The sequence below is a fragment of the Acidovorax sp. Q11 genome, from assembly GCF_054950075.1.
On the sequence record NZ_JBUDZG010000013.1, the window covers coordinates 1 to 112,474 of the forward strand.

Here is a 112,474-nt window from a genome sequence, read left to right on the forward strand (position 1 = left end):
CTCGGTAAAAGACTTGGACAAGAAGCTCATGCGCTATATCCGCCACTACAACAAAGACCCCAAGCCCATCAAGTGGAAGCACGACGATCCGCAGCGCCGATACCGCCAATTTCAATGATTCAGTGGAGTAGTGGCCGTCTCCGTCGCCCTGCGCCAGCACCTGGCCCAGCAGCGCCTGGGCCACGCCAAAGTACCGCGCCTCGACCGTGCTCCACGCCTGCGACACCGCGTGGGCCTCGCCCGGAAGCTGCAGCCGCAGCTCCACCAGCGTGCGCAACTGCGCAATGCGCCCTCGCGTCTCATATCAATGGCACGGCGCTCGGCCGCAGAAAACGGCTGCGCCTTGACCAAGGCCGTCGTGAAATGGGAGCCCAGCAGGCCAGCGTACTCACGCAGTTCCGCAGCCAGGCGCGCGCCCTGTACATCGTCGCCGAGCGCAGGGTAAGCGTGCTGGGCTGCACTGGCGAGCGGGTTGGTCACCGGCGACAGCAGGGGCACCACGGCCACCATGCCCTGCACAGCGTCGCGGATGGCCTCGGCCGAGCGCTGCGCTTGCGGCAGCGCCAGCACCTGGTCCACGCCCGCGCGGGCCTGCACCAGCGCACTGCGCGCGGTTTGAAGGCTCTGCACGAGGTTGATGCCGTCTGCCGTGGAGCGGGGCCCGGCCGCCACGGCCTGCAACAGGGCCTCGAACGCCTGGTCGGTGCGCGCCCGCGCCTCCTGCAGCGCCTGGGCGCGCGGCTGCGCCATGGGCAAGGCATCGCCCAGCGCGCCATTGGTGGGCCCGCGTTCGCGCGACACCATCTCCACCGCCACCAGCCCGCGTCGCAGCTGCTCCAGCAAGCGCAGGCTTTCAGACGCCTTGTGCACCGATTGCCATTCGGTGGTGGCCAGGCGCCCCACCAGCACCATCGTGGCCACAAGAACCAGGGCCCCCAGCAGGTGGAGCATTCGACTGAGTTGCATGAACAAACAAGCGCTTTGCGGGCACCACACCAAAAAAAGAAAGCTGCACCAGGCAGCGCAAGAAAGGCCACTCCGGCGCGCTGCGGCCTGCCGGGATTGTATGAAGGCCGGTCTGGCAGTCGTTTCCAAGGCGACCGTGGGCTGCTGTGCCCCCGCCCCAGGCCCGCAGAGGCATCCGCCTTATGTGCGTTCAACGCAGCTGGGCACGGCCCCCAAACCCCCCGCAGCGGCCCACACCGTGCCCCTCGGCACGGAGCCGCGCAGAAGCCTCAGACACCGGCAGGACATGCCCTCTATCGGTCTGGGCGTTCTCGCACCTAAAATCACGCAGGCTCTCGGCAAATTGAAGAGGGCCGATCGCAATCCAAACCAACGAAGAAACAATCATGGCAACTGCAAAGAAAGCTCCAGCACCCGCAAAGAAAGCCGCCGTCAAGGCCGCAGCACCCGCAGCCAAAAAGGCTGCTCCCGCCAAGAAGGCCGCAGCACCTGCTGCCAAGCCTGCAGCGGCTGCCCCCGCAGCGCTCAAGCCCATCAAGACGGCTTTCAACAAGACCACGCTGGTGGCCCACCTGGCCGAGCAGTCGGGCGTGGAACCCAAGGCCGCCAAGGCCGTGCTGGCAGCCCTCGAAGCCGCCATCCTGGGCTCCGTGCACAAGAAGGGCTCTGGCGAATTCACGCTGCCCGGCGTGCTGAAGATCGGCCTGCAGCAAGTCGCAGCCAAGAAGAAGCGCTTCGGCAAGGACCCCTTCACCGGTGAAGAGCGCTGGTTCCCCGCCAAGCCCGCATCGGTCAAGATCAAGACCCGCGCGCTGAAGAAGCTCAAGGACGCAACGGCCTGATAAGGCCTGCGGTTCTTGCAGGCCGTACCGGCCTGCGTGCATGGGTCCCGCCCCATGCACGCCCCCCGCCCCTCTCCCCGGACAGTCAGCCGGTGATCACACCCGCAGCAGCGGGTTCGGCGTAAAGCGCAGCCACCGCTGCTGCGCGGCGTGACAACACCGCCCCCTGATTGATATACCCCTTGTCGGTGATCTCCCCCGCGTCGGCATCGGGCGGCTCTCACATCACCAGCGCCCGCGTGGGGCATTGTGAAGACCCTGCGCCTGCACTGCGCCGCGCACGCATCAGCGCGCGCAACGCCTCTTCCAGCCCGGCCGTATCGGCCACACCCGCTGCCGATGGGAACACCAGCATCCCCACCTCGTCCCGGTTGTGGCCCGTGAGCACGATGTCCTGCACCAGGGGCGCGAGCTGCGACACCAGCTCCACCCGCAGCGTGCCCACCGACACCCAGCTGCCGCTGGACAGCTTGAAGTCCTCGGCCACCCGCCCGTTGAACACCACACCCCGCTCAGGCCGCTCGGCGTCGGCCAGATAGCCCGCGTCGCCGATGCGGTAGAAACCCTCGCTGTCGAAAGCGGCAGCGGTTTCTCTGGGCGCGTTGCGGTAGCCCGCAAACACCGAAACACCTTTGACCCGCATCTCCAGCTTGCCGCCGTTGGGCACCAGCTTGAGTTCCAGCCCTGGCAGCGGCGCGCCAATGCAGCCCGCGCCCTCCAGGCGCCAGTGGGCGGTGGTCACGGCGGGTGCGGTTTCGGTGGCGCCCCATGAGGTGGTCAACCACAGCGGCCGTGCGGGACGCACCCGGCGGGCCAGCGCCTCCAACCGCTGCCAGGTGGAGGGGGCCAGTGCGGCCGCCGCATAAAAAGCCAGGCGCACACGCGCCAGCACCTGCGCGGCCAGGGTGTCATCGGCCTCCAGAAACGGCAGCAGCATGTCGAAGCCCCGGGGCACGTTGAAGAGCATGGTGGGCTGCACGTCACGCAGGTTGCGCACGGTTTTTTCGATGAGCCCCGGCACCGGCCGGCCTTCGTCGATGTACAGCGTGCCGCCATGGCACAGCACCATGTGCAGGTTGTGGTTGCCGCCGAAGGTGTGGCTCCAGGGCAGCCAATCGACCAGCACCGGCTTTTCATGGGCAAGAAAGCGCCAGGTCTGGGCCATCATCTGCTGGTTGGCACAGAGCATGCGGTGGGTGTTGATGACCACCTTGGGTCGCCCGGTGGAGCCGGAAGTCAGCAGGTACTTGGCATGGCCATCGGCGTCCAGCGCTTCAAACGCCTCGCGCACGGCAGGTGTCTCCTGCCCGCGCTGCAGCTGCTCAAACGCCAGCGCGCCTGCACAGCGGTCGGCATGGCGGCTGAAGACCTTCACCACCTCACCGCCGTAACCGGCCAGCGCTGGCGCGTAGACCTGCGCATCGGAGGCATAGACCAGGCTGGGCTCCAGCACCGCCAGCATGCTGTGCAGGCGGCTATGGTCTTGGGAGCGCGCGTAGGCACTGGACATGGAGCAGGGGGTGATGCCCACATGCATGGCCGCCAACATGAGCACCGCATGGTCCACCGCGTTGTCGGACAGGATGGCAATGGGGCGCCCGGCGGGCAGCTTCAGATCCAGCAGCGACTGGGCCACCGCCCCCACCTCGCGGCGCAGCTGCCCGTAGCTCAGGCCGCGCCATTGCTCACCGCCCGCTTCGCGCTCGGCCAGGGCCAGCGTGTCGGGGGTCTCCTGCGCCCAGCGCTCCAGCCATTCGCCCACGCAGCGGGCATAGGGGCGCAGGGCCTCGGGAGAGCGCAGCGTGCGCGGCGGCGCTATCTGGTCTTCGTCGTCAAGAAATACAGGGTGCATGGTGTTGTCTCGCAGGATTTTTTCTGTGTGCAGGGCGCATCAGTCCAGCGCACCCGACGATTGCTTGGCGCGCAACAGGTCTATCAACAGCGCATCGCGCGCGCGGGCCAGCTCAGTGGCTTGCCGCCTGCCCAACGCCTGCGCCACACCTTCGACCACCTGGTGTTGCAGGGCCACATCCATGGACGGGGCCCCCAGGTCGCGCCACCAGTCCTTGATGGGCCCGCCCAGGTGGGCCAGCAGGTGCGCAATGCCGCCCTCGCCGCCCGACAGGTGCAGGTTCATGAACGGCCCCATCAGCGCCCACCGCAGGCCTGGGCCCTGGGCGATGGCGGTGTCGATGTCGCTGACGGTGGCTACGCCCTCGTTCACGAGGTGAAAGGCTTCGCGCCAGAGCGCGGCCTGCAGGCGGTTGGCAATGTGCCCCTTGATCTCACGCCGCACCTGGATGGGGCGCTTGCCGATGCGGGCATAAAACGCCATGGCCTGCGCAATGGCCTCGGGCGCCGTGTGCTGGCCGCCACCTACCTCCACCAGCGGAATCAGGTGCGGGGGATTGAACGGGTGGCCCAGCACCACCCGCTCAGGCCGCGCACAGGCTTGCTGGATGTCGCTGATGGCCAGGCCCGAGGTGCTGGGCGCCAGGATGGCATGCGCCGGAGCAGCAACATCCAAGCGGCGAAACAGCTCCACCTTGGCGTCCAGCCGCTCAGGCCCGTTCTCTTGCACGAAGTCGGCCCGCGCCAGCGCGTCCTCCAGCCGGTCATGCCAACGCAGGCGATCCAGGTGGGCCCCGTCCGTCAGCCCCTGGCGCGACAAGGCCTCCCACTGCGCGGATACGGCCGTCCGCAGGCGCTCCTGCGCGCCTGGCGACGGGTCCCAGGCGTCCACGTCCAGGCCCCGTGCCAAGAAGTACGCGGCCCAGCTCGCGCCGATGACGCCGGTGGCCACCACGGCCACGCGCTTCACGGTCAGATCCATGCGATGGGTTCCTCGTGCGATCAAGACTCAGCGGTGAAGCCGACCTTTTTGACAAGCGGGCCCCAGCGCTCGAACTCGGCTTGCTGCGATGCCTGCATCTCGCCGGGGGTGGAACCCTTGGCGATCAGCCCCACCACGGCCAGGCTGTCGATGACGGCCTTTTCCTTGATAGCAGCGTTGATGGCCGCATTGGCGGCCGCCACCACGGCTGCGGGCGTGCGGGCCGGGGCGTAGAAGCCAAACCATTCCTCGGTCGTGAGCTCTGGAAAGCCCTGTTCGGCAAACGTGGGCACTTCGGGTGAGAACGGGGAGCGCGCCTGGCCCGAAGTCGCAATCAGCCGCAGTTTGCCGGCCTTGTGGTTGGGGATGAAGTCGCCACTGGGCGTGACCATGGAGGCGATCTGCCCGCCCACCACATCCGTCACACCCGGGATGGAGCCCCGGTAGGGCACATGCTTGAGTTCCACCCCATTGTTCAGCCCCAGCAGGGCACCAATGAAGTGCGGCGTGGAGCCCGCAGCAGGCGAGCCGTAGTTGGCCAACACCGGGTTGGCCTTGGCCCAGGCCAGGAAGTCCTTCACAGTCTTGACCGACGCTGGCACCAGCGGCCCCACAGCCAGACCATGGTGCATCACCGCAGCAATCGACACCGGCACGAAGTCCTTCACAGGGTCGTAGCTCAGCTTGCTGTAGATGTGGGGATAGATCAATGTACACGAGAACGGCGAGAGCGTAAGCACGGTGCCGTCCGCAGGGGCCCCCTTGAGCGACTCCAGCGCAATGCGCCCGCCCGCGCCGGGCTTGCTTTCGACCACAGCAGGGTTGCGCGTGTAGGGCGATCCCGCCAGCTTCTCGCCCACCCAGCGCGCCACGCTGTCGCCCGCGCTGCCTGCCGGAAAGCCGTAGAGGACCTTGATCTGCTCCAGCGCCTGGGCCTGCGCGGCCAGGGGCGACAGGGCGGTGAGCGCAGCGGCGCTGCCCAGTTGGTTCATGAAGTGGCGGCGTGTGTACGTCATCCTGTGTCTCCTGCGGGTGGTTTGTTGTGGCAATGAAAAGGGGGGTAGCTCAGTGGCGCATCGATGCGGGTCTCACGGCCAACAGGCCACACCCTAAGCCAGGGGCTGTGGTGTCAAAGACTTTGCGTTGGGTCATCACGGTGTGTGGCGGAAAATGCTAGTGCTGCAGAATATTTTTTCCCGGCGCGCCCCATTCAGTCATCCCGACGACATTTGGACTCAGGGTATACGTGGGTCTGCCTTTTGAACGGTGCAGCACACAGGAGAATGCCCCACCATGTTGGTCAAAGTGACGCCCCCCACCATGGACGATCTGCTCGCAGCGTCGGCCTGGTTTCCGCTGCTGGACAGCGGCGCGCAGGCGCGTGTGCGCGATGAGCTGCGCGAGGTGGATGTGCCCCAGGGAGGTGCACTGTGCCGACTTGGCGACACCCCCCTGCACTGGTACGGAGCCATCGAAGGCCTGCTCAAGTGGACGGTGACCTCGGGCGACGGTCGCTCGGTCACGCTGGGCGGGCTGTCGGCGGGCAGCTGGTTTGGCGAAGGCACCCTGCTGCGCGGCAGCCCGCGCACGGCCGACATCATTGCGCTGCGCCCCAGCCGCGTTGCGCTGATGCCGGTGGAGACCTTCGAGTGGCTGCATGCTACCGAGCGCAGTTTCGATCACTTTCTGCTGCGCCAGATCAACGAACGCCTGCACTGGTTCACGGGCAACTTCACGGCCCACCACCTGCTGGACACCGACAGCCAGGTGGCGCGGGCGCTGGCGGGCCTGTTCCACCCCTGGCTGCACCCGGGCAGCGACCCGCACCTGCAGGTTTCGCAAGAGGAGATCGCCAACCTTTCGGGGGTATCGCGCCAGCGCTGCAACGCAGCCTTGAAGCGCCTGCAGGCTGCGGGCCTGCTGGAGATCGAATACGGCGGCATCACGGTCACCAACCTGGAGGGCCTGCGCCGCCGGGTGGAATAGCCGCGCCGCTACAACGGCCTGCAGCGTGGGATGCGCGTCACGAATCGGAGCCCACGATGAAGGCCACGGTGGCCGCAATCACCGCCTCGGGCTGATCGCGGTGTGGCGAATGCGCACATCCAGGCAGCTCCAGCAGCCGGGTGCCAGGCACCTGCTGCGCAATGCCGCGTATCTGCGCCAGCGTGCCGTACTCGTCCTCCAGCCCCTGGATGGCCAACACGGGCACACGGATGGCGGCGATCTCGGACTCGATGTTCCAGGCCCGGAACGCGGGGTCCAGCCAGATGCGGTTCCAGCCCCAAAAGGCCGAGCCGGGGTCTTCGTGGTAGCGGCCCAGCTTCTGCGCCAGGTCGGTGTGCAGGTAGGCATCCTTCGCACGTTCGATGTTCTCCACCGTCACGTCTTCCACAAAAATGTGCGGGGCCAGCAGCACCAGGCCGCGTGTGCGCTCCTGGAACCGCGCAGCGAACAGCAGCGCAATGGAGGCACCGTCGCTGTGGCCGAACAACCAGGGCGCTTCCCGCACACCCAGCGCATCCAGAAAGACGGGGAGCACCTCGTACGCCTGCTGGTGCATGAAGTCCACGCCCCACACCTCGCCCTCCGCGCGCGGGGTGGACCGGCCATAGGCGGGGCGCGAGAAGACCAGCCCCCGGAATCCCCCCGTTTCGCACAGCCGCTGCGGGAAGTCCTTCCACATCGCCACCGATCCCAGACCCTCATGGAAGAACACCACCAGCGGGGCCGCCTTGCGCTCGGGTGCGATCCACGCGTACTCCATCTCCACCGTGCGCTGCTGCCAGGCCACAGAGACCTTGTGCGGAGCATCCACCACGGCCGTCATGGCTGCGGGCCCTGCTCGCGCTCGCGCAGCCGAAAGCGCTGGATCGTGCCCGTCGCGGTCTTGGGCAGTTCGGGTACGAACTCGATGAGGCGCGGGTACTTGTAGGGAGCCAGGCGTTCCTTCACAAAGGCCTTGAGGTCGTCTGGCGTGGCCGCTTGCCCTTCCTTGAGCACCACGAAGGCTTTGGTCTTGGTCAGGCCATCGACGTCCTGCGTACCGATCACGGCGGCCTCCAGCACCGCCTGGTGCTGCATCAGCGTGGCCTCCACCTCAAAAGGCGATACATAGATGCCGCTGACCTTGAGCATGTCGTCGCTGCGCCCGGCGTAGGTGTAGTAACCCTCAGCATCGCGCACATATTTGTCGCCGCTCTTGGTCCATGCGCCCTGGAAGGTTTCACGCGTCTTCTCGCGGTTGTTCCAGTACAGCAGCGCGGCACTGGGGCCCTGGATGTACAGGTCGCCAATCTCGCCATGAGGCACCTCCCGCCCGTCTTCACCGCGCAGCGAGACCTCGTACCCTGGCACGGGCTTGCCCGTGGTGCCGTAGCGCACGTCCTCCGGGCGGTTGGATAGGAAGATGTGCAGCATCTCGGTGGAACCGATGCCGTCGATGATGTCGCAGCCAAACTGGGCCTTGAAGCGCTGCGCGATCTCGGCGGGCAGGGCCTCGCCCGCCGACGAGCACATGCGCAGCGACACCGCACTGCGTGGCGGCAGGCGGGGCGAGGCCAGCATGCCCGCAAAACCTGTGGGCGCCCCGAAGAACACCGTGGGCTGGTGCCGCGTCCAGCGCTCGAAGGTGGCGTCGGGCGTGGGGCGTTCAGCCATCAGCACCACCGCGGCCCCCACCGACAAGGGGAAGGTGAGGCTGTTGCCCAGGCCATAGGCGAAGTAGAGCTTGGCGGCTGAGAAGCACCGGTCCTGCTCCGTGAGGCCCAGCACCGGCTTGCCATACAGCTCGGCCGTCCACCACAGGTTGCCGTGGGTGTGGACCGTGCCTTTGGGTTTGCCGGTGGAGCCCGACGAGTACAGCCAGAAGCCGGGTGCATCCGGCCCCGTGGCAGCAGGCGCCGCCAAAGGCACCGCAGCGGCGATGGCGGCCTGCATATCCACGGCACCGGCGGGCAACGGCCCCTGTGGCTGCGACACCACCCGCAGGCCCACCTCGTGCGGTTGGCGGTCCATGGCATCGCTCAGCGCCGGCAGCAAAGCCCCTGACACCAGCACCGCCTGCGCGCGGCAGTGGGACAGCATGTAGGCGTAGTCTTCCGGCTTGAGCAAGGTGTTGACGGCCACAGGCAACACCCCGGCGTACAGGCAGCCCAGAAAGGCCACAGGCCAGTCGCAGGTGTCGAGCATCAGCAGCAGCACCCGCTCCTCGCGCCGTACACCTGCACCGACCAGCACCGCCGCCAGGCGGCGTGCGCGGTCCTCCAGGGCGCTGTAGCTCAGGGTTTCGTGGTCGTCTATGTAGGCCATGCGGTCGCCGCGCGCGCAGTTCAGCGCAAACAGGTGCTCCGCAAAGTTGAAATACTCCGGCAGGCTGGTCATGGGAATGTCCCCGTGGTTCTTGTAGGGAAAGGGCCTGCGCAAAAAACGGGGCTACACCAGATCAGGCAAACCCAGCGCCGCCAGCACTGCGGGGCTGGCCTGCACGGCGCTGCGTTGGTGGTAGAAGTCCAGCGCACGCAGCCCGCCCAGCTCGGCACCTCCGCCCGCACGGCCCGGGCCGCCGTGCTGCGACATGGGCATCACATTGCCGTGGCCGCTGTGGGCCTGCGCTACATCGGGCGTGACCACATGCACGCGGCCATGGCTGGCGGCCACGGCCAGTGCGGTCTGTGCCAGTGCGGATTCGTCACTGCCATAGAGCGAGGTGACCAGCGAGCCCTGGCCCCGGTGCGCCAGCGCGATGGCGTGCGCGCTGTCTCGGTAGGGCAGCAGCGTGGCCACGGGGCCGAAGACCTCCACGTCGTGCACTGATTGCGCGGCGTCGGCATCGCGTGCGCCCAGCAGCACCGGGCCGATGCAGGCGGCCACGGCCGGGTCGGCGTCCACCAGCGGCCTGTCGCGGCCGTCGTGCAGCACTGTTGCCTGAGCCTGCCGCGCGGCCAGGCCTTCGCGCACAGCAGCCAGCTGGGCGCGGCTCACCAGCGAGCCCATGCGCACACCCTCGTTGCGTGGGTTGCCCACGCTGATACCGGAAAGCTTGGCGCCAATGGCTTCGGCCGCGGCATCGTACACATCGGCCGGCACCAGAATGCGGCGGATGGCTGTGCATTTCTGGCCCGACTTCACGGTCATCTCGCGCACCACTTCGCGCACCAGCAGGTTGAAGGCCTCGCTGCCCGGCGCCTCGCCGGGCAGCAGCACGGCACTGTTGATGCTGTCGGCCTCGATGTTGGCGCGCACCGAGCGCTGGGCCACGGCCGGGTGCGAGCGGATCACGCCGGCCGTTTCGGCCGAGCCGGTGAACGACACCACGTCGAAGGGCTGCAGCTGGTCCATCAACCCGGCAGAGCCGCCAGCGATGACCGACAGCGCGCCTGCGGGCAGCACACCGGCATTCACCACATCCTTGACCATGCGCTGGGTGAGCCAGGCGGTGGCCGTGGCCGGCTTGACGATGACAGGCACACCCGAGAGCAGGGCCGGAGCGGCCTTTTCCCACAGGCCCCAGGACGGGAAATTGAAGGCATTGATGCACAGCGCCACGCCCTGCCGGGGTACTTGCAGGTGCAGCGACTGGAACACGGGTTCCTTGCCCAGCTTCACCGCTTCGCCGTCGCGCAGGGCCCGCGCATCGCCCAGGACGTCGCCCCAGCGGGCGTACTGGCCCAGCGTGAAGATGGCGCCGTCAATGTCCACGGCCGAATCGTTCTTCACCGTGCCTGCATTGGCGGTAGCGATCTCGTAATAGGCGTCACGGTTCGCCTGGAGCACCTCCACGATGCCCGCCAGCAGCGCGGCGCGTTCGCGGTAGGTCAGCGCACGCAGGGCAGCGCCGCCTTGCTGCCGCGCGAAGGCAAAGGCCTCGGCCAGGTTGAGCCCGGTGGAATCTACGCGCACCAGCGCGTTGCCCAGCACAGGGTCGAACAGCGGCGTGCCGCCGCCGGTACCGGCCTGCCAGCGGCCGGCGGCGTAGTTGGAGAGGAGTTCGGTCATACAGATCAATCGCAATAGAAAAAAATTACGGCCTGCCAGTTATTCATCGCGCTGCGCGTGAGCCGCGATGCCTGCAACTGACGTGGCCAAATCCAGCGCCCCCGTGCAAGGGCCGCCCCGCCGCACCGGGGGCGTCCCCCCCCCTGAATCGCGCAGCGAGTCGAGAGAGGGGGAAGGCGCGAAGCGACTCAGGGGGTGTTTCATTTGCTGAATTCGATCTGGCCTTCGGGCAAGAGGTAAAGCACCAGGGCCCGGCCTTGGGCAACGGTGGGGCGGTGGGCCGTGCCAGGGCCATAGACGCACCAGCCTGCGGGCCACCCGTCGAAGGTGGCGCTGCTGCCGTCGATGGGCATGATCAGGTCAATCTCGCCGTTCGGATGCGTGTGGTGCGGGCCCGCCAGGTCCTGCATATCCACCACATCCACCGAGAACCGGTGCAAGGCGTCCTCGGGCTTGAATACCCGGCCGTAGCGGATGCCACCGCCCTCGCGCTCGCACAACCAGCCTTCACGCACCCCCACCGTGCACGCGTCCTTGAGTCGCTCGTACACATCAGTACCGGGGCCGTGGGTCTGGTTGAGCCAGCCCGCCAGCGCCGCATCCAGCGGCCGTCCGGCGATCTGGCCCGTCAACGTGGCAAGGGTCTGGTGAAATACGGCTTTGGTGGACATGGGTGTCTCAGGTGAAGGCATCAGGGGCGAAAGCGCGAAGGCAACGGGGGTTGATCCATGTCCTTGCACAGCCCCGGAACATGCAGTATGTTGCGCCGAATGAACAATAGTTTGTGATTTTGACAACGTAAAGCACTATAGTGCATATTTGGTATTTTCCCTGAGCAGATACGAGGGCGGAAATTGGCGCACGAGGATGGGTATGAATGAACAAGAAGAGGCAGGATTGGGACTGCAAGCGACCGCAATGGCCACTGCCGCGACCGAGGAACCCAAGAACCCCGTGCTGGTGGCACTGGGAGAGCGGGTGCGCAACCTGCGCGCGCAGCGGGGGCTGACGCGCAAGGCCGTGGCCCTGGCGGCCGATGTGTCGGAGCGGCACCTGGCCAACCTGGAATACGGCACGGGCAATGCCTCCATCCTGGTGCTGCAGCAGGTGGCAGGGGCCTTGCACTGCTCGCTGGCAGAACTGGCGGGGGATTTCACGACGCGCTCGCCCGAATGGCTGCTGATCCGCGAGTTGCTGGAGCACCGCAGCGAGCCTGAGCTTCGCCGCGTGCGCCTGGCCCTGCATGAGCTGCTGAGCGGCGGCAGCAATGACACGGCCCGCCACGGGCGCATCGCCCTGGTCGGCCTGCGAGGTGCAGGCAAGTCCACCCTGGGGCCCTTGCTGGCGCGTGCACTCGATGTGCCCTTCATCGAACTGAGCCGCGAGATCGAAAGCCTGGCGGGCTGCAGCGTTCGCGAGATCCACGACCTCTATGGCACCACGGCCTACCGCCGGTACGAGCGCAGGGCGCTGGAAGAAACGATCCAGATCCACAGCGAAGTCGTTATCGCCACCCCAGGCGGCATTGTGTCGGACCCTGCCACCTTCAACGAACTGCTGGCGCACTGCACCACCGTCTGGCTGCGCGCCGCGCCCGAAGAGCACATGGGCCGCGTGGTGGCCCAGGGCGACATGCGCCCCATGGCGGCCAGCAAGGAAGCCATGGACGACCTCAAGCGGATTCTGGACGGGCGCGCCGCCTTCTATTCCAAGGCCGACATCACGATCGACACCTCGGGGCAGACACCCGAGCAAAGCCTGGCCGCCCTGCACGCGGGCGTGCGCAAGGCCACGGCCCGGGCAGCCTGAGCCCCACCCGGTGCGCCGCCGCACCTGCCACGCCCCGCACAGGACGTGGCACCGCCTGATCTGAGCCGCCCCTTCTGCTGCGCGCCACCTCCTGACGGTTCACCGCACAAACATGCATTGACTCGCCTGTTGATATGCAGCATGATGCATATCAACAGGCAAAACATGCATTATTTTGCACAAACCCATTCCAAGGAGACGCCATGACCCACCCCGTGCAACCCCCGTCCCGCGTGGACTACCGCACCGACCCCACGCAATACCGCCACTGGAAGCTGGCCGTGGACGGCGCCGTGGCCCGCCTGTCGCTCGACATTGCCGAAGACGGCGGCATCCGCCCCGGCTACAAGCTCAAGCTCAACAGCTACGACCTGGGTGTGGACATCGAGCTGCATGACGCCCTCAACCGCATTCGCTTCGAGCACCCGCAGGTGCGCTCGGTCATCGTCACCAGCGCCCGGGACCGCATCTTCTGCTCGGGCGCCAATATCTTCATGCTGGGTGTCTCCAGCCACGCCTGGAAAGTGAACTTCTGCAAGTTCACCAACGAGACGCGCAACGGCATCGAGGATTCGTCGAAGCACTCGGGCCTCAAGTTCGTGGCCGCCGTGAATGGCGCCTGCGCAGGCGGCGGCTACGAGCTGGCCCTGGCCTGTGACGAGATCGTGCTGGTGGACGACCGCTCGTCCGCCGTGTCGCTGCCCGAAGTGCCGCTGCTGGGCGTGCTGCCCGGCACGGGCGGCCTGACCCGCGTGACCGATAAGCGCCATGTGCGCCACGACCTGGCCGACATCTTCTGCACCAGCGTGGAAGGTGTGCGCGGCCAGCGCGCAGTGGACTGGCGCCTGGTGGACCGCATCGCCAAGCCCGCACAGTTCGCGGTCACGGTGAATGAAACCGCAGCACGGCTGGCCGAAGGCAGCCACCGCCCCGCCAGCGCACAGGGCGTGGCGCTGACCCGGGTGGAGCGTGAAGAAAGCGCCGACAGCCTGCGCTACGCCCATGTGAGCGTGGACATCGACCGCACCCGCCGCACTGCCACCATCACGCTGAAGGCGCCCACCGGCGCACAACCCACGGACACCGCCGGCATCGAGGCCGCAGGCGCTGCCTGGTGGCCACTGGCCCTGGCGCGCCAGCTGGACGATGCCATCCTGAACCTGCGCACCAACGAGCTCGACATTGGCACCTGGCTGCTCAAGACCGAGGGCGATGCCCAGGCCGTGCTGGCCAGCGACGCCACGCTGATCGCCCACCAGGACCACTGGCTGGTGCGCGAGACTATCGGCGCACTGCGCCGCACGTTTGCGCGGCTGGATGTGTCCTCGCGCAGCCTGTTCGCGCTGGTGGAACCCGGCTCGGCCTTTGCGGGCTCGCTGGCCGAGCTGGCGTTGGCGGCCGACCGCACCTACATGCTGGCCCTGCCCGACGACGCCGAGCGCGCGCCCAAGCTCACTCTCAACGAGTTCAACTTTGGCCTGCTGCCGATGGTGAACGACCAGAGCCGCCTGCAGCGCCGCTTCTACGAAGAAGCCGCCCCGCTGGAGGCCGCCCGCGCGGCCGCTGGCAAGCCATTGGATGCCGATGCCGCGCTGGCGCTGGGTCTGGTCACCGCCGCTCCAGACGACATCGACTGGGACGACGAGATCCGCATCGCCATCGAGGAACGCGCCGCGATGTCGCCCGACTCGCTCACCGGCCTGGAGGCCAACCTGCGCTTTGCCAGCAAGGAGAACATGGCCACGCGCATTTTTGGCCGCCTGACCGCCTGGCAGAACTGGATCTTCAACCGCCCCAACGCCGTGGGCGACAAGGGCGCGCTCAAGGTCTATGGCACCGGCGAAAAAGCTGGTTTTGATCTCAACCGCGTCTGATCCCATCCAAAGAGGAGACTCCCATGAGCACCATCAATTACAGCGAGAAGATCCCCAACAACGTCAACCTCGGCGAAGACCGCACGTTGCAGCGTGCGCTGGAAGGCTGGCAGCCCAACTTCATCAATTGGTGGGACGACGTGGGCCCCGAGGGCTCGACCAACCACGAGGTCTACCTGCGCACCGCCGTGAGCGTGGACCCCAACGGCTGGGCCCAGTTCGGCCACGTGAAGATGCGCGACTACCGCTGGGGAATTTTCCTGAATCCGGGTGATGCCAACCGCGAGATCCACTTCGGCGACCACAAGGGCGAAAAGGCCTGGCAGGACGTTCCCGGCGAACACCGCGCCAACCTGCGCCGCATCATCGTGACACAGGGCGACACCGAGCCCGCGTCGGTGGAGCAGCAGCGCCACCTGGGCCTCACCGCGCCCAGCATGTACGACCTGCGCAACCTGTTCCAGATCAATGTGGAAGAAGGCCGCCACCTGTGGGCCATGGTGTATTTGCTGCACAAGCACTTCGGCCGCGACGGACGCGAAGAGGCCGAGGCGCTGCTGCAGCGCACCTCGGGCGACGTGGACAACCCGCGCATCCTGGGCGCCTTCAATGAAAAAACGCCCGACTGGCTGGCGTTCTTCATGTTCACCTACTTCACCGACCGCGACGGCAAGTTCCAGCTCTCGGCCCTGGCCGAAAGCGCGTTCGACCCGCTGGCCCGCACCACCAAGTTCATGCTGACCGAAGAGGCCCACCACATGTTTGTGGGCGAAAGCGGTGTCTCGCGCGTGCTGGCGCGCACCGCGCAGGTGATGAACGACCTCAAGACCGACGCCCCGGCCAAGGTACGCGCGGCGGGCGCCATCGACCTGGGCACCATCCAGCGCTACCTCAACTTCCACTACAGCGTGACCATCGATCTGTTCGGTGCCGACCAGTCCAGCAACGCCGCCACCTTCTACAGCTCGGGCCTCAAGGGCCGCTACGAAGAAGGCAAGCGAGGTGACGACCACATCCTCAAGGGCCAGACCTACAAGGTGCTGGAAGTGGTCAACGGCCAGCTGCAGGAGAAAGACGTGCCCATGCTCAACGCCCTGAACGAGGTGCTGCGCGACGACTTCATCAAGGACTCGATGGCCGGGGTGGGCCGCTGGAACAAGGTGCTCGAAAAAGCGGGTGTTCCCACGCGCCTGGCCGTGCCACACAAGGCTTTCAACCGCCAGATCGGCGCCCTCGCCGGCATCAAGATGTCGCCCGACGGCCGTGTGGTGAGCGAGGCGGAATGGACAGCCCGCAAGGCCGAATGGCTGCCCACGCCGGAGGATTTCGCGTTTGTTGCCTCGCTGATGGGGCGTGTGGTCGAGCCTGGCAAATTTGCAGGCTGGATTGCGCCACCGGTCATGGGCATCAACCGCCAACCTGTGGACTTCGAATACGTCCGGTTCGGCTGACCCGCCCACATGCCAGCGTTGCCCCGCAGCCCCATAGCAGGGAGCAGGGCAACATGGGCCGGGGCCCCACGTTTTTGCCGATAGCGCACCCCGCCCGCCTCCCGGTACAACCCCCATACCTACCGCGAGGCCTTCAGGAGAACAACCATGGATATGGCCGTCCAAACCGCCGTCATCAAGCAGCACCTGATCGACCCCGAGATCTGCATCCGCTGCAACACCTGCGAGGCCACCTGCCCGGTGGGCGCCATCACGCACGACGACAACAACTACGTCGTGCGGGCCGATGTGTGCAACGGCTGCATGGCCTGCATCTCGCCCTGCCCCACGGGCTCCATCGACAACTGGCGCACCATGCCGCAGGCACGTGCCTACAGCATCGAAGAACAGCTCACCTGGGAAGAGCTGCCGCCCGAACTCACACCCGATGAACTGGCCGCCGAGGGCGTAGCGCCCTCCACCGGGGATGCAGTGCAACCGTCCGCACCTGCGGCGCCCGTGGAGCCTGGCACGCAGGTGTTTCGTTCTGCCCAGTACGGCGCCACCGTGCCGCCCTGGTCGGCTGCTCACCCCTACACCAACCTGTTCCCGCCCAAAAGCCCTACCGAAGCCACCGTGGTCGGCAACTTCAACTGCACCGAGGCGGGTTTCGAGAACGAGACCCACCACGTGGTGCTGGACTTCGGCAGCATGCCGTTCCCGGTGCTGGAGGGGCAGTCCATCGGCATCATTCCGCCCGGCACCGATGCGCTGGGCAAGGCACACCACGCGCGCCAATACTCCATCGCCAGCCCGCGCAACGGCGAGCGGCCCGGGTACAACAACCTGGCCCTGACGGTGAAGCGCGTGACGCAGGACCATGACGGCCACCCCGTGCAGGGGATCGCCTCCAACTACATCTGCGACCTGAAGGTGGGCGACAAGGTGCAGGTGGTGGGGCCGTTTGGCAGCTCGTTCCTCATGCCCAACCACCCACGCTCGCACATCGTGATGATCTGCACCGGCACCGGCAGCGCCCCCATGCGCGCCATGACCGAGTGGCGCCGGCGCCTGCGCAACAGCGGCAAGTTCGAGGGCGGCAAGCTGATGCTGTTTTTCGGAGCCCGCACGCAGCAGGAGCTGCCGTACTTTGGCCCGCTGCAAAACCTGCCCAAGGATTTCATCGACATCAACCTGGCGTTCTCCCGCACCGCCGGGCAGCCCAAGCGCTATGTGCAGGACCTGATGCGCGAGCGCGCCGCCGACCTGGCCGCGCTGCTACGGGACGGCAGCAGCCACTTCTATGTGTGCGGCCTCAAGAGCATGGAAGAAGGCGTGGTGATGGCCCTGCGCGACATTGCCAACGAGGCCGGGCTGGACTGGGACACCGTGGGCGCGGCCCTGCAGCGCGAGGGCCGCCTGCACCTGGAAACCTACTGAGCCCCCGCCCCTTGGCGGGACCTCCAGCCCTGGCAGCCAAGACCCACCAGCCCTCCCTGGGTCATGGCACCCCCGGGGCAGGGCTCCTGCAGCAGCGCTGCGCCGTTTTGCCTCTCCCTCCAAGGGGTTCCGGACATGTAACACCTGCAACGCCCTCCCCGCCTGGGCGGGCCGGTTCGGCGTTCCTGCGAAAATAGCGGGCTTTGCCCACTGGGGACCCGTTCCCTGATGCCCCCGCGCCCGGAGCGATCCGGTGCGGGGTGCCAGCACAGTGAATGGCCTCCACGGGATGTACCTGCACCACCGACTCAACAGCTCACGCCTTGTTGTCCTGCTCCAGCAATGGGCGCGGGACGATGGCGCGCGGGCAACGCAGTTGCCGCAGCCCGATGTGGCGCACACGCTGAGCCAGTGGCTGGGCACGGTGGACGCCGTACAGCTCAGCCGGGCGCTGCATGCCATCGAATCCTTGCCAGAGGCAGGACACGCGGGGGCAGAGCCTGGCATCGCCATTGACTTGGCCGCACTGGACCGTTTTGTCCAGAAGGCCCAGGCGGACCTGTCCGCGCTGCTCACGGCCCGGGCTGCAGCCCCCAAGCCCCTGCGCGCACGGGCCGACAACACCCCCGTGGCGCTGCCCGACCCCGAAGCCGATGCAGACTTTGGTGCCCACGGCCCCCGCTACCTGGAGCTGCAGCGGCAGATGGACACACGGCTGCTGGCCTTGCGGGCCCAGGTGCGCCATGCCATCGCCAAGGGCCGCCCCGCCCTGCGGCAGCTGGCGGCCCTGGATGCCGTCATGGAGCAGATGCTGGGCGCGCGCGAGCAGCGGCTGTGGGCATCGCTGCCCAGCCACCTGGAGCGCCGTCTGGCCCACCGCCACCAGGCGCACCAACAGGTGCTGCAGGCCCGGGGCCTGGCCGACGAGCCGCAACGCTGGCGCCAGCCGGGCGGCTGGCTGTGGGCTTTTGAACAAGACATGCAGGCGCTGCTGCTGGCCGAGATGCAAGTGCGCCTGCTACCCATCACGGGGCTGCTGGAAGCCGCCCACAACGAGAAAACAGGACAACAGGAATGAACAAGAGTGTGATGCCCGCCGTCTTCGCCGTGGGCCTGGCGGCCGTGGGCTGGGTGGGCTGGGGCTTTGTCGGGACCAGCCCCCTGGCGCTGATCATGACGGCGGTGATTGGTGGGGTCTATGTGCTGGGGGCCTATGAGCTGCGGCAGTTCCGCGCCGCCACCCAGTCCCTGGGGCGCGCTCTGACCGACGGCTCGGCAGGACCAGCGCCGCTGGCGGACCTGAACGGCTGGCTGGGCCGCCTGGCCCCCGCCCTGCGCCACCCTGTGCGCCAGCGCATCGAAGGCGAGCGTGTGGCACTGCCAGGCCCAGCCCTCACGCCCTATCTGGTGGGCCTGCTGGTCATGCTGGGCATGCTGGGCACCTTCCTCGGCATGGTGATCACCTTCAGCGGCACCATGTCTGCGCTGGAAACCTCGTCCAGCCTGGAATCGATCCGCGCCGCACTGTCGGCCCCCATCAAGGGGCTGGGCCTGTCGTTTGGCACCTCGGTGGCCGGTGTGGCCGCCTCGGCCATGCTGGGCCTGCTGTCGGCGCTCAGCCGCCGCGAGCGGCTGGCGGCCGTGCGCCTGCTGGACGCACACATCCCCACGCTGTTCCGCCCCTTCTCGCCCGCCCACCGGCGTGACGAGATGCTGCACGCCCTGCAGACACAGGCCCAGGCCCTGCCCCTGATCGCCGAGCGCCTGCAGGGCCTGGCGGAAGGGCTGGAGCGGCGCAACGAACAGCTGGGCACCCAGCTGGTGACGCAGCAGCAAGAATTTCACCGCGAAGCCGCTGCCGCCTACACCCAGCTGGCCAGCGCCGTGGGCACCTCGCTGCAAGACAGCCTGGGCGCCAGCGCACGCCAGGCCGGCGAGGCCATCCGCCCCGTGGTGGAGCAGGCCATGGCCACCCTGGCCCAGGAGGCCCAGCGCTCGCACGACCGCCTGCGCGCCACCACCGATGCGCAGATGCTGACGCTGTCGAGCCAGTGGGAGGGCACGGCCCGCCAGGTGGCCGACACCTGGACCACCGCCTTGCAAAGCCAGACCCATACCCAGTCCACGCTGGTGGCCCAGCTAGAGCAGGCCCTGCAGACCGTGACCCAGGCGTTTGACCAGCGTTCCAGCACCCTGCTGGCCTCGCTGCAAGCTTCGGCCACCCAGTTGCAAGCCGCCCAGGCCGCCGCCGACGCGCAGCGCCTGGAAGGCTGGCGCGAATCCCTGAACGGCATGGCCACCACGCTCGCCGCCGAATGGCAGCAGGCCAGCGCCAAGACGGTGGCGCAGCAGCAGGGCGTGGGCCAGGCGCTGGAGGGCGCAGCCGCGCAGATCGGCCACACCCTGCACAGCGCCACCCAGGCGTTCGACCAGCGCGCAGATGCCCTGCTCGCCGCCTTGCAGGACACCGTAGCCCAATCGCACGCTGCCCAGCTGGCCACCGACCAGCAGCGCACGGAGGGCTGGAGCCGCACCATGGAAGGCCTGGCCAGCACCCTCAGCGCCGAATGGCAACAGGTGAGCGCACACACTGTGGCGCAGCAGCAGGCAGCCTGCCAGGCACTCGAAGGCACGGCCACCCAGATCGGCCACACGCTGCAAACCGCCAGCCAGGCACTCGACCAGCAGTCCAGTGCCTGGCTGGAGGCCCTGAACAACACCGTGGCCCAATCGCACACCACCCAGCTCGCAGCCGACCAGCAGCGGCTGGAGGCCTGGAGCCGCTCCATGGACGGCATGGCAGGCGCCCTGACGGCCGAGTGGCAGCGTGTGGGCAAGCAAGCGGTGGCCCAGCAGCAGGGCGTGTGCCAGGCGCTGGAGGCCACCGCCACCCAAGTCACCGAGCGCATGACCGAGCAGGTGGCGCGCACCCTGGGCAGCACGGCGGCGCTGATGGAGCAGTCGGACACACTGCTGCGCACGCGCCTTGCTACCGAGGCACAGTGGGTGCAGGCCCAGGGCCAGCGCATGGACGAACTCACCAGCGTGTGGCGCACCGAGCTGCAGGCCCTGCGCGACGCCGAAGCCCAGCGCGGCCATGCCGCCGTGGAGCGGCTCGACACGCTGCAGGCCGCCGTGGCACAGCACCTGGCCACGCTCGGATCAGCGCTGGAGGCGCCGCTCACACGCCTGCTGCAGACCGCGTCCGACGTGCCGCAGGCCGCGGCCGAGGTCATCAACCAGCTGCGCCAGGAGATGGCGCGCATGAGCGAGCGCGACAACACCGCGCTGGCCGAGCGCACCGCCATGGTGGAACAGCTGGGCACCCTGCTGCACGCCGTGAACGATGCCGCCGTGCAGCAGCGCGCGGCCATCGACGCCCTGGTCGGCTCCGCCGCCCGGGTACTGGAACAGGCGGGCGACCAATTTGCCCAGGCGCTGGGCGCACAGGCCGGCAAGGTGGACGAAGTGGCCGCCCATGTGGCCGCCAGCGCAGTGGAGCTGTCCAGCCTGGGCGAGGCCTTCGGCCATGGCGTGGGCCTGTTCAGTGCCAGCAACGAAAAACTGGTGGAAGGCCTGCAGAGCATCGAGGGCGCGATCAGCCAGTCGATGAACCGCAGCGACGAGCAACTGGCCTACTACGTGGCCCAGGCCCGCGAGGTGATTGACCTGAGCATCAGCGCGCAGCAGGGCATTGTGGAAGACCTGCGCAGGCTGCATGGCAACGCGGGCCGACCTGCCAGCGTGGCCGCAGCAGCTGCCGAGGGAGCCGCCGCGTGACCGGCCTGGACGACACCCCGGACGACAGCGCCGAACAAACCGCCCCCGTGTGGGCGGTGTTTGGCGACCTCATGGCGGGTTTGCTGGGCGCATTCGTGCTGATCCTGGCCGGGGTGCTGGTGGTACAGATCGACCTGGTGGCCAGCCTCAAGCAAGAGGTGGAAAAGCGCCAGCAGGAAGAACAGCGCCGTATGGCACTGGAGAAGGCCCTGGCCATCCCGCTGGCCAGCGGCCGGGTCACGGTGAACAACGGCCGCATCGGCATCAGCGGCAGCGTGCTGTTTGCCACGGGCTCCGACGAGCTGCGCCCCGAAGGTCGCCAGCTCCTCAAGAGCCTGGTGCAGCCCCTGCAGGTCTACCTGCGTGAGCGCGACGAAATGCTGATGGTGAGCGGTTTCACCGACAACACCACGCTGCTGCGCGGCCCTCACCAGCGTTTTGCCGACAACCTGGAGTTGTCGGCCCAGCGGGCCCTCACGGTAGCCCGCGCCCTCATCGACGAAGGCATGCCTTCGTCTCAGGTGTTTGCCGCCGCCTTTGGCGCCGAGCAGCCCGTGGCCGACAACGCCGATGAAAAAGGCCGCGCACAGAACCGGCGCGTGGAAATGGCCCCGGTGCCCAAGGCCTCGAACACACCAGCCCCGCGCCATGAATGAACAGCCCGGCGAGGCCATGCTAGAGACGCTGCGCGCCGAAGGCTTACAGCGCCACAACCCGGCCCGCTTCCACTACCTGGAGGTGTTGGCGCAGCGCGTGCCGGGCCAGCCCGCAGCCGTGCAGCAGGTGCTGGCGCCGCGGCTGGAGCAGGCCGTGGCCACCTATGCCTGCGAGGCCCGGTCTGCCGCCACCGCAGCGGCGGCACCCGGCGCGGGGGCAACCCCGGCAACTGCGGCGCCATCCCCCCTGGCCCGGCTCAACCGCGAGCTGATGGCCCGCGCATCGGCCGAGCCCCATGCCGCCACCACCGACGCCTTGCACGCCAGCGCAGGTGCACACCTGCCCGACATGAAAAGCGTGCGCCAGTTCAGCGAGGTCTGGTCCAAGATCTCGGCCGAGCAGCAGGTGGTGCAGGCCCTGCACCGGGGGCCCGAAAACGCGGGCCCGCTGAACTCGCACAAGCTCGTGCTGCGTTCGCTGAGCCTGATGCGCGCGCTGTCGCCCGACTATCTGCGGCGCTTCATGTCCCAGATAGACGCCCTGCTGTGGCTCGACCAGGCAGGCACCCGGGCGCCTGCACAGGCCGCGCGCACCTCGCGCAAGGGGCGCGGCAAGGTCTGAGTCCCCTCCCTAGCAGCCCTGGCTACACCGGCCCCGGGCTCACAGGCCGCGCAGCGCTCTCCAGCAGCCACAGCGCCGTGCGTGCGCGGGTCATGGCCACGTACAGCATGTTGCGCTCGCGGTAAGCCTCTGCATGCGAGGCCGGGCCCGGAAACCGTCCGCGCTCCACAAACGGCACGGCCACAAACATGAACTCGCGCCCCTTGCACGCCTCGACGCTCAGCAGGCGCAGGGTGACGGGCTCTTTGACCCGGTACATCGCAATGCTGGTGGTGGCCATGAGCGTGAGGCGCCCCAGAAACTCGCTTGCAGGCATGCCCTGCGCCAGCCGTGCCAGTTGCTCCAGGCTGGCCAGGCAGGCCTGCCGCTCCACACCATGGATGGCGGCATCGTCAAAGATGCGGCGCACCAGGGCATGGCTGAAAAACGCGCCGGCATCGGCCAGCACTTCCGGCCCGAGCGCCATGGCCCGGGCACAGGCGTCTGCCAGCGGTGGGGCATTGCGGTCCAGGGTGCCATGCACGATGTAGCGCTGCATCAGCGGCGCATTGCCATGCAGGGTCGCGGCCAGCTGCTGGCTTTCGCTGGCCCCCGGCCCCACGCTCCAGCCTGCATCGTCAAACTGGCCCTGGGCCAGCACATCGGGGTCCACAGCATCGGGCCGGGCATTGCGGCGGCCATAGTGCAACAGCCCCTGGATGGCGGCGGCCACGATCCCGGGGGTCAGGGGCCGCTCTGCGGCGCTGTCGCCGTCCAGCGCCCACATCAGCCCCAACACCAGGGCCACTTCGCGGCGCAGGTAGAAGGCGCCCATCCCCTGGCAGCCGTAGTGCACGCCTTCGTGCCCAAACACCCACTCCAGCAGAATGCTGTCCTGCGGGTTCCGCAGCACCACGTTCAGCGCGCTGTGCCCCCCCTTGTCGGATGTGTCAGCCCGCAGGCCGCCCCAGCCTTGAACAATCTGGGTGTGCAGCTCCACCAGCTGCTGCGCGCAGTGCGCGTCCGTGTCGTAGCGCAGGTGCACGAACGAGTCCGAACTCTGCGGGGCACACGCAAACTCCACCCCGAACAAGGGATTGAGGGCCGCGCAAATCTCCGCACCAAAGCGGCGCGTGGTGTTGATGCGCAGGACTTGTGTGCCCGCAGGCAGGCTGTCCCCCATGTGCTGCAGCGCTCCGCCAAACACCGAGAACGCGCCCTCGTGGATATGCTGATTGAAGTCGCCCGCGCCCACAAACACGCCGTTGTGGCTCTGCACCAGCTTGCGCAGAATCGTCAGCGCGCCCTCGTCGAGGTCGTGCAGCTCATCAAACAGCACCGCGCCATAGCGGCCCAGCAGCGGCTCGCAGGGCTGGTCCCAGCCCAGCAGGTCGATCTGGCGGCACAGCTCGAAGCTGCAGTCGCCCTCTGCATAGAAGTGGGGTTCGTGGTCCATGCCCACGCGCATGCGCTCGTAATGCCGCAGCAGGCGGTACAGGCCGTAGTCCAGGTCCTGCGCCGCACAAAAATCCCGCAGGTTGTCGCCCAGGTCCTCACACTGCTTGTCCAGTTGCCGCTTCTTGGCCAGGGCTTCGAAAGCCAGAAAGGCGTCGATGTCCACGTCCTGCGCCAGCACCGCATCGGCGTCGGGGTCCGCGCTGCGAGCCAGCTCCTGGCGCAGCGCCTGCTGGGCCTGCAGGATCAAAAAGCGCCGCTGCACCGGGTCATCGAGCTTGACCACCGGATCGCCCTGGGCCTTGAGCACCTGTTCGCTGAGCTGCTCGATCGTCAGGATCTCCAGGCTGGCGGGCACCGCGCCATGGAGCTTGAGAAACCGGTCGCGCAGCGCCGTCACCCCGGCGCGGGAATAGGCCAGCACCAGGATACGCCCCTGGGGCCCCAGGCCCGCCAGCAACTGGCAGGCCTTCATGCACAGCGTGGTGGTTTTGCCCGTGCCTGCCAGCGCACTGATGATGAGGGCCGGTGCGCTGGACTGCAGCACCTGCTGTTGTTCGCCGGTGGGCACGAACCACTGGCTGTTCCAGCTCCTGGCGGGGGGATGTGTCATTTCTTCGGGGCCATGTGGCAGACGGGGGCGCTATTGTCACCGGCCGTGGCCCACAGCGCCTGGGGGCTGCGCTGAAAGCACCTGCGTTGTCCAAGGCGCTGAAATTTCAAACAAAAAACGGCTTCTGCGCGCGATCCATATAGATTTTTAGCTATATATTTTATAGCAAACAAATCCAGGGGCCGGATGCACTGCGCCAACCAAGTGCGACGGGCTGCTAGTGTCCGGCCGACAGCCACCGCTCCACCAGCGGGTGCAGCACTTTCTTGCGCGTTCCTATCGCAAAGAAGTGCTCCTCCACCCCTTCGCACGCGCCCACCCGCTTCACGCCATAGCGGGCCGTCAGGTCGTCGTGCACCAGGCCTGCCATCGGAAACACCCCCATGCCCGCTGCACCAAAGGTCTTGAGCAGGGCGCTGTCCTCGAACTCGCCCACCACGTGGGGCTTGATGGCCATGCGCTCGAACCACTGGTCGATGCGGGCGCGCACTGCGGCATGGTGGGTGGGCAGCAGCACAGGCACTTGCGACAGCGACTGTGGAAACCCCCGCCGTGCAGCCGCCTGAAAGGGCGCAGGCGCATACCAGGCCAAGGGCGATGTGTCCAGCAGATGGCTGTAGACCTTCAGGTTGGGGTTGGGCGGCGCGGCGCGGTCGGCCAGCACCACGTCGAGCCGATGCAGCGCGAGGTCGCCCAGCAGGTCCTCGAACTCGTCCACCAGGCACAGCAGCCGCAGGTTGGGTTCCTGCATCACCGGCTGCATGAGGCGGCGCACGGCCAGTTTGGGCAGATCGTCGGAGATCCCCACCACCAGGCGCACTACGGGAGAGCCCACGGCATCCCGCACCGCCGCAGGCAACTGCTCGCCCAGCTGAAAAATTTGCTCGGCCTGGCGCATGGCGGCAAACCCGGCATCTGTGAGTGCCACCCCGCGCCCTGCGGGCTTGAGCAGCGCATAACCCAGAGAGCGCTCCAGCTCGCGCACCTGCGTGCTCACGGTCTGCACGGCCATGCCCAGGCGTTCTGCAGCGCGCGCAACCCCTCCTTCCTTGGCCACCACCCAGAAGTAGTAGAGATGCCGATAGCTGAAGTCGGGACCCATGGTTCGGTACCTTCCCGGTGTTCTCCGGTGTCTCTCCGGTTTTTCAGAACTGTTGCTTCTCAATTATCTGCTTTTACAAACCGGCTGCGCGGCTATCGTGGGGCTTCGTTGAGGCGCCTGGCGCAGGGCGCATGGCACCGCCACACCGATGCATGTGAAGGAGACCACCATGTTGAAAGTCCTTGTCCCCACCGATGGATCGCCCAAGTCACAACACGGCATACGCCACGTGATCAGCGAGTTCGAGAAGAACCCCGGCCTGGAGGTCCACGTCCTCAACGTCCAGCCACCGTTCTCCAAGCATGTGAGCGACTTCACCAACAGGAGCGATCGGGCCGACTTCCACCGCGAGCAGGCCGACCTCGCGCTTGCGCCGGTGCGGCAGGCCCTGGATGCGGCCGGTGTTCCCTACACCGTCCACTACGAGGTTGGCGACAAGGCCGACTGCATCGTGGCCGTGGCGCGCCGGCTGGCCTGCGACTGCATCCTGATGAGCACCGCGCGCAAGAGTTCGCTGGTGCGCCTGGTGGAGCACTCCATCACCAACCAGGTGATCGAACGCAGCACCGTGCCGGTGGAAGTGATCGCCGGTGAACCCGCCTCGAAACTCGAACGCTTTGGCATCCCCGCAGGGGTAGGGGCGGGCATCCTGGTGCTGTGGATGGCTGCCAGCTAAGGCACCGCGGCGGGGCCGCCAGAGCGCGCCCGCCCCTTTCTCCTCCGCCACACAGCACGGCGAGGCACGCCGCCCCAGGGGCTACAGATGCACACCATCGAATCCTTGGCCACCGCCCCGATGTGGGCCGGGTTCATCGCCTTTGTGCTGACCATGCTGGCGCTGGACCTGTTCGTGCTCGGTGGCAACAAGGCCCACCGCGTGTCGGCCAAAGAGGCCGCGAGCTGGGCCACGGCCTGGGTGGCCATGGCCAGCACCTTCGGCGCCCTGTTGTGGTGGTACCTGGACAGCACCGTCGGCCGCGAAATCGCCAACCGCAAGGCGCTGGAGTTTTTCACCGGCTACCTGATCGAGCAGGCCCTGTCGGTGGACAACATGTTCGTGTTTGTGATGATCTTCACCTACTTCGCCGTCCCGCGCGAACTGCAGCGCCGCGTGTTGCTGTATGGCGTGTTGGGGGCCATCGCCATGCGCGCAGTCATGATCCTGGGCGGCGTCTGGCTGGTGTCTGAATTCGCCTGGGTGCTGTATGTGTTCGGCCTGTTCCTCGTGGTCACCGGCGTCAAGATGCTGGTCATGGCCGACCAGAAACCCGACCTGGACCAGAACCCCCTGCTGCGCTGGCTGCGCGGCCACATGCGCATCACGCCCGGTTTTCATGGCCAGGCCTTTTTTGTGAACATCAATGGGTTGCGGTACGCCACCCCCATGTTCCTGGTGCTGGTGATGATCGAGGCCAGCGACCTGGTCTTTGCGATGGACAGCATCCCGGCGATCTTTGCCGTGACCACCGATCCGTTCATCGTGTTCACCTCCAACATCTTCGCCGTGATGGGGCTGAGGGCGCTGTACTTTCTGCTGGCCGACATGGCCGAGCGTTTTCACCTGCTCAAGTACGGCCTGGCGCTGGTGCTGATCTACATCGGCGGCAAGATGCTGGCCATGCCCTGGTTCCACATGCCGGTGCAATGGTCGCTGTCCATCGTGGGGGCGATCATCCTGATCTCGGTGGTGCTCAGCCTGAAGTTCTCAGGCCACAGGCCACCCCGGAGCGCATCATGACCACCACGGCCCTGCCAGACGCCCTGCCCGCGCCCGACCTGACACGGCGCGACAGCATGGGCCGCCTGGTTGCCGCGACCTGGCACAGCGCAGGCGCCAGCCCGGCGGGCACCGGCCGTGCACGCTGGCTGGTGGCGGTAGACGGCTCGGCCTGCGCATTGCGCGCTGCTGCGATGGCCGCACGCCTGGCGGCGCTCGCGCCCCACGCCGAGGTGGATCTGGTGCATGTAGAACCCTGGCTGAGCCAAGAGGCTGCCGAAGCCGAGCTGATACAACGCAGCTGGACCGCCATGGCCCCCGCCCGCCAGCTGCTGGAGGCCGCCGCACTGCACTGGCACCTGCATGCCCTCATGGGGGGCGACGCCGCAACAGAAATCGTGGGCCTGGCCCATGCCCTGGACAGCAGCGGCCTTGCCATCGGCTCGCAGGGCCTGACTGCTGCGGAGTCCCTGTTCATGGGTTCTGTGGGGTACAAGATCCTGCACTTGGCCAGGGGGCCGACCCTGGTGGTGCGATGAAACTCCCTCGCCGTCACTCCACCGTGACGCTTTTGGCCAGGTTGCGGGGCTTGTCCACATCCGTCCCCCGTGCACAGGCCGTGTGGTACGCCAGCAGCTGCAGCGGCACCACATGCAGCAGTGGGCTCAAGGGGCCGTAGTGTTCGGGCATGCGGATCACGTGGATGCCTTCGCTGCTTTCAATGTGGGTGTCGCCATCGGCCAGCACATACAGCACCCCGGCGCGGGCGCGCACTTCCTGCATGTTGCTCTTGAGCTTTTCGAGCAGGGCGTCGTTGGGCGCGACGGTGACCACCGGCATGGCGCTGGTCACCAGGGCCAGGGGGCCATGCTTGAGTTCACCTGCGGGGTAGGCTTCGGCGTGGATGTAGCTGATTTCCTTGAGCTTCAAGGCGCCTTCGAGCGCGATGGGATAGTGCAGACCCCGGCCCAGGAACAGCGCGTTTTCCATGCGGGCAAAATCTTCGGCCCAGCTGATGAGCTGGGGTTCCAGCGCCAGCACGGCCTGCAGGGCCACAGGCAGGTGGCGCATAGCCTTGAGGTGGGCGGCTTCCTGCGCTTCGCTCAGGCGGCCCTTGGATTGCGCCAGGGCCAGCGTGAGCAGGAACAGGCCCGCCAGCTGCGTGGTGAAGGCCTTGGTGCTGGCCACGCCGATCTCGACCCCGGCACGGGTGATGTAGGCGAGCTTGCATTCGCGCACCATGGCGCTGGTGGCCACGTTGCAGATGGTCAGCGTGTGTTGCATGCCCAGGCTCTGCGCGTGGCGCAGCGCGGCCAGGGTGTCGGCGGTTTCGCCGCTCTGGGTGATGGTGACGACCAGCGTGCGCGGGTTGGGCACGCTGGTGCGGTAGCGGTATTCGCTGGCCACCTCCACCTGGGTGGGGATGCCCGCGATTTCTTCGAGCCAGTATTTGGCCGCGCAACCGCTGTAATAGCTGGTGCCGCAGGCCAGGATGAGCACGCTGTCGATCTCCTTGAACACGCGCCAGGCGGCCGCGCCGGGCTGGCCGTTTTGGCCTGCGCCGTCGAACAGTTCGGGCACGATGCCTTCCACGCCCTCCAGCGTGTCGGCAATGGCGCGCGGCTGCTCGAAGATTTCCTTTTGCATGTAGTGGCGGTAGGGGCCCAGCTCGGCCGCGCCACTGTGGGCCTGCACGGTGCGCACAGGGCGCTGCGCGGGGGTCAACGCGGCGCCGTCCTTGCCCACGATCCAGTAGCGGCCCAGCTGCAGGTCCACCAGGTCGCCTTCTTCCAGGTAGACGATCTGGTCCGTCACGCCCGCCAGGGCCATGGCGTCGCTGGCCAGAAAATGCTCGGCCCCTGCGCTTCCAACCCCCAGGATCAGCGGCGAGCCCGCACGCGCACCCACCACGCGGTGGGGTTCGTCCTTGTGGATCACGGCGATGGCGTAGGCGCCATGCAACTCAGCCACGGTGGCCTGCACGGCTTCGAACAGGTCGCCGCTGTAGTGGCTGTCCACCAGGTGGGCGATGACCTCGGTGTCGGTCTGGCTGGCAAACACGTAGCCGCGTGCCTGCAGGGCGCGGCGCAGTTCTTCGTGGTTCTCGATGATGCCGTTGTGCACCAGGGCCACGCGGCCCGCCTGCTGGGTAGCAGCGTCTGCGCCCAGGCCATGGCTGAAATGGGGATGGGCGTTGTGCACGGCCGGGGCGCCATGGGTGGCCCAGCGCGTGTGGGCGATGCCGGTGGCGCCATCGACATGTTCGGCCTGTACCTGCTCCAGCAGCTCGGCCACGCGGGCCGTGCTGCGTGCGCGCTGCAGCCCGCCGCGCTCGGTGCCGTGGCGCGATGCGTCGATGCTGGCGCCGTGCACCGCCACGCCGCAGGAGTCATAACCCCGGTACTCCAGCCGCTGCAGGCCCTGCACGAGGATGGGAACGATGTTGCGCGTAGAGACTGCGCCGACGATGCCGCACATGGTGAATGCCTTGGTTGGAAAACGATGGAGCGATGGTAGGCAGCCACCAAAGAAATGTTTGATTGATATTTAAACAAATTTGAACTTAAATTTCACCAAACCAGATGATTGAAATTTGAGTTCAAAATACCAACAATGACGGAACAAATCACACTGGATGCTACCGACCTGCAGCTGCTCAACCTGCTGCAGACCGACGCCGCACAAAGCAACCAGGCGCTGGCCGAGCAAGTGCATGTGTCGCCCCCTACCTGCCTGCGCCGCGTCAAGCGCCTGCAGGACGCGGGGCTGATCGAGCGCCAGGTGGCCATCCTGCAGCCCGACCGGCTGGCCGCCCTTCAAGGCCACGGGCTGGCCTGCATCGTCGAGGTGTCGCTGGACCGCCAGGGCGCCGAGCAGCTCGACGCCTTCGAGGCGCGCGCGGTGGCCGACGACGCCGTGCAGCAATGCTGGCGCGTATCGCCCGGCCCGGACTTTGTGCTGGTGGTGCACGCTCGCGACATGCCGGGGTATCTGGCGCTGTCGCAGCGGCTGTTCACCGGCGACGCCAATGTGCGGAATGTGAAGGCCTTCTTTGCCACCCGGCGCGCAAAATTTGACACAAAAGTGCCTCTTGCGCGCGACTGATAAGCGCTTATAGCTATCAAATTTGATAGCCAGAAGCCCCGCCAGAGCGCTTGGCGCCAGATGGTCATTTCTTGCTGGCATCGCCCGGATGTGCGTTGTAAGCTCCCGCGCATCCTTGACCTTTGCCCGTGCGGGCGCTCCCACAGACCGATGCCAACCTCCCGACGCCAGATGCCCCGCCGCATCTATCCACTGCGCGTACTGGGCATGGGGCTGGGCGGCATGGTGGTGGGCGTGGTGCTGTGGGAGCGCCAGGCCTCCACCCTGGCATGGCTGTGCATGGCGCTGCCCTGCTTTGCCTGGCCCCATGTGGCCTACCTGCTCACCCTGCGCAGCGCCGACCCCTACCGCACCGAAACCCGCAACCTGTTCATCGACTCGGCCATGACCGCTGCGTTGGTGCCGCTCATGCATTTCAACCTGCTGCCCAGCGTGCTGCTGGTCACCCTGACGCTGGTGGACAAGATCACCACCGGCATCCGGGGGCTATGGGCCCGCGCCCTGGTGGTGATGCTGGTGGCGGGTGCCGCCAGCACCCTGCTCACCGGCATGCATTGGGCGCCCGAGACCTCCATGCGGGTGATGGTGGCCTGCCTGCCGGTGATGGTGCTGCACACGCTGTCCGTCAGCATCGTGAGCTATCAGCTCATCCGCAAGGCCACGCACAACAACCTGATGCTGGACGAGCTGCGGCGCGTGGATGCGCTCACCGGCCTGTTTGGCCGTGGCCACTGGCAGGAACAGGCCGAAGCCGCGCTGCGCCGCCACCACACCACCGACGAACCCGCCTGCATGCTGATGCTGGACATCGACCATTTCAAAAGCATCAACGACCTGCACGGCCACACCGTAGGGGACGAGGTGATCCGTGCCCTGGCCCATGTGGTGCGCGGCCATGTGCGCGCGGGTGACTGCGCGGGGCGCTTTGGCGGCGATGAATTTGCCATCGTGCTGCCCGGCATGCACGCCCGCGACGCCCTGGCCATTGCCCAGCGCATCCGCGAGCAGACCGAATGTGTGCGGCTGCGCCACCTGCCCGATCTGCGCATCACCAGCAGCATTGGCGTGGCCCCGGCCGACCACCGCCACAGCAACCTGCGCGCCTGGATCGATGCTGCCGACGCGGCGCTGTATGTGGCCAAGCACGAGGGGCGCAACCGCGTGTCGGGCTACATGGAGCCCGCGCTGGCGCCAGCTGTCTAAACGCGTTTTTCTACAGAGCCCCTGGCTCTTGCGCTGCCTCAGCAGCCAAAGCGGCCACAGGCCACTCCATCCGCACCGTGCAGCCCGCCCCCGGCGCCGCCGTGGCGGCGACCGTGGCGCCATGGCGCTGGGCAATCGCGCGGCACAGCGCCAGCCCAGCGCCCACGCCGTCAAACTCGGTCTCGCGGTGCAGGCGCTGGAACACGCCGAACAAAGCGCCCGCACGCGCCGGGTCAAAGCCCACGCCGTTGTCCTGCAGCGTGAAAGCCACGCTGCCTGCCGGTGCCGCATCGGCCCGCAGGGTGATGCAGGGCTGGGCCACCGGACGTGTGAACTTGAGCGCGTTGCCCAGCAGCTGCACCAGCAACTCCTGCAGCAACACCGGGTCGGCCTGCAACGTAGGCAGGTTGGCATCCACCCGCCATTCCACGGCACGCCCCGCCTCGGCAGGGGCCAGAGTGGCGCGCGCCTGGGCCATCGCATCGGCCAGCGGCACAGGCTGCAGGCGCAGCGGGGCGCGGCTGGCGCGCACCAGGGCTTGCAGCCCGTCGATCATCAGGCCCATGCGCCGGGCGGACTGGTCCATGGTGGCCAGAAAGCCCAGTGCCTCCTGCACCTCGGCGCCCTGCAGCACCTCGGGCGGCAGGTCGCCCAGCACCTCGCGCACCAGCGTGCCGTACGAGGTCACATGCCGCAGCGGCGCGCGCAGGTCGTGCGAGACGGCGCGCACAAACTCCTCTTGCGCAGCCGCCATCTCGGCCACCTGCTGCTGGCTGCGGGCCAGTTCGGCGCGCAATTTCTGCAAGGTGTGTTGGGTGTCTTCGTCGTTCATGGACATGTATTCACCCTCATGAAAACTGACGCGGCCGCTGCGAGTGCACCCGTGGAACTGGCTTTGCCAGGCCACGGGGTGCGTCCCCCTCCCGAAGGAGAGGAGGAAGGCGCGCAGCGGCTCAGGGGGTGTTTCACTTCTTTGGCCGGGCCCAATTGGCAATGCTGACCTGCTTGCCCCGCGCCACGCTCAGTGCGCCTGGTGCCGTGCTCTTCGTGATGGTGCTGCCACCGCCCACCGTGCCGCCTGCGCCAATCGTCACCGGTGCCACCAGCACGCAGTTGCTGCCCACATGCACATCGGCCTCGATCACCGTGCGGTGCTTGTTGGCGCCGTCGTAGTTGGCGGTGATGCTGCCCGCGCCGTAGTTCACGCGCTCGCCCACAGTGGCATCGCCCAGGTAGGCCAAGTGGTTGGCCTTGGCGCCGTCGGCCAGGGTGGAGTTCTTCACTTCCACAAAGTTGCCAATGTGCACTTCGCGGCCCAGTTGGGCGCCGGGGCGCAGGCGGGCAAAGGGGCCGATCAGCGCGCCCTCGCCCACGGTGGCTCCGGCCTTTTCGCCGTCGATGTGGGTGTAGGGGTGGATCACCGCGCCCGCCGCGATGCGTGCGTTGGCAATGCAACAGTGGGCGCCAATGCTCACGCCCTCGCCCAGCTCCACGCGGCCGGTGAAGACGCAGTTCACGTCGATCTCCACGTCCTGCCCACAGACCAGCTCGCCACGCACTCCGGTGCGGGTGTCGTCGCGCAGGTCAAAGCGGGCGGGGTCGGCCAGGCGCACGCCCTGCTCCATCAAGGCGCGGGCCTGGCGCAGCTGGTGGGCACGCTCCAGTTCGGCCAGTTGCAGTGGGCTGTTGACGCCTGCCACCTGCAGCGCATCGCTGATGCGGTGGGCCACCACGGGCACACCATCGGCCACGGCCATGGCAACGATGTCGGTCAGGTAGTACTCGCCCTGGGCGTTGTTGTTGGAGAGCCGCGCCAGCCAGGGCGTGAGCAGCCGCGCGGGCACGGCCATGATGCCGCTGTAGACCTCGGTGATGGCGCGCTGGGCGTCGCTCGCGTCCTTGTGCTCGACGATGCCTTGCACGGCGCCTTCGGCATTGCGCACGATGCGGCCGTAGCCCGTGGGGTCGGGCAAAGTGACGGTGAGCAGCGCCAGTCGCTCGCCACCGCTGGCAGCCACCAGGGCGCGCAGGGTGTCGGCCTGGGTCAGGGGCACATCGCCCGAGAGGACGACTGCCGTGCCATCGTCACGCAGGTGGGGCACGGCCTGCTGCACCGCGTGGCCCGTGCCCAGTTGGGGTTCCTGGCGCACAAATTTCAGGTCAAAACTGCCGTCTGCGCGCGCTGCACCTGCGCAAGCAGCTTCTACTTCTATAGCACCATGGCCTGTGATGACGATGGCGCTGCGCGCCTGCAGGTGCGCGGCCTGGTCCAGCACATGGTGCAGCAGCGGGCGCCCAGCCAGGCGCTGCAGCACCTTGGGGAGGCGGCTTTTCATGCGCGTGCCTTTGCCGGCCGCCATGATGAGGATGTCGAGTGGGGTCATGAAAATGGAATGGGGTTGCGCAGCACAAGCCCGGCGCGCGGGCGTTGCGTGGATTATCGACTGCGGCCCACAGGGCGCAAAATGCTACGCAAACCATAGCTACCTGCGCACGAGGGACTGGCGCCAGCGGCATGTTTGACCCCCACCTTCCGCAGCGAAGGCTCTACAGCAGCGGCATCAGCCGGGGCGGCGTGTCGTAGTACTCGGCGATGCGCGCGAGAGCCCGGGTGTTGAGCAGGCGCAAGCGGCCGTTCTTCAGCTCATGCAAGCCCAGCAGCGACAGGCGCCGCAGCGTCTTGTTGGTGTGCACCAGCGACAGCCCGAGCGCGTCGGCAATGTGCTGCTGGTTGAGCGGGAAAGCCACCGAGCCGTCCTCCACCAGCCCGATGCGATCGAGCAGGCGGTACAGGTGCATCAGCAGCATGGCCACACGCTCGGTGGCGTTGCGGCGGCCGACGGTGAGCAGGTTGTCGTCCACATGGCCCTCTTCGTGCGCCGACAGCCAGGTGATGTCGTAGCCCAGGCGCGGATGCTCGCGGAACAGCGCCCACAGGCTGTCGTTCTGAAACACGCACAGCGAGCAGTCGGTCAGCGCCTCGATACCGTGGGCCGATACCTCGCCAAACTCCTGCTGCAGCCCCACAAGGTCGCCGGGCAGCAAGAAGTTGAGGATCTGGCGGCGCCCGTCGCTCAGCGACTTGTAGCGGAACGCCCAGCCCAAATACAGCGTGAACAGCTTGGCGTTGGTCTGGTTCTCACGCACCAGCGCGCCGCCTGCTTCCACGGCGAGGCTCTCGCTGCGAAAGCCCTGGATGAAGTCCAACACCTCAGGCTTCACCGCTGTGAAAGCGCCGGTCTTGCGCAACCGGCAATTGCTGCAGGCCGGGGGGCACACGTTGGCGGGCAAGGTGACGTTCATGGGGAATCGATTCTAGGGACGGAAATCACGCGAAAACCGCTGGTTGCGACAAAGCTGCACGCCTGGCAGCGCCGCTGCCGCCCCTATGTCTTTTGACATTGCGCGGACACCTTGAGCCCCCTACATTGGGCTGCACCTATGCACCTATCCCCTGCCCTTTACGAGGTCCTCTACGTGAGCACCATCGCCCCCGAGCAACCACTGAGCGTGGTCGCAGAGATTGCCGGGCGCGCGCGCCAGGTCAACGTGGAGCTTGACGTGACGGGCCTGCTGATTTTTGACGGACAACGCTTTTGCCAGCAGCTGGAGGGCCCGCAAAAAGCCGTGCTCAAGCTGATCGAGCGCATCCGCAACGACCCCCGCCACATCAACATCGAGGTGCTGCACCACGGCCCGCTGGCGGGGCGGCGCTTTCAGCACTTCAGCCTGGCGTTCAGCACCGTGGAAGATGTGGAGGCGCTGGCCCGCATGGAACTGCTGGACGGGGATGCGGCCATGGCCGCGTTCGAGGTCGTGCGGGGCGAGCTGGTGCTCTGACCCGCCGCCTCGCGCTTCCTTCCAGGCATCACGCAGCTTCGGTCCAACGCCGCAGGATCAACGTGGCATTGACGCCGCCAAAACCAAAGCCATTGACCATGGCGTGCGTGAGCGCCATGGGCCGGGGGCGCAGCGCCACCAGGTCCAGCCCCTCGGCCAACGCATCGGGCGTGTGCAGGTTCAGCGCGCCAGGCACCACCTGGTCGCGCAGCGCCAGCGTGGTGAAGATGGTGGCCACCGCACCCGCCGCGCCCAGCAGGTGGCCCGTGGCCGACTTGGTGGAAACGATGGCGGGCCCTGCCCCCGTGCCGAACACGCGGCGGATGGCGGCGAGTTCGCCCCGGTCGCCCACCGGGGTGGAGGTGGCGTGGGCATTGAGGTGCTGCACCTCATCAGCCCGCAGTCCCGCCTGCGCCAGCGCGGCGGCCATGCTGCGCGCGGCGCCGTCGCCATCTTCCGGCCCCGAGGTGATGTGGTACGCGTCGGCCGATGTGCCGTAGCCCACCAGCTCGGCCAGCGGCTGCGCGCCGCGTGCGAGGGCGTGGTCCAGCGCCTCGATCACCAGCATGCCTGCGCCCTCACCCATCACAAAGCCGTCGCGCTGCGCATCGAACGGGCGTGAGGCCTGCTCGGGCGTGGCGTTGAACCCCGTGGACAGCGACTTGGCCGCCGCAAAGCCGCCCAGGCTCACGCGGTCGATGGCGGCCTCGCTGCCACCACACACGGCGATATCGGCCTCGCCGCAGCGGATCAGCCGGGCCGCGTCGCCCAGCGCCTGCACGCTGGCGGCGCAGGCCGTGACCGGTGCGCCCAGCGGCCCCTTGAGCCCGTGGCGGATGGACACCTGCCCCGCCGCCAGGTTGACCAGGAACGACGGCACAGTGAACGGCGACAGCCGCTGCGGCCCGCGCGTTTCGGTGGTGCGCACCGCATCGGCAATTGCGCCAAAGCCGCCAATGCCCGATGCGATGACCGTGGCCGTGCGCGCGAGCGCCGACTCGTCACCCCCCACCACCGGCCAGCCCGCCTGGGCCAGCGCCTGGTCGGCAGCGCCCAGCGCGAAGGGGATGAAGCGGTCCATCTTGCGCTGGTCCTTGGCCGAGACGATGGCATCCACATCCCAGCCGCCCTCAGGGTCCTCAGACAGCGGCAGCACCCGCCCGGCCACCTTGGCCGGCACCCCTTCGGTCACGGCCTCGGGCAGCACGGTGATGCCCGAGCGGCCCGCCAGCAGGCGCTGCCAGGCCAGCTCGACATTGCAACCCAGTGGTGACACCAGGCCCATGCCGGTGATGACGACGCGGCGCATCAGCGGGCCGCTCCGTGCGCGGCGGGCGCCAAGGCGCTGCGGTGGGAAAGAGGGCTGGGGGTCATGGAATCACCTCGCTGGTTGCCGCCCGGCGCCTCTGCGGCCCCGGAGTTACCGGGGGCCTGCGGCAGCCCGGTGGCGGGCCACGCGGTCACGCTGCCACAGAAGGGGCGGGCATTTATGATTGGGGTCGTCATCATAAACACAAAACACCGCTTTGCGTGCGGTCGCAATCAATAGAAGGCCAATCCCATGAAAGTCTCCAAGGCACAGGCCGCCGAAAACCGCCAGGGCATCCTGGACGCCGCCGCCCGGCTCTACCGCGAGCGCGGCCTGACCGGCGTGGGTGTGGCCGACATCACACGCGACGCCGGGCTCACCCATGGCGGGCTGTACCGGCATTTCGAGTCGAAGGACGCCTTGGTGCGCGAAGCCTGCGCCAGCGCGTTCGACTGGTCGATTGCGCCGCTGGACGGCCACACGCCCAACGCCAGCGTGGCCGACCGTATCAAAAGCTACCTCTCGCCCCAGCACCGCGACACCCCCGGCAGCGGCTGCCCCGCCGCCGCGCTGGCGGTGGACGCAGCGCGCGCGGGGCCTGAACTCTCCCAGGTGTTTGCCGAAGGCATCGAGCGCAACATCCAGCGTTTTGCGCAATTGCTGGCCGACAGCGCGCCTTCCGTGCCTGCTGCAACCACCCCGCAGGAGGCCGACGAAGCGGTAGCCACCGCAGCCACCCACCGCGCGCACGCCATGCAGGTGCTGGCCACCATGGTCGGCGGCCTGGTGCTGGCCCGCGCCACGGCGGCCGCGCAGCCGGGGTTGTCTGAGGAGATTCTAATTACCCTGCAGGGCCAGCTGATCCAGTGGCTGGAGGCACCAGGCGCTGAAGGCCGGTGAGCAGGAGGAGATCAAACGCTATCAAAAAAAGAGCTTCTTGCGCCGCATGGATGCGCGTAAGAAGCTCTTTTGAACATGAACCGAGAGGCCATCTGGCAGGCGTCATGCTGCGCCGCAGCCCCTCAGCGGGAGGGGTCAGGCGCAGCAGGCGTCGCTGGCCACCGCCACCGATGGGCTGCCAAAAGCCGCGCGGCGCCACCAGGGGGTGGCGGTGCTGGCCACTTCTACCGGCGTGCGTGTGAAGCGGTACTGCAGGCGCTGCTGGCCCACAGGCTCGACCACGGCGTGCTGGCCAGCGGCCAGCCAGAGGGTCTGGCCGGCGTGCAGGAACACGTCACCGGCTTCGGCGCCCGTGCCGTAGGGGCCGGCATCCAGCGTGACCCAGGCCTGACCTTCGGCGATGCGCAGGGCCATGGGCGCGCGGGGCGTGAGGCTGAGGGCCTTGCCTGGCAGCAAGGTGCTGGCACCGTGTGCGGCAGCAGCCGTGGCAGCGGTGGAAAAGAACTTGAAGGTCTGCGAGGTGGTCATGTGAATCTCCGGGTTTACCCTTGATGGACTCTATGGTGCTCTGTGCTAGCCGCAGCGTCCAATGAAAAGGAATGCACCAATTGATGCTCTTCTTGCATGTCGTGCTCAAGCGGGCTTGCTTTCTCGCGGTGCCGCTATCCGAATGAGAGCAAAACGGGCGATTCCCAGCACCAGACGCCCTCCGGCGCCAAGTGCCTGGCCCCCCGCCAACCCCACGGCGCGCCCGCCCTGGGCCAGGGCCTGCACGAGGTCGCGCAGGGGCTGGACCACGCCACATTCCCATTCGGCCCCGGGCCGCTGGGCGCGCTGGCCCTGCGCAGGCACCGGGGCGGGGGCGCCATGCCAATGGAAGGCCACCTCCTCGCCGGGCTCGCCTGAAGGGCTCCAGGCCTCCATCACCACATGCTGGCCCGCCGGAATGTCAAGGCGGTCACCAGCCTGCAGCAGGTGGTCAGCCACGCCAAGGAGCAAATCTGCGGGCATGTCAGCGGGCTGGTGGCTGGGCAAGGTCCCGCTCAGCGTGAGCCAGACGCGGCCCTGGGCAATCTCCAGCACGCTGCGCTCATGCGGGTGCAGCGACAGGGCACGGCCGGGGGTCAGTTTCCAGCAACCGGCCGCAGAACGGCCAGCCACGGCGGCTTGCACAGATTGTTGCGATTCCAGAACGTTGCGGGCGGACATGACAGACTCCTTAGGGTGGATAAAACAGGTGTTTCGGAGCATGAATAGTGATCCTTGCGCCACACACAGTCCAATGAAAACGCGGTACGCTATTCATTCCATCAACGCATGAATCAATTCCCTCCGGGAGCCCCGCCATGGCCTCTGCCGAATACTCCCCCGCCGTTCTGCGCACCCGCCCCGTGGCCACCGGCCACTGGCGCGCCTTTCTGGCGGTGGCACGGCACCTGAACTTCCGCGCCGCAGCCGATGAGTTGGCGCTCACCCAGTCGGCCGTGAGCCGCCAGATCCAGGCGCTGGAGGAAGAGGTGGGTGTGGCGCTGTTCCTGCGCCACACGCGCGCGGTGGAGCTGACCAGCGCGGGCGCGCAGCTGCAGCGCGCGGTGGGCCCGGCGCTGGAGCGCATGGACGCCGCCGTGCGCCTGGTGCGCCAGACGGCCGGGCGCCGCAGCGTGGCCATCACCACCTGGGCGAGCTTTGCGTCGATGTGGCTGATTCCTCGCATGGAGGAGTTCCAGCGCGACAACCCGGGCATCGACATCCGCATCGATGCCACCGATGTGCCGGTGGACCTGGAAACCTCGGACGTGGACCTGGCCCTGCGCTATGCCATGCCCAGCCAGTCAATCACGCAAGGCGGCCAGCGCCTGTTTGGTGAGCAGCTGGCCGTGGTGGCCAGCCCCTGGCTGCTCAAAAGTGGCAAGCCGCTGCGCACGCCCGCCGACGTGTCCCAATTCACGCTGATCGAGGCGGGCGATGCGCACCGCAGCCAGCAGCTGGAGTGGCTGAGCTGGCGCCGCTGGTTTGACGCGCGCGACCTGGCCAAGCTGCAGCCCGAGCGCTGGCTGTATTTCAACTACGCGCACCAGATCGTGCAGGCCGCGCTCAGCGGCCAGGGCCTGGCGCTGGCACGCATGCCGTTGATTGCGGACGCGCTGGCCTCGGGCGACCTGGTGGAGGTGCTACCCGGCCACCGCATCGACTCCCCCCTGGCCTACTGGCTCATGGTGGGCCCGCGCAGCCTGCACCGGCCAGAGATCAAGGCGTTCTGCGCCTGGCTGCAAGTGCAGGCCGAGGCCACCCGCCAGGCGATTGGCGATGTACCCGACCCGGATCTGAACGACAACCTGGACGGTGCCTGAAAAGAAAAAAGCGCCGGCCTGCGCAGGCTCGGCGCTTTTGCTTCTATTTTTATAGCATTCACCGCTTATCCAGCGCACGGCGAAGGCCCATTTGGCTCAAAGAATCAGGCCAATGTGACCCGCGCGAACTTGCGCTTGCCCACCTGCACCACGTAGGTGCCTGCAGTCAGCTTCAGGCCCTTGTCGCTGACCACGCCGCCATCCACACGCACGCCGCCGCCGTCGATCAGGCGGTTAGCCTCGCTGCCCGAGGGCGCCAGGTTGGCCTGCTTGAGCAGCGCGCCAATGCCCAGCGGTGCGCCGGACAGGCTCAGTTCGGGGATCTCATCGGGCACGCCGCCCTTGCTGCGGTTGATGAAATCCTGCTCGGCCGCATCGGCCGCTGCCGCACTGTGGAAGCGCGTGGTGATCTCCTTGGCGAGCATCACCTTGGCGTCCTTGGGGTTGCGCCCGCCCGCCACCTCGGCCTTGAGCGCGGCAATCTCGGCCAGGCTCTTGAACGACAGCAGGGTGAACCAGTCCCACATCAGGGTGTCGCTGATGGACAGCACCTTGGCGAACATGGTGTTGGCGTCTTCGGCAATGCCGATATAGTTGTTCTTGGACTTGGACATCTTGTCCACGCCGTCCAGGCCCACGAGCAGCGGCATGGTGAGCACACACTGCGGTTCCTGGCCATATTCCTGCTGCAGATGGCGGCCCATGAGCAGGTTGAACTTCTGGTCCGTGCCGCCCAGCTCCAGGTCGCTCTTGAGCGCCACCGAGTCGTAGCCCTGCATCAGCGGGTACAAGAACTCGTGCACCGCAATGGACTGGCCGGTGGTGAAGCGCTTGTGGAAATCGTCGCGCTCCATCATCCGTGCAACGGTGTAGCGGGAGGCCAGCTGAATCATGCCGCTCGCGCCCAGGGGTTCGCTCCACTCGCTGTTGTAGCGGATCTCAGTGCGGGCCGGGTCCAGCACCATGCTGGCCTGCTTGTAATACGTCTCGGCGTTCACCTTGATCTGCTCGGGCGTGAGCGGCGGGCGGGTGCTGTTGCGGCCCGAGGGGTCACCGATCAGGCTGGTGAAGTCGCCGATCAAAAAGATGACCTGGTGGCCCAGATCTTGCAATTGCCGCATCTTGTTCAGCACCACGGTGTGGCCGATGTGGATGTCGGGCGCGGTGGGGTCCAGCCCCAGCTTGATGCGCAACGGCTGGCCTGTGGCCTCCGAGCGCGCCAGCTTCTTGACCCATTCGTCCTGCGGCAGCAGTTCCTGCACGCCGCGCAGCGAGATTTCGAGGGCCCGTCCTACACCATCGGAGACCGGGGTTGTTGTAACAGCAGATTGATTCATAAGGGTTTTTTGGGATGTCTAGACAGCATGCGCCGCTATACTTCAGCCCACATTGCAGAGGCGGATTCTAGTGGGCCCGCCGTTTCGACCTGTTTTTATCAACCTGTCGAATGGCTGCAGCCTGACAGTCTGTGGTCCTGGCCTCGCCCCGCATTCACACCGGGGGAACGCCTTGGCACCACAATCACCCTGGGGATAGACCTTTGATTCACGGCCTCACTACGGTCCGCACCGCCAGCACCGCCTTGCTTGACCGACTGTCCCGCACGATCCAACAACACCCCAAACGCATCACCGCCGCCGTTGCCGCCGTCCTGTTGACGGGTGGCGGCGGCGCCTTCGCCGTGGCGTCCTTCGCGCCCGATCCGGCCGAACTGCCGGTGCGCATGGTGAGCTACCCCGTCGAATCGCTGGCCGAGAACCTCGTGCTGGGCGAGCTGGAAGCCCCGGGCTTCTCGCTGTTCCGCTCTGAGCAGGTGCGCTCCAGCGACACCCCCGAATCCCTGCTGCAGCGCCTGGGCGTGGCCGACCCGGCCGCCGCCGCCTTCATGCGTGGCGACACCCCCGTACGCCAGAACGTGCTGGGCCGCACCGGCCGCATCGTGTCGGCAGAAACCACCGACGACCACCGCCTGGTGCGCCTGACGGTGCGCTGGGTGCCAGACGACAGCGGCAACTTCCGCCGCCTGATCGTCGAGCGCAAGGGCGACAACAAGTTTGCGACGCGCATCGAAACCGCCAAGATGACGACCAGCAGCCGCTTGTCCGGCGGCATCATCCAGAGCTCGCTGTTTGCTGCCACCGACGCGTCCAACATCCCCGACGCGGTGGCCGTGCAGGTGGCCGAGCTGTTCTCCGGCAACATCGATTTCCGCCGCTCGCTGCGCAAGGGCGACCGCTTCTCGGTGGTGTACGAAACCCTGGAAGCCGACGGCGAGCCCCTGTCCAGCGGCCGCGTGCTGAGCGCCGAGTTCGTCAACAACGGCAAGACCCACCAGGCTGTGTGGTTCCAGGAGTCCGGTGCCACCAAGGGCGCCTACTACACGCTGGACGGCGAAAGCATGCGCCGCGCCTACCTGGCCTCGCCGGTCGAGTTCTCGCGCGTGACCAGCGGCTTCAAGATGCGCCTGCACCCCATCCTGAAAACCTGGCGCGCCCACCTGGGCACCGATTTCGCAGCCCCCACAGGCACCGCCGTGCGCACCGTGGGCGATGGCGTGGTGGAGTTTGCGGGCGTGCAGAACGGCTATGGCAACGTGGTGTTCATCAAGCACCGCAACCAGCATGTCACGGTGTATGCCCACCTGAGCCGCATCGACGTGCGCCAGGGCCAGTCGGTCGAACAGGGCCAGACCCTGGGCGCCGTGGGCGCCACGGGCTGGGCCACCGGCCCGCACCTGCACTTCGAGTTCCGCGTCAATGGCCAGCACCAGGACCCCATGACCATCGTGGCCCAGAGCGAAGCCGCCGCGCCCGTCTCGGCCGCCGGGCGCCCCGCTTTTGACCGCCTGGCAGCCAACATGCGCGTTCAGCTCAATGCCGCTGCGCTCATCGAGCAAGCCAGCGCTGAATGAAGCCCCCCCTGAGTCGCTGCGCGCCTTCCCCCCGAAGGGGGACGCCGCCAGCGCGGCGGGGCGGCCCTTGCGCGGCGGCCGCTGGCCTTCGCCGCGCCAGTTGCAACGCGCATGGCGCTGCTGAGCGCGGGGCTTTGAGGCCCACACTTTCACATTGTGCACAGCTGCTGTGAGCGCATCCGAGCTGTACATCGGCCTGATGTCGGGCACCTCGCTCGACGGCATCGACGGCGTACTGGCCGACTTCTCCGGCCCGCGCACGCGGGTCACCCACCATGTCAGCGCCCCCTTTGCGCCCGCCTTGCGCGCAGAACTGCTGGCCCTCAACACCCCCGGTGACAACGAACTGCACCGCGCGGCCCTCGCAGGCAATGCGCTATCACGGGCCTATGCCGAGGTGGTGCACACCCTGCTGCAGCGCGGCGGCCTGCCAGCCAGCGCCATCCGCGCCATTGGCGCCCACGGGCAGACCGTGCGCCACCGCCCCCAGGAGTTCGACGGCACGGGCTACACCCTCCAACTGATCAGCCCCGCCCTGCTGGCCGAGCGGACAGGCATCACCGTGGTGGCCGACCTGCGCAGCCGCGACGTGGCAGCGGGCGGCCAAGGCGCGCCGCTCGTGCCAGCCTTCCACCAAGGCGTCTTCGGGCGGCCGGATGAGACGGTGCTGGTGCTGAACATCGGCGGCATCTCCAACCTCAGCGTGCTCGGCGCGGACGGCAGCGTGCTGGGGTTTGACTGTGGCCCCGGCAATGCGCTGATGGACCACTGGTGCCAGCTGCACACCGGACAAGCCTTCGACAGGGATGGCGCCTGGGCCGCCACCGGGCAGGTGCTGCCCGGCCTGCTGGCATCGCTGATGCAGGAGCCTTTTCTGCACAAGGCGCCCCCCAAGAGCACGGGGCGCGACCTGTTTAACGCCCCCTGGCTGGCCACCCACCTGGAGCGCTTCGGGCACGCCGAGCCTGTCGATGTGCAGGCCACATTGACAGAATTCACCGCTACCGCATGCTCAACATGCGTTGATAGCTACAAAATAGATAGCAAAATCCTGGCTGTATGTGGAGGGGGCGCCCTCAACACCCAGCTGATGCGCCGCTTGCAGGCCCTGTGCCCCTCGCGGCAGGTCGTGGCCACCGACGCCCTGGGGCTGCCCGCTCTGCAGGTCGAAGCCGCCGCCTTTGCCTGGCTGGCGCGCCAGGCCCTGCACCAAGCCCCTGGCAACCTGCCCAGCGTGACCGGCGCAGCGGGCGCCCGCGTGCTGGGCGCGGTGTACCCGGCCTGAGCGCAGCGGCGGATTCCCTCCACCCATGAAAAAACCGCCCGAAGGCGGTTTTTATGTTTGGTGCATCCGGGGCACCGGCCTCGCGGCCCGGTCCCACGACCGATCAGGCCGAGAAGCTGGAGCCACACCCGCAGGTAGTGGTGGCGTTCGGGTTCTTGATCACAAACTGGGCACCCTGCAGGTCTTCCTTGTAGTCGATCTCGGCACCCACCAGGTACTGGTAGCTCATCGCATCGATCAGCAGCGACACGCCATTCTTGGTCATGGTGGTGTCGTCTTCGTTGGTGATTTCATCGAAGGTGAAGCCGTACTGGAAGCCGGAGCAGCCGCCACCCTGCACAAACACGCGCAGCTTCAGGTCAGGATTGCCTTCTTCGGCAATCAGGTCCGCCACCTTGGCCGCAGCACTGTCGGTGAAGAGGATGGGGGCGGGCATTTCGGTCTGGATGTTGTCGGCAACGGCGCTCATGGGGTACTCCGGTTCGGTATTTGGGGTTAATACTACTGCAAACCGCTCGGGAATTCAGATCACGGATTGTTTGACGCCAACTTCAGTGGGGGCTTTTCCTCGACCAGCACGGCCATCGGGAACAACTGCCCGGCAATCACAGCGCCCTGGTGCATCTCCAGCGCCTTGTAGTGCACGTTGCCGGTGATCTGCGCCTTGGGCTGCAACTCCAGCAGCTCGCCCGCATGCACGGGGCCCAGCACCTGGCCGTTGATGATCACGTGGTCGGCATGCACAGCGCCTTCCACCCGGGCGGTTTCCGAAATCACCAGGATGCTGGGCTGCTCTGCCCCTGCACGGATGTCGCCCACCACTTCACCATCAATGCGCATGCCCTCAGCAAACAGCACATTGCCTTCGATTTTGGTGCCCTGCGCGACCAGACTCTTGATGGGGGGCTGCTTCTTACGCGAAAACATGGGCAGGACTCCTGAAAAGCGAGCAGGCCAGACAGCCCGCATGCGGATGAACTAGAAAAACGACGCTGCAGGCACCACCGCATGCACGCGGCACGGAGGCACTGGCGCGCCCGGGGCAAGGAGCGTGGCGGGCCACACGGGCCGCCGCAGGGCCGCCGACGGAAGTGGCCACTCCTTGCCTCTTACTCGATGGCCATGGTCTGCGTGGTGCGGACGGTGGTTCCGTCCAGCACGCGCGCGGTCACGGTTTTTACCACGGCATGGGGCGGCAGATCGAGGACACCCTCCATGCGGCGGTACTGCTTGACCTGCAGGGGCTGCCCCTGGGACGGCAGGGTTTCGGTCCAGGGCTTGCCGTCCTGGGTGCCCGCCAACACCAGCTCCAGGCGGCCATTGAACTCGGGCGCATTGCGCGCCGCCTGGATGACCAGCACCTGCCAGCGCAGCTGCATCCCGCCCAGCACTTCGGCCTGCAGGGCGCGGATCGCCAGGCCATCCGTTTTGGCCGCCGGTATCAATTTTTCAAAAAACCCCAGGTCTTCGCGCAGCGTCCGGTTGTCGGCCTCCAGCTGGCGCACCTGGGCCATCAGGCTCTCTTTGGCGGCGCGTTCGGTGGCCAGCAGGCTCTCGGCGGTCAGAGCCACCGTTTGCCGCTCCTGGCCCTCATCGCGCAGGCGCGTGATTTCGGCCTTCATCTGGTGCACCTCGTCACGCGAAACGGTGTCCAGCCCCGCGATGGATTTGCCAAACTCGAACGCCCACAGCGCCACCGCCGCACAAAAGCCCAGCACCACCGCCAGCGCCAGCCAGCGAAAGGGCCAGGGCAAGGCACTGCGGATGGCCACTCGGGGGGCACTGATGGTCAGCCGACGGCGCAGCAGGCGAAAGCGCATAGGGTCAACAGGCGTGTCTTGGACATACGCACCCAAAAAGAAAAGAGCGCACCATAAACGAAAAAACCGCCTGAAGGCGGTTTTTCTCTGTAAAGCACCCCAGGGACGCTTTGCAGCAGATGCCGCACAGGGCGGCATCCGGGCAGGGCCAAGGTTTAACGCTTGGAGAACTGCTTGGCGCGGCGTGCGGAGTGCAGACCGACCTTCTTACGTTCGACTTCACGCGCGTCGCGGGTCACGAAGCCGGCTTGGCTCAGTGCGGGCTTCAGCGTTGCGTCGTAGTCGATCAGGGCACGGGTGATACCGTGGCGGGCAGCGCCAGCCTGGCCGGATTCACCGCCACCGTGCACGTTGATCTGGATGTCGAAAGTTTCGACATGGTTGGTCAACGCCAGCGGTTGCTTGGCAATCATGATCGAGGTTTCGCGGCCGAAATACTGCTGAATGTCTTTGCCATTCACAGTGATCTTGCCGGAACCCTTCTTCAGAAACACACGGGCGACGCTGGACTTGCGACGGCCGGTGCCATTGTTCCATTCACCAATCATCTCAAGGCTCCTTAGATTTCCAGAGCCTTGGGCTGCTGGGCGGTGTGGGGATGCTCTGCACCACCGTACACCTTGAGTTTCTTGATCATTGCGTAACCAAGGGGGCCCTTGGGCAGCATGCCCTTGACAGCCTTTTCCAGCGCGCGGCCGGGGTGCTTGGCTTGCAGGTCGCGGAAGTTCGTGGCCGTGATACCGCCGGGGTAACCCGAGTGGCGGTAGTACACCTTGTCCAGGGACTTGGTGCCGGTGACCTTGAGCTTGGCTGCGTTGATGATGACGATGAAGTCACCGGTATCGACGTGAGGCGTGTAAATGGCCTTGTGTTTGCCGCGCAAACGGAGAGCAACTTCGCTGGCTACTCGTCCGAGGACCTTGTCGGTCGCGTCAATCACAAACCACTCGTGCACGACCTCAGCGGGCTTTGCGCTGAAAGTAGTAGTCATGAGTTTTCTCTTTGAAAGAGGGTTTGGCGGGTCCTTTTCCACGGTCGGTGCTCCTCTTTCGGAAGCCTCTTAGGTGGCGCTTGATCTTCGCCGCGGGACCACAAAAGCGCTGCGAAGCCTCCGATTATACGAATTAGTCCCTTGTGAGCGCAAGCGACAGGCCCGGAGCGGCCCGGACGTCCGCCAAAAAAACCGCCGAGCCCCGTCAATTAGGCGTCTGGCGGCGGCGCTGTTCCTCGGCTTCGTAGCGGCGGCGGTTTTCCACGCAGATGGGCTGCCCGGCCTGCGACGGTTTCTGGCATTCCTGGTGGATGCACATGGGGCGCGACAGGAAGTTGGCGTCGGCACAGGCCTCCTGGGGCGATGGAACGCGTGGTGGCGGTGGCCTGGGTTTGGGCTCGGCCACCACGGGCGGGAGTGGCGGCTCGGGCTCCTCGCGCACAACAATGGGCGTTGGCACGGGCTCCGGCGCAGTGCGCTTGGCCGTGCGGGGCGCCACCCGGGGCGCCGATGCCGCTGCGGAGGCCGGGGACGCAGCAGACGCCGCCGCAGCCGCACCTGCCGCCACCAAACCCGCCGGGCTGGAAGCCCCTTCCATTGCAGCGGCGGCGGTTTCTGTGAGAACAACCTCTGCCGAAGCAGGCACCGCAGGCGGTGCGGGCGACTCGGCCATCTCGGTAATGATGTCGTCTTGGGGCGCCTTGTTGCCCTGCATCCACCGCAGGCCGACGGCAGAGGCCACCACCACCAGCACAGCGACCACCAGGCCCGCAACCAGGGGCGAGCGCCGCTTGGCTCTGGCAGTTTTGCCCGCAGCACGCACCGTGTCCCGCTCCAGCGGCAGGGCACGCGGCTCGCCCCCATGTCGGCGGTGGTGGGCTGCGCCGTCATGGCGGGAATCATCGGCCGCCACGGTGTCGCCTGCGTCGATGAACACCGTGTCCCCCGGGTCGGCAAACACGGTGTCGGGGCCTCCCAGCATGACCGTGTCCGCGCCCGGGTCCGTCGCGGGTCGGCCCGCGCCGCTGTCCACGACCACGGGGGCCGCCGCTTCGGAGGCCTCTGCACGTTTCGCCTGGGCCTGCATCTCGGCCACGATGCGCGGTGCCGAGGTCACGTCCACCGTGGGCGTGAGCAAGCCAGGGCCGGGCTGGTCGGCAGGCTCAACCCAGATATCGCCCAGCTCGGCACGGAAATCAAAATGCTGGACATCGTCCGGCGGCGATGTCATCTCCATGGCCTGCAGGAAGGCGTCGATGTTCTGCGGCCGGTCCTCGGGCCGCAGTGCCAGCGACTGGGCAATCGCGGCCACAAAAGGCGCTGAATACTCAACGCCAAACTGCCGCTTGACGGTCTTGGCGATGCGGGGGAACGACACCATGCGGTCGCGGATGGAGCGCAGCGTGGCGGGCAACGGGGTGTCGTTGGCCAGGCAGCCGTGCATCACGGCCGCCAGCGAATAGAGGTCACTCCACGGGCCCTGGCGCAGTTCCTCGTCGCCGTCGGAATACTGCTCGATCGGTGCGTAGTTCACCTTGAGCACAGCCGTGTGCTTGCGGTCCTGGTCGTTGATCGCGTGCCGGGCTGCCCCCAGGTCCAGCAGCACCGGCGGGCCGTTGTCCTGCAGGAAGATGTTGTCGGGCGAGATATCGCGGTGCAGCGTGTTCCCGTCGTGCAGCACCCGCAGGGCGTCCAGGACCGACCACAGCAGCTTGCGCAGCCAGACCTCTGGCGGAGGCGTGCGCATCTGCGCGCGCGCCTGCTTGAAGGTCATGCCACTGTAGAGCGGCATCACCATATAGGCTGTGTTGTTGGCCTCCCAGAACCGGAACACCTTGACCAGCGACGGGTGGTCGAACTGGGCCAGCAGGCGGGCCTCGCCCACAAACGAGGCCAGGCCGGCATGAAAGGTCTGCTGGTCGGACGAGGACCGCACCCACAGCGACTGCCCTTCGGAGCGCCCGGCCAGGGCCGAGGGCATGTATTCCTTGATCGCCACCGCCCGGTGCAGGGAATGGTCAAACGCCTTGTAGACCATGCCAAACCCCCCCACCCCGAGGAGCGCCAGGATCTCGAATTCGGCCAGCCGGGTGCCAGGAGGCAGCGCATCGACATGGCTGACTCCAGTGGCGGGGACTTGGCGGAGGCTTTCGGTCATGGTCAAAGGACGTGGCGTGCTTGCGGTGTCGAAGGCGGTTCAGGAGCGCAGCGGAGCGCCAGCACCGCCGCAGGCGCGATCATGCGGCATGGCAGGGGGCGATTTCGAAACAAATGGCTAACAAATGCCGACCTGTCTGCCAAAAACATCACGCTCGTGGCCAACCGGCGGTTCGGATTGTGCCGTGGCCCGGAAAGATACACCCAAGCAGGCCCCATGGCACCCCGCCCTGGCGGGAGGCACCACAAAAAAGGCCCGCCGGGGGGCGCACTCGTTACCATTGGGCCATGTTCAGTTATCGCCACGCCTTCCACGCGGGCAACCATGCCGATGTGCTCAAGCACACGGTTTTGATTGCCGCCTTGCAACACCTCACCGAAAAAGACGCGGCACTGACCGTGCTGGACACCCATGCAGGCGCCGGCCTGTACCGGCTGGACGGGGACTATGCCAGCACCAGCGGCGAAGCCGCCGATGGCATCGCCCGCCTTTTTGCCCCCACCACACCCACCCTCGCCCCGGCCCTGCAGGCCTATGTGGACATGGTGAACGCCTTCAACCAGGGCAACACCCTGCGGGTCTACCCCGGCTCGCCCTTCATCACCCAGCGCCTGCTGCGCAGCCACGACAAGCTCAAGCTGTTCGAGCTGCACCCGACCGACCTGCGCTCCCTGGCAGGCAATGTCGCCCAGCTGGAGGCGGGCCGCCAGGTGGCCGTGCTGCATGAAGACGGGTTTGAAGGCATCAAGAAATATTTGCCCCCACCGGCCCGCCGCGCTCTTGTACTGTGCGATCCCAGCTATGAAATCAAGAGCGACTATGCCAAGGTGCTCGACATGGCGGCCGATTCGCTCAAGCGCTTTGCCACGGGCACCTATGCGTTCTGGCACCCGATCATCCCGCGCCCCGAGGCCCATGATCTGCCCCGCCGCCTCAAGACCCTGGCCACCAAGGCGGGCAAAAGCTGGCTGCACGCCACACTCACGGTGAAAAACAGCAAGCTCGTCGAAACGGCTGCGGGTGAAGTCAAGCGCCCCGGCCTGCCCGCCAGCGGCATGTTCCTGATCAACCCGCCCTACACGCTCAAAGCGGCCCTGAAGACCGCACTGCCCCAAATGGCCGAGCTGCTGGCGCAAGACAAACACGCCACGCACACGCTCGAATCCGGCGGCTGAAGCGCCCCGCCCTGCGGCGCTGGCGCTGCGCGCTGCGGCTACACAAGCCGTAGGCCGCGAAACCGCCGGCCTGAGTGCCCCGCCCTGTTCAAGGCGGCGCCGGGCAATCCTTCTCGTCGTCGTCCAGCGCAAACAGCTCCACCGGCTTGAGCCCCAGGCCGATCATGCCCAGGGCCTCGGCCGCGCCACGGCTGAGGTCGATCACCCGGTTGCGGACATGGGGGCCCCGGTCGTTGATGCGCACCACCACCGTGCGCCCCGTGGCCTGGCTGCGCACGCAGACCCGCGAGCCAAACGGCAGCGTGGGATGCGCCGCCGTGAGTGCACGCATGTCAAAACGCTCCCCGCTGGCCGTGCGCCGCCGGTGAAACTGCGCGCCGTACCACGAGGCCAGCCCGACCTCGTCGGCCGTGGCCAGCCCCACAGACGAAGCATCCACGCCCGGGGGCGGGAGCGGCGGTGGCGGCGGGGGGTCGATCAGCATCGCCTCGCCCGGCACCGTCAGGAGGTGGGGAGCCAGCGCGTCGGCCTCGGCCGACAGCCCCTGGGCCAGCGCGGGGGCCACCGCCAGGGCCCACAGCCACACCACACACGCTGCATGCCTGACAAGCCCCTGCAGGGCCCCACGGCAGGCGGGCAGCAGCAGGCCACCCCAACCCATCAGATCCCCAGGCGGCGACAGATCTCCAGCGTCGCGGTGCTTTGGTTCATGGTGTAGAAGTGCAGCGCTGGCACGCCCGCGCTGCGCAGCTGGTCACACAGATCGGTCACCACATCCAGACCAAAGGCCTTGATGCTCGCCGTGTCGTCGCCAAACGCCTGCAGGCGCAGGCGGATCCAGCGCGGGATCTCGGCGCCACAGGCGTCGGAAAAGCGCATGAGCTGCGTGGAGCTGCCAATCGGCATGATGCCCGGCACCACGGGCACATCCGCGCCCAAGCGCTGCGTGTCTTCGATGAAACGAAAGTACGCGTCGCTGTTGTAGAAATACTGGGTGATGGCCGAATCCGCCCCGGCCTGCACCTTGGCCACATAGGCCTTGAGGTCGGCCTCGGGCGAGCGCGCCTGGGGGTGCACCTCGGGGTAGGCCGCCACCTCGATGTGGAAGTCGCGCCCCGTCTCGGAACGGATGAAGGCCACCAGGTCGCTCGCGTACTGGAACTCGCCACCCGCGCCATAGCCGCTGGGCAGGTCGCCCCGCAGTGCCACCAGGCGCTTGACGCCCATGGCCTTGAGCGTGGCGAGCTGCTCGCGCACCGATTGGCGTGTGGCGCCGATGCAGGAGAAGTGCGACGCCGCCCCCACGCCTTCGGCCAGGATTTCGCGCACGGTGCCAAAGGTGCCTTCTTGCGTAGAGCCGCCCGCGCCGTAGGTCACCGAGCAGAAGTCCGGGTGCAGCGCATACAGCTGCTGGCGGGCCGCGCGCAGCTTGTCTGCGCCTTCAGGCGTCTTGGGCGGGAAGAACTCGAAACTCACAGGGAAACCGGTGCCCTGTGCATTGGCAGCATTCATGCAGCCCTCCTTGCATGGATAAAAAATTCACGGTTGCCGTCGCCACCCTGGATGGGGCTATCCAGCCATGCCAACACGCTCAGGCCCACTGCGGCGCAGCAGTCGCGGATGCGTTGCTCGACCACGGCATACAAGGCCTCGTCGCGCACGATACCGCCCTTGCCCACCTGGCCGGGCTGCAGCTCGAACTGCGGCTTGACCAGCATGACCAGATCGCCCTGCGGCGCCAGCAGCGGCACCAGCGCGGGCATCACCAGCGTGAGTGAGATGAACGACAGGTCGCCCGTCACCAGGCCGAACTCGGGCGTGATATCGACGTCTGCACGGTCGGCGCGGCGGCGGCGCTCCACCGGCAGCGTGCCCTGTGCGCGCGCCTTGGCCAGCTCGGCGCGTTCGGACTTGAAGGCTTCGATGTCCTTTTCCTTGGCATCGTCGCTGTCGTCGTAGTCCTCGTCCACCTGGCCGCCGTTGCGCATCCAGCTGTAGGGGGCTTCGGGCTGGGTCTCGTTGTCCTCTTCCAGCTCGATGACTTCCGAGAGCGCCAGATCGCAGGCCAGCTGCAGCGCCTCTGCGGTCAGCGAGCGGGCATTCACCCCCTCGACACACACCACCCGCAGGTCGCTGCGCAGCCGCTCATGCAACTGGTCATGACCCACGTCCACGCCAATCACCTGCGCGGCGCCGCGCTGCAGCAGGCAGTCGGTGAAGCCGCCGGTGCTCTGCCCCACATCCAGACAGCGCAACCCCTCCACCTTCAGACCCAGGGCATCGAGCGCACCTTCGAGCTTGAGCCCGCCGCGCGAGATGTACTTGGCCTCGGCGCCGTCGAGCAACTGCACCTCGGCAATGGCCGGGATGTCGTCGCCATTCTTGGCCACCTTCTGCCAGGGCGCGAGCGGCGACAGGCGCCATTCGACACCCGACGCAATCAGGCGCTGGGCCTGCGAGCGGGTGGCGGCATGCCCCCGCTCCACCAAAAACACATCTGCGCGCATGGCGCCCATCCTTTTTTGAGTAAAAACAGCCGCTACCGCGCGACCATCATGCCCCGATAGCTATCATTAATATAGCAAACAGGTTATCAGCACACGGCGTGCAAGCGCCGCTGCCCGGCCCCCGCGCGGCTTCACGCCACGGGGGAAGGGGGCGCAGCCCCCTCAGCAGATGCAATCAATAGCGGTACGTATCAGGCTTGTAAGGGCCTTGCTTGGGCACGCCGATGTAGGCGGCCTGGTCGTCGCTCAGCTCGGTCAGCATGGCGCCCACCTTCTTCAGGTGCAGGCGCGCCACCTTTTCATCGAGGTGCTTGGGCAGCACGTAGACCTTGCCGTTTTCGTAGTAGTCGCTGTGCGTGAACAGCTCGATCTGGGCAATGGTCTGGTTGGCGAACGAGTTGGACATCACGAAGCTGGGGTGGCCCGTGCCGCAGCCCAGGTTCACCAGGCGGCCCTTGGCCAGCAGGATGATGCGCTTGCCGTCGGGGAAGATCACATGGTCCACCTGGGGCTTGATCTCATCCCACTGGCAGTTTTCTTCGAGCTTGGCGACCTGGATCTCGTTGTCGAAGTGGCCGATGTTGCAGACGATGGCCTGGTCCTTCATCGCCGCCATGTGTTCGTAGGTGATCACGTCGCGGTTGCCCGTGGTGGTCACGAAAATGTCGGCCTTGTCTGCGGCCCATTCCATGGTCACGACCTTGAAGCCTTCCATTGCAGCCTGCAGGGCGTTGATGGGGTCGATCTCGGTCACCCACACCTGGGCGCTCAGGGCGCGCAGGGCCTGGGCGCTGCCCTTGCCCACGTCGCCGTAGCCCGCCACCACGGCCACCTTGCCGGCGATCATCACGTCGGTAGCACGCTTGATGCCGTCCACCAGCGACTCGCGGCAGCCGTACAGGTTGTCAAACTTGCTCTTGGTGACCGAGTCGTTCACGTTGATGGCGCGGAACATCAGCGTGCCCTTGGCCGACATTTCCTTCAGGCGGTGCACGCCGGTGGTGGTTTCTTCGGTCACGCCAATGATCTCGGCGCTCTTGCGGCTGTACCAGGTGCCGTCCTCGGCCAGCTTGGCCTTGATGGCGGCGAACAGGATGCGCTCTTCTTCGCTGCCGGGGTTGGCCAGAACGGACGCGTCCTTCTCGGCCTTCTTGCCCAGGTGCATCAGCAGCGTGGCGTCGCCGCCGTCGTCCAGGATCAGGTTGGGGCCTTCGCCTGCGGTGCCCTTGGGGCCAAAGTCAAAAATGCGGTGGGTGTAGTCCCAGTATTCGGCCAGGGTCTCGCCCTTCACGGCAAACACGGGCGTGCCGGTGGCAGCGATAGCGGCCGCGGCATGGTCCTGCGTGGAGAAGATGTTGCACGAGGCCCAGCGCACATCGGCGCCCAGGGCCTGCAGCGTCTCGATCAGCACGGCGGTCTGGATCGTCATGTGCAGGCTGCCGGTGATGCGGGCGCCCTTGAGCGACTGCTTGGCCGCGAATTCCTCGCGGATGGCCATCAGGCCGGGCATCTCCGTTTCGGCGATGCGGATCTCTTTGCGGCCCCAATCGGCCAGGCCGATGTCGGCAATGATGCAGTCGGTGTTGACCGGGGCGTTGACGCGTGCGTTCATGGTGGTGTGCTCCAAAGCATGTTTGAAAAACCACTGGTCGGGGGAGTGACAAGGCTCACCACACGAGAAGTGGATGAGCGTCGTTGCTGGGTGACTCCGAGCCTCACGCCCCGCCTGTGCTGGGGACGCTGCAACGCTCCTCGGATCGGCGGATTATAAAAGCAAGTGCCCGGAGGGGAAACATCCCCGGGCTGCGGGTGGGGCCGCCCCGCCCTGGCCCGCTCACCTCGGCGGCATGCCAACCGCCCATGTCACCTGTGCGGCTGCCGGGGTCGGCGGAGCCCCTGACACTGGTGCTCTTTCAAAAGACCCATCAAGGAGCACCACATGGACCCGAAGGACAAGGTCATCATCGTCACTGGCGGCGCCAGCGGCATCGGCCGCAGCATCGCGCGGCGTTCTGCGCAGGAGGGCGCACGCGCCGTGGTCGTGGCCGACCTGCACCTGGAACCCGCCCAGGCCGTGGCCGACGAGATCGGTGGCCTGGCCGTGCGCTGCGATGTGTCGAAGGAAGCCGACATCAAGGCCCTGGTGGCCACCACGCGCGAACGCTTTGGCCGCGTGGACGCCTACATCTCCAACGCAGGCATCCTGGGCCGCCCGGGCGGCATCGAACTCGAAGACCCGCTCTGGGACGCGATGTGGAACATCCACGGCATGGCCCATGTGTGGGCGGCGCGTGCCGTGGTGCCCGAGATGGTGGAACGCGGCGAAGGCTTCTTCCTGGTCACGGCCTCGGCCGCCGGGCTGCTGACCATCGTCGAATCCGCACCCTACGCCGTCACCAAACACGCGGCCGTGGCCTTTGCCGAGTGGCTGCGCATCGCCTACGGCCGCAAGGGCGTGGGCGTGGCCTGCCTGTGCCCGCAGTCGGTGCAAACCGCCATGGTCACGGGCGACGGCGGATCGGCCTCGCACGACGGCATCCTGCCGCCCGAACAGGTGGCGGGCGACGTGCTGGCCGCCATGTTGGACGGGCGCTTTCTGGTACTGCCCCACCCCGAGGTGGCGCAATACTTCCGCAACAAGGGGCAGGACTACGAGCGCTGGATCGGTGGCATGCAGAAGATGTACGCCCGCCACACACAGGTACCGGCGGGCTGAAGCGAAGCACCCCTGAGTCGCTGCGCGCCTTCCCCCTCTCTCGCCCCGCTGTGCGGTGCGGGAGGGGGACGCACCCGGCGGCCTGGCAAAGCCAGCTCCACGGGTGCCCTGGCCTTGTGCGCGCCAGTTTCAAGCGCTGTGGGTGGCGTACAGCGCAATGGATAACGGATGCCTGCTCCGGCGAACTCAGAGCGGCCGCCCGGTAAAATCCCGCGATTCGGCGCACCGCGCCTGTCGCGCCCACTGCCGCAACCCCTTGCCGCAGCGGGCCCTAGCCCTCTTGGAATCCCCCCGTGTCCCACGCCCCCGAAACCCGGCGCCGCCGCACCTTTGCCATCATTTCCCACCCCGACGCCGGTAAAACGACGCTGACGGAAAAGCTGCTGCTGTTCTCGGGCGCGATCCAGATTGCGGGCGCCGTCAAGGGCCGCAAGGCCAGCCGCCACGCCACGTCCGACTGGATGGAAATTGAAAAGCAGCGCGGCATCTCGGTGGCCTCGTCGGTCATGCAGATGCTTTACCGCGAGCATGTCATCAACCTGCTCGACACCCCCGGCCACAAGGACTTCTCGGAAGACACCTACCGCGTGCTCACCGCCGTCGATTCGGCCCTGATGGTGATCGACGCGGCCAACGGTGTGGAAGCGCAGACGCGCCGCCTGATCGAGGTCTGCCGCCAGCGCGACACGCCCATCATCACCTTCGTCAACAAGATGGACCGCGAAGTGCGCGACCCACTGGACATCATGGACGAGGTGGAGCGCGAGCTGGGCATGCCCTGCTGCCCCATGACCTGGCCCGTGGGCCAGGGCAAGGCCTTCGGCGGCATCATCAACCTGCGCACCAAGACGATGACGGTGTTCGAGTCCGGCAGTGAACGCAGACCACAGGACTTTGAATCCATCCCCTTGTCCGACGAAGCCACACTGCGCGCGCGCTTCGGCGCCGAGTTCGACGCCGCGCTCGAAAGCATGGAACTGGCCGTGGGCGCATCGCCCGCGTGGGACCACGAAGCCTTCCTGGCCGGCAAACTCACCCCCGTGTTCTTCGGCTCCGGCGTGAACAACTTCGGGGTGATGGAAGTGCTCGATGCCCTGGTGGACATGGCCCCTCCCCCCGGCCCGCGCGTGAGCACGCTTGAAGTGAACAGGCAGCCCGTGGTGAAGACTATCCAGCCCGAGGACGAAGGTTTCTCGGGCGTGGTGTTCAAGGTGCAGGCCAACATGGACGCCAACCACCGCGACCGCATCGCCTTTGTGCGCGTGGCCTCGGGCAAGTACATGCCAGGCATGAAGCTCAAGGTACAGCGCACCGCCAAGGAGCTGCGCCCCACCAGCGTGGTGACCTTCATGTCGCAGCGCCGCGAGGCCGTGGAAGAGGCCTACGCAGGCGACATCATCGGCTTCACCACGCACGGCGGCGTGCAGCTGGGCGACACCATCACCGACGGCGCCAACCTGCAGTTCACCGGCCTACCGTTCTTCGCGCCCGAAATGTTCATGACCGTGGTGCTCAAGAACCCCTTGCGCACCAAGCAGCTGCAGCAGGGCCTGGCCCAGCTGGGCGAGGAAGGCGCGATCCAGGTCTTCAAACCCGATGCCGGCGGCAACATGCTGCTGGGCGCCGTGGGCCAGCTGCAGTTCGAAGTGGTGCAGCACCGCCTGAAGGCCGAATACGACGCCGACGTGCGGCTGGAAGGCTGCCAGTACACCGGCGCGCGCTGGATCACGGCCGACAACGCCGCCGACCTGCGCGCCTTCACCGACGCCTACCCGCTGCGCCTGGCGCACGATGCGGCCGACACGCTGGCCTATCTGTGCACCTCGCCGTATGACGTGCGGCTGGCGCAGGAGCGGTTTCCGAAGATCCACTTCCATCCGCTGCGGGAGCATGCGGGGTTGGCGCTGCAGGGCGCCTAAGTACCAACCTATACTGAGCGCCTCTTCGACAACTACGCCATCTGCAGCGAACATGAGCCGCACCAGCGTCGCTTGGAATCGCTCAGATCGCCCTTCCGGTAACGTTAGCTGATATGGCCGATATTTCATTGAGACCGCCACCCTCATCCATCACGGTCGTTTGCCCGATGAAGAATGAGGCACTCAATCTGCCAGTTTTTTTTGCACGCCTTGTCCCCGTCCTCGAATCTGTAAGCGCTGCTTACGAAATCCTGTGCATCAATGATGGCAGTGATGACGATACCTTGGCAACCCTGCTTCGGGAACGCGCCAAAAACCCCCGAATTCGCATCGCCGACCTTTCCCGAAACTTCGGCAAGGAGGCGGCACTCACGTGCGGTATCGAACTGGCTAACGGCGTCGTCGTGGTGCCCATGGACGCAGACCTGCAGCATCCACCGGAAACCATCGTTGAGATGGTGCAACGCTGGCGCGAAGGCTTTGACGTAGTTCTCGCCAAGCGAGAAAACCGCAAGTCTGAGATCTGGTTGCGACGCAAGACGGCCGGGTGGTTCTACGCTATGCAGAACAAGATCTCCGAGGTGGAAATACCCGCTGACGTCGGTGATTTTCGCCTCATGGACCGCAAGGTAGTGGCGGCGCTCAGGCAATTGCCGGAGCGCCGCCGCTTCATGAAGGGCTTGTTTGCCTGGGTAGGCTTTCCGCACACCACGATCACGTTCACATGTGAAGCGCGGCTTGCGGGTAGCAGCAAGTTTTCTGGATGGCGCCTATGGAATTTTGCCTTGGAAGGCGTTACGTCTTTTTCGACGGCTCCCCTCCGAGTATGGACGTACCTCGGCTCCGGTATTGCCGCTCTAGCGTTCATATGCGCCATATTTCTTATCGCCAAAACCTTGATGTTTGGACGTGACGTCCCTGGCTACGCCTCTCTGATAACCTCATCCTTGTTTTTGGGAGGTTTGCAGCTGGTTGGACTTGGAGTACTTGGGGAATATATCGGACGAATATATGGCGAGGTAAAACAGCGGCCCATCTATGTGATTCGCGATTTTTATGACTTTCCGGATCAACCCTGACTCGCTGCCGCGCAAGCTGGCCAAATTTTCCGGCATCGGCCTTGCCAACACTGCACTCCATACCGGTATTGTTGTGTTGCTAGTTGAGATACTAGATGCACACCCGACGATGGCAAACACTATTGCTTTCGTCATTGCGAATATTTTCTCTTACTGGGCTAATTCGCGCTGGAACTTCAAAACCCCCAACTCCCTTCAGCAATATGGGCGCTTTTTTGTCGTATCCATCTTTGGACTTGCAATAACCATCATGGCGAGCAGTTTGGCCGCACATGCGGGCTGGCATTACCTTATCGGTCTCGCCTTGGTCTTTGTCGCACTGCCAACTTTCACATTCCTCCTTCACTACCGATGGACATTCAAGCGCTGAGCATTGCACCGCTCGAAGGCCAAAAGAGCGCCGCGAAGCCTGCCAAGCGTGAGTACTTGTGGGCATCTATTTTCCTAGTGGCACTTACCTTTATTGCGTATGGCAGGTCACTAAAAGGATTCTGGCGCTGGGACGATGGAGCACATCTCAGCTTCGCAGCAGGCTTTAGCCCATGGGAATATTTTTTGACTCCGGGAGCTGCTCAAGCCTTCTCCCCTGCGAATGTATCCCCTTGGAACGCTTTTTTTTACGACATAAATCTCAGTCTTTTTGGCCTAAATACCGCAGGCCACTACGCCCACTTGCTCGGACTCATTTCTGCAGGCGCTATACTTTTTTACGCTGTCTTGCGGCAGTGGCTACCGCCTTTGTCGGCAATGGTAGGTGCAGCAACCCTCCTGTTAGGCAAACCGACCGTTCACATAGCGGCGGGTCTGATGCATGGTCACTACGTCACAGGATTTGTATTGGCAATGTTGGCCATATTCGGATGGACTCAGTTTCTAAAGGGCCACAAACGATACTGGCTGGGAATTTCCATCTGTGCCTATGCTTTAGCTACCACGTGCAAAGAGATCTACGTCCCACTGGTAGTACTCCTCCCTTTCTTGCCTATCGCAAGTTGGAACCAAAGGCTGCGGGCACTGCTGCCTTTCATTCTAGTTGCAGCAGTTTACACGTGTTGGCGATATTGGCTGCTCGGCCAACTGTTGGGCGGATACAATCAAGGCGCATTCAATCTGTACAATGCCATTCTTCAAATGGCTCAGATTCCTGAACTATTATTCGGAAAGCAGACATTCTGCACCATTTTTCTTCTCGGTTTAGCGGTTCTATTTTTTATATCAGCAGTTCAACGCAGATTAAATTGGATGCTTATCGGCGTCACTTTTTGCGTTGTCATGCTCCCCCTCCTCCCCCTTACCACCTTCCCTGGAATCAATTCACCAGATCGCTATCTATTCGCTCCTTGGATCGCATTTTCCGCACTCTTGGGCACCTTATTACACAGCACTATTCCCGCGAGGTTTCTAGCTCTCTTAGCAGCAACCATAATAGCCGGAGCAACTCTACTGCATACTCAAGAGCGCAGGACGCTCAATCCAATTATTGCTTATTGGGACACCCTATACCGCTTTGCTATTTCTGCCAACAAGAGCACTCAAGCAATTTTTGTAGAAGAAAATGGTGGCACTGATGATAGTTATAGACGACATGTTCTCATGGGCGCACGGGAAACGGCAGACTCATTTATCCCAGACGCTCCAACTGGAAAATTGCATATAGTTGACAGATCCGGCCGAGGGCTCAACGCAGCACAGAAAAAAGGCTTGCAGATTTTCGAATTTATTGACAAGAAGATGCAACCAATGTCGCAACAGAGGGTAAAGGAAAATCTTACTGAAAAAACAGAGAGCCCCCCACCCGAAGATATTCCTTTAGAAGTGAGCCTCAGTTTTCAAGCTGGGATGCTCCACTGGAAATTTGGACCGCTGAGCAAAAACTATCTAGTTCGCTATGAAGGTCTTTCTGGAAGGGAGCACCGCTACGTGCTGAAGCAGCAGGGGCAAACTGCATGGATAGAAAGTCATCCGATTAAATTCTCTTTTTGCCTAAGCGATACCGTAGATGATTTCGACATGTGCTCACCCATGCTCGAATTCGATTTCAAACAGAAAAAAAGAATCTCATGGCAAGGTTTTGCTCACCCTATTTTTGCCGAGTAGCTTTTGCCAGACTTACTTAAGATTGCCGCCATGTCCCTTTACATGACTTGTGTCACAGTTCTCTGTGTACTAGGAATTTCCATAGGGCAACTTCTTTTCAAGCAAGCTGCTGTGTCCATCCGCGCTGCCCACCAGTGGCAAGACTGGCTGCTCAACGGTTGGCTGATTGCGGCGCTAGTTCTGTATGGATTGACTACCTTGGCATGGATATGGGTACTACGCGAAACGCCTCTCCGCCTCGCCTACCCCTTCATGGGTCTGGCTTTCTTGATCGTACCCGTAATGAGTTGGCTGTTTCTCGGCGAACAGCTGCGCGGTAACACGCTTGCCGGAGGAGCCCTGATCCTGGTGGGGGTTGCCTTGGCTGCGCAGTCAGCGTGACGGAGCCGCTATGCGAATTGCCGTCGCCATACCTTGTTACAAGGTCACCAACCAGATACTCGGTGTTCTCCAATCCATTGGGCCAGAAGTAGAGGCCATCTACGCGGTTGATGACGCCTGCCCTTCAGCCAGCGGCCGATTTATCGAGGAACACTGTCTTGATAGCAGGGTTCGTGTGCTGTATCACTCGCAGAATTTAGGAGTAGGCGGCGCCATGGTCACTGCTTACAAGGCGGCAATGAGTGACGGTATGGATATCGTTGTCAAGATCGATGGCGATGGTCAAATGAAGCCATCCTTGCTTCCGCAGTTCATTCGACCACTACTCCATGGCAAAGCGGACTACACCAAAGGCAACAGATTTTATAGACCGGAGTCAGTTCAGGGAATGCCTTTTGTCCGGCTATTCGGTAATGCCTTGCTATCATTTGTCACCAAGTTGAGTTGCGGTTATTGGAATTTGATGGACCCCACCAATGGCTATACCGCTATTCGCACCCCTGTGCTCGCCGCATTGCCTCTAGAAAAATTGGAGTGCCGCTATTTTTTCGAAACTGATATGCTTTTCCGACTCAACACCATCCGAGCCGTTGTAAAAGACATCCCAATGGACTCCGTTTATGGCGATGAAGAGTCCAATTTAAAAATAAGAAAAATACTCCCAGAATTCATGCAAAAGCACTGCTCCCGTCTGCTGAGACGGTATTTCTACAGCTATTTGATCAGAGATTTTAACATTGGAACGCTGTACAGCTTGTTTGGCCTCTTACTACTAGCAACTGGTTCAATTTTCGGTTTGATTCAGTGGATTAATAGCACATCAACTGGCCATCCAGCCACGAGCGGGACTGTAATGCTTGCCGCACTACCAACGCTAGTGGGCATACAGTGTCTTATCGCATTCCTTCACTACGATCTGAGCAACGTGCCAACAGAGCCAATTAGCCAACCATCAGCGGAGAAAGTATGAAACATCACTTCAAAAATATAAACACCCTCAGAAAATCAATTCAATCTCCGATGACTGAAAACCGGTCTATTGATTTTCTCACACGTGAGTACATAGGTTTTTCCAAAAAGTAGTGATACAGGATTGCAAACCCTATCAACCCCATCAACATGGCCGCATACATCAAGGATTTGTGCGAATTTTCTGGATTTAATTTCATAAAAAAGAACGAGCTGAATGAAAACATCAGCGGATGCAGAAGATAAATTGCATAAGAGGCCCCACCTAGTAAAGACGAGACCCCTCCCCACCTGAAATCTGTCTTTGCGGGCATTAGCAAGAGAACTCCGAGCAGCGCACAACACGCGCCGCCAACCAACAGCACCCTCTCCGGATAGTGGTAAAAAACTTCCAGGCCACCCGGATGACGCACGAGAAACTGATGGTATATCGCGCTTACCAAGAAGAGCACCACGGCAACCGCAAACCACGGCCTCCAGCTCTGACTAGGCCTCCTCACTATTTGCTCAAAAACCAGAAATCCTCCAAAAAACTCCAGCAAAAGAGGCGATGCCCAAAAATGCATCGCAGCTGTACTGCGCATAATATTTTCAGGCTCAAATCTTTGCTGTGACGCCATGTACGCCACGTACAATGCCACCCCCAAAAAAAACACTTTAACAACACGCTCCCTTTGAACATCCCCCACTACTTTAAGAGTTCCCACGAGAACATAAAAGTACAATTCAAAGGTAAGCGTCCAAAGAACTGCAGTTACCAAATTTTGCGGGGGTGCGAGCAGTAGAAAAAATGAATTGAAAAGATCTTTATCCGGACCTAGTTGACCAATATAACCGAGCCACGCCCAATATAAAAAGAAAATAGGCCACCAACCGACATATATTCGAGCCAACCTTGAAACTGAGAATTTTACCACCCCATTAACACCCCCCCTCCCTCGGCGCAACGTCAAAGCCATGACACAACCACTAATAACAAAAAAAATATCTACACCTATAAATCCCCATGAAAAAAAGACGCGCACGACTTCATTCATTTGCGGCAACTGAGGCCACCCTTGGGCATGGTAAACGACAACCCACATCGCCGCTAAAAATCGAAGGAATTGAATAGAATTAATCACTTGATCCTTTTTCCACACCATATCGCTGCTTTAAACAAGAAATGAGCTCGCTCAATCAACGGATCTTCCGCCTCTGATCTTCTATCGCGTAAATTATAGGTTGATTACAGCGTACGACTATTTTTTAGCGCGCTAAAAACCTCGATCGAGTCGTTCTCGCACATTGTCTTTTGCACTTATGCCCCCGCTCCAACCCATTAAGGCATGTAGAACATGGCACCTAATTGAGGGCTTGTTCACTGATATTGACGATACATTAACCACCGAAGGTGCTATCACCCCGGACGCACTTGCGGCCTTAGCCTCGTTGACCAGAGCGGAGTTGCCCATCGTCGCCATCACGGGCCGCCCTGTCGGATGGAGCGAGCCTTTTGCGCGCTCTTGGCCCATAGATGCCATCGTGGCCGAGAACGGGGCCGTGGCTCTGATCCATCAGTCTGATGGAACGGTGCTCAAGCGGTATCAACAAGACGCGTCCACCCGGGCAGCCAACTTTGCTCGCATGCAGGAAGTTCTTGCGCATATCGAACGTGAGGTGCCTGGCGCACGGCGCGCTACCGATTCGCCCGGGCGCGAAACAGATATCGCCGTTGACCACAGCGAGTTCGCCGATCTGCCGCAAGAGCGCATCGACCATGCAGCTAGGCTGATGCGGGCGGCCGGCATGAACGCCACCGTAAGCAGCATTCACATCAACGGCTGGTATGGCACGCACAACAAGCTGGAGGGGGCGCGCTGGATCGTGCGCGAGCTGTTCGGGCGTGACCTCAACGCCGAGATGGACCGCTGGGTGTATGTGGGCGACTCCACAAACGACCAGCTCATGTTCGAACATTTCACCCACAGCGTGGGCGTGGCCAACATCGCGCGGTTTGTGCCGCAGCTCACGCACCTGCCGCGTTATGTGACCCAAGGCGAGCGGGGCGCGGGGTTTGCCGAAGTGGCGCGGGCGATCCTCGCGAGCCGGTAAGCCTGCAGGGGGCCCTTTGCAACTCGGGCTCACCGACGAATTTCGAGCAAAAACATGCCCTTCCGCCTGATGGGCTTGCGTTTATAGCTATATATTCAATAGCATCCAGCCACTCAACGCCTCATGGCCGGAGCTACGCCTTGAGAAAGATGTCCGTATCCGGCGCAAAACACGCATGCAGCGGCAGCAGCGCTCCGCCCAGCGCGCGGGCGTCGGAGCCCATGGTGCCCAGCTCCAGCCGGGGGGGCTGGTGCAGGCCTTCCCAGTTGTAGTCGGCCAGTGCGTGGCGGGCGCCCTCGCACAGGGCCTGCAGCAGTTCGGGGGCTGCGGCGCCATCGACCACCACGGCGTCCAGATCCAAAAACGCGGTGGCCGAGACGATGCAGTGCGCCAAGCCCGCCGCAGCGCGCGCAATCCAGCCCCGGCTGTGTTCCAGCCACGGGGCCTGCAACACACGTTTGTCGTAGGCGGCCATGGGGTCGAGTCCGTGTTCGCGTAAGCGCTGCTCCAGCTCCCACAAAGATGCCTGGCTGATGAGCTGTGCGGGGGCCTGGCCCGGCTGGGCGGGTGACAGCGGCAGCGAGGCCACCGCACCCGCGTTGCCATGCAAGCCCCGGTGCAGGTGCGAGTTGATGACCAGCCCGCCACCCACAAAGGTGTCCATGAACAGGTACAGAAAACTCGGGATGTCGCGCCCGCGCCCCTGCAGCAGCTCGGCCACGCAGGCGGCGGAGGTGTCCTTGGCAAAGGACACGGGCAGCTCGGTCATCTGCTGCACCTGCTCAGCCAGGTCGATGTTGTTCCAGGCTTCCGACTGTGCCTCGGTGAGCCCCAGCATGCGGTGCCAGCCGCCGAGCTGGAACGGCGCGGCCACGCCCACGCCCACCACGCGCGAGCGCAGCGGGCCCAGGCCGTCGAGCAGCTGGTTGAGGTGCGTGCGGATGGCGGGCAAAAGCACGTCGATATCAGGGAAGGCGTAGTCGAGCACGATGCGCTCGCGCACATGGCCGGTGAAGTCCACCAGCAGCCAGTCGGCGCTGCGGCGGCCGATCTTGATGCCGATGGCAAACGCTCCGTCGGGGTTGAGACCAATGGGCACCGAGGGCTGGCCCACTCGGCCGCGCACGGGCGCTTCGCGGCGCAGCAACTGGTCTTCGTCCAGCCGGCCGGTGATGAGGCCGATGGTCTGCGCCGTGAGGCCCGTGACCCGCGCCATCTCGGCCTTGGCCAGGCTGCCATGCGTGCGCAGCGCTTGCAGCACCACGCGCTCGTTGAACTGGCGCAGCCCCACATGGTTGGAGCCGCGCTGGCGCAGCAGCGCGGGGCTGGCGGCAGCGTTGTCAACGGCGGGTAGGGATGCGTCGGTGTCCAGCATGGTGATGAAACAATCAGGCGTTCAGAGTGTCGCCGATGACGCCCTTGCGCAGCAGGAAGTTGCCCCAGGGCTGCAGTTCGCCCGTCACAACGATCGCATAGGCCTTTTTGACGCGCTCGTAGAACGCAAAACGCTCCACGCCCTCAGCCTGCTCACTGGCCACGCCCTCGCGCGCCAGCATGGCCATGGTTTCGCGCTGCAGGGCTGATCGGTACGGCGCCTCGGTGCCGCCCACCTGCATATAGGCCACGGGGTGCGGCACATCCTGCGCCAGCGGCAGCACGCTGGCCACCGCTTGCACAGCACGCGCCATGCCAATGCCGGGCAGGCGCAGCACGGGCTTGCCCGCGCCCAGGCTCATGGCGGTGAAGTTGGCGTCGGCCAGCACGATGGCGTCGTCGTGGCCCATCTCGGCCAGCACCTTGAGCAGCTCGGGGGTCAGCAGGGGGTCAATGTTCTTGAGCATGGCGTTGTCTTCAGGCAAGGCATTCAGCGGGCAGGTCGGTGGCCGCCATAGCGCCCGTCATCACGGCCACCGTATCGCTCATACTGATCTTCTTGGGGTTGACGACTGCGGCGCGCTTACCCAGACGGGCGATGTGGATGCGGTCGGCAATCTCGAACACATGGGGCATGTTGTGGCTGATGAGGATGACGGGCAGGCCCTTGTCGCGCACGCGGCGGATCAGCTCCAGCACCATGTTGCCCTCCTTCACGCCCAGGGCGGTGGTGGGTTCATCCATGATGACAACATGGCGCGCAAACGCTGCCGCGCGCGCCACGGCCACGCACTGGCGCTGGCCGCCAGAGAGCGTCTCGACCGCCTGCGTCATGGCGCGGATGCCCACCTTCAGCTCGGCCATGCGGGCCACGCTTTCTTCGAGCATCTTTTTTTTGTCGAGCATGCGCAGCGCGCTCCCCAGCAGTCCGGGGCGGCGCAGTTCACGGCCGAGGAACAGGTTTTCGGCAATGGTCATGGCCGGGGCCACGGCCAGGTCCTGGTACACGGTTTCGATGCCCGCGCGGCGTGCGTCGATGGGGCTCTTGAACTGGATGCGCTGGCCGTCGAGCAGGATCTCGCCTTCGTCGGGCACGGTGGCGCCCGACAGCGCCTTGATGAGACTCGACTTGCCCGCGCCGTTGTCGCCGATCACCGCCAGGATTTCACCGGCGCGCAGCTCAAAGTCGGCGCCATCCAACGCGGTGACCTGCCCGTAGCGCTTGACCAGGCCCTTGGCCTGCATGACCAGCGGCGCGTTCGTGGTGTGTGGGGAGGTGCTCATGATCAACGCACTCCTTTGCGCGAGAGTTGGTCGGTGGCCACGGCCAGGATCACGAGGATGCCGGTGACCAGGATTTGATAGACCGACGACACGCCCATGAGCGTGAGCCCGTTGCGGAACACGCCCACGATGAGCGCGCCCACCAGCGTGCCCAGGATGACACCGCGCCCACCAAACAGGCTGGTGCCGCCCAGCACCACGGCGCTGATGGCGTCCAGGTTTTCGGTCTGGCCCGCGTTCGGGTCCCCCGCGCCAGTGCGGGCCACCGACAGTACCGATGCGATGCCGTAGAACAGGCCGGCCAGCACATACACGCCCAGCAGCACCTTGTCGGTGGCAATGCCGGTGAGGCGCGTGGCCTCGGGGCTGTTGCCCACGGCATACACATGGCGGCCAGGCGCGGTCTCGCGCAACGCAAACCAGGTGACGAGGTACAGGGCCAGCATGAGCACAGCCCCCCACACGATGGCGGTCTGCCCCAGCAGGAAGGTGTTGCCCAGTGCGGTCATGCCAGCGGGGATGTCGGTGATGGTCTGCGCGCCCGAGTACAGCTGCGTGGCGGCAAACGCGATGTTGAGCGTGCCCAGCGTCACGATGAAGGGCGGCAGCTTGATCTTGGTGACGAGCAGGCCGTTGATCAGGCCGAACAGCATGGTCACCGCCATGCCGCAGGCAATCGCCACGGGGGCCGAGAGACCGTAGTCCGCCGCCATCTTGGTCATCACGATGCCGCCCAGCGCCATGACCATGCCACACGACAGATCAATGCCAGCCGTGAGGATCACCAGCGTCTGGCCAATTGCGATCACGGCCACGACCATGACCTGCTGCAGGATGAGTGCGAAGTTCTGCGCCGACAGGAAACGCTCGCTCTGCGTGGCAAAAAAGGCGCACGCCAGGATCAGCGCGATGAACGGCCCCAGCGTGGCCAGGGGCGGTAGTTTGAAAGCGGGCGATGTCATGGCGGCTCCGGGCGGGTGGCTAAATTGGGCACTCAGGCAGGCCCCTGCAGGGCTGCCTGGTCCCACATCAAAAGGGGCGTGTTACTTGGCGCCCCAGCACAGGTCGGTGCCGGTCTTGACATCCTTGCTGTCCACGCCCGCCATGGGCTTGGCAGCGATCAGCGTCACACCGGTGTCGGTGTAGCCACTGACCTTCTTGCCGGTCTTGGCGTATTCCACGCCTGCCGCCACACCCATGGCGACCATGCGCAGCGGGTACTGCTGGCTGGTGGCGGCGATCACGCCCTTGCCCACGTCGGCAACGCCTGCGCAACCACCGTCCACCGAGACGATGAGCACGTTCTTCTCCTTGCCTGCGGCCTTGAGCGCGTTGTAGGCACCGGCGGCGGCGGGCTCGTTGATGGTGTAGACGATGTTGATGTCGGGGTTCTTCTGCAGGCAGTTTTCCATGCCAGTCTGGCCCTTGGCGCGGTCACCAAAGCTGTCGGCCATGCACACCACTTCGGCGGGGCGCGACAGCTCGTTGCTCTTGGCGTCATTCGCCTGCAGGCCAAAGCCCTTCAGAAAGCCGTTGTGCCGCTGTGCGCCCACGGGGTGGCCGGGGAACAGGTCCAGCGTGGCAATCACGGGCTTCTTGCCTGCAGCCGCGGCCTTGGCGTACTGGCCGATCAGCTCGCCCGCCTTGTAGTTGTCGGTGGCAAACAGCGCGTCCGTCGCATCCATGGGCTCGGTGGGGCTGTCGAGCGCAATCACCATCACGCCGCGCGCCTGGGCTTTCTTGATGGCGGGCACGATGGCCTTGGCGTCGCTGGGGGTGATGAGGATGGTCTTGGCACCGGCGGCGATCAGATTCTCCATGGCCGTGACCTGGCCCGCGTTGTCGCCATCGGTCTTGCCTGCGGCCTACACCAGCTTGGCGCCCAGCTTCTTGGCCTCGGCCGTGGCGCCCTCTTTCATCTTCACGAAGAAGGGGTTGGTCTCGGTCTTGGTGATGAGGCCGATGACGGGCTCGGATGCTTGTGCCTGGGCCAGGCCACAGGCCAGGGCGCCGGTGAGGGCAAGGGCAGAAAGCGCGAAGGCGGGGGTGCGTTGCATGGCGTTGTCTCCGGGTTGTGGGATGGCAGATTCCTGTCGGCCCCGTGCTGCGCGGCTGGCAGGTGAACCACTCTTGTCGGGTGGATGGGATCAAGCTATAGTGGCCGACAAATTAATAAATCAAGTGGATTTATTTATGATTTTCCCTATCCAATCCGCCGACTCCAGCCCCGCCCACACCGCACCGCCGCTGCGCGTGGCCACGGCGGGCGAGGCCTTGTTTGACCTGATCGAAGAGCCCGATGGCCGCCTCAAGCCCTGCGCGGGCGGCGCGGTCTACAACCTCACCCGCGCGCTGGGCCTGCAGGGCGTGGGCACGCTGTACCTCAACCCGCTATCGGGCGACCTGCTGGGCCGCCAACTGGCCCACGGCTTGCAGGAGGCGGGCGTGGCCCTGGCCGCCCCAGCGCCGGTGCGTGCGCCCAGCGCGCTGGCACTGGCCGCACTGGATACCGAGGGCAAGGCCAGCTACAGCTTCTACCGCGACGGCGTGGCCGACCGCCAGGTGACGGCCGCCGCGCTGACGGCTGCTTGCGCCGCATTGCCAGAGCTGCAAGTAGTGGCCACGGGCTGCCTGGCACTGGTGGCACAGGACGCTGCCGTTTACCAGCCCTGGCTGGCAGCGCAGCGCGCAGCGGGCCGCATGGTGGTGGTAGATGCCAACCTGCGCCTGTCGGCCGTGGACGATGCGGAGGCCTACCGCGCCAACGTGATGACCGCCCTGCAGCACGCCCACCTCATCAAGGTGAGCGACGATGACCTGGAGGCGCTGGCTGTTCCGGGTGCCAACGCATTGGAACGCGCCCACTATTTGCAGCAGCAAACACAGGCCCAATGGCTCGCCCTGACCCTGGGGTCGGAAGGTGCCTGGCTGCTGCAGCGCGACGGCCTGGCCGTGCATGCGCGCGAGAAAGCGCCGATCACGGTGGTGGACACGGTGGGCGCGGGTGACTGTTTTCTGGCGGGCTTGATCACCGCCTGGCTGGCAGGGCCTGAGCGCGGCGAAGAGGCCTTGGCACTGCGTCATGGTGGCCTGACAGCCCCCGTCACCGAAGCCCGTTTGCTCGCCGTGCTGCACCATGCGCTGGCCAGCGCCAGCCACTGTGTGGAGCGGGCGGGCTGCACGCCCCCCCGCTACGAAGAAGTGCAAGAGCGGCTGGCGTTGCTGCGCTCAGCGACCGCAGCGGGCCAATAACACTTACTCGGCGGGTTTGGCGGCCGGCTTGCGGGCCCGGCTGCGTAGACGGGGAGCGGCCGCCTTGGTGGGAACCGCGCCTTGTGCCTCAGCGGCTGGTGCTTCGGCTGCGGAAGCCGATGGCTCGGCAGCTGTAGCACCGCCCGCATCCGCAACGGCACGCGCGCCACGCGCTCGGGGCGTGGCAGCAGTCTTGGGGGCGCTGGCAGCTGGCTTGGCACCGCCTCCACTGCGGGCGCGGCTGCGGCGAGGGGCTGCAGGCTCGGCACCATCGTTCTCAGCAGGTATCTGCTCTGCCGGGGCCTCGGAGCCATCCAACGCTTCGGCGCGCGCATCCTGCTCAGGGCTGCTGTCGATCACCCGCTCCAATGGCCCGGCCTCGTGGGCCACCGGCTGGCTGAAATAGCGGCTGGCCGGGCGCTCTGACGGCACATCCGCCTGCTCGGACGCCAGTGACTCCTGGTTCGAGTCATGGCGCGGCTCGCTGCGCTGCGTGGAGCGTGTGTCTGGGCGGTCTGCGCCCTCACCGCGACGCCCCCGGCTGCGGCCCGGCGCGCCCTGCCCTTCGCCACTGTCAGAACGCAAATCGGGTGCCGTCGCCACCGCATGAAAGTCATGCCGCGTGGCGCCGCCCTGGCTGGCTCGCTCACCGGCTCCTTCAGGCCGCGCGGGCGCGGCGGCGGCAGTCGGCCCACCGTGGCTGCGGAACACATACGCACCCGACTTTTCATCGCGCCCAAACTCCAGCAGCCCACGCGCCTGCGCTTCCTCCAGCAGATTGCCAAAGGTGCGGAAGCCATACCGGCCTTCGCTGAAATCGGGCTTGCGGCGCTTGATGGCTTCCTTGAGCACCGAGGCCCAGATCTTGCCCGTGTCGCCGCGCTCGGACAGCAGGGCTTCAAACGTTTCGGCCGCCAACTCCACGCCCTGGGTGCGGCGCGCGTCCTGGCTCTCCTTGCGGCTGCGCTCCTCCTCAGGGCTGCGGCGGGGTGCTGGTGGCGGGTTGCTGCCAGGGCTCTGGCGGCGGGCCTGGGCGCGCTGGTTTTCGCGCACCAGATCGTCGTAGAAGATGAATTCATCGCAGTTGGCAATCAGCAGATCGGATGTGGACTGCTTCACGCCCACACCGATCACCTGCTTGTTGTTCTCGCGCAGCTTGGACACCAGCGGCGAAAAGTCCGAGTCGCCGCTGATGATGACGAAGGTGTTGACGTGCGACTTGGTGTAGCAAAGGTCCAGAGCGTCCACCACCAGGCGGATGTCGGCCGAGTTTTTGCCCGACTGGCGCACATGGGGGATCTCGATTAGCTCGAAATTCGCCTCGTGCATGGTGGCCTTGAAGCCCTTGTAGCGCTCCCAGTCGCAATAGGCCTTCTTGACCACGATGGAGCCCTTGAGCAGCAGGCGCTCCAGAATGGGCTTGATGTCGAACTTTTCGTACTGCGCATCGCGCACGCCCAGGGCGACGTTTTCAAAGTCGCAGAACAGGGCCATGCTGATGCTGTCGGAGGGGGATGCCATATCGTGTGTGAGTTCCGTTCAATGCTGCGGATCATCACACGGAACGCATTGCGCCCTCCGAAGGGCGTGGCCTCAGGTAGGTTTGGCCAAGCCCAGTTTCTCCACCAGCGCCTTCTCGCGCGTGAACGTGTCCTGCGCAAACTTCTTGTAGGCCGACGTGCTCATGTACATCGGCACCATGTCATAGCGCGCCAGAGCGGTGCGGTAGCTCTCCTGCTCCATCGCCTGCTTGAAGGCATCGTGCAGGCGCTTGACCACCGCGTCGGGCGTGCCCTTGGGCGCGCCGATGCCGAACGGCGAGTTCTGCACCAGGTTCAGCCCTAGCTCCTTGAGCGTGGGTGCGTCGGGGAACTTGGCCAGGCGCTCGGCGCCCCAGGTGTTGAGCACGCGCAGCTTGCCCGCCTCGACCTGCGGAGCAAAACCGGTGGAGTCGGCCGCCGCCATGATCTGCCCGCCCAGGATGGACTGCATCAGGTCGGCACTGCCCTTGTAGGGCACGTGCAGCAGCTCCAGGCCCAGCTGCTGGGCGATGAGTTCCATCGTCAGGTGCGGGCTGGTCATGGTGCCGGTGGAGCCGTAGCTGAGCTTGCCGGGGTTGGCCTTGGCCCAGGCCACGAAGTGCGTCCAGGTCTTGAGCGGGGAGTCGGCAGGCACCACCAGGCCAAACGCGTAGCCGGTGACGTTCAGCACATAGCTGATGTCCTTGACCGGGTCCCAGTTGATCTTGGTGGTGTAGGGCAGGCGGAACACGCCCAGCGGGATCTGCGCCACGGTGTAGCCGTCGGCGGGCACGGTTTGCAGTGTCTGCGCGGGCAAGGTGCCGCCCGCGCCGGGCTTGTTCTCCACGATGACGGTCTGGCCCAGGATCTTGCTGGCGTTGTCGGCCAGCGCGCGCATGGTGATGTCGGTGGGGCCACCGGCCGGGAACGCAATAACCAGCTTGATGGGCTTGTTCGGGAAGCTCTGGGCCTGCGCCGCAAATGCGGGGGCAGCGAGGCTGGCGGCTCCCCATTGGATGATCTGGCGACGTTGCATGGCGGGGCTCCTGAAAAGCAAAAACAAAGACTTCGCCATTGGACTGCAGGCCGCACAAAGAGAGCATGCGGAAACCCCCTAGCCGATGTCGCCCAGGTGCCAGCGCGCAGCCCTTGCGCTGGTGCACCGCCGGGGCCGCATCACGCCTTGTAGGTGGACAACAAGATGCTGGTTTCGGTGTTGCCAATGCCGGGCGTGAGGCGAATGCGGCCCAGTGCCGCGTCAAACGCCTCCAGGCTCTCGGCGCGCACCTCGGCCACGATGTCCCAACGGCCATTGGTGGTGTGCAGCGTGCCCACCGTGGGCTCGCCGCGCAGCGCGCGGATCACGGCGGGGGCGGCATTGCCTTCGACCGCAATGCTCATCCAGGCGCGGATGCGCTGGGGTTCCGAATCGGGCCGCAGGCGCACGGTGTAGCCGGTGATGACGCCGCTCTCCTCCATCTTGTGCAGGCGGTTCTGCACCGTGCCGCGCGATACGCGCAGCTTTTGCGCCAGCGTGGCGACCGGGGTGCGCGCATCGGCGCGCAGGATGCTGATGATTTCGCGGTCGGTGTCGTCGAGCTTGGTCATAGTGGGTCTTTCAATTGGCAAATCGGCAACTTTTAGCGCATTTTGAACAATCATGACGCTATTGAATAGCGCAGACTGTTCAGAGAATGGGGCCTTCCCCCTTCCAACGCCCCTTGCCTGCTGTGCCCTCACCCACCATGCCCCCCTCAGCCCAAGCCCCCAGCGCCGTCGTGATGGTGCGCCCCCACCACTTTCACCCCAACCCCGAAACCGCTGGGGACAACAGCTTCCAGGCGCGCACCACGGGCCTGGCCGCCGAGGACATTGCACGCCGCGCCTTTGCCGAAGTCACTGCCGCCGCTGCGGCGCTGCAGGCCGCCGGTGTGCGCGTGCAACTGTTCGACGACCGGGGCGAGCGCCACACGCCCGATGCGGTGTTCCCCAACAACTGGTTCTCCACCCACGTGGACGGGCATGTGGCCATCTACCCCATGTATGCCGAGAACCGCCGTCGCGAGCGGCGCAGCGACGTGATCGAACTGCTCAAGGCCGAGTACCGCGTGCAAGACGTGATCGACTACTCGGGCCTGGAGGCCGACGGCATGTTTCTGGAAGGCACGGGCGCGATGGTGCTCGACCACATCCACCGCATCGCCTACGCCGCGCAATCCAACCGCGCCGACCCGGTGGCGCTGGAGCGTTTTTGCACCCACTTCAACTACGAGCCCATGGCCTTTGCCACGGCCGATACCGAGGGCCGGGCCTGCTACCACACCAACGTGATGCTGTGCGTGGGCACCAACTTTGCGCTGGGTGGATTCCACCTGATCACCAACCCCGCGCGGCGCAACGCCGTGCGTGCGCGGCTGCGCGAAACGGGGCGGGAGCTGGTGGAGCTGAGCCCCTGGCAGATCGGCGAATTTGCAGGCAATGCGCTGGAGCTGCAGGGCACCCAGGGCCGGGTGCTAGCAATGTCAACGCGCGCGGCCGCCAGCCTGTCGCCCGCCCAAAGGGCCGTGATCAACCGCAGCGCCACGCTGCTGCCCTTGGCCGTGCCCACCATCGAGCTGGCGGGTGGGTCGGTGCGCTGCATGCTGGCGGGCATCCACCTGGCACGGCGGGACATTTTTCAAGAAAAAAGTGCCACCACCGCCTGATGGACATGCCTTTATAGCTACATATTTAATAGCAAACTATACTTACCCGTCAGAGGGCGGTTCCACATCCAGCCGCGCATCACAACCAATGCCCGACGCAATCCAGCGTCGCGCCAAGGCCGACATCGCACGCACCGCCCAGGGCTGGGTGAGCCCCGTCACCCCACCCGGGTCGGCCACCATGCCACACCAGTAGCGCTGGTCGGTACCGCTCCAGCGCAACGCCACGCAAGCGCCCTTGCGGCGACGCGAGACCAGCACGCCCAGCGGACAGGGCTCGGCCAGGCAACACAGGCCACAGCCGTTGCAGGGCGCGCCCTCGGCAGGCTTGGGCGGTGCTTCGGGGTGCAGCCACACCACAGTGGATGGGACAGGGGGTTGTGTGGGCATGGGCGACGTGCGGAGTGCAACGCGGCCACTGCGCCGCAAAAGCACCGCTGCATTGTGCCGCCAGCGCACCCCGGCGCGCTCCAAGAGCGCACGGCCCATGCGGCCGTTACGCATGCGGAGCCACCTACAGGACTGCGGCCTGCCCCCTGCTCTTGCGCCAGTAAAAAAGCCCCTGCCGCGGTCGCAACAGGGGCTGAACCGGCCGAAGGACCGGGGAGGGAGACAAGCAATGAGAAGGTCGCAATGCGGACTCAGCAGCCCAGGGGGCGGTTGGGGCGCATCGGCACGATGCCGCTCACACGCAGCGTGGCGCCGGAGCCATCGCTGGCCGTCAGCGTCTTGCCGGTGAACCGCACCTGATCGCTCTCGCGCACCACGGCGGTGTCAGTCGCTTCGCCGCTGCCGTATTCCTTACCGTCAAAGGTCAGGAACACCTGGTGCAGGCTGGTGGCATCGGGGCGGTAACGGATGTCGCCAAAGGCCGTGGCGGACGATCCCACCTTGTTGGCGCCGTCAAAGCGGAAGGTGCACAGCTCCGGCGTGGAGCCAATGGGGTTCTTCTTGTCCACCTCGGTGAGGTTGAGCGCGCCGTTCCCGTACACGCCGTTCAGCCCGTCGAGGGTGGCACTGCTCACCGTGAGCACACCGGGTTCGTTGCTGGGTGTCGGGTCGTCGTCATTGCCGCCGCCACAGGCGACCAGCAACACGGAGGTGGCCGCGAGAGCGGTACAGGTCTTGAGGAAATGGAGCGTATTCATGGCGATGGGCGTCCTTGGATGTGGATGGAAAGTGGGGAGCGAATCCCCTGCCACCCATCGTAGGAAGCCCATGCCGCAGGCCGCGTGCGCCATGTTCCGCGCTGCGCGTAGGACAGCGTCCGACGGGGCTGTGCGCCCTCCCCGCGCAGCTCAGCGCGCCAGCACCGGTGCCAGCGCCTTGCCCGTGTGCGTGCCTGCGGCCGCCACGTCCTCAGGTGTTGCTGCAGCCACAATGCGCCCGCCCGCGTTGCCGCCCTCCGGCCCCAGGTCCAGAATCCAGTCGGCTTCCGCGATCACATCCAGGTCGTGCTCGATCACGATCACGCTGTGGCCGCCATCCACCAGGCGGTGCAGCACGCGGATGAGCTTGTCCACATCGGCCATGTGCAGCCCCACCGTGGGCTCGTCCAGCACATACAGCGTGTGCGGCGCCTTCTGGCCCCGGCGGCCGACCTCGTCGCGCACCTTGGTGAGTTCGGTGACCAGCTTGATGCGCTGCGCCTCGCCACCACTCAGCGTGGGCGACGGCTGGCCCAGCGTGAGGTAGCCCAGGCCCACGTCCTTGAGCAGCTGCAGCGGGTGCGCAATGCTGGGCATGGTGGCGAAGAAGCCCACGGCCTCGTCCACCTCCATCTGCAGCACGTCGCCAATGCTCTTGCCGCGCCAGGTCACGGCCAGCGTTTCGGGGTTGAAGCGCGCGCCGTGGCAGGTCTCGCACGGCACCTTCACGTCGGGCAAAAAACTCATCTCGATGGTGCGCACGCCCGCGCCTTCGCAGCTGGGGCAGCGGCCTTCGCCGGTGTTGAAGCTGAAGCGCCCGGCCGCATAGCCGCGTGCCTTGGCCTCCAGTGTTTCGGCAAACAGCTTGCGGATGGTGTCCCAGAAGCCGATGTAGGTGGCGGGGCATGAACGCGGTGTTTTGCCGATGGGTGTCTGGTCCACTTCGAGCACACGGTCGATGCTCTCGAAGCCCGACAGGCCCGTGCAACCCACCAGCGGCGGCGCCTTGCCTGCATCCATGGCATCACGCCCGGCCTTGGTACTGCGCTGCTGCACCCAGGCCTGCACGTTGGCCAGCAGCACGTCACGCGCCAGGGTGGACTTGCCCGAGCCGCTCACGCCCGTCACCGCCACCAGGCGGTGCAGCGGCACGGTGGCCGTCACGTTCTGCAGGTTGTGCAGCTGCGCGCCATACACGGTGAGCCAGCGCATGGCAGCGCGCTCCTTGGCTTCATTGAGGGCGTCAGCGGCCAGCGATGCAGCCTGCGCCGCGCGCTTCTTGACGGCCGCACTCTGCCGACCGGTGGGCGCTGCCGCCTCGGCCTGTGCAAAGGCGGCTGTGGCCTCAGCGCTCACCTCGGTGGCCGACATGCTGCGGCGCAGTTGCAGCGGGTGCTTCATGGCATGCAGCAGGTAGCGGCCGGTTTGCGAATCTTCGGCGCCCGTGATGTCGGCCACGCTGCCCTGCGCCACCAAGCGCCCGCCGCGTTTGCCCGCGCTGGGGCCAATGTCGATGATGTGTTCGGCACGGCGGATGGTGTCCTCGTCGTGCTCCACCACCACCAGCGTGTTGCCCTTGTCGCCCAGCTTGTGCAGAGCGTTGAGCAAAATCTGGTTGTCGCGCGCATGCAGGCCGATGGTGGGCTCGTCGAGCACGTAGCACACGCCCTGCAGGTTGCTGCCCAGCTGCGCGGCCAGGCGGATGCGCTGGGCCTCGCCACCGCTGAGCGTGGGCGCGCCTCGGTCCAGCGTGAGGTAGCCCAGGCCCACTTCTTCCAGAAATTCGAGGCGACTCTGGATCTCGGGCACCAGGTCGCGGGCGATGTCGGCCTCGCGCTGGGTCATGCCGCCTTCAATGCGCAGGGTCTCGATCCAGCGGCGCACATCGGTCACGGACAGCGCGGCAATGTCGGTGATGCCTACGCCTGCAAATCTGACCGCACGGGCCGTGGCATTCAGCCGCGTGCCACTGCAGCTCGGGCAAGCCGTATCGGCCAGGTCTTCCACCTCGGGCTCGGCAAAAGTCTGCTCACGGCCTTTTTCCTTGTCGTCCTGCACCGAGTCGTCAAACACCTTGCGCTGGTCTTTGGTGAGCTTGACACCGGTGCCCACGCAGTCGGGGCACCAGCCGTGTTTGCTGTTGTACGAGAACAGGCGCGGGTCCAGCTCGGCATAGCTGGTGGCGCACACCGGGCAGGCGCGTTTGGTGGAGAAGGCCTGCAGCGTACCAATGCCCGCCGTGGGCTGGCCGCCCTCCATGGCCTCGCGCAGGCCGGTGATGCCACTGAGCACATGCACCACGCCCTTGCCGTGCGTAAGTGCGTCGGCCAGCGCGGTGCGCAAAGCCGCTTCGTTCTCGGGCGACACATCGAGGCTGGCCACAGGCAGCTCGATGGTGTGTTCCTTGAAGCGGTCGATGCGCGGGAAGTTCGTGGTGGGCAAGAAGTTGCCATCCACCCGCAGGTGCGTGTAGCCGCGCGGACGCGCCCAGTCAGCCAGTTCGGTGTACACGCCCTTGCGGTTCATCACCAGCGGCGCGAGCAGGCCAATGTGCTGGCCCCGGAAGTTCTTCAGCAATTGCGCGGCGATGCTGTCGGGCGTCTGCGGCTGCACGGCGGCGCCGTCCTTCACGCAGTGCTGCGTGCCGAGCTTGACGTACAGCAGGCGCAGGAAGTGCCACACCTCGGTGGTCGTGCCCACGGTGGACTTGCGCCCGCCGCGCGAGAGGCGCTGCTCGATGGCGACGGTGGGCGGGATGCCATACACGGCATCCACCTCGGGCCGGCCGGCGGGCTGCACGATGGACCGCGCATAGGCGTTGAGCGATTCAAGGTACCGCCGCTGACCTTCGTTGAACAGGATGTCAAACGCCAGCGTGGACTTGCCCGAGCCACTCACGCCCGTCACCACGTTGAACTTGCCGCGCGGGATGTCCACGCTCAGGTTCTTGAGGTTGTGCTCCTTGGCGTTGACGATTTCAATGGCATTTTTGGCCTCCTGCGCTCGCCCCTCTTGCCCAAGCAGCTCCTTTTTTCGTAGCGCCGCAGCTTTTTCGTGCACCGAGTGGCCGCCCACGCCCAGCGCCAGCTCGTAGTCGCGCAGCGCCTGCCCGGTGTGCGAGGTGGCGTGCTGCCGCACGTCCTCGGGCGTGCCCTCGGCAACGATGAGGCCCCCCGCGTAGCCGCCCTCGGGGCCCAGATCGATGAGCCAATCGCTCGCGCGGATCACGTCCAGGTTGTGCTCGATGACGATGAGCGAGTGCTCCGCGTCGATGAGCTTGCGCAGCGCGCGCATGAGTTTGGCGATGTCGTCAAAGTGCAGGCCGGTGGTGGGCTCGTCGAACAGGAACAGCGTGCCCTTGCGCGCTACGGCCTGGCGCGACTTGCTCTGAACGCGAGCCGCTTCCGCAAGAAAACCGGCCAGCTTGAGCCGCTGCGCCTCACCGCCCGACAGGGTCGGCACAGGCTGGCCCAGCGCCACGTATTCGAGCCCCACATCGACGATGGGCTGCAGCGCGCGGATCACATCGCGGTCATTGGCAAACAGGTCGGCCGCCTCAGCCACCGTGAGGGCCAACACGTCTGCCACGTTGAGGCTGCGGCCACCGCGTTCGATGGTGATTTCCAGAATCTCGGGCCGGTAGCGCTTGCCGTCGCAATCCGGGCAGCGCAGGTACACGTCACTCAGGAACTGCATCTCCACATGCTCGAAGCCCGAGCCCCCACAGGTCGGGCAGCGCCCGTCGCCGCTGTTGAAGCTGAACTTGCTGGCGGTGTAGCTGCGCTGCTTGGACAGCGGGGCCACCGCATACAGCTCGCGGATGCTGTCCCATGCCCCCACATAGCTCACGGGGTTGGAGCGCGCCGTCTTGCCGATGGGCGACTGGTCCACAAACACCACGTCCGACAGGTGGTCCGCGCCCAGCATGCGGTCGTGCGCGCCCGGCGTGTCGGTGGCCTTGCCGAAGTGGCGCAGCAGTGCCGGGGCCAGCACGTCCTGGATCAGGCTCGACTTGCCCGAGCCGCTCACGCCCGTCACGGTGACCAGGCGCTGCAGCGGAAACTCGACCGACACGTTCTGCAGGTTGTGCTCACGCGCGCCCTCCAGGATGAGGCGCGGGGTCGATTCCGTCACCATGCGCTTGAAGCCGAAGCCCACATGCTTGCGGCCGCCCAGGTAAGCGCCGGTGAGCGTGTCGGCCTTGCGCAAATCCGCCGTGGTGCCGTCGAACACGATCTGCCCACCCAAACGGCCCGGCCCGGGCCCCATGTCGATCATGCGGTCGGCCGCGAGCATCACGGCCGGGTCGTGCTCCACCACCACCAGGGTGTTGCCCGCGTCGCGCAGGCGCAGCATGGCCTCGGTGATGCGGTGCATGTCGCGCGGGTGCAGGCCGATGCTGGGCTCGTCGAGCACGAAGAGCGTGTTGACCAGCGAGGTGCCGAGGGCCGTGGTGAGGTTGATGCGCTGCACCTCGCCACCGCTCAGCGTGCGGCTTTGCCGGTCGAGCGTGAGGTAGCCAATGCCCACGTCGCACAGGTACTGCAGGCGTGTGGTGATTTCTTCGTGCAACAGCTTGAGCGCTTGCGCGTCGCCGCCCTTGGCATCGTCGCCCACCGGCAATTGCATGCGCGCAAAGAACTGGCGCAGGCGGTCGATGGGCAGCAGCATCAGGTCGTGCAGGCACAGGCCTGGCAGGGCCTCCAATAGTTCACGCGACCATTGCACGCCTTCGGGCATGAAGCGCTTGGCGGGTTCCAGCACCGCATCGGCGTCTTCCTTGCGGCCGATGCGCCAGAGCAGGCTCTCGGTCTTGAGGCGCGCACCCGCGCAGGTGGGGCATGGCGTGTAGCTGCGGTACTTGGACAAGAGCACGCGGATGTGCATCTTGTAGGCCTTGCTCTCCAGGTACTCAAAAAAGCGCTTGATGCCATACCACTGCTTGCTCCACTGGCCGTCCTTGTAGCCAGGGGCGCCGCCGATCACCCATTTCTTCTGGTCGTCGGTGAGCTTGTACCAGGGCGTGTCGCGCGGGATGCCTGCGGCCTCGGCGTGGCGCATGAGGTCGTCCTGCGCCTCTTGCCATGCGGGGGTCTGGATGGTCTTGATGGCACCAGCACGAAGCGTGAGCTTGTCGTTGGGGATGACCAGGCCGTAGTCCACGCCGATCACACGGCCAAAACCCCGGCAGCTGTCGCACGCGCCCACGGCGGAGTTGAACGAGAAGGCAGACGGAATGGGATCGCTGTAGCGCAGGTCGCTGTCGGGGCAGTGCAGGCCGGTGGAGAAACGCCACAACTCCGGTTCCCCTTCATCTACCAGCCGATACACGTTGAGTCGCCCTGTGCCGCGCTTGAGCGCCACCTCAATCGCCTCGATCACCCGCGCCTTCTCGGCATTGCCCAGCCGAAAGCGGTCGGCCACCACATCCAGCACCTTGCGCGGGCCGGTGGGTGTGGCCACCTCGCGCTCGGCCTGCACCTTGGTGAAACCGCTGGCGGACAGCCATTGTTCGACCTGTTCGGCCGAGGTGTTGGCAGGCAGTTCGACCGGGAAGGTCAACACGATGCGCGGGTCGCCCGCCTCGGCACTGCGCTGCTGCAGCTCGGCATAGATGGTCTCGGGTGAATCGTGGCGCACCGGCTGTGCGGTCTGCTTGTCAAAGAGCTGGCCCGCGCGCGCAAACAGCAGCTTGAGGTGGTCGTTCAGCTCCGTCATCGTGCCCACGGTGGAGCGGCTGGAGCGCACTGGGTTGGTCTGGTCGATGGCAATGGCCGGGGGCACGCCCTCGACCTTGTCCACGGCGGGCTTGTCCATGCGATCCAGGAACTGGCGCGCATAGGCGCTGAAGGTCTCCACATACCGGCGCTGGCCCTCGGCGTACAGCGTGTCAAACACCAGGCTGGATTTGCCCGAGCCGCTGGGGCCGGTCACCACCGTGAGTTCACCGGTGCGGATGTCCAGGTCCAGGTTCTTGAGGTTGTGCTGGCGTGCGCCACGGATGCGGATCTGTCCCTGGGTCATGGAGGCGGTCTTTCTGGGGTGAGGCAAAACATTCTAGGGACGCCCGGTGCACGGCGCGTGCGCCAGGCGATTACCCCCGCAAGGCAGTGCGACGGGGTTTGACAACGCACAAAAACCCACACAGCAAAGGGTGTTTCGCCTGGACAACCCTATTTGGCGCCCGGAGGGCCTCCGTATAGACTGCTTCCTTCGCACCGACAACAAGACACCAGCAAAAGGAAACAGCGATGAAGCAATGGCAAACACTGTGGGCTGGCCTGGCACTGGCCCTTTCCGTGGGCGGCACCTCCCACGCCCAGATCCTGATCGGCCAGACTGCCGGGTTCTCCGGCCAGGTGGCAGCCGGGGTGAAAGAGACCACAGACGGTGCCCGGCTGTACATCGACGCTATTAACGCCAAGGGCGGTGTGAACGGCCAGAAGATTGAGCTCACCTCACTCGACGACAAGTTCGACCCCAAGCTGGCTGCCGAAAACGCGCGCAAGCTGATCGAGGAGCAGAACGTAGTGGCCATGTTCCTTACTCGCGGCACGCCGCACACCGAGGCCATCATTCCGCTGCTCGAAAAACACGGGGTGGCGCTGGTGGCGCCCTCCACGGGCGCCATGGTGCTGCACCAACCAGTGCGCAAGTACATCTTCAATGTGCGGGCCACCTACCAGCGTGAAGCCGAGAAGGCCATGACCCACCTGGCCTCCATGGGCATGACGCGTATTGCCGTGGTGTATGCAGACGACAGCTTTGGCGCCGACGGCGTCGCGGGCGCACAAAAGGGCCTTGCGGGCGCCAAGCTCAAGCCTGTGGTGCTGGAAAAGTTCGACCGAGCCAAGCCAGATTTCTCCCCCATCGCCGCCAAGATTGCCAAGGCAGACACCCAATCCGTGCTGATCATCGCCTCGGGATCGACGGTGGTGGAGGCCAGCAATGCGTTCCGTACCGCAGGCTCTGCTGCACAGGTCGTGACGCTCTCCAACAACGCCTCGGGCGGCTTTATCAAGAGCCTGGGCGCCAACGCGCGCGGAGTGATCGTGACCCAGGTCTACCCCAACGAACGCGCCGTGACCTACCCCATGGTCAAGGAGGCCCAGGAGCTGGCCAAGGCCAAGGGCCTGACGGAAATCAGCCCCGCCACGCTGGAAGGCTTTGCTGCCGCCAAGGTGCTGGTAGAAGGCCTCAAACGCGCGGGCCCCAAACCCGGTCGCGACAAGATCCATGCCGCGCTGGAGACCATCAAGAAGCTAGACCTGGGCGGCCTGGAGGTGAGCTACGGCCCCGACGACCACACGGGGCTGGACTTCGCGGACCTGTCCATCATCGGCACGGACGGTAAGTTTAGGCGGTGACACCCCCAGGTTTGGCAGCACCTTCATGGGGCGCTGCCAGACCCCGCCATCTACACTTTTTTCAGTTGCTCCGCCGATGGCCTTGCCTACACTCTGGCACTCCATAAGCAAGAGACAACCCATGAAGACTGTGGGCCGGTGCAGCACGCTCTGCCCCTGTTTATCGCCCTCGGGATCGGCACCACGCACGCCTGGCTGCTCATAGGCCAGACCGTCGGCATCACCGGCTCGGCCGCCGCAGCGGTCGCCGAATCCATGCAGGGCGCGGCCCTGTACATCGACCACGTCAATGCCAAAGGCGGCGTGGGCGGTCAGAAGGTCGAAGTGATTTCGCTGGACGACAAGTTCGCCCCCAAGCTCACACTGCAGAACACCAAGACGCTGATCGAAGAAAAGGGCGTGATCGGCCTGTTCATGACACGCGGCACACCCCACACGCAGGGCATCATGCCGCTGCTGGAGCAGCACGGCGTGCCGCTGGTGGGCCCCTCCACCGGGGCCATGGTGCTGCACCAGCCCGTGCCCAAGTACATCTTCAACGTGCGGGCCCCCTACCAGCGCGAGGTGGAAAAGGCCATCACCCACCTCAACACCCTGGGCATCAAGCGCATTGGTGTGGTGCATGTGGACGACACCTTTGGTGCTGACGGCCTCGCGGGAGCGCTATCCGGCTTCAAGACCAACCAGCTGGACGCGCTTTTTATCGAGAAGTTTGACCGCGCCAAGCCCGACTACAGCGCGATCGCGCCCCGGGTGGCGCAAAAGCAGCCGCAGGCCGTGGTCTCCATTGGCACCGGGGCGGCGGTGGTAGAGGGCATCAAGGCACTGCGTGCTGCAGGTGTCACCGGGCAGATCGTCACCCTGTCCAACAATGCCTCGGGCGGCTTCGTGAAACTGCTGGGCGACCAGGCCCGGGGCGTGGTCGTCACGCAGGTTTATCCGTCTGAGCGCTCGCTCAACTACCCCGTCGTCAAGGAGGCGATGGAGCTGGCACGGGCCAAGAACATTTCCGACCTCACCCCCGCCATGGTGGAGGGTTTTGTGAGCGCCAAGGTGCTGCTGGAAGGCATCAAGCGCGCAGGCCCCAAGCCTGACCGCGCCAAGCTGCACGCCGGGCTGGAGAGCATCAAGAAATGGGATCTGGGCGGGGTGGAGCTGAGCTACAGCCCCACCGACCACAGTGGCCTGGTGTTTGCCGATCTGTCCATCATTGGCAGTGACGGCCGCTTCAAGCGCTGAGCCGCAGGAGCACTGAAGCGCGGAGGCCGCTGGCGCTTGGCGCAGCAGCACCCAAAAAAGAAAGCCCGGGGCTGACGCACCGGGCTTTTTTGCATCGCACCACCACAGGTGGCGGGGCGCCCTAGCGGCGCCTGCAGGCCACAAGGTTGAACGCTTACTGGGCGCTGGCTGGAGCGGCAGGCGCAGCAGCAGGAGCCACAACGGCAGCAGGTGCGGGTGCGGCCGCACTGGCAGGAGCCTCTGGCGCATGCACTGCATCGGCGCCGTGTTTTTCACCGCCCATGTCGGCCTTGTCGCCCGCCACGATGATCACGTACATCGACAGCGCTGCAAACAGAACGAAGCCAACAACAATCTTCCACATAAAAATCTCCTTGGGTCCTTGGGAATGGGTTTGTTCAATCAAGGGGCCTGGCAGTCGCGCAGGGTTATCGGTTGTACTGGTGCGCAGCCCAAGCCCCTTGATGGAACACAGGGCCCGCCCCTTGCGGGTTGGGCCCTGCACACCGGTGGGTGCCGACCGGCAACCCCGCAGGGTCACCGGTCGGCCATCACGGATCAGTCGTTGGCGTAGATGTCCACGTCCTTGGTTTCCTTGATGAACAGGCCACCAATCACCACCGTGGCACCGGCGATGATGATGGGGTACCACAGGCCGTTGTACATGTTGCCGGTCTGGGCCACGATGGCAAACGCCGTGGTGGGCAGCAGGCCGCCGAACCAGCCGTTACCGATGTGGTACGGCAGGGACATGGACGTGTAGCGGATGCGGGTGGGGAACATTTCCACCAGCATGGCGGCGATGGGGCCGTACACCATGGTCACCAGCAGCACCAGGTAGACCAGGATCGCGATGACCATGACCTTGTCGATGCGGGCGGGGTCTGCCTTGGTGGGGTAGCCAGCGGCCTTGAGCGCATCGGCCACGGCCTTCTTGAACTCGCCGTCCTTCTTCTTGGCTTCGTCAGCGGGCAGGCCCTTGCTGGTGTAACCGGTGATGGAGGTCTCACCGATCTTGATCACGGCGGGGGCGCCTGCCGCAGCGGGGGCGTTTTCGTAGCTCACCGAAGCGGCGGCCAGCACCTGCTTGGCGATGTCGCACGAGCTGGTGAACTTGACGGTGCCAGTGGGGTTGAACTGGAACGAGCACTCGTTGGCGTCAGCAACCACCACGACCTTGTTCTTGGCCTGGGCTTCAGCCAGCGCGGGGTTGGCCGCCTTGGTCAGGGCACCGAACACGGGGAAGTAGGTCAGCGCAGCCAGCAGGCAGCCAGCCAGGATGATGGGCTTGCGGCCGATCTTGTCCGACAGCGAACCGAACAGGATGAAGAAGGGCGTACCAATCAGCAGCGAGATGGCCACAAAGATGTTGGCGGTAGCGCCATCGACCTTCAGTGCCTGCGTCAGGAAGAACAGTGCGTAGAACTGGCCCGAGTACCACACCACGGCCTGGCCAGCCGTCAGGCCCACCAAAGCCAGGATCACGATCTTGAGGTTCTTCCACTCGCCGAAGGATTCCTTCAGGGGGGCCTTGGAGGTCTTGCCCTCGGCCTTCATCTTCTGGAATGCGGGCGATTCGTTCATGGCCAGGCGGATCCACACCGAGATGGCCAGCAGCACGATCGACACGATGAACGGCACGCGCCAGCCCCAGTCGGCAAAGGCCTCTTCACCGATGACGGTGCGGGTGCCCAGGATCACCATCAGCGACAGGAAAAGACCCAGCGTGGCCGTGGTCTGGATCCAGGCGGTGTAGGCGCCGCGTTTGCCGTGCGGGGCATGCTCGGCCACATAGGTGGCAGCGCCGCCGTACTCACCGCCCAGGGCCAGGCCCTGCAGCAGGCGCAGCACGATCAGGATGATGGGAGCGGCCACACCAATCGACGCATAGGTCGGCAGGATACCCACGATGAAGGTGGACAAGCCCATGATCAGGATGGTCACCAGGAAGGTGTACTTGCGGCCGATCATGTCGCCCAGGCGGCCGAAGAAGATGGCGCCGAACGGACGGACGATGAAGCCCGCCGCAAACGCCAGCAGCGCGAAGATGAAGGCCGAGCCGGCATCCAGACCGCTGAAGAACTGCTTGGCGATGATGGCCGCGAGCGAGCCGTAGAGGTAAAAGTCGTACCACTCGAAAACAGTGCCGAGCGACGAAGCGAAGATAACCTTCCTCTCTTCGGGCGTCATCGGCCGCGGTGCGGGATGGACTGTAGCCATGGTGAATGTCTCCTGTTGGTTATTCAGACCGCACTGCGGCGGGCTGTACGCATTCTTGGAGATTGCACTGACCACGCTCTGACGCGAAACCAACAAGAGCTTTCATCAAACTGACCGCTCTCTGACAACTTAGGGTGAAACCCGCAGCACCCCTTTCAGCATCCGGAAACAGCTCAGGACTTCGCGGGTAAACCCGATGGGAGCTGGCTGACAGCATTCCAGTCCGGGCCATCAAACCATGCGTCTCCATCCAGGTAGGCGCGCAGCATGGGCAGGCTGTCGAGCCCCCAGAAAATCTTGCCGTCCACCACAAATGCGGGCACGCCAAACACACCCGCCGCCTGCGCGGCCTCGGTGTTGGCGCGCAGCAGCGCCTTGGGGCCGTCGCTGTGCGTGTCCTGCCCCGGGCGGATCTGCTCGCTCAGCTCGGTCGCCAGCACGGCCAGGCGCTCGGCATCCAGCGCGTCGTGCCCGCCCTGCCACACATGGCGTAGCACGGTGCCCGCCACAAAGCGGTTGATGGAGCCATCGTCGCTGCAGGCCAGCGCCTGGCGCAGCAGCGGCAGCGGGCTGAACGGGTGGCGCGCGGGCATTTGCAGCGGCGTGCCCTGCGCGTGGCCCAGCCAGGTCACGTGGCGGTAGGTCCAGTCGCGCTTGGGTGCAATGCCCGCCGGGCCGGGGTTGGCATGCTGCTGCAGCAACGCGCCCAGCAGCACCGGCTGGTAGGCCACGCTGTAGCTCAGGCCCTCCAGCGCCTCGGGCAGGCGTTCAAACGCCAGCCACGCGTAGGGCGAGACAAAGTCCAGGTAGAAGGTGATGTGCTTCATGTCAGCTCTCCATGTCATTGCACGGCGACCCACCGTGCATAAAACGGGCGCGGCCCGGGCGAAGGCAGCCGCGCCGCGCTGGCTGCGTCCCCCTCCCCTGCCCGCATTGCGCTGCCACGCGAGAGCGGGGGGAAGCGGCGCCGCCGCTCAAGGGTGTGCCTCAGGGCGGATGCCTGCGCGGCCCAGCAACTGCTCCCAGATGCCCCGGCGTAGGCTGCCATCGGCGCGCGACCAGAGGCGGATCTCGTCCAGCGTGCGAAAGCAGCCTTCGCAGTGGCTGCGATCGAGCGACATGCGGCACACCGAGATGCAGGGCGAGGGCACCGGCTCAGCATTTTCATGATCAAAATGGCCGTCTGCGCGCAACTGAATTGCCTTAGCAGCTAGCAAATCAATAGCATTCATACCACCACCGGGGCCTGGACCACATCCACCACCGGGGCGCCCGTCAGCCGCTGCAGGTCGCTGGGGTGCAGCGCAAACACGCCATGTGGGTGCCCTGCGGCCGCCCACACCACCTCAAAGCGCAGCAGGTCCTGGTCGATGAGCGTGACGGGCGGCGTGGCGTGCGCCACGGGCGACACACCGCCGATGGAAAAGCCCGTGCGGCTTTTCACGAAGTCGGCGTCGGCCCGGCCGATCTTGCCGCCCACATGGGCCTCGACCTTTTTTTCGTCCACACGCCGGTCGCCCGAGGTGACCACCAGCACGGCCACATCGTCGCTCTTGCGGCGGAAGATGATGCTCTTGGCGATCTGCCCCACGGCGATGCCCAGCGCATCGGCCGCCTGCTGCGCGGTGCGCGCAGCGTCGTCCAGCATCTGCGGGCGGTGGGGGTGGCCCAGGGATTCGAGCGCCGCAGCCACGCGCTGCACGCCCTCGGGCAGGTTTTTCACTTCAGCTCCACACACGGTTGTTTTCTCCTGCGCCCGGCGGGTTCACCCGGCGCGTTTGGTGAGCAGCGCATTGGCCGCCCGGGAATTGGGTTTGCGGTCCAGGAAGCCACTGATGTAGGCCCCTGCATCGATGAGCTTATCAAGGTCAATGCCCGTCTCTATGCCCATGCCCTGCAGCATATAGACCACGTCTTCGGTGGCCACATTGCCCGTGGCGCCCTTGGCATAGGGGCAGCCGCCCAGCCCGGCCACAGATGACTGGTAGTTCCACACGCCCAGCTCCAGCGCAGCCAGCGTGTTGGACAGCGCCTGGCCGTAGGTGTCGTGGAAGTGGCCCGACACCTCGTCGATGCCAAAGTGCTGCAGCGTGGCCTCCAGCGCCTTCTGCACCTTGCGCGGAGTGCCCACGCCGATGGTGTCGGCCACGTCCACGCGCTGCACGCCAATGCCTTTAAGCAGGCCCGCGAGGTAGGCCACGCGCTCGGGGGCAATGTCGCCTTCGTACGGGCAGCCCACGGTGCAGCTCATGGCGCCGCGCACGCGGATGCCAGCGGCCAGCGCGGCCTGCACCACGGGCGCAAAACGCTCGATGCTTTCAGCAATGCTGCAGTTGATGTTGCGCTGGCTGAAAGCCTCGCTGGCGGAGCCGAAGACGACGATCTCGTCGGGTTTATCCAGCACGGCCGCCTCAAAGCCCTTGAGATTGGGCGTGAGCACCGAATACGCCACACCGCTCTGGCGCGTGATGCCTTCCATCACCTCATGGTTGTCAGCCATCTGCGGCACCCACTTCGGACTCACGTAGCTGGTGACCTCGATCTCTTGCAGGCCCGCCTGCTGCAGGCGGTGCACCAGCTCGATCTTGACAGCGGCAGGCACCGGCGTCTTTTCATTCTGCAGGCCGTCGCGGGGGCCCACATCAATGAGGCGCACGCGGGGGGGGATGGAGGAGGTCATGGGAATCCTGATACAAAAAAAGGCGCGGGTTCAATACCCCCGCGCCGGGTTGACAATGCCCGCCACGGCCTCGCCCCGCTGCAGCGCGGCGATCTTGCGCGCAATCTGGGCAATGCTCTCGTCGCGTAGCGTGCGCGCCGAGGTGTGGGGGGTGAGGGTGATGCGCGGCTGGTTCCAGAACGCGTGGCCTGCGGGCAGCGGCTCGGTGCGGAACACATCCAGCGTGGCGCCCGCCACATGGCCGCTGGCGATGGCGGCCAGCAGGTCTTCGTCCACTAGGTGCGCGCCGCGCGCTACGTTGATCACGTAGGCGCCGGGCTGCAGGCGGGCCAGCGTGTCCTTGTTGATCACGTCGGCCGTCTCGGGCGTGAGCGGAAGCAGGTTGACCAGCACCCGGCTCGCGGCCAGGAAGTCGTTGAACTGCTCTGCCCCGCTGAAGGCCCGCACGCCCTCGATGGCCTTGGGGCTGCGGCTCCAGCCGTTGATGGGGAAGTCGAACTGCGCAAGCGCCTTGGCCACCCGTTCGCCCAGCACACCCAGCCCCATCACGCCGATGGGGTAGTCGCTGCGCAGGCGCGGCTTGCGGTAGCCCCAGCGGCCCGCCGCCATGTCGGCCTCGTAGCCATCGAACTCGCGGAAGTGGCGGATGACTGCGTGGCACACGTACTCGGCCATCTGCACGGCCATGCCCGCGTCATCCAGCCGCACCACCAGCGCGCCCGGTGGCAGGCGCAGCTTGAGCAACGCATCCACGCCCGCACCGATGTTGAACAGGGCCTTGAGCCCCGGCTGCTCGTCCATGAACTGCTGGGGCGGCACCCAGACCACGGCGCAATCGGCCTGCGGTGCGCCGGGTTGCCAAACGGAAATATCAGCGCCGGGCAGCGCGGCGGCCAGGCCCTGCAGCCAGGGTTCGGCCTTGGTGTCGGTACAGCAAAAGGTGATTTTCATGGCGGCTTAGGGTAACGGCATTGCACCCTGCGCGCTGTCACGCGCGGGGTGCCCCCGCCAAGCTCATGCCTTCTCGGCGGCCGCCAGCTTGAGCAGTTCGGCTCCCTCAGTCACCTGGTCACCGGGCGCGTAGAGCAGCTCCTGCACCACACCATCGGCCGGTGCGGCAATGGTGTGCTCCATCTTCATGGCTTCCATCACCGCCAGCGGCTGGCCCTTGGCCACTTGGTCGCCCGCCTTCACGGCAAACGACACCACCTTGCCGGGCATGGGGGCCGTCAGGCGCCCGCCTTCGGCCGCGACCTCGCCCGCGTGGGCCAGCAGGTCGATGGCGGTGATCTGCGTGGCGCCACGCGGGGTAAAGACATGGTCCACCTCGCCCTGCGCATACACGGCGGCGCGGGTGCGCTGGCCAGCAAACTGCAGCTCGATGCCATCGGCCTGTGCGGCAAACACCAGCGGCCCGGCCACGGCGGTTCCACCCTCGCCCACGGCCAGATGCAAACTGCCACCGCGCTCGTACGTGAGCCAGGCCTTGGCATGCTCGCCGCCAAACTCGAACTCAAAGCGGCGCTGCACCACGCCATGGGTGTGGAAGCCGTCGCGGCGGCTGAACGGGTCCACGCCTTCGCTGGCGCGCTCCTTCAGCAGCGTTTGCGCCACCGCAGCGGCAGCGGCCAACGGCAAGCCCACCGGCTCCTGGTGGAACAGCACGGCCTGCTCGCGCGGGATGAGCGCGGTGTCGAGCTGGGCGCTGGCAAATGCCTCGGTGCGCGCCACGCGGCGCAAAAACTGCACGTTGGTCGCCAGGCCCACGATGTGGGTCTGCGCCAGCGCTTCATCGAGCCGCGCCAACGCCTGTTCGCGCGTGTCGCCATGCACGATGAGCTTGGCCACCATGGAGTCGTAGAACGGACTGATCGCATCGCCCTGGCGCACGCCGGAATCGACGCGCACCGCGCCGCGTTCAAACGTCACGCAATCGGGCAGCGCATACACGTTGAGCGCGCCGGTGGCGGGCAAGAAGTTGTTGTCGGGGTTCTCGGCGCAGATACGGGCTTCGATGGCATGGCCGGTGATGCGCAGGTCTTGCTGCTGCAGCGGCAGCGGCTCGCCCGAGGCCACACGCAGCTGCCACTCCACCAGGTCCAGGCCGGTGATGGCCTCGGTCACCGGGTGTTCCACCTGCAGGCGGGTGTTCATCTCCATGAAGTAGAACTTCATCTGGTCGGGCCGCTCGTAGCCGCCGGGCTGCTCCACGATGAACTCCACCGTGCCTGCGCCCACGTAGTTCACCGCCTTGGCGGCGGCCACGGCGGCCTCGCCCATCTGTGCACGCAGCGCAGGCGTCATGCCGGGGGCGGGGGCTTCTTCCAGCACCTTCTGGTGGCGGCGCTGCACGGAGCAGTCGCGCTCGAACAGGTAGACGCAGTTGCCATGCGTATCGCCAAACACCTGGATCTCGATGTGGCGGGGGCGCTGCACGTATTTTTCGACCAGCACCGCATCGTCGCCAAAGCTGTTGATGGCCTCGCGCTTGCAGGATTCGAGCGCGGCGGCGAAGTCCTCGCTCTTGTCCACCGCGCGCATGCCCTTGCCACCGCCGCCCGCGCTGGCCTTGATGAGAACGGGGTAGCCAATGCGGTCGGCCTCGCGCTGCAGCAGGGCCGGGTCCTGGTCGCTGCCGTGGTAGCCGGGCACCAAGGGCACACCGGCCTTTTCCATGAGCTGTTTGGACTCAGCCTTGAGCCCCATGTCCTTGATGGCCGAAGCGGGTGGGCCAATGAACACCAAGCCGGCCGCCGCGCAAGCCTGTGCGAAGTCTTCGTTCTCGCTCAGGAAGCCGTAGCCGGGGTGGATGGCCTGTGCGCCTGTGGATTTGGCTGCCTCGATGATGCGCTCCCAGCGCAGGTAGCTGTCCTTGGGCGCACTGCCGCCAATGTGCACGGCCTCGTCGCACACGGCGACATGTTTGGCGTTGGCGTCGGCGTCGGAATACACGGCGACGGTCTTCACGCCCAGGCGCTGGGCCGTGGCGGCGACACGGCAAGCGATCTCACCGCGATTGGCAATCAGGATTTTTGTAAACATTTACGCCACCTTGGCAGAACCAGAAAAGAAAGAGGAAAGGCGCCGCACCACGGCGCGCAGAAACTTGAACAGCACCACCAGCAGCAGCACCGACACGGCCACCATCACCACCAGCGCCACACCAAACGCCACCGGGTACTGCGTGGCCAGCCACACCACGGCGACTACCAGCCCGTCTTCAAAGAACGACAGCCCCCAGTTGGAAAACGGCTCGGGCGAGGTATTCACGGCGGCCCGCGTGGTCATCTTGGTGGCCAGGGCCGTCGCAGAGAGCGAGCCCCCCAGCAACCCCGCCACCACAGCCATGGTGGCGTTGTCGGCGCCAAACACTCCGTACGCCAGGGCCGCGCCCGCGGGCACACGGATGAAGGCGTGCACGGCGTCCCAGGCGCTGTCTACCCAGGGCACCTTGTCGGCAAAAAACTCCACCAGCAGCATGAAGCCGCTGACCATCAGCACCAGTGGGTGCTGCAGCATGGCCAGGCCGGGTGGCAGTGGCATCCAGCCCAGCACGCCCATCATGCCGACCAGGAACACCACGGCATACAAACGAAAGCCGCTGGCCCAGCCCAGGGCGGCGGCCAGGGCCAGCAGGCTGGGCATGTCGAGTTGGGCAGTCGCCGTGGCCGCAGCATCGCCCACGGCGCGCGCGGTGCCGCCGTCCACATGCAACCCCAGCGTGTGGAGCCACTGCACGATGTTGAACCAGAGGGTATCCATGGCCTGTAGGTACCGCGCAATCAGCCCAACCAGTTGGGCTTGCGCTTATTCAGGAAGGACTGCACGCCTTCCTTGCCTTCATCGCTGGCGCGGATGTCGGCAATGCCCTGCACGGTGGCGGCGATCAGGTCCGCGTTGATTTCGCGCTCGGCGACTTGAAGCACCAGCTTCTTGCAGGCTCGCACGGCGTTGGGGCTCGCGCTGGTAAGGGCCTTGAGCAGTTCATCCACCTTGGCGTCGAGCTGGTCGGCTGCTACCACCTCGTGCACGAAGCCGATGCGCAGCGCATCAAACGCATCAAAGCGCTCGGCCGTCAGGAAGTAGCGGTGCGCAGCCCGCGCGCCCATGGCACGGATCACATAGGGGCTGATGGTGGCGGGGATGAGCCCCAGCTTCACTTCGCTGAGGCAAAAGCCTGCGGTGTCCACCGCCACAGCCATGTCGCACGCGGCGACCAGGCCCATGCCGCCAGCGTACACATCGCCCTGCACGCGGGCCACCGTGGGCTTGGGGCATTCATAGATCACGCGCAGCATCTCGGCCAGCTTGCCCGCGTCGGCGATATTCTCATCGCGCGTGTAGTCGGCCATGCGGCGCATCCAGTTGAGGTTGGCTCCCGCGCAAAAGGCGGGGCCCTCTGCAGCCAACACCACGGCGCGCACATCGGGGCGACCGCCCACGTCTGTGAAGGCGGCGGTCATCTCGGCGATGACCTCATCGCTGAAGGCATTGCGCACCTCGGGCTGGGTGAGCGCGATGCGCGCCACTGCGCCGGACTGGGTGATGGAAAGGTTCTGGCTGTTCATGGCTTGGACGGGTTTTGCAAGAAGTAGACAAGATCCAGCTCGGGACTGGGCTGACCCAGGGCAGTCAATGCGGCAGTGAGCTGCCCCCGGTGGTGTGTTCCGTGGTTGAACACATGGGCCAGGGTGGCCGCAAACGGCAGCGATGCCGCCGTGCCGCGCATGGTGGTGTAGTCCAGCGTGCCGCCCCAGCGGTCGGGCGAGAAGGACGCAATCAGCGGCGCCCAGCGGGCAGCCCCCTCGCGCAGGCGGGTGTCCAGCTGAGCACGGTCGGGCTCCACCTCGGCGTCCAGCGTCACCGTGGGTGAGCGGCCTTCGGCAAACCGCACGAACCACAGCAGCTGCTCGCCCACAAGCAGATGGTTGAGCGTGCCATGGATGCTTTTGAAGTACAGCCCCACATCACGCCGGTAGTCCGCATCGGGCAGCGCACCCACGGCGCCCAGCAAGCGCGCCGTGGCCCACACGTTGTAGCCTGCTAGCAGCTCGAAGTGCGCCGTCCAGCTTGGGCTCATGGCGCAGTGCGGGTGGTCAGCACCCGGCTCCAGAAAACATCGAGAGCGGCCAATGACTTGGCACGTGCTTCGGGGTTGCCGCCCTGGTGCACGCCCTGTGAGGAGGTGCCGTTGGGCACATCCGCACGCAGGCGCACCGGGGTCGTGCCGTCAAAGCCGTGGTAGCTGCCTTCGTAGACCTGCACCGTGATGTCATCGCCACCGCCGCGCGCCTGCAGACTGCGCGCAAATTCCACGCAGGGCTGGGCAGGTGTCCAGTCGTCCAGAGCGCCCAGCAGCATCAGCAGCGGAACAGTCTCCAGCGCCGCCTGGCGCTTGGCCAGCGGGCCACAGCCGGGGTAGAAAACGGCGGCCCCGGCGATGGCGGGCTCGCCAGGCTCGGGGTGGGTGCGGCGGTGCTCCAGCAAGTTCAATGCAGTGGTCGCACCATTGGACCAGCCCAGCACTCCGATGCTGCGCGTGTCCACCTGCGGCTGGGCCGCCAGCCAGGCCAGCGCCGCACGCGCGTCCTGCACACGCTGTGCCACGTCCACGCTGCGATCGCGGTAACGGGTCTGGCAGATGTCACGCAGGCCGCGCGAACCGAAGCTGTCGGGCATCAACACGGCGTAGCCTGCGGCGTGCAGCCGGTCGGCCGTCTCGCGATAGCGTGCGGCCAGACCACCGCTCCGGGCATACAGCCCACCACAGCCATGCAGCGCAAGCACAGCCGGGCGACGCTCCGCGCCCTCTGCGGGCAGCCAGTGCGCGCGCAGCACCACGCCGGAGGGCAGCGGCGGCAGCTCCACGCGCTGCAACGCGGGTGCGGCCATGGCGCCCACAGCAACCCACCCGAGGGCAGCAGCGGGCAACATGCGACGAAGGAATACGGCGAGCATGGCGGTGTGCTGGAGACCGTTCGGGACTACATCCGAAAGATGCCGAACTTAGTGTCTTCGATCGGCGCATTGCGCGTGGCCGACAGGCCCAGCGCCAGCACGCGGCGCGTGTCGGCCGGGTCGATCACACCGTCATCCCACAGACGCGCCGTGGCGTAGTAAGGGTGGCCCTGGTCTTCGTACTGGCGGCGGATGGGGGCCTTGAAGGCTTCTTCTTCCTCCATGCTCCACTGGCCGCCCTTGGCCTCGATGCCGTCGCGCTTGACGGTGGCGAGCACGCTGGCGGCCTGCTCGCCGCCCATCACGCTGATGCGCGCGTTGGGCCACATCCAGAGAAAGCGGGGGCTGTACGCGCGGCCGCACATGCCGTAGTTGCCCGCGCCAAAGCTGCCGCCGATGATGATGGTGAACTTCGGAACACTCGCCGTGGCCACGGCCGTGACCAGCTTGGCGCCGTGGCGGGCGATGCCTTCATTTTCGTATTTGCGGCCGACCATGAAGCCGGTGATGTTCTGCAGGAACACCAGCGGGATCTTGCGCTGGCAGCACAGCTCGATGAAGTGCGCGCCTTTTTGCGCACTCTCGCTGAACAGGATGCCGTTGTTGGCAATGATGCCCACGGGCATGCCTTCGATGCGCGCAAAGCCGCACACCAGGGTGCTGCCAAAGCGGGCCTTGAACTCGTCGAACTCGCTGCCGTCCACCACGCGCGCGATGATCTCGCGCACATCAAAGGGCTTGCGCGTGTCCACCGGGATCACGCCATACAGCTCTTCCGCTACAAATTTAGGAGCTACCGGGACTTGATCAGCGGGCGCAGGGGCCTTGTTTCTATTCAGATTGCGCACCGCCGTGCGTGCCAGCTGCAGCGCATGCAGGTCGTTTTGCGCCAGGTGGTCGGCCACACCCGACAGGCGCGTGTGCACGTCGCCACCGCCCAGGTCTTCGGCGCTCACCACCTCGCCCGTGGCGGCCTTCACCAGCGGCGGGCCGCCCAGAAAGATCGTGCCCTGGTTCTTGACGATGATGGACTCATCGCTCATGGCGGGCACGTAGGCGCCGCCTGCCGTGCAGCTGCCCATCACCACCGCAATCTGCGCAATGCCCTGGGCGCTCATGTTGGCCTGGTTGAAGAAGATGCGGCCGAAGTGGTCGCGGTCGGGAAACACGTCGTCCTGGTTGGGCAGGTTGGCGCCGCCGGAGTCCACCAGGTAAATGCAGGGCAGGCGGTTCTGCGCGGCCACCTCTTGGGCACGCAAGTGCTTCTTCACCGTCATGTGGTAGTAGGTGCCGCCCTTCACCGTGGCGTCGTTGCACACGATCATGCAGTCCACCCCGCTCACGCGGCCGATGCCTGCGATCAGGCCCGCGCCGGGCGCGTCGTTGTTGTACATGTTCAGCGCCGCCAGCGGGGCCAGCTCCAGAAAGGGCGTGCCCGGGTCGAGCAGGTTGGCCACGCGCTCGCGCGGCAGCAGCTTGCCGCGTGCGGTGTGTTTGGCGCGGGCTGCCTCGCCGCCGCCCTGGGCGATCTTGTCCTGCTGGGCGCGCAGATCATGGACCAGCGCGCGCATGGCGGTGGCGTTGGTCTGGAAGTCCGCCGAGCGGGCATTGAGTTGGGTGTCGAGAATGGTCATACGTTCTTGCTCTCTCAAGCGGTTTTCTGTTCTTCCAGGCCCAGCTGGTCTTTCATCTCGTCGCGGATCTTGAACTTCTGGATCTTGCCCGTCACCGTCATCGGAAAGCTGGTGACAAAGCGGATGTAGCGCGGCACCTTGTAGTGCGCGATCTGGCCCTTGCAGAAGGCGCGGATGTCATCCTCGGCGGGCTGGGTGCCCGGCTTGGCGATGATCCATGCGCAGAGTTCCTCGCCGTACTTCTGGTCGGGCACGCCCACCACCTGCACGTCCTGCACCTGGGGGTGACGGTACAAGAATTCTTCGATCTCGCGCGGGTAGATGTTCTCGCCGCCGCGGATCACCATGTCCTTGATGCGGCCCACGATGTTCACATAGCCCTCGGCGTCCATGGTGGCCAGGTCGCCGGTGTGCATCCAGCCGCCCTCATCGATGGCTTCGCGCGTCTTGGCTTCGTCGCCCCAGTAGCCGTGCATCACCGAATAGCCCTTGGTGCAGAACTCGCCGCGCTGGCCGATGGGCACCACCGCGCCCGTGTCCGGGTCCACGATCTTGACCTCCAGGTGCGGCTGCACCTGGCCCACGGTCGATACGCGCTTGTCCAGCGGCGTGTCGGTGCTGCTCTGGCAGCTCACGGGGCTGGTCTCGGTCATGCCGTAGGCGATGGTGATCTCGCGCAGGTTCATCTGCTCCACCACGCGCTTCATCACTTCGGTGGGGCACGGCGATCCGGCCATGATGCCGGTGCGCAGGGTGCTGAGGTTGAAATCGGCAAAACGCGGGTGGTCCAGCTCGGCGATGAACATGGTGGGCACGCCGTGCAGGCCGGTGCAGCGTTCGTCCTGCACCGTCTGCAGCACCGTGAGCGGGTCAAACCCGTCGTTGGGGTAGACGATGGTCGCGCCGTGCGTGAAGCAGGCCAGGTTGCCCAGCACCATGCCAAAGCAGTGGTACAGCGGCACAGGGATGCACAGCCGGTCTGCGGGCGTGAGCTTCATGCACTCGCCGATGAAGAAGCCGTTGTTCAGGATGTTGCGGTGCGTGAGCGTGGCGCCCTTGGGGAAGCCCGTGGTGCCGCTGGTGAACTGGATGTTGATGGGGTCGGTGGCCTGGAGGCCCGCCGCCACCTGCGCCAGGCGCGGGTCGGCCGCGTTGCCGCGCGCAATCAGCTCGGTAAAGCGCAACAGACCGGGCTCGTCGGCACCCTGCCCTGCTTCGTCATCAATCCACACCACCGTCTTCAGCTGCGGCAACTTGGCCGCTTGCAGGTGGCCCGGCTGCTGGCCCTGCCACTCGGGCGCCAGCTCGCGCAGCATGCCCAGGTAGTCACTGGTCTTGAAGCGCGCCATGCTCACCAGCAGCTTGCAGCCCACCTTGTTCAGCGCGTACTCCACCTCGGCCGTGCGGTAGGCGGGGTTGATGTTGACCAGCACCAAGCCCACCTGCGCGGTGGCCAGCTGCATCAGCACCCATTCGGCGTTGTTGTGCGACCAGATGCCCACGCGGTCGCCGGGCGTGAGCCCCATGCCCAGCAGCGCACTGGCCAGGCGGTGGGCTTCGGTCTGCAATTGGGCATAGGTGTAGCGGCGGCCCTGGTGCACGCTCACCAGCGCCTCGCGCTCGGGCTGGCGGGCCACCATGTCGGCAAAAAAGGCGCCGATGGTCTGCTCGATCAGGGGAACGTCGGTGGCGCCACGGGCGTGGCTATCCACCAGCGGTGCGGAGTTCGTTGCGGCTGCGCTGCTCGTCACGGGTGTTGTCTCCTCGGCTCTGTCATTCGGCCCTGCGCCGCAAGAAGATGCGGGCGGGCGATCCGTAAGCATAGAAGCCTGAACCCCTGGCGGGTGGACACAATGGTTGCAAATCGTGCCATGGCTGGCACACTCTGCGGCGTGAAACCGTCCACCCCACCCGCCCACCGCTTGCCCGCGCCCGCCACAGCCCCCGCCGCCACGCCCATAGCCTTTGTGCGCGCCATTGCCCTGGCCTACGAACGGCGCGGCCTGAGCCCCGAACGCGCCCTGGCACAGGCACAGATTGCGCCGCAGTTGCTGCAGGACGACAACGCCCGCATCACCGCCTGGCAGATGGAGCAGATCTCCGACGCCGCCATGCAGGAGCTGGACGATGAGGCCCTGGGCTGGTTCAGCCGCCGCCTGCCCTGGGGCAGCTACGGCATGCTGGCGCGCGCCAGCATCAGCTCGCCCACGCTGCAGGTGGCCCTGGCCCGCTGGTGCCGCCACCATGGGCTGCTGACGGACGACATTGCACTGCAGCTGACCACCGAGGGGGACACTGCAACCCTGCGCATCACCGAGGCCCGCGACCTGGGCGTGCTGCGCGAGTTCTGCCTGGTGTCGGTGCTGCGCAACGCCCACGGCCTGGCCTGCTGGATGGTGGACTCGCGCATCCCCCTCATCGCCGCCGAATTCGCATTTGATGCGCCGCCACATGCCGATGCCTACGCCGTGCTGTTCCGTGGCCCCGTCACCTTCCACGCGCCGCGCACCGCCATCCACTTCGACGCCCGCTACCTGCACCTGCCCCTGCGCCGCGACGAACAGGCCCTGCGCCAGATGCTGCAGCACGCCCTGCCCCTGACGGTGCTGCACTACCGCCGCGACCGCCTGCTGGTGCAGCGCGTGCGCCAGCTGCTGGCCGCGCCCCTGCCGGGGCAACCGGCCCACGCCCTGCCCCAGCACAGCGCCGAATCGCTGGCCGCGCTGCTGCATGTGTCACCTCGCACGCTGCACCGGCAGCTGAAGGAAGAAGGCGCCACGCTGCAGGGGTTGAAGGATGACGTGCGCCGCACCCGCGCGGTGGAGCTGCTGCACCGCACGCAACGGCCCATCAAACAGGTGGCCGAGGCGGCGGGGTTTGAGAACGAGAAGAGTTTTATCCGGGCGTTTCGCGGGTGGACGGGGCAGTCGCCGGCGGAGTTTAGAAAAGTAGCAAGATAAGACAACGAACCATCAAATACCGCGCCCCAGAGACCAACTTCAGCCACCAGAAATGCGGCAGAGACTCCAGCACGGACCGTCTTGGCAGGAGCAGATTCCACCGTTAACGTCACTCGAATATGAAATCATCGCCTGTACCAAACCATCCGGGTCACACCGAACTTCTAGTAGAAAAAGGCACGGATCGCCTCTTCTCCACGCTACAAACGTATCTCGTACTGAACGCGTGTTTCGCCAAAGGTTTTTTACCCCCTGAAGAGTGGGGGCCGGGTGACTGGTTTTTTTACCAGTGCAAGGCCTACGGCCCATTCGAAGTCCGGCTACCTTTGGTGGGCCCGATCGAGAATGCAAAACTTGGGCTTGAGGCGAATTATGTGAAGTTGACGTTGACGCCGTGGACACCCAGACCGGATTCACCGTTGTCGGAGCCGAATGTCCACGCCTATGTATTCAAGATGATTTTTCCGATCTTCACGGAGTTTTATGAAAATCATCTCGTTGAGATCCAGAGGTGCTTTGGTGAGGCTGCAGCGAAGTGGCCGCCAATCTGGCAGTTTGCGCGCGTTGTGCGAAACGCTATGGCCCATGGATCACGCATCAACTTCAAGAATCCAAATGCCGTGCCAGTAAGCTGGAAAGGTCTTAGCTATGGGCCGGCACAGAACGGCCGGAACATCTTCGGTACTGACATTGAGGTCGGAGACATTCTTGTGTTGATGTTTTTTATGTCCGCTACTTTCGACGCCATCGACATCGCCAACAAATTGCGCGGACTTTGACGCAACCCCACCCATGCTCCACCTCCACCACTGCATCAGCGCCCGCTCCTTCCGCCCCCTGTGGATGCTCGAAGAATTGCAACTCCCCTACCAGCTCCACATGCTGCCCTTCCCGCCGCGCGCCAAGGCGCGGTGGTTTCTGGACGAGAACCCGCTGGGCACGGTGCCCCTGCTGGTGCAAGGCGATGTGCGCATGACCGAATCGGCGGCCATGTGCCAGTACCTCGCGGCCACACACCCCGACGCGGGGCTGGATGTGGCGCCCACGCACCCGGCGTATGGGGCGTACCTGAACTGGCTGCACATGAGCGATGCCACCCTGACTTTTCCGCAGACACTGGTGCTGCGCTATGGCCGCTTTGAGCCTGCAGAGCGCAAGCAGCCGCAGGTGGTGGAGGACTACAGCCGCTGGTTCCTGGCCCGGCTGCGGGCGGTGGAAACGGCCCTGACCCACAGCGGCAGCGACCATCTGTGCGCAGGCCGCTTCACGGCGGCGGATGTGGCGGTGGGGTATGCATTGCTGCTGGCGCAGCACCTGGGGCTGGCGCCGCAGTTTGGGCCCGCTACGCAAGCGTATTGGCAGCGGCTGCAGCAGCGGCCGGGCTACCAGCGCGCGATGGAGGCGCAGGTGCGGGCGGCAGAGGAACAGGGCGTGCCCACGACCCCGGCGCCGGATACGCGGCCCTGAGCGCCCCTGAGCGCGCGCCCTTACTCCTTGGCCTGCAGCCCCGCAGGCGGCGCCGGGCGCAGCAGCGATTGCACCAGCGCACGGAACTCCGGCGAGTGGCGCAGCACGCTGCCACCGGCCTCGATGAGGTCGGTGACTTCTTCCGATGTGATGGAAAACGCGGTGGGCACCTGCAGCAGGCGGCGGCGGGCGATGTCGTCGGGGGCGTCGCGCAGGTTGACGGGGATCACGTGGATCTCGGCATCCGGTGCGAACACGTCGCCGCTGCCGGGTGAGCCAGTGGCGAGCGACTGCTGCCACTGCCGCGTGATGTCGCGCAAAAACTCCTGCGTTTCGCGCGTGGCGCGGGCGCCGGTGCCAAACAGCAGGGCATCCACCACCTGCGCCATGTTGGGCACCTTGTCGCTCTGGCTGATGTCCACCGAGGGGTCGCGCTCGGCGTTCACGGTGATCAGCACCAGCTTGCGGATGGTGCGGGGCGGTATGCCCACCTCGCTGAAGGTCTGGCGCAGGCCGCCACCGGCCAGGGCGCGGTCGAGCAGGCGCTGCACGCCCAGGTTGTCGGCCAGGCCGCCGTCCACCAGGTGAATGTAGGGCTTGCGCTGTGCGTCGGTGTAGCTCAGCTCGTGCGCGCGGTACAGCCGGGCACGGTAGTCGCCGGTGGCGGCGCGGGCGCTGGCAGCCGAGGTGCTGCGGCGCTCGGGGCACTGGTGGGCGTAGTTCTTGAGCGTCATGGGGCTGAGCAGCAACGGCACGGCCGATGACGATGCCACGGCAAACGACAGCGGCACCTTGCGCAGGTCCGAGCAGATGAGCGAGAACTGCTCCCACGTGAACTCGAAGCCCGTGCCCAGCGACATGTCGGTGGCGGTGATGAACAGCTGCGGGTGGCGCGGGCGGCGCTCCACGTCGCCAAAGGTGAGGCCGCCATACAGCTCATCGAGCCGCCGCGCGAGCAGGTGGGTGCGGCCCAGCCAGGGCGAGGTGAGGTCGATGAGGTTGCCAGGCCGCAGCGCCTGGGTGATGAGGCTGTTCTGGAAGTTCTGGCGCAGAAACTCGTGCTCGAAGCGCGGCAGGCCGTCAATGCCATGCGCCGCAAAGTAAGCCGCCACGATGCTGCCGCCCGAGACGCCGCTCACCACATCGGTGGCGTCGAGCAAGGTGGTGGGGCTGCCGTTCCACACAAACCGCGTTTCCTGCATTTCGGTCAGCACGCCAAAGCCAAAGGCCGCAGCGCGCGCACCACCGCCCGACAGGGTCACGGCCACCAGGATGGAGGGATCACGCTCGGACTTGCGCACCGGGACGCTCTGGTCCTCGGGCGGCAGGGGTTCGTTGATCCAGGGCTTGACGGAGGAGCAGCCCGCCAGGGCCAGGGCGATCCCCAGCGCCGCCACCGTGCGCGCCGCGCGCCACACCCACAGCGTTTCGTTTGTTACGCGCATCGCCAGGCCCTCTTCTCTTGGGTGAGTGGTTGCGGAATCAGCAGCCCAGCAGGCCGGGCAATTCAGCCATGCTGCGGAACACCTGCACGGCACCGGCCGCGCGCAGCGCCTCGTCGCTGTCGCTGGCATCTCCGCCGTGGCCCAGCGGGGCATAGGCGTACACGGTGGCCCTGGCGGCCACGCCCGCCGTGACGCCGGTGACCGTGTCCTCGACCACAGCGCAGCGCGTGGGCGCCACCTGCAACGCAGCGGCAGCGGCCAGGTAGACATCGGGGGCGGGTTTGGTGGCGGGCATTTCGTGGCCGCTGAACACGCGGCCCGCAAAGTAGGTCGCCAGGCCCACCTTGGCCAGCTGCATCTCGACCTTGTAGCGGTCGGCCCCCGAGGCACAGGCGATGCGCCCGCCGTGGTGGGTGTGCACGCGGTCGATGGCGTCGTGCACATGCGCGATGGCGGTGAGCCGCTGCTCCAGCTCGGTATTGCGGCGCGCGTAGAAGTCGGCCATCCAGGCGTCGGTCAGCGGACGGCCGGTGTGGGCCTCGATGCGGGCCGCCTCGCTGCGCACGGTCTTGCCAACGAAGATGCGCATGCACTCTGCGGGCGTCAGGGCCCAGCCCGCTTCGTGGAGCATGTCGCGCAGCACACCGTTGGTGATGGGCTCGCTGTCTACCAGCACGCCGTCGCAGTCAAACAGGATCGCTTCAAATTTCATAGCTATAAAGGCATGATGGTCGCGCGCAGGCGGCCATTTTTTTTCAGATTTTTAGCCACGGATGTCGCCATCCACATAGAACCAGCGCCCACCTTCGCGCACAAAGCGGCTGGTTTCGTGCAGGCGCACGGCGCGGCCACCCAAGCGGTAGCGGGCGACAAACTCCACCTCGGCGCGGTCGTCGTCCGTGGGGCGGTGGCGGCGCACCTCCAGCCCCAGCCATTGGGCGCCGGGCTCAAAATCCAGTGCGGCCGGGCGCGTGCTGGGGTGCCAGGTGGCCTGCAGGTAGTCGGCCCGCTCACACACAAAGGCGGTGTAGCGTGAGCGCATGAGGCTCTCGGCATCGGGGGCGGCGGCCTCATCCCAGTGGTCTAGGTAGTGGCCACAGCAGTCTGCGTAAGGCAGCGCCCGGGCCTGCGCGCCTTTGCCAGGCGCGGCCTGGGGGCGCCCGCAGGGGCAAGGGTCGGTGCTCTTCATCAACGGCATGGGATCGCAGTGCAAAGGTGCATCGTCACTTCAGCGCACCGAAGACCTTGCGAGCGATGGCGCTGCCCGCACCGGCGGGGTTCTGGCGAATGCGGCGCTCTTCCTCACCGATCACGGTGTAGAGGCCATCCAGCGTTTTGCCCGTCACGTACTGCGCCAGGTTGGCCTCTTCGGGCTTGAGCAGGCCAAAGCTGGCGGCCTTGCCTGCAAAGGCGTTGTACTTCTGCGTGAGGCCGACCTTTTCCGTGGCCTCGTTCACCACGGGCAAAAAGCGCTGGCCCAGCGGTGCACGGGTCTTGTCGGCAAAAAAGGTGGTCACCGAGGTGTCACCGCCGGTGAGGATGTTCTTGGCATCGGTCACCGTCATGTTCTGCACGGCCCCCACCAGCAGATCCCGGCCCATGGGCACGGCGGCTTCTGCCGCGCGGTTGATGGAGACCACCAGCTCGTCGATGCGTTTGCCCTGGCCCAGGGACTTCATGACCTTGGCAGCATCCTCCAGGTAGCCGGGCAGGCCAATGCGCACCCTGGGGTTGCCCAGAAAACCGTCGGTGCGCCCCAGCAGCGACACCGCTGCCTGCGCGCCCTGCGACAAGGCGGCCTTGAGCCCGCTGGATGCGTCGGCGCTGGAGAGGTCGCCCAGCGACAGGGCCCAGGCCTGCTGCCAGGTGGCACCCAGCAGGGCCCCCAGGGCGCTGGTTTGGAGAAGGTGGCGGCGTTGCATGGCGGTGTTTCTTTCTGAGGGAGAGCAATGCCTGCGCGGCAGGCGATTGCGGTAGATTTTCGCTCAGCACCATAGACTGGCGAGCAAAAACACCCCTCTAACAACGAACCTGTTCAAAGGAGCCCTGCAATGTGGGATATGAATGTGCCGTGGTGGGAGTTTGTGCTACGCGGCGTGGTGGTCTACGTGTTTCTGCTGGTGTTCCTGCGCCTCACGGGCAAGCGGCAGACAGGGCAATACGCACCGTTCGATTTGGTGCTGCTGCTGATCCTGTCGAACGCAGTGCAGAACTCGATGAACGCGGGCGACAACTCGCTGGTGGGCGGGCTCATCTCTGCCGCCACACTCATCGGCTGCCATGTGGTGCTGGCGCAGCTGACCTTTCGTTTTGCGTGGATGGAGCGACTGATCGACGGCAGCCCGCAGGTGCTGGTGCAGCTGGGGCAGGTGAACACCCAGCTCATGCGCAAGGAGCTGCTCTCCACCGACGAGCTGGGGGCCGCGCTGCGCGCCAGCGGCTGCCTGCACCTGCACGAGGTGGAGCGGGCGACGATTGAAACCAACGGGCAGATCACGGTGGTGCAGCGGCGCCGGGGTGGCGGCTGATACCGGCCCCACCACAGCTTTCGTTCACGCGAAACCCCTCTTCGGTCGGGTTGCTGCCGCAGCGGGCAGCGCAAAAGATCAAGGCCTTTTGTTCTGGCGTTTTACGCCACCACCCGATCGGCCTATGACTTCCACCCTTGCCAGCGAAACCGCATCCGCCTCCCACCACGCCTACGCCCCCGCCCAGCCAGCAGCATGTTTTCCACGCCTGTCGGCACTGGGACTTGCCTTGATGGCCGCAGTGCTGTTGTCGGGGTGCGAAACCACCAACATGCGCATGGGCAGCGCCGATGCCAAGACCGTGACCACCGGCAGCGCGGCGGGCGCCGCCACAGATGCCGCCAGCAGCGAACTGGAGCGCTGCGAATCCTCCCTGGGCACGGTATCACTCATCGAAAACCAGCAGGCGGGGTGGTACACCATCCTGCGCGACCAGTACCGCCTGCCCCCCACCGCCAATCTGCTGCGGCTGCTGGTGCAGCAGTCCAACTGCTTCGTGGTGGTGGAGCGCGGCGCAGCTGGCATGAACGCCATGACCCGCGAGCGCAGCCTCATGCAGTCGGGCGAAATGCGCCAGGGCAGCAACTTTGGTCAGGGGCAGATGGTGGCCTCGGACTATGGGCTCTCGCCTGAAATCATCTTCCAGAACCACAACGCAGGCGGTGCGTCGGCCTCGCTGGGCGGCCTGGTCGGTGGGCGCGCGGGCGGGCTCCTCGCAGCCATCGGCGGCAGCCTGAACACCAAGGAGGCCAGCACCCTGCTCACCCTCATCGACAACCGCTCGGGCGTGCAGGTGGCGGCCTCGGAGGGCAGCGCAGCCAAGACCGACTTTGGCGCCATGGGCCAGTTGCTGGGCGGATCGGGCGGCGCACGCCTGGGCGGCTACTCCAACACTGCCGAGGGCAAGGTGATTGCCGCCGCCTTCATGGATGCGTTCAACCAGATGGTGCGTTCGCTGCGCAACTACAAGGCACAGACGGTGCGCGGCCAGGGCCTGGGTGGCGGCGGCCGCCTGGGGGTGGATGGCGCGGCGCCTCCATCACAGACTTCGGCACCGCGTGCGGCCGCAGGTGGTGCGGGTGGCGCCCCGGGCCTGGCGCTGAAGGACGCCCAGGCCCGGCTCAACGAGCTGGGCTACAACACGGGCGCGCCCGATGGGGCCATGGGCGGCAAAACGACGGCGGCGCTGCGCGCATTCCAGAAGGATCGAGGCCTCGCGCAGTCCGGCAGGCTCGATGGCGCCACGGCGCTGGAGCTGTCGAAGTAACCCCACAAGACGGACACAAAAAACGCCCGTCAAAGAGGCCGCCATCGCACTGTGCGATGGCGGCCTCTTTTATGCACAACGACGGCGCTGAAACGATCAATTCTGCGTGTAGCACCCCTTGTTGGGGATCACCACATCCAAATAGCTCTCCACGCTGGCCGCTGTAGGAAACACCGTGGGTGTCGAGTCCCCCAACAGGCACAGGTAAGGCCCTTTGCGCGCCCACACGGTGCGCGAGGTCAGCCCCGACAACTGGGCCCAGTTACCCCAGAAGGCAGTGGCGGAGGCGGTCGCCTCGGAGCGGTCAAAGGTGAAGCTGCCGCCCGCCCCAGGCTGGGTGGCCGTCACCGTGCCGGCCCCCGAGCAACTCGCGTCGGCATAGGTCACGCCGCCCAGCGTGACCGTGGCACGGGTGTCGCTCTGGCGCGAGATGCGCCACAACAAGCGGGTCCACCGGCCGGGGCCCGAGGGCGAGCACTGCTCATGCTTCCAGTCGCCCTCAGGCAGAGCTGCAGCAGCAGTTGTGCAGCGCACGTCCACCGTGGTCACATGCGCCGACCCCACGGTGCCCGTGCCGTTGGCCACGGTGCAGCTCTGCCCGCCAGGCTGGGTCTTCACCGTGACGGCGTAGGCAGTGCCACCAGCCTGCGCCGTGGCAAAGCTGAAGCCGCCGTTGGCCGCCACGCCCAGGTCGTCGCGTCCATTGTTCTGCAGCACCAGGCCACTGCCGGTGAGGCCCGTGACAGCACCGCCCACGGTGAAGGTGGCGGCGGCCAGGTTCTCGCAGCGCACCTGCACATTGCTCACGTCTGCCGTGGCGGTGCCTGTGCCCTGGGCCACGGTGCAGCGCTGGCCTGCGGGCTGTGCCTTGATGGTGACGGCGTAGGCCACGCCCCGGTCCATGCGGGTGTTGAACACAAAGTTGCCGTCGGTGCTGACCGTGAGGTCGTCGGTGCCCAGGTTCTGCAGAGTCACGGTCTTACCCGCCCCGAGGCCGGCCACGGCACCGCCCACCGTGAACACGCCCACGGCCGGAGGAGGCGTGCTGCCGTTGTTGTTGTCGTCGCCACCGCCACATGCCGCCAGCAGTGCTGCGGCCAGGCCAAGGGGGGGCCAGCGGAAAACGGGCCGTGCGGGGTGCCAGATGCGCTGTGCGTGGGTTGAAACCATGTGCGGAAACCTCCAGGGTGGTGAATGGAGGGCGGATTCTGTGCAGAGCAGCACGCGGCGTGGAACCCTACCAGGGTAGGGTTTGCGCGCCACCCTGCCTGGGCCACACTTGACAAAATTTGCACTTGGTACAACCCTGCACCCCCAAACTCTTGCCGACTTGGCCATGTCACCGCCCCCTTATGCACTCGTCCTGGACGACCACCCGCTGGTAGCACGCGGCGTGGCCGAATTCCTGCGCTCGCGCCTGCCCCGGATGGAAGTGGCCGTGGCGGGCCGCACCGAGGACGTGATGCCGCTGGTGGCCGAGCTCGGCGCACCCACCATTGCCCTCATCGACTTCTGGCTGGCCGAAGGGGCGGCGCTGGACCTGATTGCCCAGCTGCGCCAGCACTGCCCCGGCAGCGCCCTGGCGGTGATCAGCGGCGACGACGACCCGAACGTGATGGAGCGCGTGCGCCAGGCGGGCGCCCATGGGTTCATCCACAAGCAGGCCCCGCCCGAGACCTTTGCCCAGGCGGTAGAGGCGCTGCTGTGTGGCCTGGCCTGGTTTGAACCACCCAGCCAAAGCAGCCAGCCCCCGCGCAGCCGCGACCTGCCCGTGACGCCAACGGAACTGGGCCTGTCGATGCGCCAGGGCGAAATTCTGGAGCTGGTGCTTCAGGGGCTGCCCAACAAGCGCATTGCACTGCAGTACAACCTGTCGGAGAGCACGGTCAAAGAGCACATGAGTGCCATCCTGCTGCGCCTTGGCGCCCGCACGCGGGTGGAGGCAATTACGCGCCTTCGCGGGCGACGACTGGTGTTGCAGACCTCCGAATCAGCATAGGCCGCCCCCGTTCAATGGTTTCATCGAGCGACCTGGACAGCTTGCCCCCCCAAACCCCAATGCGCGCTGTCAGCGTGGAGGGGCAGGTTCGTTTGATGGAAATCACCTTTAAACGGCTGCATGCCAGCATCCTGGCAGGACCGTTCTTTGGGCTGCTGTTTGTCGTGGTCTACCAGATGTTCCACGACGCCCAATGGCTGTGGGCATGGCTGGCCTGCTACTGTGCATTTGCCGCAATCACGTACAGGATGCGCCAGACGTATCAATTGCAGCGGAAAGAAACCGACGCACACATTTTTTTGGTGCTCTGGCGGCGGCGGCTTGAACTCATTGCGCTGACTCACGGCGCCGGAGTCACCGCACCAATGGCCCTGGCAGCTGGCAATGCCAACTATGAAATCGCCCTGCTGATGGTTGCTCAAAGCGGCGGGATCATCGCCGCCAATGCTGCCATGCAAACGCCCATGCTGAGCGTTTTCTACCGTTTTTTCGCCAGCGGCTGGTGCACCTCTTTGTTGCTACATCCCTGGCTTCTGCCCAAGCACTGGACCTACAGCATCCCCATAGCATTGATTTACACCGTCATCATCTACCGCCATGCGCGCATCGCACATCAGTTCTTCGTGCATCAAGTATGGCTTGAAGAACAAGGCCAACGCTTGTCAGACCGGTACCGCGAAGCTCGCGATGCCGCCGAGGCGGCGCTGGCTGAGAAAAATCGCTTTCTGAGCACCGCCGCGCACGACCTGCGCCAGCCCGTGCACGCCATGGGCCTGCTCACCGAGGCAATTGCCGTTCGCAACCAGGACACTGCGCTGGTCGCGCCTTTGTCTGACCTTCGCCTGAGCCTGAAGTCTGTGCAGCTGATGTTCAACTCGCTGCTCGACCTGTCCAAAATCGAATCCGGCCAAGTGGCCGTGAAGCTCGCGCCGCTGTTGCTGCGCCCCTTGTTCAACGAGCTGGAGATCCAGTTCCTGGCGGAGGCCAGGTCGCGCGGGCTGCGCCTGCGGCTGCACATGCCGCCCCCAGGTTCAGCCTTGCAAGCCGACGCTGCACTGTTACGCCAGTCGCTGTCCAATCTGGTGCACAACGCCCTGCGCTACACGCCTCAGGGCGGCGTGCTCATCGGGGCCCGGCGGCGGCAGGGGGACTGGCGCATCGAGGTGTGGGACACGGGACTGGGCGTGGCGCTGGAAGACCGTACCCGCATCTATCAGCCCTTCTACCGCCCCCAGTACGCCTGGCACATCAACCGCGAGGGCCACGGGCTGGGGCTGGCCGTGGTGACACGCTGCGCGGACCTGATGGGCGCACAACACGGGATGCAGTCGCGCCTGGGGGCAGGCTCCTGCTTCTGGCTGCAGTTGCCCGCAGCCGCCCCGGCCCCCTACCCGGCCAGCCCCCCCAGCCAGCCCGCCGGGCCGTTGCGAGGCCGCTGCCTGATTCTGGACGATGACCCCTATGTTTTAGGCGGCTGGTCGGCCTTGTTGGGCAGCTGGGGGCTGCATGTCTGCCTGGCATCCGACGCAAAGCAGGCGTTTGCGCATGTAGACACCGGCCAGACCATCAATGTCGTCCTGTGCGACCAGCGGCTGCGCTCTGGAGAAAGCGGGTTTGACGTGCTGCTGGCCCTGCTGGCGCGTTGCCCGCAAGCACGGGGCGCCATGGTGAGTGGCGAGTTCGACGCCCCGGCCTTGCGCCGCGCCGAAGAAGAGGGCTACCTGGTGCTGAAAAAACCCGTGGACGTGGCCGACCTGCACACGCTGCTCAGCCGCTGGCTTGAGACGCCGGTCGATGCGGCTACCGCCATGGAGGAGCCCCTGCCATGAGGGTGCTGGCACTGTGGTGGCGCTGGTTCCCCCGCGCGCTGGACACTGGCACCTGGCCCAGGACATCTTTGCGATGCTGCTGCTCAGGGTTTTGTTCACGATGTGGTTCCAGGGGCTGAGCCGGAACCCCCTGGGCATGCTGGCCTGGACGGTGCTGTACTCACTGGCGGCGGTGGCCGTGTTGGACCAGTCGCGCCAGCTGCGGGCCAGCCTCAGCGGCACGGTCGCCGTTGATGATGCCGCGTAGCTGCGGCGCTGGCGGCCCCGGATGCGCAACACCAGCCTGGGCCTGGCCTCGCTAGGCGCCATCTTGGTGCTGCCCCCCCGGGCGCGCCAGCTTCGACTTTGTGCTGTTGCTGCACGTGAGCCTGGCGGTGGTGATTGTGGGCACCGCCACCTTCCAGCTGCCCTCGCTGGGCACGTTTCTGCGCTTTTACGGGTTTGGCTGGGGCGTGATCTCGGTGCTGGTGCCGCTGTCGCTGTCGCAATGGCCCAACCTGTTCGGCAACCCGGCCATGCCGGGCGGACCGCCCGCGTCACCCTGGCGCTTCATCATCCCCATGTCGCTGCTGTTGATGGCAGCGCTGTACCGGCATGCGGTGGTGGCGCACAACTTCTTTCTGCAGCAGGTGCGGCTGGAGGAGGAAAGTCTGCGTCTGGCCCAGGAGGCGCAGCAGGCCCACGCTGAGGCCGAGCAGGCACTGCGCGCCAAAAACCTCTTCCTCAGCACCGCCAGCCACGACCTGCGCCAGCCCATCCACGCCATGGGGTTCCAGATCGAAGCGCTGGCGCGGCGCAACCACGACGCCGCCTTGCTGCCCGCGCTGGACGACATGCGCCGCAGCCTGCGATCGGTGAGCCTGATGTTCAACGCGCTGCTGGACCTCTCTCGCATCGAAAGCGGCACCCTGCAGGCGCGCCGCCAACCCGTGGCCCTGCGACCGCTGCTGCACGACGTGGCCCTGCTGTTCCGCGCCGAAGCCCGCGACCTGGGCCTGGCACTGCGCGAGCACCTGCCGCCAGAGGACGCCACCGTGCTGGCCGACCCCGTGCTGCTGCGCCAGTGTGTGATCAACCTGGTGCACAACGCGCTGCGCTACACCCGCCACGGTGGTGTGCTGCTGGCCGCGCGCCGCCGGGGCGGGCGGTGGCGCATTGCCGTGTGGGACACCGGCGTGGGCGTGGCCGAGCAGGACCACGCCCGCATCTACCAGCCCTACGAACGCCTGCAGCGTGGCAGCACGCAGGTGGATGCAGGCCACGGGCTGGGGCTGGCCGTGGTGGCGCGATGCGCCGAGCTGATGGCGGCCGAACACGGCCTGCGCTCGCGGTTGGGGCGGGGGTCTTGCTTCTGGCTGCAACTGGCCGCCACCGCCGCCGTGTTGCCCCCTGAACACAAGAGCACCCCGGCGGGCATGGGCGCGCAGAGCGCCCCCGGTGCGGCCCCGCCGCCTTTGCCCACCCTGCTCGGCACCTGCCTGGTGCTGGACGACGACCCGCAGGTGCAGCAGGCCTGGTGCAACCTGCTGCACAGCTGGGGCCTGAAGGTGCGCCTGGCCGCCAATGCGCAAGAGGCGCTGGCGGCGGCGGCCAGCGGCTGCGCCCCCGACGTGGTGCTGTGCGACCAGCGCCTGCGCACGGGTGAAAGCGGCTTTGATGTGCTGCGCACGCTGCTGGCCCGCCACCCCGGTGCGCGCGGCGCCATGGTGAGCGGCGAATTCGACGCCCCCGCTCTGCAGGAGGCCGAAGCCGAAGGCTATGTGGTGCTGAGAAAGCCCGTCGACGTGAACGAGCTGCACGCCTTGCTGACACGCTGGCTGGATTCAGAGACACCGATGGTCCAGCACTGAAGCCCGGCCATCCGGGTGGCAAAGATGCCGGGCCATAAACCCGGCATAGTGCACGGCTGCACGACCCAATAGTCGCCCACGGAGCCACAGATTGAAGCAGCAAGACCCTTCCAGCCCCTCTGCCAGCGGCAAGCCCCGCTGGCTGTACCAGGCCCAGGATGCCAGCGGTCAGCCCACCGAGGGCTTTGTCCACGCCACCACCGCCGAAGAAGCCCTGCAGGCGGTCAATGCCCTGCAGCCCCCGCTGAGCCAGGTGCGGCTGCACTCCTCGGGGCTGTATGCCCGCGCGATGACCGAGATGACGGACGAGGTGCTGGGGCCCCTGGATGTGAAGGCGCTGCGCCAGCTGGCGCGCGACCAGATCGAAGCCCAGGAGAACCCGGGCGTGTGGACCCTGCTGCGCCAGCTGCTGCGCAACAACCGCACCTGGCTGCTGGTCTGCGCCGCGCTGCTGGCGCTGGCCGTGTGGCGCGAATGGAGTGTGTGGGTGCAGGGGATTGTGGTGGTGGCCATGCTCGTGCCCTTTGCCTGGTTTGCCTACATGCACCGGTTCCAGCGCATGTACCAGCAGGCCCTGCTGGCCCATGCCACGGGCGACCTGCCGCGCCTTCAGGTGCTGGCCGAGCGCCTGGCCGACGCCGCCGAGCGCCACAGCTTCATGCGCGAGCCCGCCTGGGATGCGGCCGTGCGCATGGCCTGGTTCGAGGCGCGCACCGAGGGGGTGGACGCCGCCATCCTGCGGCTGCGTGTGCACCCGATGCGCCCGCCGGACGACGGTGACTTTTTGGCACGCGTGTACACCCTGCCCCTGGCTGCGGGCGAC

At 65.8% G+C, this 112,474-nt stretch carries 100 protein-coding genes, 3 pseudogenes and 1 riboswitch (1 of these 104 cut by a window edge); of the genes and pseudogenes, 44 read left to right on the forward strand and 59 right to left on the reverse strand.

Annotation, left to right across the window (positions count from 1 at the left end; all coding sequences use genetic code 11):
• A pseudogene (locus ACYZGB_RS12170) lies at window positions 1–118 on the forward strand (IS630 family transposase); the annotation flags it as partial.
• On the opposite strand, the gene ACYZGB_RS12175 reads toward ACYZGB_RS12170, so the two are convergent.
• The gene (locus ACYZGB_RS12175; RefSeq protein WP_462388551.1) at window positions 112–966 is read right to left on the reverse strand and encodes a hypothetical protein; all 855 of its coding nucleotides are present in this window, start codon (window positions 964–966) and stop codon (window positions 112–114) included. The pseudogene ACYZGB_RS12170 and the gene ACYZGB_RS12175 overlap by 7 nt on opposite strands.
• A 386-nt stretch (window positions 967–1,352) precedes the next feature.
• Between ACYZGB_RS12175 and ACYZGB_RS12180 the strand changes: the two genes are divergently transcribed.
• Window positions 1,353–1,808 (forward strand): HU family DNA-binding protein, encoded by a 456-nt coding sequence (locus ACYZGB_RS12180; protein ID WP_291470749.1) that lies wholly within the window; start codon window positions 1,353–1,355, stop codon window positions 1,806–1,808.
• Between the two features lie 85 nt (window positions 1,809–1,893).
• On the opposite strand, the pseudogene ACYZGB_RS12185 reads toward ACYZGB_RS12180, so the two are convergent.
• The 3 genes and pseudogenes from ACYZGB_RS12185 to ACYZGB_RS12195 form a co-directional block, all read right to left on the reverse strand.
• Window positions 1,894–3,660, reverse strand: a pseudogene (locus tag ACYZGB_RS12185) (feruloyl-CoA synthase).
• A 39-nt stretch (window positions 3,661–3,699) separates the two neighbouring features.
• Entirely contained in the window at window positions 3,700–4,641 is a 942-nt protein-coding gene (locus ACYZGB_RS12190; protein ID WP_462388552.1) for a 3-hydroxyacyl-CoA dehydrogenase NAD-binding domain-containing protein, read from the reverse strand.
• A 20-nt stretch (window positions 4,642–4,661) separates the two neighbouring features.
• Complete coding sequence (locus ACYZGB_RS12195; protein WP_462388553.1) at window positions 4,662–5,657, reverse strand: Bug family tripartite tricarboxylate transporter substrate binding protein; 996 nt, start codon at window positions 5,655–5,657, stop codon at window positions 4,662–4,664.
• 277 nt (window positions 5,658–5,934) lie between these two features.
• Here ACYZGB_RS12195 and ACYZGB_RS12200 point away from each other — a divergent pair, with 277 nt between their 5' ends.
• Complete coding sequence (locus ACYZGB_RS12200; RefSeq protein WP_462388555.1) at window positions 5,935–6,627, forward strand: Crp/Fnr family transcriptional regulator; 693 nt, start codon at window positions 5,935–5,937, stop codon at window positions 6,625–6,627.
• Between the two features lie 37 nt (window positions 6,628–6,664).
• Here the strand turns inward: ACYZGB_RS12200 and ACYZGB_RS12205 are convergent, their stop codons facing one another.
• The 4 genes from ACYZGB_RS12205 to ACYZGB_RS12220 all read right to left on the reverse strand — a co-directional run bounded on the left by ACYZGB_RS12205 (window position 6,665) and on the right by ACYZGB_RS12220 (window position 11,309).
• Complete coding sequence (locus ACYZGB_RS12205) at window positions 6,665–7,471, reverse strand: alpha/beta fold hydrolase (protein ID WP_462388557.1); 807 nt, start codon at window positions 7,469–7,471, stop codon at window positions 6,665–6,667.
• Window positions 7,468–9,024, reverse strand: a complete 1,557-nt coding sequence (locus ACYZGB_RS12210) for a benzoate-CoA ligase family protein (protein ID WP_462388559.1) — start codon at window positions 9,022–9,024, stop codon at window positions 7,468–7,470. The genes ACYZGB_RS12205 and ACYZGB_RS12210 overlap by 4 nt, the downstream gene beginning before the upstream one ends.
• 51 nt (window positions 9,025–9,075) lie before the next feature.
• Complete coding sequence (locus ACYZGB_RS12215) at window positions 9,076–10,638, reverse strand: 3,4-dehydroadipyl-CoA semialdehyde dehydrogenase (protein ID WP_462388560.1); 1,563 nt, start codon at window positions 10,636–10,638, stop codon at window positions 9,076–9,078.
• A 200-nt stretch (window positions 10,639–10,838) separates the two neighbouring features.
• Window positions 10,839–11,309: a DUF4863 family protein gene (locus ACYZGB_RS12220; RefSeq protein ID WP_462388561.1), complete on the reverse strand. Its 471-nt coding sequence runs from the start codon at window positions 11,307–11,309 to the stop codon at window positions 10,839–10,841.
• A gap of 202 nt (window positions 11,310–11,511) precedes the next feature.
• Here ACYZGB_RS12220 and ACYZGB_RS12225 point away from each other — a divergent pair, with 202 nt between their 5' ends.
• The 8 genes from ACYZGB_RS12225 to ACYZGB_RS12260 all read left to right on the forward strand — a co-directional run bounded on the left by ACYZGB_RS12225 (window position 11,512) and on the right by ACYZGB_RS12260 (window position 22,249).
• Window positions 11,512–12,447 carry a helix-turn-helix transcriptional regulator gene (locus ACYZGB_RS12225; protein ID WP_462388562.1) on the forward strand — a complete coding sequence of 312 codons (936 nt, stop codon included), beginning with the start codon at window positions 11,512–11,514 and terminating at the stop codon, window positions 12,445–12,447.
• 203 nt (window positions 12,448–12,650) lie between these two features.
• A complete protein-coding gene (boxC, locus tag ACYZGB_RS12230; protein WP_462388563.1) occupies window positions 12,651–14,321 on the forward strand; it encodes a 2,3-epoxybenzoyl-CoA dihydrolase in 1,671 nt (556 codons plus the stop codon).
• Window positions 14,322–14,344: 23 nt separating this feature from the next.
• Window positions 14,345–15,772: a benzoyl-CoA 2,3-epoxidase subunit BoxB gene (gene boxB / locus ACYZGB_RS12235; protein WP_462388564.1), complete on the forward strand. Its 1,428-nt coding sequence runs from the start codon at window positions 14,345–14,347 to the stop codon at window positions 15,770–15,772.
• A 147-nt stretch (window positions 15,773–15,919) separates the two neighbouring features.
• Entirely contained in the window at window positions 15,920–17,191 is a 1,272-nt protein-coding gene (boxA, locus tag ACYZGB_RS12240; RefSeq protein ID WP_462388565.1) for a benzoyl-CoA 2,3-epoxidase subunit BoxA, read from the forward strand.
• Window positions 17,192–17,480: 289 nt separating this feature from the next.
• Window positions 17,481–18,269: a DUF3348 family protein gene (locus tag ACYZGB_RS12245; RefSeq protein WP_462388567.1), complete on the forward strand. Its 789-nt coding sequence runs from the start codon at window positions 17,481–17,483 to the stop codon at window positions 18,267–18,269.
• On the forward strand, window positions 18,266–20,971 hold the full coding sequence (locus ACYZGB_RS12250; RefSeq protein ID WP_462388568.1) for a DUF802 domain-containing protein: 2,706 nt from the start codon (window positions 18,266–18,268) through the stop codon (window positions 20,969–20,971). Before ACYZGB_RS12245 ends, ACYZGB_RS12250 begins: the two co-directional genes overlap by 4 nt.
• Window positions 20,968–21,627, forward strand: coding sequence for an OmpA family protein (locus ACYZGB_RS12255; RefSeq protein WP_462388570.1), 660 nt, complete (start codon window positions 20,968–20,970; stop codon window positions 21,625–21,627). The genes ACYZGB_RS12250 and ACYZGB_RS12255 overlap by 4 nt, the downstream gene beginning before the upstream one ends.
• Window positions 21,620–22,249 (forward strand): DUF2894 domain-containing protein, encoded by a 630-nt coding sequence (locus ACYZGB_RS12260; RefSeq protein ID WP_462388572.1) that lies wholly within the window; start codon window positions 21,620–21,622, stop codon window positions 22,247–22,249. The genes ACYZGB_RS12255 and ACYZGB_RS12260 overlap by 8 nt, the downstream gene beginning before the upstream one ends.
• Window positions 22,250–22,271: 22 nt before the next feature.
• Here the strand turns inward: ACYZGB_RS12260 and ACYZGB_RS12265 are convergent, their stop codons facing one another.
• Together ACYZGB_RS12265 and ACYZGB_RS12270 are read right to left on the reverse strand one after the other, a co-directional pair.
• Window positions 22,272–24,296 (reverse strand): UvrD-helicase domain-containing protein, encoded by a 2,025-nt coding sequence (locus ACYZGB_RS12265; protein WP_462388574.1) that lies wholly within the window; start codon window positions 24,294–24,296, stop codon window positions 22,272–22,274.
• A 217-nt stretch (window positions 24,297–24,513) separates the two neighbouring features.
• A complete protein-coding gene (locus tag ACYZGB_RS12270; RefSeq protein ID WP_462388576.1) occupies window positions 24,514–25,398 on the reverse strand; it encodes a LysR family transcriptional regulator in 885 nt (294 codons plus the stop codon).
• A gap of 169 nt (window positions 25,399–25,567) precedes the next feature.
• Here ACYZGB_RS12270 and ACYZGB_RS12275 point away from each other — a divergent pair, with 169 nt between their 5' ends.
• The 3 genes from ACYZGB_RS12275 (at window position 25,568) to ACYZGB_RS12285 (ending at window position 27,654) form a co-directional block, all read left to right on the forward strand.
• The gene (locus ACYZGB_RS12275) at window positions 25,568–26,074 is read left to right on the forward strand and encodes a universal stress protein (protein WP_462388578.1); all 507 of its coding nucleotides are present in this window, start codon (window positions 25,568–25,570) and stop codon (window positions 26,072–26,074) included.
• Between the two features lie 87 nt (window positions 26,075–26,161).
• A complete protein-coding gene (locus tag ACYZGB_RS12280) occupies window positions 26,162–27,136 on the forward strand; it encodes a TerC family protein (RefSeq protein WP_462388579.1) in 975 nt (324 codons plus the stop codon).
• Window positions 27,133–27,654, forward strand: a complete 522-nt coding sequence (locus ACYZGB_RS12285) for a universal stress protein (protein WP_462388581.1) — start codon at window positions 27,133–27,135, stop codon at window positions 27,652–27,654. Before ACYZGB_RS12280 ends, ACYZGB_RS12285 begins: the two co-directional genes overlap by 4 nt.
• Before the next feature lie 13 nt (window positions 27,655–27,667).
• On the opposite strand, the gene glmS is transcribed toward ACYZGB_RS12285, so the two are convergent.
• Window positions 27,668–29,593: a glutamine--fructose-6-phosphate transaminase (isomerizing) gene (glmS, locus tag ACYZGB_RS12290; RefSeq protein WP_462388583.1), complete on the reverse strand. Its 1,926-nt coding sequence runs from the start codon at window positions 29,591–29,593 to the stop codon at window positions 27,668–27,670.
• Window positions 29,594–29,728: 135 nt separating this feature from the next.
• Here glmS and ACYZGB_RS12295 point away from each other — a divergent pair, with 135 nt between their 5' ends.
• On the forward strand, window positions 29,729–30,220 hold the full coding sequence (locus ACYZGB_RS12295) for an Lrp/AsnC family transcriptional regulator (protein ID WP_462388584.1): 492 nt from the start codon (window positions 29,729–29,731) through the stop codon (window positions 30,218–30,220).
• Window positions 30,221–30,370: 150 nt separating this feature from the next.
• The gene (locus ACYZGB_RS12300; protein WP_462388586.1) at window positions 30,371–31,423 is read left to right on the forward strand and encodes a diguanylate cyclase; all 1,053 of its coding nucleotides are present in this window, start codon (window positions 30,371–30,373) and stop codon (window positions 31,421–31,423) included.
• A 10-nt stretch (window positions 31,424–31,433) separates the two neighbouring features.
• Here ACYZGB_RS12300 and ACYZGB_RS12305 read toward each other — a convergent pair whose 3' ends face one another.
• The 3 genes from ACYZGB_RS12305 to ACYZGB_RS12315 form a co-directional block, all read right to left on the reverse strand.
• Window positions 31,434–32,261 (reverse strand): sensor histidine kinase, encoded by an 828-nt coding sequence (locus tag ACYZGB_RS12305; protein WP_462388588.1) that lies wholly within the window; start codon window positions 32,259–32,261, stop codon window positions 31,434–31,436.
• Between the two features lie 127 nt (window positions 32,262–32,388).
• Window positions 32,389–33,807, reverse strand: coding sequence for a bifunctional UDP-N-acetylglucosamine diphosphorylase/glucosamine-1-phosphate N-acetyltransferase GlmU (gene glmU / locus ACYZGB_RS12310; protein ID WP_462388590.1), 1,419 nt, complete (start codon window positions 33,805–33,807; stop codon window positions 32,389–32,391).
• A gap of 163 nt (window positions 33,808–33,970) precedes the next feature.
• Window positions 33,971–34,726, reverse strand: a complete 756-nt coding sequence (locus tag ACYZGB_RS12315; protein ID WP_462388592.1) for a Crp/Fnr family transcriptional regulator — start codon at window positions 34,724–34,726, stop codon at window positions 33,971–33,973.
• A gap of 138 nt (window positions 34,727–34,864) precedes the next feature.
• On the opposite strand from ACYZGB_RS12315, the gene ACYZGB_RS12320 reads away from it, so the two are divergent.
• On the forward strand, window positions 34,865–35,263 hold the full coding sequence (locus tag ACYZGB_RS12320) for a BLUF domain-containing protein (RefSeq protein ID WP_440113056.1): 399 nt from the start codon (window positions 34,865–34,867) through the stop codon (window positions 35,261–35,263).
• Between the two features lie 28 nt (window positions 35,264–35,291).
• Here ACYZGB_RS12320 and fabF read toward each other — a convergent pair whose 3' ends face one another.
• Window positions 35,292–36,572: a beta-ketoacyl-ACP synthase II gene (gene fabF / locus ACYZGB_RS12325; protein WP_462388594.1), complete on the reverse strand. Its 1,281-nt coding sequence runs from the start codon at window positions 36,570–36,572 to the stop codon at window positions 35,292–35,294.
• 252 nt (window positions 36,573–36,824) lie between these two features.
• Between fabF and ACYZGB_RS12330 the strand changes: the two genes are divergently transcribed.
• Window positions 36,825–37,472 (forward strand): TetR/AcrR family transcriptional regulator, encoded by a 648-nt coding sequence (locus tag ACYZGB_RS12330; protein WP_462388596.1) that lies wholly within the window; start codon window positions 36,825–36,827, stop codon window positions 37,470–37,472.
• A 135-nt stretch (window positions 37,473–37,607) separates the two neighbouring features.
• Here the strand turns inward: ACYZGB_RS12330 and ACYZGB_RS12335 are convergent, their stop codons facing one another.
• Together ACYZGB_RS12335 and ACYZGB_RS12340 are read right to left on the reverse strand one after the other, a co-directional pair.
• On the reverse strand, window positions 37,608–38,000 hold the full coding sequence (locus tag ACYZGB_RS12335; RefSeq protein WP_462388598.1) for a DUF2917 domain-containing protein: 393 nt from the start codon (window positions 37,998–38,000) through the stop codon (window positions 37,608–37,610).
• A gap of 105 nt (window positions 38,001–38,105) precedes the next feature.
• The gene (locus ACYZGB_RS12340) at window positions 38,106–38,681 is read right to left on the reverse strand and encodes a DUF2917 domain-containing protein (RefSeq protein WP_462388600.1); all 576 of its coding nucleotides are present in this window, start codon (window positions 38,679–38,681) and stop codon (window positions 38,106–38,108) included.
• A gap of 137 nt (window positions 38,682–38,818) precedes the next feature.
• Here ACYZGB_RS12340 and ACYZGB_RS12345 point away from each other — a divergent pair, with 137 nt between their 5' ends.
• Window positions 38,819–39,823 (forward strand): LysR substrate-binding domain-containing protein, encoded by a 1,005-nt coding sequence (locus ACYZGB_RS12345; RefSeq protein WP_462388602.1) that lies wholly within the window; start codon window positions 38,819–38,821, stop codon window positions 39,821–39,823.
• A 104-nt stretch (window positions 39,824–39,927) separates the two neighbouring features.
• Here ACYZGB_RS12345 and tyrS read toward each other — a convergent pair whose 3' ends face one another.
• The gene (tyrS, locus tag ACYZGB_RS12350) at window positions 39,928–41,160 is read right to left on the reverse strand and encodes a tyrosine--tRNA ligase (RefSeq protein WP_462388603.1); all 1,233 of its coding nucleotides are present in this window, start codon (window positions 41,158–41,160) and stop codon (window positions 39,928–39,930) included.
• A gap of 203 nt (window positions 41,161–41,363) precedes the next feature.
• Here tyrS and ACYZGB_RS12355 point away from each other — a divergent pair, with 203 nt between their 5' ends.
• Both ACYZGB_RS12355 and ACYZGB_RS12360 read left to right on the forward strand, forming a co-directional pair.
• On the forward strand, window positions 41,364–42,734 hold the full coding sequence (locus tag ACYZGB_RS12355; RefSeq protein ID WP_462388605.1) for a peptidoglycan DD-metalloendopeptidase family protein: 1,371 nt from the start codon (window positions 41,364–41,366) through the stop codon (window positions 42,732–42,734).
• Window positions 42,735–42,903: 169 nt separating this feature from the next.
• Window positions 42,904–44,019: an anhydro-N-acetylmuramic acid kinase gene (locus tag ACYZGB_RS12360; RefSeq protein WP_462388606.1), complete on the forward strand. Its 1,116-nt coding sequence runs from the start codon at window positions 42,904–42,906 to the stop codon at window positions 44,017–44,019.
• Window positions 44,020–44,122: 103 nt separating this feature from the next.
• Here ACYZGB_RS12360 and erpA read toward each other — a convergent pair whose 3' ends face one another.
• From erpA to ACYZGB_RS12390, 6 genes are all read right to left on the reverse strand, one after another.
• The gene (erpA, locus tag ACYZGB_RS12365; protein WP_056414289.1) at window positions 44,123–44,488 is read right to left on the reverse strand and encodes an iron-sulfur cluster insertion protein ErpA; all 366 of its coding nucleotides are present in this window, start codon (window positions 44,486–44,488) and stop codon (window positions 44,123–44,125) included.
• 59 nt (window positions 44,489–44,547) lie between these two features.
• The gene (locus tag ACYZGB_RS12370; RefSeq protein WP_462388608.1) at window positions 44,548–44,946 is read right to left on the reverse strand and encodes a bactofilin family protein; all 399 of its coding nucleotides are present in this window, start codon (window positions 44,944–44,946) and stop codon (window positions 44,548–44,550) included.
• A gap of 182 nt (window positions 44,947–45,128) precedes the next feature.
• Entirely contained in the window at window positions 45,129–45,839 is a 711-nt protein-coding gene (locus ACYZGB_RS12375; protein ID WP_462388610.1) for a DUF6776 family protein, read from the reverse strand.
• Between the two features lie 155 nt (window positions 45,840–45,994).
• Complete coding sequence (rpsI, locus tag ACYZGB_RS12380) at window positions 45,995–46,387, reverse strand: 30S ribosomal protein S9 (RefSeq protein ID WP_011804080.1); 393 nt, start codon at window positions 46,385–46,387, stop codon at window positions 45,995–45,997.
• 11 nt (window positions 46,388–46,398) lie between these two features.
• Entirely contained in the window at window positions 46,399–46,830 is a 432-nt protein-coding gene (gene rplM, locus ACYZGB_RS12385; RefSeq protein WP_026437700.1) for a 50S ribosomal protein L13, read from the reverse strand.
• A 205-nt stretch (window positions 46,831–47,035) separates the two neighbouring features.
• Entirely contained in the window at window positions 47,036–48,988 is a 1,953-nt protein-coding gene (locus ACYZGB_RS12390) for a serine/threonine protein kinase (RefSeq protein WP_462388612.1), read from the reverse strand.
• A gap of 287 nt (window positions 48,989–49,275) precedes the next feature.
• Here ACYZGB_RS12390 and ACYZGB_RS12395 point away from each other — a divergent pair, with 287 nt between their 5' ends.
• The gene (locus ACYZGB_RS12395) at window positions 49,276–50,163 is read left to right on the forward strand and encodes a 23S rRNA (adenine(2030)-N(6))-methyltransferase RlmJ (protein WP_462388613.1); all 888 of its coding nucleotides are present in this window, start codon (window positions 49,276–49,278) and stop codon (window positions 50,161–50,163) included.
• 88 nt (window positions 50,164–50,251) lie between these two features.
• Here ACYZGB_RS12395 and ACYZGB_RS12400 read toward each other — a convergent pair whose 3' ends face one another.
• The 4 genes from ACYZGB_RS12400 to ahcY form a co-directional block, all read right to left on the reverse strand.
• Complete coding sequence (locus tag ACYZGB_RS12400) at window positions 50,252–50,824, reverse strand: septal ring lytic transglycosylase RlpA family protein (protein WP_462388615.1); 573 nt, start codon at window positions 50,822–50,824, stop codon at window positions 50,252–50,254.
• Window positions 50,824–51,675 carry a methylenetetrahydrofolate reductase [NAD(P)H] gene (metF, locus tag ACYZGB_RS12405; protein WP_462388616.1) on the reverse strand — a complete coding sequence of 284 codons (852 nt, stop codon included), beginning with the start codon at window positions 51,673–51,675 and terminating at the stop codon, window positions 50,824–50,826. Before metF ends, ACYZGB_RS12400 begins: the two co-directional genes overlap by 1 nt.
• Window positions 51,672–52,670 (reverse strand): TlyA family RNA methyltransferase, encoded by a 999-nt coding sequence (locus ACYZGB_RS12410; protein WP_462388617.1) that lies wholly within the window; start codon window positions 52,668–52,670, stop codon window positions 51,672–51,674. The genes metF and ACYZGB_RS12410 overlap by 4 nt, the downstream gene beginning before the upstream one ends.
• 175 nt (window positions 52,671–52,845) lie before the next feature.
• A complete protein-coding gene (gene ahcY / locus ACYZGB_RS12415; RefSeq protein WP_462388619.1) occupies window positions 52,846–54,282 on the reverse strand; it encodes an adenosylhomocysteinase in 1,437 nt (478 codons plus the stop codon).
• Between the two features lie 68 nt (window positions 54,283–54,350).
• A riboswitch (S-adenosyl-L-homocysteine riboswitch) is annotated at window positions 54,351–54,430 on the reverse strand.
• A 179-nt stretch (window positions 54,431–54,609) separates the two neighbouring features.
• Here ahcY and ACYZGB_RS12420 point away from each other — a divergent pair.
• From ACYZGB_RS12420 to ACYZGB_RS12450, 7 genes are all read left to right on the forward strand, one after another.
• Window positions 54,610–55,386 (forward strand): SDR family oxidoreductase, encoded by a 777-nt coding sequence (locus ACYZGB_RS12420; RefSeq protein WP_462388621.1) that lies wholly within the window; start codon window positions 54,610–54,612, stop codon window positions 55,384–55,386.
• A 293-nt stretch (window positions 55,387–55,679) separates the two neighbouring features.
• Window positions 55,680–57,305, forward strand: a complete 1,626-nt coding sequence (locus ACYZGB_RS12425) for a peptide chain release factor 3 (protein ID WP_462388623.1) — start codon at window positions 55,680–55,682, stop codon at window positions 57,303–57,305.
• A 113-nt stretch (window positions 57,306–57,418) separates the two neighbouring features.
• Window positions 57,419–58,384, forward strand: a complete 966-nt coding sequence (locus ACYZGB_RS12430; protein WP_462388625.1) for a glycosyltransferase family 2 protein — start codon at window positions 57,419–57,421, stop codon at window positions 58,382–58,384.
• Window positions 58,362–58,754 carry a GtrA family protein gene (locus ACYZGB_RS12435; protein WP_462388627.1) on the forward strand — a complete coding sequence of 131 codons (393 nt, stop codon included), beginning with the start codon at window positions 58,362–58,364 and terminating at the stop codon, window positions 58,752–58,754. Before ACYZGB_RS12430 ends, ACYZGB_RS12435 begins: the two co-directional genes overlap by 23 nt.
• Window positions 58,736–60,481: a hypothetical protein gene (locus tag ACYZGB_RS12440; protein WP_462388629.1), complete on the forward strand. Its 1,746-nt coding sequence runs from the start codon at window positions 58,736–58,738 to the stop codon at window positions 60,479–60,481. Before ACYZGB_RS12435 ends, ACYZGB_RS12440 begins: the two co-directional genes overlap by 19 nt.
• Before the next feature lie 30 nt (window positions 60,482–60,511).
• Entirely contained in the window at window positions 60,512–60,862 is a 351-nt protein-coding gene (locus ACYZGB_RS12445) for an EamA family transporter (RefSeq protein ID WP_462388630.1), read from the forward strand.
• Window positions 60,863–60,872: 10 nt separating this feature from the next.
• Window positions 60,873–61,832, forward strand: a complete 960-nt coding sequence (locus ACYZGB_RS12450) for a glycosyltransferase family 2 protein (RefSeq protein ID WP_462388632.1) — start codon at window positions 60,873–60,875, stop codon at window positions 61,830–61,832.
• Between the two features lie 40 nt (window positions 61,833–61,872).
• Here the strand turns inward: ACYZGB_RS12450 and ACYZGB_RS12455 are convergent, their stop codons facing one another.
• The gene (locus ACYZGB_RS12455; RefSeq protein WP_462388633.1) at window positions 61,873–62,976 is read right to left on the reverse strand and encodes an acyltransferase family protein; all 1,104 of its coding nucleotides are present in this window, start codon (window positions 62,974–62,976) and stop codon (window positions 61,873–61,875) included.
• Between the two features lie 157 nt (window positions 62,977–63,133).
• On the opposite strand from ACYZGB_RS12455, the gene ACYZGB_RS12460 reads away from it, so the two are divergent.
• Window positions 63,134–63,925 carry an HAD-IIB family hydrolase gene (locus tag ACYZGB_RS12460; RefSeq protein ID WP_462388635.1) on the forward strand — a complete coding sequence of 264 codons (792 nt, stop codon included), beginning with the start codon at window positions 63,134–63,136 and terminating at the stop codon, window positions 63,923–63,925.
• A gap of 133 nt (window positions 63,926–64,058) precedes the next feature.
• Here the strand turns inward: ACYZGB_RS12460 and ACYZGB_RS12465 are convergent, their stop codons facing one another.
• The 5 genes and pseudogenes from ACYZGB_RS12465 to ACYZGB_RS12485 form a co-directional block, all read right to left on the reverse strand.
• Window positions 64,059–65,300: an ROK family transcriptional regulator gene (locus ACYZGB_RS12465; RefSeq protein ID WP_462388636.1), complete on the reverse strand. Its 1,242-nt coding sequence runs from the start codon at window positions 65,298–65,300 to the stop codon at window positions 64,059–64,061.
• 13 nt (window positions 65,301–65,313) lie between these two features.
• A complete protein-coding gene (locus tag ACYZGB_RS12470) occupies window positions 65,314–65,766 on the reverse strand; it encodes an RbsD/FucU family protein (protein WP_462388638.1) in 453 nt (150 codons plus the stop codon).
• Window positions 65,767–65,776: 10 nt separating this feature from the next.
• Window positions 65,777–66,583, reverse strand: coding sequence for an ATP-binding cassette domain-containing protein (locus tag ACYZGB_RS12475; protein WP_462388639.1), 807 nt, complete (start codon window positions 66,581–66,583; stop codon window positions 65,777–65,779).
• Between the two features lie 2 nt (window positions 66,584–66,585).
• Window positions 66,586–67,545, reverse strand: a complete 960-nt coding sequence (locus tag ACYZGB_RS12480) for an ABC transporter permease (RefSeq protein ID WP_462388640.1) — start codon at window positions 67,543–67,545, stop codon at window positions 66,586–66,588.
• A gap of 81 nt (window positions 67,546–67,626) precedes the next feature.
• A pseudogene (locus ACYZGB_RS12485) lies at window positions 67,627–68,640 on the reverse strand (substrate-binding domain-containing protein).
• 136 nt (window positions 68,641–68,776) lie between these two features.
• Between ACYZGB_RS12485 and ACYZGB_RS12490 the strand changes: the two are divergent.
• Window positions 68,777–69,835, forward strand: coding sequence for a PfkB family carbohydrate kinase (locus ACYZGB_RS12490; protein ID WP_462388641.1), 1,059 nt, complete (start codon window positions 68,777–68,779; stop codon window positions 69,833–69,835).
• 3 nt (window positions 69,836–69,838) lie between these two features.
• On the opposite strand, the gene ACYZGB_RS12495 is transcribed toward ACYZGB_RS12490, so the two are convergent.
• The 3 genes from ACYZGB_RS12495 to ACYZGB_RS12505 all read right to left on the reverse strand — a co-directional run bounded on the left by ACYZGB_RS12495 (window position 69,839) and on the right by ACYZGB_RS12505 (window position 72,963).
• Window positions 69,839–71,356: an NYN domain-containing protein gene (locus ACYZGB_RS12495; RefSeq protein ID WP_462388643.1), complete on the reverse strand. Its 1,518-nt coding sequence runs from the start codon at window positions 71,354–71,356 to the stop codon at window positions 69,839–69,841.
• Window positions 71,357–71,428: 72 nt separating this feature from the next.
• Window positions 71,429–72,391: a tripartite tricarboxylate transporter substrate binding protein gene (locus ACYZGB_RS12500; RefSeq protein ID WP_462388644.1), complete on the reverse strand. Its 963-nt coding sequence runs from the start codon at window positions 72,389–72,391 to the stop codon at window positions 71,429–71,431.
• 140 nt (window positions 72,392–72,531) lie between these two features.
• Complete coding sequence (locus ACYZGB_RS12505; RefSeq protein ID WP_056057905.1) at window positions 72,532–72,963, reverse strand: Lrp/AsnC family transcriptional regulator; 432 nt, start codon at window positions 72,961–72,963, stop codon at window positions 72,532–72,534.
• Window positions 72,964–73,100: 137 nt separating this feature from the next.
• Between ACYZGB_RS12505 and ctlX the strand changes: the two genes are divergently transcribed.
• Window positions 73,101–74,060 carry a citrulline utilization hydrolase CtlX gene (gene ctlX, locus ACYZGB_RS12510; protein WP_462388646.1) on the forward strand — a complete coding sequence of 320 codons (960 nt, stop codon included), beginning with the start codon at window positions 73,101–73,103 and terminating at the stop codon, window positions 74,058–74,060.
• Window positions 74,061–74,102: 42 nt separating this feature from the next.
• Here ctlX and ACYZGB_RS12515 read toward each other — a convergent pair whose 3' ends face one another.
• From ACYZGB_RS12515 to uvrA, 3 genes are all read right to left on the reverse strand, one after another.
• Window positions 74,103–74,450, reverse strand: coding sequence for a hypothetical protein (locus tag ACYZGB_RS12515; protein ID WP_462388647.1), 348 nt, complete (start codon window positions 74,448–74,450; stop codon window positions 74,103–74,105).
• Between the two features lie 251 nt (window positions 74,451–74,701).
• Window positions 74,702–75,208 carry a hypothetical protein gene (locus tag ACYZGB_RS12520; protein WP_462388648.1) on the reverse strand — a complete coding sequence of 169 codons (507 nt, stop codon included), beginning with the start codon at window positions 75,206–75,208 and terminating at the stop codon, window positions 74,702–74,704.
• Window positions 75,209–75,358: 150 nt separating this feature from the next.
• Complete coding sequence (uvrA, locus tag ACYZGB_RS12525) at window positions 75,359–81,232, reverse strand: excinuclease ABC subunit UvrA (protein WP_462388649.1); 5,874 nt, start codon at window positions 81,230–81,232, stop codon at window positions 75,359–75,361.
• A 227-nt stretch (window positions 81,233–81,459) separates the two neighbouring features.
• Here uvrA and ACYZGB_RS12530 point away from each other — a divergent pair, with 227 nt between their 5' ends.
• The gene (locus tag ACYZGB_RS12530) at window positions 81,460–82,575 is read left to right on the forward strand and encodes an ABC transporter substrate-binding protein (RefSeq protein ID WP_462388650.1); all 1,116 of its coding nucleotides are present in this window, start codon (window positions 81,460–81,462) and stop codon (window positions 82,573–82,575) included.
• 138 nt (window positions 82,576–82,713) lie between these two features.
• Window positions 82,714–83,814, forward strand: a complete 1,101-nt coding sequence (locus ACYZGB_RS12535) for an ABC transporter substrate-binding protein (protein ID WP_462388652.1) — start codon at window positions 82,714–82,716, stop codon at window positions 83,812–83,814.
• Window positions 83,815–83,968: 154 nt separating this feature from the next.
• Here ACYZGB_RS12535 and ACYZGB_RS12540 read toward each other — a convergent pair whose 3' ends face one another.
• The 14 genes from ACYZGB_RS12540 to ACYZGB_RS12605 form a co-directional block, all read right to left on the reverse strand.
• Window positions 83,969–84,178, reverse strand: a complete 210-nt coding sequence (locus ACYZGB_RS12540) for a hypothetical protein (protein ID WP_462388653.1) — start codon at window positions 84,176–84,178, stop codon at window positions 83,969–83,971.
• Between the two features lie 194 nt (window positions 84,179–84,372).
• Entirely contained in the window at window positions 84,373–86,034 is a 1,662-nt protein-coding gene (locus ACYZGB_RS12545) for an MFS transporter (RefSeq protein ID WP_462388655.1), read from the reverse strand.
• A gap of 173 nt (window positions 86,035–86,207) precedes the next feature.
• A complete protein-coding gene (locus tag ACYZGB_RS12550) occupies window positions 86,208–86,861 on the reverse strand; it encodes a 2-hydroxychromene-2-carboxylate isomerase (RefSeq protein ID WP_462388657.1) in 654 nt (217 codons plus the stop codon).
• A 147-nt stretch (window positions 86,862–87,008) separates the two neighbouring features.
• Window positions 87,009–87,266, reverse strand: coding sequence for a DUF1289 domain-containing protein (locus ACYZGB_RS12555; protein ID WP_462388659.1), 258 nt, complete (start codon window positions 87,264–87,266; stop codon window positions 87,009–87,011).
• Window positions 87,263–87,772, reverse strand: a complete 510-nt coding sequence (locus ACYZGB_RS12560) for a YbaK/EbsC family protein (protein ID WP_462388661.1) — start codon at window positions 87,770–87,772, stop codon at window positions 87,263–87,265. The genes ACYZGB_RS12555 and ACYZGB_RS12560 overlap by 4 nt, the downstream gene beginning before the upstream one ends.
• 27 nt (window positions 87,773–87,799) lie before the next feature.
• Window positions 87,800–88,714, reverse strand: a complete 915-nt coding sequence (locus ACYZGB_RS12565) for a hydroxymethylglutaryl-CoA lyase (protein ID WP_462388662.1) — start codon at window positions 88,712–88,714, stop codon at window positions 87,800–87,802.
• Window positions 88,715–88,744: 30 nt separating this feature from the next.
• A complete protein-coding gene (locus ACYZGB_RS12570) occupies window positions 88,745–89,665 on the reverse strand; it encodes a 2-hydroxyacid dehydrogenase (RefSeq protein WP_462388663.1) in 921 nt (306 codons plus the stop codon).
• Window positions 89,666–89,728: 63 nt separating this feature from the next.
• Window positions 89,729–91,756 carry an acetyl/propionyl/methylcrotonyl-CoA carboxylase subunit alpha gene (locus tag ACYZGB_RS12575; RefSeq protein WP_462388665.1) on the reverse strand — a complete coding sequence of 676 codons (2,028 nt, stop codon included), beginning with the start codon at window positions 91,754–91,756 and terminating at the stop codon, window positions 89,729–89,731.
• A complete protein-coding gene (locus tag ACYZGB_RS12580) occupies window positions 91,757–92,476 on the reverse strand; it encodes a DUF4126 domain-containing protein (protein WP_462388666.1) in 720 nt (239 codons plus the stop codon). It abuts the gene before it with no gap.
• Window positions 92,477–92,496: 20 nt separating this feature from the next.
• Window positions 92,497–93,282: an enoyl-CoA hydratase/isomerase family protein gene (locus tag ACYZGB_RS12585; protein WP_462388667.1), complete on the reverse strand. Its 786-nt coding sequence runs from the start codon at window positions 93,280–93,282 to the stop codon at window positions 92,497–92,499.
• Window positions 93,279–93,794 carry a DinB family protein gene (locus ACYZGB_RS12590; protein ID WP_462388669.1) on the reverse strand — a complete coding sequence of 172 codons (516 nt, stop codon included), beginning with the start codon at window positions 93,792–93,794 and terminating at the stop codon, window positions 93,279–93,281. The genes ACYZGB_RS12585 and ACYZGB_RS12590 overlap by 4 nt, the downstream gene beginning before the upstream one ends.
• Window positions 93,791–94,672: a dienelactone hydrolase family protein gene (locus ACYZGB_RS12595; RefSeq protein ID WP_462388671.1), complete on the reverse strand. Its 882-nt coding sequence runs from the start codon at window positions 94,670–94,672 to the stop codon at window positions 93,791–93,793. The genes ACYZGB_RS12590 and ACYZGB_RS12595 overlap by 4 nt, the downstream gene beginning before the upstream one ends.
• A 26-nt stretch (window positions 94,673–94,698) precedes the next feature.
• On the reverse strand, window positions 94,699–96,306 hold the full coding sequence (locus ACYZGB_RS12600; RefSeq protein ID WP_462388672.1) for a carboxyl transferase domain-containing protein: 1,608 nt from the start codon (window positions 96,304–96,306) through the stop codon (window positions 94,699–94,701).
• Window positions 96,307–96,320: 14 nt separating this feature from the next.
• Window positions 96,321–98,057, reverse strand: coding sequence for an AMP-binding protein (locus ACYZGB_RS12605; protein WP_462388674.1), 1,737 nt, complete (start codon window positions 98,055–98,057; stop codon window positions 96,321–96,323).
• Window positions 98,058–98,177: 120 nt separating this feature from the next.
• On the opposite strand from ACYZGB_RS12605, the gene ACYZGB_RS12610 reads away from it, so the two are divergent.
• From ACYZGB_RS12610 to ACYZGB_RS12620, 3 genes are all read left to right on the forward strand, one after another.
• Entirely contained in the window at window positions 98,178–99,266 is a 1,089-nt protein-coding gene (locus tag ACYZGB_RS12610) for an AraC family transcriptional regulator (protein ID WP_462388676.1), read from the forward strand.
• 119 nt (window positions 99,267–99,385) lie between these two features.
• Entirely contained in the window at window positions 99,386–100,045 is a 660-nt protein-coding gene (locus tag ACYZGB_RS12615) for a hypothetical protein (RefSeq protein WP_462388677.1), read from the forward strand.
• A 13-nt stretch (window positions 100,046–100,058) separates the two neighbouring features.
• A complete protein-coding gene (locus ACYZGB_RS12620) occupies window positions 100,059–100,733 on the forward strand; it encodes a glutathione S-transferase family protein (protein ID WP_462388679.1) in 675 nt (224 codons plus the stop codon).
• A gap of 20 nt (window positions 100,734–100,753) precedes the next feature.
• On the opposite strand, the gene ACYZGB_RS12625 is transcribed toward ACYZGB_RS12620, so the two are convergent.
• The 4 genes from ACYZGB_RS12625 to ACYZGB_RS12640 are packed head-to-tail and all read right to left on the reverse strand — an operon-like array spanning window position 100,754 to window position 104,100.
• Complete coding sequence (locus tag ACYZGB_RS12625) at window positions 100,754–102,178, reverse strand: patatin-like phospholipase family protein (protein ID WP_462388680.1); 1,425 nt, start codon at window positions 102,176–102,178, stop codon at window positions 100,754–100,756.
• Between the two features lie 37 nt (window positions 102,179–102,215).
• Entirely contained in the window at window positions 102,216–102,890 is a 675-nt protein-coding gene (locus ACYZGB_RS12630) for an HAD family hydrolase (protein WP_462388681.1), read from the reverse strand.
• 51 nt (window positions 102,891–102,941) lie between these two features.
• A complete protein-coding gene (locus ACYZGB_RS12635; RefSeq protein ID WP_462388683.1) occupies window positions 102,942–103,376 on the reverse strand; it encodes a YchJ family protein in 435 nt (144 codons plus the stop codon).
• A gap of 25 nt (window positions 103,377–103,401) precedes the next feature.
• Window positions 103,402–104,100 (reverse strand): DUF4197 domain-containing protein, encoded by a 699-nt coding sequence (locus ACYZGB_RS12640; protein ID WP_462388684.1) that lies wholly within the window; start codon window positions 104,098–104,100, stop codon window positions 103,402–103,404.
• Window positions 104,101–104,229: 129 nt separating this feature from the next.
• On the opposite strand from ACYZGB_RS12640, the gene ACYZGB_RS12645 reads away from it, so the two are divergent.
• Both ACYZGB_RS12645 and ACYZGB_RS12650 read left to right on the forward strand, forming a co-directional pair.
• Window positions 104,230–104,706 carry a DUF421 domain-containing protein gene (locus ACYZGB_RS12645; protein WP_462388686.1) on the forward strand — a complete coding sequence of 159 codons (477 nt, stop codon included), beginning with the start codon at window positions 104,230–104,232 and terminating at the stop codon, window positions 104,704–104,706.
• A 232-nt stretch (window positions 104,707–104,938) separates the two neighbouring features.
• Window positions 104,939–105,973, forward strand: coding sequence for a peptidoglycan-binding protein (locus ACYZGB_RS12650; RefSeq protein WP_462388708.1), 1,035 nt, complete (start codon window positions 104,939–104,941; stop codon window positions 105,971–105,973).
• A 96-nt stretch (window positions 105,974–106,069) separates the two neighbouring features.
• On the opposite strand, the gene ACYZGB_RS12655 is transcribed toward ACYZGB_RS12650, so the two are convergent.
• Window positions 106,070–107,143 (reverse strand): hypothetical protein, encoded by a 1,074-nt coding sequence (locus tag ACYZGB_RS12655; protein ID WP_462388688.1) that lies wholly within the window; start codon window positions 107,141–107,143, stop codon window positions 106,070–106,072.
• A gap of 166 nt (window positions 107,144–107,309) precedes the next feature.
• Between ACYZGB_RS12655 and ACYZGB_RS12660 the strand changes: the two genes are divergently transcribed.
• The 5 genes from ACYZGB_RS12660 to ACYZGB_RS12680 all read left to right on the forward strand — a co-directional run.
• A complete protein-coding gene (locus ACYZGB_RS12660) occupies window positions 107,310–107,972 on the forward strand; it encodes a LuxR C-terminal-related transcriptional regulator (protein ID WP_462388689.1) in 663 nt (220 codons plus the stop codon).
• Between the two features lie 95 nt (window positions 107,973–108,067).
• Window positions 108,068–109,801: a sensor histidine kinase gene (locus ACYZGB_RS12665; RefSeq protein ID WP_462388691.1), complete on the forward strand. Its 1,734-nt coding sequence runs from the start codon at window positions 108,068–108,070 to the stop codon at window positions 109,799–109,801.
• Window positions 109,802–109,817: 16 nt separating this feature from the next.
• Complete coding sequence (locus ACYZGB_RS12670; RefSeq protein WP_462388693.1) at window positions 109,818–110,048, forward strand: hypothetical protein; 231 nt, start codon at window positions 109,818–109,820, stop codon at window positions 110,046–110,048.
• A gap of 100 nt (window positions 110,049–110,148) precedes the next feature.
• Complete coding sequence (locus ACYZGB_RS12675) at window positions 110,149–111,651, forward strand: hybrid sensor histidine kinase/response regulator (RefSeq protein WP_462388695.1); 1,503 nt, start codon at window positions 110,149–110,151, stop codon at window positions 111,649–111,651.
• Between the two features lie 91 nt (window positions 111,652–111,742).
• Window positions 111,743–112,474: the 5' portion of a YfgM family protein gene (locus ACYZGB_RS12680; protein WP_462388697.1), read on the forward strand. 459 nt of this gene lie beyond the right edge of the window; only the first 732 of its 1,191 coding nucleotides appear in the window; the start codon lies at window positions 111,743–111,745; its stop codon lies beyond the right edge, outside the window.

Coding starts and splice junctions, on each gene's coding strand:
- ACYZGB_RS12615 (WP_462388677.1), top strand. CDS start 99,386: ATGAAATCATCGCCTGTACCAAACCATCCGGGTCACACCGAACTTCTA.
- ACYZGB_RS12450 (WP_462388632.1), top strand. CDS start 60,873: ATGCGAATTGCCGTCGCCATACCTTGTTACAAGGTCACCAACCAGATA.
- ACYZGB_RS12575 (WP_462388665.1), bottom strand. CDS start 91,756: ATGTTTACAAAAATCCTGATTGCCAATCGCGGTGAGATCGCTTGCCGT.
- ACYZGB_RS12250 (WP_462388568.1), top strand. CDS start 18,266: ATGAACAAGAGTGTGATGCCCGCCGTCTTCGCCGTGGGCCTGGCGGCC.
- ACYZGB_RS12445 (WP_462388630.1), top strand. CDS start 60,512: ATGTCCCTTTACATGACTTGTGTCACAGTTCTCTGTGTACTAGGAATT.
- ACYZGB_RS12490 (WP_462388641.1), top strand. CDS start 68,777: ATGATTTTCCCTATCCAATCCGCCGACTCCAGCCCCGCCCACACCGCA.
- ACYZGB_RS12215 (WP_462388560.1), bottom strand. CDS start 10,638: ATGACCGAACTCCTCTCCAACTACGCCGCCGGCCGCTGGCAGGCCGGT.
- ACYZGB_RS12430 (WP_462388625.1), top strand. CDS start 57,419: ATGGCCGATATTTCATTGAGACCGCCACCCTCATCCATCACGGTCGTT.
- ACYZGB_RS12275 (WP_462388578.1), top strand. CDS start 25,568: ATGTTGAAAGTCCTTGTCCCCACCGATGGATCGCCCAAGTCACAACAC.
- ACYZGB_RS12655 (WP_462388688.1), bottom strand. CDS start 107,143: ATGGTTTCAACCCACGCACAGCGCATCTGGCACCCCGCACGGCCCGTT.
- rplM (WP_026437700.1), bottom strand. CDS start 46,830: ATGACTACTACTTTCAGCGCAAAGCCCGCTGAGGTCGTGCACGAGTGG.
- ACYZGB_RS12600 (WP_462388672.1), bottom strand. CDS start 96,306: ATGACCATTCTCGACACCCAACTCAATGCCCGCTCGGCGGACTTCCAG.
- ACYZGB_RS12180 (WP_291470749.1), top strand. CDS start 1,353: ATGGCAACTGCAAAGAAAGCTCCAGCACCCGCAAAGAAAGCCGCCGTC.
- ACYZGB_RS12465 (WP_462388636.1), bottom strand. CDS start 65,300: ATGCTGGACACCGACGCATCCCTACCCGCCGTTGACAACGCTGCCGCC.
- boxC (WP_462388563.1), top strand. CDS start 12,651: ATGACCCACCCCGTGCAACCCCCGTCCCGCGTGGACTACCGCACCGAC.
- ACYZGB_RS12370 (WP_462388608.1), bottom strand. CDS start 44,946: ATGTTTTCGCGTAAGAAGCAGCCCCCCATCAAGAGTCTGGTCGCGCAG.
- ACYZGB_RS12305 (WP_462388588.1), bottom strand. CDS start 32,261: ATGTCCATGAACGACGAAGACACCCAACACACCTTGCAGAAATTGCGC.
- ACYZGB_RS12475 (WP_462388639.1), bottom strand. CDS start 66,583: ATGAGCACCTCCCCACACACCACGAACGCGCCGCTGGTCATGCAGGCC.
- ACYZGB_RS12570 (WP_462388663.1), bottom strand. CDS start 89,665: ATGAAAATCACCTTTTGCTGTACCGACACCAAGGCCGAACCCTGGCTG.
- ACYZGB_RS12375 (WP_462388610.1), bottom strand. CDS start 45,839: ATGCGCTTTCGCCTGCTGCGCCGTCGGCTGACCATCAGTGCCCCCCGA.
- ACYZGB_RS12545 (WP_462388655.1), bottom strand. CDS start 86,034: ATGGCTACAGTCCATCCCGCACCGCGGCCGATGACGCCCGAAGAGAGG.
- ACYZGB_RS12555 (WP_462388659.1), bottom strand. CDS start 87,266: ATGAATGCTATTGATTTGCTAGCTGCTAAGGCAATTCAGTTGCGCGCA.
- ACYZGB_RS12330 (WP_462388596.1), top strand. CDS start 36,825: ATGAAAGTCTCCAAGGCACAGGCCGCCGAAAACCGCCAGGGCATCCTG.
- ACYZGB_RS12635 (WP_462388683.1), bottom strand. CDS start 103,376: ATGCCGTTGATGAAGAGCACCGACCCTTGCCCCTGCGGGCGCCCCCAG.
- uvrA (WP_462388649.1), bottom strand. CDS start 81,232: ATGACCCAGGGACAGATCCGCATCCGTGGCGCACGCCAGCACAACCTC.
- ACYZGB_RS12200 (WP_462388555.1), top strand. CDS start 5,935: ATGTTGGTCAAAGTGACGCCCCCCACCATGGACGATCTGCTCGCAGCG.
- ACYZGB_RS12220 (WP_462388561.1), bottom strand. CDS start 11,309: ATGTCCACCAAAGCCGTATTTCACCAGACCCTTGCCACGTTGACGGGC.
- ACYZGB_RS12480 (WP_462388640.1), bottom strand. CDS start 67,545: ATGACATCGCCCGCTTTCAAACTACCGCCCCTGGCCACGCTGGGGCCG.
- ACYZGB_RS12410 (WP_462388617.1), bottom strand. CDS start 52,670: ATGCGCGCAGATGTGTTTTTGGTGGAGCGGGGGCATGCCGCCACCCGC.
- glmU (WP_462388590.1), bottom strand. CDS start 33,807: ATGACCCCACTCGACATCCTCATCATGGCGGCCGGCAAAGGCACGCGC.
- erpA (WP_056414289.1), bottom strand. CDS start 44,488: ATGAGCGCCGTTGCCGACAACATCCAGACCGAAATGCCCGCCCCCATC.
- ACYZGB_RS12640 (WP_462388684.1), bottom strand. CDS start 104,100: ATGCAACGCCGCCACCTTCTCCAAACCAGCGCCCTGGGGGCCCTGCTG.
- ACYZGB_RS12585 (WP_462388667.1), bottom strand. CDS start 93,282: ATGAACAGCCAGAACCTTTCCATCACCCAGTCCGGCGCAGTGGCGCGC.
- glmS (WP_462388583.1), bottom strand. CDS start 29,593: ATGTGCGGCATCGTCGGCGCAGTCTCTACGCGCAACATCGTTCCCATC.
- ACYZGB_RS12400 (WP_462388615.1), bottom strand. CDS start 50,824: ATGGGTTGGGGTGGCCTGCTGCTGCCCGCCTGCCGTGGGGCCCTGCAG.
- ACYZGB_RS12315 (WP_462388592.1), bottom strand. CDS start 34,726: ATGAACGTCACCTTGCCCGCCAACGTGTGCCCCCCGGCCTGCAGCAAT.
- ACYZGB_RS12345 (WP_462388602.1), top strand. CDS start 38,819: ATGGCCTCTGCCGAATACTCCCCCGCCGTTCTGCGCACCCGCCCCGTG.
- metF (WP_462388616.1), bottom strand. CDS start 51,675: ATGAATGCTGCCAATGCACAGGGCACCGGTTTCCCTGTGAGTTTCGAG.
- ACYZGB_RS12495 (WP_462388643.1), bottom strand. CDS start 71,356: ATGGCATCCCCCTCCGACAGCATCAGCATGGCCCTGTTCTGCGACTTT.
- ctlX (WP_462388646.1), top strand. CDS start 73,101: ATGCCCCCCTCAGCCCAAGCCCCCAGCGCCGTCGTGATGGTGCGCCCC.
- ACYZGB_RS12295 (WP_462388584.1), top strand. CDS start 29,729: ATGACGGAACAAATCACACTGGATGCTACCGACCTGCAGCTGCTCAAC.
- ACYZGB_RS12500 (WP_462388644.1), bottom strand. CDS start 72,391: ATGCAACGTCGCCAGATCATCCAATGGGGAGCCGCCAGCCTCGCTGCC.
- ACYZGB_RS12265 (WP_462388574.1), bottom strand. CDS start 24,296: ATGACACATCCCCCCGCCAGGAGCTGGAACAGCCAGTGGTTCGTGCCC.
- ACYZGB_RS12515 (WP_462388647.1), bottom strand. CDS start 74,450: ATGCCCACACAACCCCCTGTCCCATCCACTGTGGTGTGGCTGCACCCC.
- ACYZGB_RS12660 (WP_462388689.1), top strand. CDS start 107,310: ATGTCACCGCCCCCTTATGCACTCGTCCTGGACGACCACCCGCTGGTA.
- ACYZGB_RS12630 (WP_462388681.1), bottom strand. CDS start 102,890: ATGAAATTTGAAGCGATCCTGTTTGACTGCGACGGCGTGCTGGTAGAC.
- ACYZGB_RS12245 (WP_462388567.1), top strand. CDS start 17,481: ATGTACCTGCACCACCGACTCAACAGCTCACGCCTTGTTGTCCTGCTC.
- ACYZGB_RS12470 (WP_462388638.1), bottom strand. CDS start 65,766: ATGCTCAAGAACATTGACCCCCTGCTGACCCCCGAGCTGCTCAAGGTG.
- fabF (WP_462388594.1), bottom strand. CDS start 36,572: ATGCGCCGCGTCGTCATCACCGGCATGGGCCTGGTGTCACCACTGGGT.
- ACYZGB_RS12665 (WP_462388691.1), top strand. CDS start 108,068: ATGGAAATCACCTTTAAACGGCTGCATGCCAGCATCCTGGCAGGACCG.
- ACYZGB_RS12420 (WP_462388621.1), top strand. CDS start 54,610: ATGGACCCGAAGGACAAGGTCATCATCGTCACTGGCGGCGCCAGCGGC.
- ACYZGB_RS12280 (WP_462388579.1), top strand. CDS start 26,162: ATGCACACCATCGAATCCTTGGCCACCGCCCCGATGTGGGCCGGGTTC.
- ACYZGB_RS12340 (WP_462388600.1), bottom strand. CDS start 38,681: ATGTCCGCCCGCAACGTTCTGGAATCGCAACAATCTGTGCAAGCCGCC.
- ACYZGB_RS12190 (WP_462388552.1), bottom strand. CDS start 4,641: ATGGATCTGACCGTGAAGCGCGTGGCCGTGGTGGCCACCGGCGTCATC.
- tyrS (WP_462388603.1), bottom strand. CDS start 41,160: ATGAATCAATCTGCTGTTACAACAACCCCGGTCTCCGATGGTGTAGGA.
- ACYZGB_RS12225 (WP_462388562.1), top strand. CDS start 11,512: ATGAATGAACAAGAAGAGGCAGGATTGGGACTGCAAGCGACCGCAATG.
- ACYZGB_RS12595 (WP_462388671.1), bottom strand. CDS start 94,672: ATGCTCGCCGTATTCCTTCGTCGCATGTTGCCCGCTGCTGCCCTCGGG.
- ACYZGB_RS12455 (WP_462388633.1), bottom strand. CDS start 62,976: ATGGTGTGGAAAAAGGATCAAGTGATTAATTCTATTCAATTCCTTCGA.
- ACYZGB_RS12530 (WP_462388650.1), top strand. CDS start 81,460: ATGAAGCAATGGCAAACACTGTGGGCTGGCCTGGCACTGGCCCTTTCC.
- ACYZGB_RS12390 (WP_462388612.1), bottom strand. CDS start 48,988: ATGACCGAAAGCCTCCGCCAAGTCCCCGCCACTGGAGTCAGCCATGTC.
- ACYZGB_RS12435 (WP_462388627.1), top strand. CDS start 58,362: ATGACTTTCCGGATCAACCCTGACTCGCTGCCGCGCAAGCTGGCCAAA.
- boxB (WP_462388564.1), top strand. CDS start 14,345: ATGAGCACCATCAATTACAGCGAGAAGATCCCCAACAACGTCAACCTC.
- ACYZGB_RS12620 (WP_462388679.1), top strand. CDS start 100,059: ATGCTCCACCTCCACCACTGCATCAGCGCCCGCTCCTTCCGCCCCCTG.
- rpsI (WP_011804080.1), bottom strand. CDS start 46,387: ATGATTGGTGAATGGAACAATGGCACCGGCCGTCGCAAGTCCAGCGTC.
- ACYZGB_RS12590 (WP_462388669.1), bottom strand. CDS start 93,794: ATGAGCCCAAGCTGGACGGCGCACTTCGAGCTGCTAGCAGGCTACAAC.
- ACYZGB_RS12260 (WP_462388572.1), top strand. CDS start 21,620: ATGAATGAACAGCCCGGCGAGGCCATGCTAGAGACGCTGCGCGCCGAA.
- ACYZGB_RS12285 (WP_462388581.1), top strand. CDS start 27,133: ATGACCACCACGGCCCTGCCAGACGCCCTGCCCGCGCCCGACCTGACA.
- ACYZGB_RS12520 (WP_462388648.1), bottom strand. CDS start 75,208: ATGAATACGCTCCATTTCCTCAAGACCTGTACCGCTCTCGCGGCCACC.
- ACYZGB_RS12565 (WP_462388662.1), bottom strand. CDS start 88,714: ATGACCTCCTCCATCCCCCCCCGCGTGCGCCTCATTGATGTGGGCCCC.
- boxA (WP_462388565.1), top strand. CDS start 15,920: ATGGATATGGCCGTCCAAACCGCCGTCATCAAGCAGCACCTGATCGAC.
- ACYZGB_RS12300 (WP_462388586.1), top strand. CDS start 30,371: ATGCCAACCTCCCGACGCCAGATGCCCCGCCGCATCTATCCACTGCGC.
- ACYZGB_RS12320 (WP_440113056.1), top strand. CDS start 34,865: ATGCACCTATCCCCTGCCCTTTACGAGGTCCTCTACGTGAGCACCATC.
- ACYZGB_RS12550 (WP_462388657.1), bottom strand. CDS start 86,861: ATGAAGCACATCACCTTCTACCTGGACTTTGTCTCGCCCTACGCGTGG.
- ACYZGB_RS12460 (WP_462388635.1), top strand. CDS start 63,134: ATGCCCCCGCTCCAACCCATTAAGGCATGTAGAACATGGCACCTAATT.
- ACYZGB_RS12395 (WP_462388613.1), top strand. CDS start 49,276: ATGTTCAGTTATCGCCACGCCTTCCACGCGGGCAACCATGCCGATGTG.
- ACYZGB_RS12195 (WP_462388553.1), bottom strand. CDS start 5,657: ATGACGTACACACGCCGCCACTTCATGAACCAACTGGGCAGCGCCGCT.
- ACYZGB_RS12440 (WP_462388629.1), top strand. CDS start 58,736: ATGGACATTCAAGCGCTGAGCATTGCACCGCTCGAAGGCCAAAAGAGC.
- ACYZGB_RS12645 (WP_462388686.1), top strand. CDS start 104,230: ATGTGGGATATGAATGTGCCGTGGTGGGAGTTTGTGCTACGCGGCGTG.
- ahcY (WP_462388619.1), bottom strand. CDS start 54,282: ATGAACGCACGCGTCAACGCCCCGGTCAACACCGACTGCATCATTGCC.
- ACYZGB_RS12335 (WP_462388598.1), bottom strand. CDS start 38,000: ATGACCACCTCGCAGACCTTCAAGTTCTTTTCCACCGCTGCCACGGCT.
- ACYZGB_RS12210 (WP_462388559.1), bottom strand. CDS start 9,024: ATGACCAGCCTGCCGGAGTATTTCAACTTTGCGGAGCACCTGTTTGCG.
- ACYZGB_RS12580 (WP_462388666.1), bottom strand. CDS start 92,476: ATGGATACCCTCTGGTTCAACATCGTGCAGTGGCTCCACACGCTGGGG.
- ACYZGB_RS12505 (WP_056057905.1), bottom strand. CDS start 72,963: ATGACCAAGCTCGACGACACCGACCGCGAAATCATCAGCATCCTGCGC.
- ACYZGB_RS12625 (WP_462388680.1), bottom strand. CDS start 102,178: ATGCGCGTAACAAACGAAACGCTGTGGGTGTGGCGCGCGGCGCGCACG.
- ACYZGB_RS12205 (WP_462388557.1), bottom strand. CDS start 7,471: ATGACGGCCGTGGTGGATGCTCCGCACAAGGTCTCTGTGGCCTGGCAG.
- ACYZGB_RS12650 (WP_462388708.1), top strand. CDS start 104,939: ATGGCCGCAGTGCTGTTGTCGGGGTGCGAAACCACCAACATGCGCATG.
- ACYZGB_RS12540 (WP_462388653.1), bottom strand. CDS start 84,178: ATGTGGAAGATTGTTGTTGGCTTCGTTCTGTTTGCAGCGCTGTCGATG.
- ACYZGB_RS12270 (WP_462388576.1), bottom strand. CDS start 25,398: ATGGGTCCCGACTTCAGCTATCGGCATCTCTACTACTTCTGGGTGGTG.
- ACYZGB_RS12175 (WP_462388551.1), bottom strand. CDS start 966: ATGCAACTCAGTCGAATGCTCCACCTGCTGGGGGCCCTGGTTCTTGTG.
- ACYZGB_RS12610 (WP_462388676.1), top strand. CDS start 98,178: ATGGCTGGCACACTCTGCGGCGTGAAACCGTCCACCCCACCCGCCCAC.